The sequence below is a fragment of the Streptomyces netropsis genome (assembly GCF_014203545.1).
Classification (GTDB): Bacteria; Actinomycetota; Actinomycetes; order Streptomycetales; family Streptomycetaceae; genus Streptomyces; species Streptomyces netropsis.
The window spans coordinates 230,687-320,195 of record NZ_JACHJG010000006.1 but is presented as its reverse complement, the minus strand read 5'-3'; the positions used below and the strand labels follow the sequence as shown (position 1 = coordinate 320,195).

Genomic DNA, 89,509 nt, shown 5'->3' with positions numbered 1-89,509 from the left:
CCCGCCCCCCCCCCCGCCGCGCCCCCCCCCGCGCGTGGCGGGGTGTTTTGCCGGGGGGCGCGGGGGGGGGGGGGCGCCCCCGGGGGGCGCCCCCCCCCCCCCCCCCCGCCCCTCGGATCAGTGGCGGGCGGCGGGATCCCGGCTGTCGCGGGTCCCGCCGCCCGTTGTGCCTACGCCTTTCAGGCCGTCGCAGGTGCCGGCGCGGCCTCGGCGGCCTCGGCGGCCTCGGCGGCCTCGTCGGTCTCGGCGGATTCGGCGGGACGGGGGATGCGGTGCATGCCCTTGCGGTCGTAGAACCGGGTCACGCCGAAGCCGAAGAGGACGGAGACGACCAGGGCGATGCCCATGGAGACCCAGGCGCGGGCGAGGCCGGCGTCGGCCTGGGCGTCGTAGTAGAGGATGGAGCGCAGGCCCCCGGTGATCTGCCGCAGCGGCTCGAACGCCGCGAGCGCGCGGAAGAAGTCGGGCAGTGCCTGCAGCGGGACGGTCGCGCCGGAGGAGGGGACGGCCATGGCGACGAAGATGATGGCCGAGAGCAGCATGCCGGGGAGGCCGAAGACGGAGAGCAGCGCCAGCGCGCTCACGCCGACGACCGCGATGGTGCCCACGGAGTAGAGCCACAGCAGACCGAGGTGGGAGGCGTCCATACCGAGGATGCCGACGGTGGCGGCCTGGACGATCGAGCCCATGACGACCGAGAGGCCGAGCATGAGGACGGTGCCGATGGCCAGCGTGCGCACCCGGCTCGTGTGCCGGACGGGCATGCGCTGGCGGAAGGGCCCGAAGTCGGTGTGCACGTAGCCGAGGAAGGTGTCGACCTGCGAGTTGATCGCGTTGGCGCCGAGCATGCCGCAGACGACCAGGACCAGCGCGTAGTAGAAGGCGCTCAGGCCCATGGCGCTGTGCGAGCCGAGTGGGTGGCCGTCGGCCACCTCCACGGTCGCGGGGTCGGCGAGCATCAGCTTGGCGGCCGGAGCGAGCTTGGCCCCCTGGCTGTTCGCACGGCCGAGGAGTTCCTTGCCGATCTGGGCGGAGGCGGCGTGGGCGGCCTTCTGGGCGGCCTGGCTGGCCATGGAGGAGCCGATGCTGCCGGCCGACTGGTTGGTCAGCACCGTCAGGGTCGGCCGAGTGGCCTGCTTCTGCTGCGGGCTGGTCAGCCCCGTCACCGCGGCGGTGAAGTCCTTCGGCACGACGAGCGCGCCGAAGACCTTGCCCTGGCCCAGCCGCTTGTCGGCCTCCTTCCGGCTGAGGACCTGCCAGTCGAAGCTGTGGTTGTTCGCGGCGTTCTTCTTGATGCCCGAGACGACCTGGTCGCCGAGATTGGTGTGCTTGCCGCCCGCGTCGACGCCGCGGTCGCTGTTGACCAGGGCGACGGGCAGGTCGCGCAGGTTGCCCTTGGGGTCCACGTTGCCACCCACATAGAGCAGGGCGAACAAGCTGGAGACCACCGCGAGGATGAGGCCCGAGCCGATCCACAGCCGCGGGCTGCGGAGCGCGGAGGAGGGCTGAGGGGAAGGCATGACTTCTCCGTGACGATTACATAGAGTAGCTAGATACTTCAGGTATCCAGCTACTGGATAGTGGCAGTATCTTCCCTGGGTGTCCAGTCGTCACAGGCGGATCCCCGGCCGCACCACCAGCGAGGACGCCGCATGAAGATCTCGGAGCTCAGCCGCAGGACCGGCGTGCCGGTCGCCAGCATCAAGTACTTCCGACGGGAAGGCCTGCTGCCCGCCGGCAGGGCGACGGCCGCGACACTGGCCGAGTACGGGGAGGAGCACGTCCAGCGACTGCGGCTGATCAAGGCGCTCACCACCCTGGGCGGTCTGTCCATCGCCGCCACCCGCGACGTACTGGCAACGGTCGACCAGGCCGAGAACACCGACAAGACCCTCGAGGCGATCAGCTACGCCCTGCCCGTGCCGGTCACGGCGGCATCGGCCGGGGACGCCGACCGGGACGCGGCCGCCGAATCGGCTGCCGCAGCGGACGTGATGGATCTGATCGCGGCCATGGACTGGCAGGTCCCCGGCACCTCCCCCCACGTCCGGGGGCTGACGACCGCGCTCAGAGAGCTCAGACGGCTCGACGCGGACTACCGGCCGGAAAGGCTCGTCGCCTACGCGGAACTGGCCCATTCGATCGCCCGCCTGGATCTCGAGCGCGCAGCCGCCTTCGACGACTCACCGGCCCTGGCCGAACAGGCGGTCATCGTCCTCGCCCTCTCCGGCCCCATGCTCGAACTGCTGCGACGGCTGGCCCAGGAGGACCAGGTCCGCCGCCGGGGCGCCGACCACCCTGACGCCGAATGATCACCATGGATGACGGCTGCCCCGGCAATTGATCACCAGGCGCAGGCCGGTCTTGATCAGGACAGGTGTTTTCGCGTGGTGACGTAGCTGAAGGGCGCGGAGACTCCGGCGCTGTGGTGGCCGGCTGCCGCGAGGGCCAGAGCCAGACGCTTGCGTGGTGTGAGGTCCAGGCCCGCCGTGGCGTGCAGGGCGCCGAGTGCGAATTCGTCCCCGCACCCCACGGCCGCGTACCCATCGGCAGGCTCGGCTATCTGATAGTCCTCGTAGACGGCGAACAGACGGCTCTGCACACCGACGAGGAACGTCCCGGCCTGCTCCTGCTCGGAGTCCTTGCGTGCCCAGCCGCCGTCCTTGAGGCACTTGCGCAGCTTGTCGACGAAGACGGTGGTCATGAACCGGTCCAGGTCGCCCTTGGGCTTGGGTGCCTTGAACGCGTGGTGCAGCAGCTGTCCCATGCGGAAGCTGGTGGTGAAGCCCATGGCGTAGGGACCGTTGCGGAAGATCTTCGGATCCCGGCGGACGGTGAGACTCAGGCCGGCGACACCGGCCGAGTCCCCGCCCAGATACACCCGCCCGTTGTGCACGAGCCCGACGATCACGGTCATGCTCTCTCCCTCCGCTGTACCGACCTCTCGATACTGCGCGCGAGGAATCGGGCGGAAACGCGGCAAGGGAAGCGGGCGCCCCGCTGCCAGCTCACCCGGCCCTGAACAGGACTGCTGAGCAGGGATTCTGAAAAGGGATCAGGACGCCGGTTCGAGGCCCCAGGCGACGGCTCGTCCCGCTGCGGCGGCGCGGTTGGGGACGTCGAGTTTGGCGAGGATGTGCTCGATGTGGGTGGCGACCGTGCGCGGGCTGAGGAAGAGACGGTCGGCGATCTCGCGGTTGGTCCGCCCCCGGGTGAGTTCCGCCAGCACTTCCAGTTCGCGCGGGGAGAGGGCCGAGGGGCGGGCGACGGTGCGGCACACCGCGACCGTCCCGGCGTCCTGGCGGGTCAGGTGCAGTTCGAGGGTCCACTTCCGGTACGGCACCAGTACGGTGTCCGGCGCCCCCCGCCGGGCGGCCGTCCGCCGCACCAGGGCCGCCAGCGGGGAGCCGGCATCGGTGAGACCGGGCAAGGGCTCGCCGCTCAGCACCACCGGGGCGGCGTCCGCGTCCTGCGGCACGAGTACGGCGCAGGAACTGCCCACGGCGTCGCCTGGGCCGCCCGGCCCTCCGGAGGAGCGGGGGCCGAGCAGCGGGTCGGTGACGGCCGCGAGACACTCGCCCAGCAAGGTCATCACGGCCCGGACGGCCGGCTGGTCGCACCGTTTCCGTGTGGTGCTGACATTGAGGATGCCCACGTATCTGCCGTCCGCGGCGAACAAGCACTGGGCCACGCCGTCCTCGACGCCCAGGGGGTCGAGGACGGCGTGGAGTCCCGTCGAGGTCCGTCGCACCGCGCCGGGCACGTCGTGCCACCAGCGCGTGGTGTCCGCCGAGTACCGGATCAGCGAGAAGGCGGGGTCGTCGTGCAGGCGGTTCTCGATGTACCGGGTGGCGCCGGCCGGGTAGCTGCCGGCCAGTGTGAGGTGACGCCGGCGCAGCGGATCCCACCGGGACAGCGACGCGTGGTCGTGGTCGATCACTGCGGACAGTGCGGTGAGGACGGTGTCCGCGCCGGCGGTGCTGCCCACGGCGCGGCGCGCGGCCTCCCGTACGTGCAGGGCGGCGCTCAGCACATCCGTCGTGCTCTGCTTCACTGTCATCCGTTCAGCATGATCATCCGGTGAGGTGAGGTCAAACGGGGGGTAAAGGGGCGGGTCAGACGGTGAGTTCGTCGTGCACGACGTCGCCGCCGACGGCGGTGAACACCACGGGCATGTCCGGGATGTCGTGCGGGTCGGCACGCAGCAGGTCTCCGGCGAGCACGCACAGGTCGGCGACCTTGCCCACCTCGAGCGAGCCCTTCCAGTCCTCGGCGAAGTCCTGCCAGGCCGCGTCGGCCGTGTAGGTACGGAGGGCCTCGGCGAGCCGGATGCGCTGGTCGGGGCCGCTGACGCGGCCGCTGGCCTTGGACTCGCGGAGCATCATGGTGGAGACGCCCTGCCGCCAGTCGGGCAGGGTGACGGGCGCGTCGGAGCCGCTGGTGACGGTCACACAGGCGTCGATCGCGTCCCGGTAGGGCCATTCGTACGCGGCCCGCTCCGGGCCGACGAACTCCTCCTCGATGTCGGCGACGGTCCACTTGATGGTGGGGTTCATATTGACGCCGAAGCCGTGTGCGGCGAGCTTGCGCATGCTGCGGGCGGTGAGGAAGTCGCCATGGATGACGTAGTGCCGGGCATCGGGCCGGGGGTGCGCGGCGTTCGCGGCGGCGAAGGCGTCGACGACCGTGTCGATGGCCCGGTCACCGGTGACGTGGACACCGGCCTGGTACCCGGCGGCGTGCGTGCAGCGGATCATCTCGGCGATCTGGGCGATGCGCTCCTCGTCGGTGTCCCCGCCGACGCACAGGGCGCCGCAGCCGCCGCCGACGTACGGCTCGTGCATCCAGGACGTCTTGTTGACGGGGACGCCGTCGGCGAACATCTTGACCCCGACGACGCTCAGGCGGCGCGGGTCGGTGGACGCGGGCTCGTCCATGGCGGCCAGCGCCCGTACGAATTCCTCGGCCGTGCTCGTCATTCCGGTGGGCAGGAGCAGGACGCTGACCCGCGCGGTCAGTTCGCCTTCGGCCAGCAGGCGTCGGTACACGTCGAGCGTGCTGTGGGCCATGGCGCCGCGCATCAGGGCGTCGCCGCCCGGGCCGAGGCCGGGCTCGGTGTAGCTGGTGATGCCGAGCCGGGCCAGGGTGCGCAGGGTGGTCCTGATCGCGTCGGCCCTCAGCTCGGGGGAGAGGGGCGGCAGTGCCCGGTGGACGAGGTCCTGGGCACCTTCCTGGAGCAGGCCGGTGGGTTCTCCCGCCGCGTCGGTGACGATGACCGACCCGGGCGGGGCGGGGGTGTTCCGGTCCACTCCGGCCCGCGCGAGGGCCGCGGAGTTGACCCAGGTGGCGTGGCCGGAGTTGGAGTACAGCAGGACGGGATGGCCGGGGCTGACGGCGTCGAGGTCGTGGCGGGTGGGCAGCCGGGAGGGGGCGGCGACGCATTCGGCGAGGTACCCCGCGTCCCACCCGTACCCGGTGATCCACTCTCCGGCCGGGGTCTGCTCGGCCGCCTTCCGCACGACCTCCCGCACGTCGGCCATCGACCGTACGGCGGGGTGGGCGACGTCGACGGACAGCGGGGGCTTGGTCATGCCCAGGGCGCAGCCGTGCAGGTGCGCGTCGTTGATGCCGGGCAGGAGCGTCTTGCCGGCGAGGTCGACGACCCGGGTGGCGCGGCCGGCGTGTGCCATGACCTCCCGGTCGTCCCCGACCGCGCTGACGAGGCCGTCGGTGACGGCCAGGGCGGAGGCGACGGTGAAGCGGGAGTCGACGGTCAGGACCGAGCCGTTGACGAAGACGAGGTCTGCCGGGGTGGAGTGCAAGGCGGTGTCCTTCTCTCGAGCTGTCATTGCGGCCGGCCGCGGCGGGGCCCGCGGAAGCTGACAACACTGTGCGATCTGCCGGTGGCCGCGCACATCGGTCATTCAACCGAGCACGGTGGACGTACGGCAGCGGCGGTACCGGCTTCGAGGACGTGCGGACAGCCGGTCGTCACTGCTCCTGGCCGTGGCAGCCCGGCGCAGGGGGCCCGGACCGGAGTTTCACGGCGGATCGCAGACCAGGACCACGGCCCTGCTCGCGGGCCGGCGAAGGACCAAGGGCCCTGGTGTGGATCATCCGTTGCCAGGACGCTGCCCGGCTCCTCGGCGTGATGGTCTGGAGACCGGCCGGGATCCCCCGGTCAGCCATCTTGAACAGGCAACCGGACGCGTTCGGTCCGTCGACGCAACCAGCCTGCCGAGCAAGGAGAGTTCACTCATGACCGACCGTTCTCAGCAGCCCAGCCGTAGGCGCACCACGTCCTTGCCCAGACCGCGGCGGGCGGTCACGGCGGTGGTGGCGATGTCGGCCGCCCTGGCGGTGGCCGGCACGCTGCCCTCGTCCGCGGCGCAGTCCCAGGGCCCGCGCGATGTCGTACGCCAGGGCATGGAGCGCCTGGTGACCGACGACAAGTTCCCCGCCGCTCTGGTTGCCACCGTCGACCGCGACGGGCGCACCCGTAACTACACCGCCGGTGTCGCGGACTTGAGGACCAAGGCGAAGGTGCCCGTCGACGGGCAGGTGCGGGCGGGCAGCAACACCAAGACGTTCGTCTCCACCGTGGTCCTGCAACTGGTCGGCGAGGGCAAGGTCCAGCTCGACGCCCCCGTCGAGACCTATCTGCCCCTCCTGATCCGCGGCGAAGGCATCGACGGCCGCGACATCAAGGTCCGTCAGCTGCTCCAGCACACCAGCGGACTGCCCAACTACACCGACCACATATTGGAGAAGGTCTTCGGCAAGGAGCGTCACACCTACTACCAGCCCCGCGAAACACTCGACATAGCCCTGGCGCACAAGGCGGACTTCGCCCCCGGCACCGGTTGGGCGTACAGCAACACCAACTACATCGTGGCCGGGATGATCATCGAGAAGGTCACCGGCCGCCCGCTGGCCGAACAGATCACCAAGCGGGTCATCGACCGCATCGGCCTGCGCCACACCTACTTCCCCGGCGTGGGCGACGAGAGCATCCGGGAACCCCACCCCAAGGGATACCACTCGGCCGGGCCCGGTGCGCCCCTGGAGGACATCACGAAGATCGACCCCTCCTGGATGTGGTCCGCCGGACAGCTGGTCTCCACCCCCGGCGACCTGAACCGCTTCTTCTCCGCCCTGATCGGCGGCAAGCTCCTGGAGCCCGCGCAGCTCGCCCAGATGCGCACCACCGTCAAGATCCCCGACGGCCCCGAGGCCGGCCTCGGCTACGGACTGGGGCTGATCAGGACGCCTCTGAGCTGCGGTGGCGTGGCGTGGGGGCACGGCGGTGACACCCCCGGCTACCACACCTACCCCGGTGTCAGGGAGGACGGCCGCGCCGCCACGGTCGTCGTCACCGCCAACATGGCGCCCACCGCGAAGGGCTTCACCAACGCCGAGGCTCTCGTCGACACCGCCCTGTGCAGGAAGTAACGGCCGACACACCACAGTGGCAGCGCCGTCAGTCGGCATCACGTCGGAAAGTCGCGCGGTAGTCCCTTGGACGTCGTCCGGTGTGCTTGGCGAAGAGAGCGGCGAAGGTTCCGGGGTCTCGGTACCCGACCGCGGCGGAGATGCCGGCGACGGTTCGGTCCGTGGTCTCCAGGAGATGGCGGGCGCGGCGGACGCGCGCCGACTGCAGGTACTCGAGCGGACTCCGGCCGGTCTCGTCCGCGAAGCGCCGCAGCAGGGTCCGCGTGCTGACGTTGAACGCCTCCGACAATGCGGCGAGGTCGTACCGGGCGGCGAGGTTCTGGTCGAGCCGTCGCATGACCCTGTGGGAGAAGTCGTTTCCGGACCGCGGAAGAAGTCGCGCGTCGACGTACGGAGTCTGGGACGATCGCGCATCGTCGACGAGCGCCACCCGCGCGGTTGTCCGTGCCACATCGGCACCGCTGTGCCGACGGATCAGTTCCAGCGCGAAGTCGTACATGGCACTGAAGGCCGCCGTCGTCGTCACCCCCTTGTCGGTGACGACCAGACGTTCGGGCCGGATCTCCGCGTCCGGGCAGCGTCGGGCCAGTTCGTCCGCGAAGAGCCATGCCGTCGTGGCCCGGCGCCGGTTGAGAAGTCCTGCCTCGGCGAGGAGGAACGCACCGACACAGATGGAGACGACGGCCGTGCCCGCGGCGGCGTGTGAGCGGATCGCCGCGACTTCAGGGGCGAGGGGTGCGAGCTTCGCGTCCATGTCGAGGCCCGGCAGGAGCTCGAACCCTGGCACGACGAGGACGTCGACCTCGCGCAGCGGGGAGACGGCCAGCGCCGCACCACCCGATGCGGCGACGCGACGACGGGGCGAGACGACCGACACCTCGTATCCGGCGCGGTCCGGGCCGGCGGCGTGCATGGCCATCGTCAAGAGATCGGGTACGCCGTACACCTCGGACGCGAAGCAGCCCGGATAAGCCAGGACACCGACCCGCAGCGCGCTCACGCTCGCCTCCTCACCATCACGCCCATGGCGAGATTACCCCCGTACATGGCGACCTGGCCTCTCACCTTGCGGGGCGCATCAGTCCACGCTGTCCACCATGAACGCTGCCGACGGACCTCTTGACGACGCAATCACGGACTTCTCCCGCCGACTCGTGGACGTGGACGGGGTGGTGAAGACGGTGTACGCCGCGGGTTCCGGGCCGGCCGTCGTGGTGATGCCGGAGATGCCCGGCATCAGCCCTGACGTCCTTCGACTGGCGCGGTGGGTGCGGGATGCGGGCTTCACCGTCCACGTCCCCTCACTCTTCGGGATCGACGGCGCCTATCCCACGGCCGAGGGTGGTGAGGAGGTCGTCCGCCGCGCGTGTGTCAGTGCCGAGTTCCGTGCGTTCGCCGGGGGCGGCACCAGCCCCGCCACCGTGTGGCTGCGCGGGCTCGCGCGCCAGGCCCACGCCGAGTGCGGCGGCCCGGGCGTCGGCGCGATCGGACTGTGCTTCACCGGCAACTTCGCACTCACCATGGCGATCGAGCCGGCTGTCATCGCGCCAGTGGTCAACCACCCGTCGCTGCCGCTGGACGACCCCGCCGGGCTCGAGCTCGGCGACGAGGACGCGCGGGCGGTACGGGACCGCATCGCGCGCGATGGACTGAAGGTTCTCGCCTACCGCTTCGACGACGACCGCTGGTGCACCGGCCGACGCTTCGCCGCCTACCGAGCACTCCTCGGCGACGCCTTCGACGGCCGCGTCCTTCCGGGCCGTTCCGCCAACACCGACCCGCCCCCGTTCTTCCGCGACGTGGTCGGGTCGCCCCACAGTGTGGTCACCGCCCACCTCGTCGACGAGGACGGACATCCCACGCTGAAGGCCAGGGACGAGATCCTCGCCTTCCTGGCCGACCGCTTGAGCCCGTCCGGACACTCCGAGAAGACCTCCGGCTGAGCGGCATGCTCCGACCGGCTCCGGCGTGGCCCGCCCGCGCCGGTCAGCTCCGAGCCGCACGGGGCATCAGGTGACAAGTCAGGATGATCCCGGCGCATCTGCGAGGAAAAATGATCGATGATCGATCATTACTCGCCGGTAGATGTTGACTGCATCAACTTGACGCTCCTAGCGTTGTCGGACGGAAACACGGTTCCGCCACGCGGAATCAGAGGTTTCAAGGGGCGTACCCACTCGGCCCCGGCGGCCGGTCCACCCGCATGCCTGGTCGCGCGTCACCACCGCCGGGGGCACCGCGGCAGCACGCGGCGCCCCGGCCCCTACCCGGGATTGCGAAAAGAGGGTCCACCCGTGTCCCAGCTCGACCAACTGCCCGACAAGGACCCGTCAGAGGTCGCCGAGTGGTGCGAGTCCCTGGACTCCGCCGTCCGGTTCGGGGGAGCCGACCGGGCGGCGCATCTGCTGCGCCGGCTCGCCGAACACGCCGAACGGTCCGGGCTGGACCTTCCTCCGCTCCTGGAGACCCCTTACCTCAACACCATTGCGACCTCCGCCGAACCCGACTATCCGGGTGACGAGGAGCTGGAGGCCCGGATCACCGCCTGGAACCGCTGGAACGCGGCCGCCATGGTCACCCGCGGCAACCAGCGCGCGGGCCTGGGCGGCCACATGGCGACCTTCGCCTCGGCGGCCTGGCTCTACGAGACGGGCTTCCAGCACTTCTTCCGCGGCAAGGAAGCCGACGGCTCCGGTGACCAGCTCTACATCCAGGGCCATGCTTCCCCCGGCATCTACGCGCGCGCCTTCCTGGAAGGCCGTCTGACGGAGGGGCAGTTGGACCGCTTCCGGCAGGAGGCCGCGGGCGACGGGCTGCCCTCCTACCCGCACCCCCGCCGACTGCCCTGGCTGTGGGAGTTCCCGACCGTCTCCATGGGGCTGGGCCCGCTCTCCGCGATCTACCAGGCGCGCTTCAACCGCTATCTGGAGCACCGTGGCATCAAGGACACCTCGCAGTCGCACGTCTGGGCCTTCCTCGGCGACGGCGAGATGGACGAGCCGGAGTCGACCGCCGCCCTCGCCCTCGCGGGCCGGGAGCGACTGGACAACCTGACCTTCGTCATCAACTGCAACCTCCAGCGCCTGGACGGCCCGGTCCGCCCCAACTTCAAGATCGTGCAGGAGCTGGAGGCCCAGTTCCGCGCGGCCGGGTGGAACGTCGTCAAGTCGCTGTGGGGCACGGCCTGGGACCAGCTCTTCGCGCAGGACACCGAGGGGGCGCTGGTGCGCCGGCTGCGCGAGGTGCCGGACGCGCAGTTCCAGACGTACGCCACCGTGGACCCGGCCTATCTCCGCGAGCACTTCTTCGGTGCCGAGGGCCCCGGCTCCCCGCTGCACACCATCGGCGCGGGCCTCGGCGACGCCCGGCTCCTGGAGCTCTTCCGGACCTCCCGCGCCGGACACGAGCCGCGCAAGGTCCACGCCGCCTACCGCGCTGCCGTCGAGCACAAGGGCGCGCCGACCGTCGTCCTCGTACAGACCGTCAAGGGCTACACCCTCGGGCCCGGCTTCGAGTCGCGCAACGCCAACCACCAGATGAAGAAGCTCACGGGGAAGGAGTTCCGGGCGATGCGGGACCTCCTCGCCCTCCCGATCCCCGACAGTGCGCTGGACGGCGAGCTGGTGCCGTACGCCCACCCGGGTGAGAACTCCCCGGAGGTGCGGTATCTGCGCGAGCGCCGCGCGGCGCTCGGCGGCCCGGCCCCGGCCCGCAAGGTCGTCGCCAAGCCGCTGCCGGAGCCGTCCGCCAAGCCCTTCGAGGCCCTGCACCAGGGCTCGGGTCGCCAGGAGATCGCGACGACCATGGCGTTCGTCCGGCTGGTCAAGGAGCTGATGCGGGACAAGGAGACCGGCCGGCGTTGGGTGCCGATCGTCCCCGACGAGGCCCGCACCTTCGGCATGGAGTCGCTCTTCCCCTCGGCCGGCCTGTACTCCCCGGTCGGCCAGACCTACGACCCCGTCGACCGCGACCAGCTCCTTTACTACAAGGAGGCCAAGGACGGTCAGATCCTCAACGAAGGCATCACCGAGGCGGGTTCGCTGGCCGACTTCACGGCTGCCGCCACGTCGTACGCCACGCACGGCGAGCCGATGATCCCGTTCTACATCTTCTACTCCATGTTCGGCTGGCAGCGGACGGCCGATCAGTTCTGGGCACTGGCCGACCAGTTGGGCCGGGGCTTCGTCATCGGCGCCACCGCCGGCCGCACCACCATGACGGGGGAGGGCCTCCAGCACGCCGACGGCCACTCCCACCTGATCGCCTCCACCAACCCGGCGGCCGTCTCCTACGACCCGGCGTTCGCGTACGAGATCGCCGTCATCGTCCGGGACGGCCTGCGGCGGATGTACGGCCCCGACGCCGAGAACGTCTTCTACTACCTCACGGTCTACAACGAGACCAAGGTCCAGCCGCCCATGCCCGAGGGCGTGGAGGAGGGCATCCTCAAGGGTCTCTACCGCTTCAAGGAGGCCGCCGACGCCCCGGCGAAGGCCCCGCGCCTCCAATTGCTGTCCTCCGGCACGGCCGTCCACTGGGCCCTGGACGCCCAGCGGCTGCTGGCTGACGACTGGGGCGTGGCCGCCGACGTGTGGTCCGCGCCCTCCTGGACCGAGCTGCGCCGCGACGCCCTGTCCTGTGACGCGGCACAGCTGAGGGGCGAGGACCGGATCCCGTATGTGACCCAGGTACTGCACGGTGCGCCGGGTCCGGTCCTCGCCGTCAGCGACTGGATGCGGGCGGTCCCCGACCAGATCGCCCCCTGGGTCGAGCAGGACTGGACCTCCATCGGCACGGACGGCTTCGGCCTCTCCGACACGAGGGAGGCGGCGCGGCGCCACTTCGGCGTCGACGCCGAGTCGGTGACGGTGGCGGCACTTGCCGCGCTGGCGCGGCGTGGTGAGGTCAAGTCGGAGACCGTACGTGAGGCCGCGCGGCGGTACGGCCTGGAGGGCTGACCTGCACTCGCGCGGCCGGCCGCTGCCACTGTTCGCCCGTCACGTCCCCGCGCCTCGTCCCGAGGCCGTTCCGCGGTCGCCTCACCAGGCGAGCCCAGACCCGCACATCAGACTTCGTGTCTCTCGTAGCCTTTGAGAATCTAACGAATAGTCATGGCTATTGACGATTATCGTTCACAAAATTTATGGTCTCGGGACTCTCGCAGGAGATCAAGACGACGGAGACCAATGACGCCCTCTCCCGACGCGCGGTCGCGCCCCGCCCGCCTGTCCGCACTACTGCTCGCAGGGGTGCTCGTCGCCTCGGTACCGCCCGCGGCCGCCGCGCAAGCGCCACAACCCCCCACCTCCGACGGTCCCCCCACCTCCGCCTCCCCGACCGGCAGTTGCCGGACGGGCGACGGCTGGACACTCGAGACCACCCGCATCAACAGCGACGACACCCACCACGCCTACGTGGGCAACGGCTACCTGGGGCAGCGCGTACCGCCCAACGGTGCCGGCTACACCGGCAGCGACGCCAAGACCGGCTGGCCGCTCTTCACCCCGAGTTATGACGGCTCGTTCGTTTCCGGGCTCTATGCGCACAACAAGCAGACCGCCGCGGACCGGCAGGCCGTAGCGGCCCTGCCGACCTGGTCCACGCTCACCGTCGGCACCGGCGGCAAACACGGGGATACGTTCAACTCTTTGACGAAAGCGGGTCGAATATCCGGGTATCGCCAGACCCTCTTCCTGCACTGCGGCGTGGTGCGGACCTCCCTGACCTGGACCGCCGCCGATGGCCGGAAGACCGACCTGCTCTATGAGGTGCTGGCCGACCGCAACGACCCGCACGTGGGCGCCGTTCGGCTGAGTATGACGCCGCGCTGGAGCGGCGAAGCCACCGTCACCGACCAGCTCGACGGACGCGGCGCCCGGCGCCTGCGGCAGACCGGCGGTGGTGATCGCACCGGTGGCACCGGCCGCGACGGCCGGACCATGGATGTGGCCTTCCGTACCGACGGCACGGACACGGACGGTGCTGTTGCCTCCACCCTGCGGGCCGGTCACGGCGTGCGCAAGGCCGACCCCCGACACGCGGACGACGCCGGGGACTTGAGCGCGCGGCAGTCCCTCTCCTTCCCCGTCCGCAAGGGCCACGCGTACGAAATCACCAAGTTCGTAGGGGTCGACACCGCGCTGACCTCGCAGTCGCCCCGCCGGGACGCCACCGCCGCTTCACAGCGCGCGGCACGTCGCGGATGGGACAGGCTGCTGCGCGCCCACAGCGCCGCCTGGGCCCGGCTGTGGCGCGCCGACATCGAGGTGCCAGGGCGGCGCGAACTGCAGGCATGGGTGCGTTCCGCGCGGTACGGGCTGCTGGCCGGTACCTGGGAGGGCGCCGCCAACAGCATCAGCCCGGCCGGGCTGACCAGCGACAATTACGCGGGCCTCGTGTTCTGGGACGCCGAGACCTGGATGTACCCGGCCCTGCTGGCCACCGCACCCGAACTCGCGAAGACCGTCGTGGAGTACCGGTACCGGACCCGCGCCGGGGCCCGGGAGAACGCCCGCAAGCTGGGCTACCAGGGGCTCTTCTACCCTTGGAACAGCGGCAGCAAGGGCGACTTGGCCCAGGAGTGCCACAGTGTGGACCCGCCTCACTGCCGCACCCAGATCCACCTCCAGTCGGACATATCCCTGGCCGCCTGGCAGTACTACCTCGCCACCGGAGACACCGACTGGCTACGCGAGCGCGGCTGGCCGGTGATGAAGGGCATAGCCGAGTTCTGGGCCGGGCGAGTCAACCGCAACGCGGACGGCAGCTACTCCATCAAGGACACCGCCGGCCCCGACGAGTACAGCAACGGCGTCGACGACGCGGTCTTCACCAACGCCGGCGCCGTCACCGCGCTGCGCCATGCCACCCGCGCCGCGGGACTGCTCGGTGAGCGCGCTCCGGGGGAGTGGACGGCGATCGCCGACCGGATCAGGATCCCGTACGACGCGCAACGCAAGGTCTTCCAGCAGTACGACGGCTACCGGGGCAGCAAGATAAAGCAGGCCGACACGGTGCTGCTGATGTACCCCCTGGAGTGGCGGATGCCCGAGGGCGCCGCGGCTCGCACCCTCGACTACTACGCCCAGCGGACCGACCCCGACGGCCCCGCCATGACGGACTCGGTGCACGCCATCGCCGCCGCCGGGACGGGCGAACCCGGCTGCTCGACGTACACCTATCTGCAACGCTCCATCAGGCCGTTCGTACGCGGTCCCTTCGCCCAGTTCTCGGAGGCCCGTGGGACCAAAGCGGGTGCCGAGGACCCGCTGGCCGGCTCGCCCGCGCACGATTTCCTCACCGGCAAGGGCGGCTTCCTGCAGATCTTCACCAACGGTCTGACCGGCATGCGGATGCGCGAGGACCGGCTCCGTCTCGACCCGATGCTGCCCCCACAGCTCAGCGACGGCGTCACCCTGCGCGGTCTGCGCTGGCAGGGCCGCACCTACGACATGGAGCTGGGCTCCCACCACACCACGGTGCGACTCACCGACGGCCCGCCCATGACCCTCGACACCCCGCAGGGCGCACAGGTTCTCACCGAGGCCGCGCCGGCCGTTCTCAAAACTCGCCGCCCCGACCTCGCCCCCACCGGCAACCTGGCCCGCTGTACCACCGTCAACGCCTCTTCCGAGGAACCCGGCATGTACGCGGACGCCGCTGTCGACGGCAACCCGGCCACGGCCTGGGTTCCGGACGGGCCGAACGGCAGCCTCACCAATGACCTCGGCAAGCCCGTGCGCGTCACCAAGGTCAACCCCACCTGGAGCGGTCCGGCGCCGGCCTCGTACGACGTCCAGACGTCCCTCGACGGACGGCACTGGCGCGACGTCGTCGCCGACGCGGGCGGTGGCAGGCCGGTTTCCGCTCGGTACGTGCGGGTCGTGGTGCGCGGTGATGCCGCCGCCAAGTCCCGCACGGGCATCGCCGAGCTCACGGTCTCGTAGCGGCCGGGCCGGCCGGCGCTGTGCCGGAAGTCCCGAACGCTGAGGACTTGACGGTGCAGCCCGGCGGGCACATTCCCTGGCCCGACGAGCCCGTGTGGTTCACGCGGACACGGGCGGCCTCTCTCGGCTGATCGCGTCGAGCAGCAGTGTCGCGGCCACCGCCGCCCCGTCGGTGCGGATCGTGGTGGCAACGGCGGTCGCCCGTGCGTGGGTCTCGGGGGTCAGTGCCGTCCTGAGCGCGGCCGACAGGGACTCCGTGGTCGGGGTCGGGCCGTCGTGTGCCGCGCCGATGCCCAGGTCGGCCACCCGGGCGGCCCAGTACGGCTGGTCCGCCAAGTGGGGTATCACCACCTGGGGTGCGCCGGCCCGGGCGGCCGTCGTCGTCGTGCCCGCACCGCCGTGGTGCACGACGGCGGCCACCCGGCCGAACAGCGCCTGGTGGTTGACGTCGCCGACGGCGAAGCAGTCGTCACGGCCGTCGACCGGGGCCAGGCCCGCCCAGCCCCGGGAGACGAGTGCGCGGCGGCCCTGCGCCCGGATCGCCTCGATGGCCACCCGGGCGACGCCCTCCGGGTCGCGCAGGGGAATGCTGCCGAAGCCCACGTACACCGGTGGTGCGCCGGCGTCCAGGAACGCCTCCAACGCGGCCGGGAGCGGCCGCTCGTCCGGCAGGACCCACGCGCCGGTCTGCACCACGTCGAGCTCCGCCGGCTCCAGCCACGGGCCCAGTGCCGGATCCGCCGCCAGCCACGGCTGGTCGGTGAAGGCGTAGTCGCGGACGTTGTCCAACGGCGGCAGACCGACCGACGCCCGGTGGGTGTCGACCGCCTCGCCGAACAGCGCGTTCACGCTCTGGGCGTCCAGGTCCCACAGCACCCGGTTGTCGGTCACCTCCGGTGGGAACGGCCCGCCGGGCCGCGGCAGCGGCCGGTAGTGCGGCGACGGCAGGGTGAACGGTTGGTAACTCGCGTACACGTAGCGGATGCCCAGCTTCTCGGCCACCGACCGCGCGGCGGCCGCGACCGGCACCAAGCCGCTCGCCACCAGCGCATCACATCCCTCGGCCGCCGCGGCGACCGTGTCGAACTGCGCGGCGACCAGGGCGGCCCCGCGCCGGGGCACGTCCGCCGCCGACGGCCGCGTCGCCCCGGTCACCAGCGCGCGCACCGACTGGCCGACCGGCACCAGCTCCACGCCGACACCGGCCAGCCGCTCGGCGAACTCCCCGTCCGGCGGTGCGCACACCCGCACCTCCACGCCGAGTGCCCGCAACCGCACCGCGAGTCCCACCATCGGTTCGACGACCCCGCGCGACCCATACGTCGACAACAACACACGCACTTCGCGACTCCCAAGTTCCGTACATCCCGGCCTCGGCCGGTGATTCTGCGGCATGACCAGGGCCTTGCCGCAAGCCCCCGGGTGGGCTGTACGTTGAGAGTGGAGAGGAGTGGGTGCTCCCCTTTCCCGTCATCGTTCCCGTCATCGTCCGGTGTGGACGGACACGTCGGCCTGGGCTTCGGTCCGTTTCTCCAGGCGGCTGCCGCGCGGCCAGGTGACGGCCATGATGTCGCCGGGGGCGTCCAGTTCGATGCGGTGCCATCGCCCGCGCGGCACGACGGCCGCGGTTCCAGCCGTCAGCTTGATCTCCTGCTCCTCTTCTCCCGGCTGTTCCGGGCGGAGGTAGAGGCGTATCCCACCGGTGAGGCAGGAGACGACTTCATCCGCGGCGGGGTGGACTTCCCAATGGTCGGCGTGGACATCGGCATCGGTCTCCACAGGGAAGGCCATCAACTGCCAGCCGTCGGGCATCCCGACCGGATGGCGCACCGATCGGCGCCTATCCTCCTGACATGGAGGCACTGGCCGCACGGCTGTCGCAATTGGATTCGCAGGTCGAGGGCGCGATTCGCGTCGTCATGTTCTACGACACACTGATGCGCCGACGGGTGGATCTCCCGGCGCTCGCCCGGGCCTCGGCGAGCCTGGCCGAGTGCGTGGCCGGTATTCGGCTCCACGGCACCGGGCGGACGGTCCGCTTCGCACCCGACGGCAGGGAAGCGTCCGCCCCTCCGCCACCCGCGCCCACCACGACGCCGATCACACTCGACGACGAGGAGATCGGCACGGTCTGGCTGGAACGCCCCGACGCACCCGGCCCGCTCGACCAACTGCTGCTGGACCGGCTCGCCATCGCCACCGCGGCGGTCGTCGAGAAGTACGGCCCGGCCCGCACCACCATGGCCGACCCCGCCTTGGTCGAACTCGCGATCAGCTCCGACAGCGACGAGGGGGCCAGGGCCCGGGCGCTACGGCTCCTGGGTTTCGCCGCGGACCTACCGCTTCGCGTCGTCGCCGTACGGTCGCGGCTTCCGCTCGACCAGCTCGGCGGCCTGGTCTGCCCGGGGCGGCCGGTAAAGGCGGCACCGCTCGCCGACGTGGGCGTCATCCTGGCCACCTCCGTCGAGCCGGACCGGTTCCCGGCCGGCGTACGCGCGGGCATCGGGGCCGCCGAAAGCCCCGAGCGGTCCTGGCGGGAAGCCCGTACCGCCCTCCGTTTCACCACGCCGCGCCAGCCGGTCGTCCACCATGACGGCCTGGGGGCGTTGGCGCTGCTCGCGCAGGTCCCTCAGGACGTCACGCGGGACAACGCCGACGTGGCCGCGATCGCCCGACTGGCCGGCGACCCGGAAGATCTGGAGACTCTGGACGCCTACTGCGCCACCGGCTCCCTGCGCCGCGCCGCCGACCTCCTCCACCTGCACCACAGCAGCGTCGCCCGCCGACTCGAGCAGATCGGAAAGACGCTGGGCATCGAACTCACCGCGCCCACCGGACTGGTACGGGCCAGGCTCGCCCTCACCGCATGGCGGCTGCTCAACGACTGAGGAAGCCGGCGGCCGCCCTCACCTGTCGCCCTGTCAGCGGATACGGTCCCAGCATGATCGATTCATCGTGGAACGTCCTTCTCCTCGGCGGTGCTTCGGGCGTGGGCAAGAGCCGGGCCGCTGCCGAGCTGGCTCGGTCGAGCGGCGCGTTCGTGGTCGAATTCGACGATGTGGTCAGCGCGGTCCAGCGCCTCACCACGGCCGAACAGCACCCTGCCCTGCATTTCTTCGACCGGATCCCTGACACCTCCGTGCTCGACGTCGACCGGGTGGTGGAGCTCCAGATCGCCATCGCCGACGCTCTGCAGCCCGCCCTCCTCGGCGTCGTCGACAACCGACTGACCATCGACGTCCCGGCGGTCATCGAAGGGGACTACCTCACCCCGGCCGCCGCTGCCCGCGCCGTACAGGAAGGCACCGTGATCGGCCGTGACATACGGGCGGTCTTCCTGCACGAGGGGGATCCGGAGCAGATCACCGCCAACTACGCCGCCCGCGAGCCGAACAGCGGTCTCCAGACCCATCGGGCACGCGTCAGCGCCCGGTACTCACACTGGCTCGCCGATCAGGCCGCGCTTCACGGGCTGCCCGTCGTGCCGTGTCGCCCGTGGCACGATGTGGCCGCACGCATCGAGCGGGCCCTCGGCCGGGCGACCTCGCGCGCCTGACGGGCGGGAAGACAAGCGGCCGACCGCCCGGACGGCTGGGCCGCCCTTCCGGGGGCCCGGCCGCGACCCGGGTCCGGGGTCATCGCCGTTTCACCGGCGACGCGCTGCCTCCCGGTGGTTTGACACGACCCGGCGTAGTGCACGGTCCACGGCGGGCAGCGCACTTGCGACATCGCTATGGACGACGTACTCGACGGTGGCCACCGTGTGCAGCCCCTGAACGAGGAAGGTGTATTCCCGGCCCCTCTCCAGCAGCAGCACGATCGGCTTGTCGAAGGCGCTGGCCCAGCCCACTTCGATGTGTGTGCCGGGTGATGCCGGAAAGCCCGGCAGGGCCACGAAGACGTCGGCCTTGCGGATCTCCTCCTGGTCGATCCGGGTGCATACTTCCGGGCGCATCAGCTCCGCGCCCCAGGCCTCCCGGCGATGCGCGTTGTGGACGGAGATGCCCTGCGCCTCGAAATGCTTGATCAGGAGGTCGAAGGGGGCCCGGGCCCCCTCCGGCATCTCCCCCGTAGCGGGGTCCAGGAGCTGGAGGAAGGGGCCCGCGAGAAAGATGGAGCGGATGTCCGGACCATCACCCGCAGCGACGGTGCCGGCGTGGGTGCTGGATTCGGTAGTCATGTGGATGCCTCCAGGGCGGCGGACGGCGCGGGTCCGCGGGGAAGTTGGTGTCGGCCGGAGCTGACGCCGTCGGTGGACGACGTCCGCGTCCGTCAGTCCTTGCGGAAGCACTGGATGTAGGCGTCACCGCTCGTGCCGTAGGTGTATTCGGTCGTGTCGTACGCCGCGTACGGATGCCGCTCTACCCGGATGGTGTGGAAATGTGGCAGGTACTGCCAGCGCAGCTCCGGCTTGGTGCTGAAGAAGGGGATGAACACTCCGCCGGGACGCAGCACCCGGACGACCTCGGGCACGGTCTTGGCCCACAGGTCCTTGTCCGTCCAGACGGCCATGTCGAGGGCGGGGTCGAAGAACATTCCGTCGATGCTCTCCGAGGGCAGCTCGAAGACGCGCCGGAAGAAGTCGCCGCGCTCGATGGCGAGGTTGTCCGGCAGGTGCGGGTGGCGGGCGCGAAAGAGTTCCTCCACCTCGTCGAAGAGCTCCAGGACGGTGTGGCTGCGCGTGGCGGGGTTGCCGGCGATGCGCAGGGCGGACAGACCGAGGCCGAGCCCCACCTCGTAGAAGTCGTGGCCGTACTCGCACAGCATGTCGGCGCTCGCCCACATCAGGTCGCGCTCCCATGCCTGCATGGCCTGTTCGCCGCCGATGCTCAGGGTCACCTCGCCGTCGCGTTCGACGAGCTCGATAGCGGGCGTGGTCTGGTTCTCCATGACAACCGTCCTTCGTCCGTTGGGCGATGGGTATCCGGTGGGCGGTGCTCGGGTGGTGCCGGGTCGGCTCACGCGCGGCGGGGGACGACTCCGAAGTGGCGCCGTGCGGTGGAGACCGCGAGGTCCTGCACGGCGAAGACAGTGAAGTAGTAGGCCTGGGGTGCGGTCCCGGCCGCGAACCGCACCCGGAAGGACACGTCCCGGGGCCGCTCGGCGGAGCCCCGGACCTTCGCCGTGGCCGGTTCGACCGTGACGTCCTCACGCAGGTACGTCGGCACGAACAGACCGAGCCGTACGGGCCCGGGCCGGGACACCGTGAGCGAGGCGCGTACCTCCAGCACGCCGCCCTGCTCGACCTCGTCATCGGCGTAAGCGAGCAGCGCGGGAGCGTCGGGCACCCGGAAGGTGACGTCGCCGCAGCGCATGCAGACCGCGCACGTGGTGTCCAGGATGTGCGGGAGCAGGCCGCGCCGGGTGAACTCCTGGGCGGGGCGCCCGCAGTGGCAGGCCACCTCGCGCAGGTGCGGGTCGAGGGAGCTGCGGTCGCCGAAGTGCGCCGGGTAGTTCATGATCTCGTTCTCGGGGTTCTCGGCGACCTGCTCGGTGATCGTGTGGTCGAGCGACTGCAGGTCCGCCTCGAGCGAGGACAGGATCTCCTTGGGCGACTGGTCGGCCAGGTGGGTCGGGCGGGCGATCCACAGGTCCACCTTGCGGGCGAGCTTGGTCAGCCGGGGACGCAGGGTGTGGTTGTGCGGCAACAGCTCGGAGGCCAGCAGAGCCGTGAGCCGCCGCCCCACGGTGAGGACCAGGGGGTCCGGGTGGTGGTCGGCCGGTTCCGGCGCCGCGGGCGTCCCTTCCGGCTCTCCCGGCATGCCGAAGCGCATGAACGCCGGGTACGGGTGGGAGCCCGCAAGGCTGGCGTTGAGGGTGTCCACGGAGTCCGCGCCGGTGAGGGCGGCGTGCATCCACGCCACGTTCTCGGGCCGGTCGGAGTCGTGGACGGAGACGGCGGAGACGACGGTGCGGGCGGGACCGTCGAGGGCGTTGAGCAGCAGCTGGTACTTGGGGTCGTAGAGCGCGAGGTCGGCGAGCGGACCGCTGTTGCAGGCGCTGAGCACCAGCTCCACGGCCTCGACGTGGTGGAGGGGGACCAGCTTGTCCTCGGGCTTGTAGCACGGCAGGCCGTAGGCGCAGCGGGGGCCGAGCAGGCCCGGGGCGGCGGGTACGGCGGGATTCAGGCCGCAGATGGTGAATTCGCCGAGGTTGACGCTGTCGTCCTTGCCGTGGCCCTGGAAGACGACGCGCCGCCACCGGGTGCCGAGGATCTCGGCCTGGATGTCGGCGCGTTCGAAGTCACGGTCGTCGAAGACCCGGACGCCCGGCAGATGGGGCGGCCGGTCCGTGTCGGTGAACAGGCCCAGCGCATCGACACCCGCGGCCGGGCGCGCGTACTGCTTGGCCACGTTCCAGGCGACCGAGGCACCGTCGCGGCCGCTCAGCAGCGTCAGCGCGCGCTCCGGCCCCCGGTACGTGGCCAGCAGCAGCGCCCGCACGGGTGAGAGGTTGAGCCGGTCGTAGCGGCCGATGACCAGGAGCGTCCCGGGGTGCCGGTCGTGGAACCCGGCGGCATCGTCGAGTTCCTCCTCGTCCAGCCACCGGCGAGCGAGCGGACGAGTCAACTCCGGCACGCCTTCGGGCAGCTCCTTCGCCCCGAGCACGACGCCGAGATCCAGCGGTGCCGGGACTCGGAGGGCGCTGTACAGGCGGTTCGCCAGGTCCACGCCGCGTACGAGGTCGGCACGGCCTTCGACGGGCACCGGCACGGGTGTCCGGCCGGGGGCCGTCAGGAACTCCCCGACGGCGGCGGGGAACCGATCGAGGTCGACCGGGCGGAAGAGGCCGCTTTCCGATGTGGCGGACGGCTGGGCGTGCCGCTGTCCGGTGACGGCAGAGTTCATGGGGAGGTACCTCGTGTTCTGGCGCTGACCTGGAGGAAGAGGGAAAGACCGGAAGTGGGGAGGAAGGGGGCGGCGGGGGCCGGGCCGGCGCCCCGGTCCGGGTCACGCCGCGCACTTCGCCGGAACCAACGCGCCACGTCCCAGCAGCCCGCGGCAGGCGAACGCCAGAGCGGCCCCGGCCAGGGCGACGCCGGACGCCACCGCGAACACCCCGTGCGGCCCGGCCCGGTCCATCAGCAACCCGCCCGCCTGCTGCCCCACGGCGTCGCCCACGACGGTCGCCAGGGACGCCCACGTGAACGCCTCCGTCAGCAGCCGACCGTCCGCGACCTGGCTGACCAGCGTCATCTCGCCGGCCGACACCAGGGCGATGGGTGCGCTGCCCACCGCCAGCGCCACCCCCAACGTCACCTCGGACGTCGCCAGCAGCGGCAGGGCGGTGCCGGCGGCGTAGGCGAGCACCAGGCGCGGGAAGCGCCGGTGCACCGCGATCTCCGACTGCGAACGCCCCAGCCACAGCGCGCCGACCGCGCTGCCGACGCCCCAGCAGGCGTACACCACGCCCGTACTGCCCGGTGCTCCGTGCTCGTCCACGAAGGCGGGAATGGCCAGCGTCATCAGACCGATGGGCACCGCGCACACCGCCATGACGCCCGTGAGCGCCAGCATCGCCGGCTCCCTGAGCGGCCCCAGCACACTGTGCGTCCGGCCGTCCGGCGGCGAGCTCCGCCCCTCGGTCTCCACGGGCGAGGGGGTGAGAGCGAGTCCCAGCGCGCCGACGCCGCCGACCGTCGCCACCGTCGTCAGTGCGAGCCCGGCGGACCCCGTCAGCATCAGCGCCGCCAGCATCAGCGGCGCGCCGATCACCAACACCTCGGTGAGCAGCGCCTCCCACAGGTAGGCGATCTCCCGCTCGTCGTCCTTGAGCGGCAGGCGCGCCCACAGCGAGCGCATGCAGGCGTTGGCGGGCGGCAGGGCCACGCCGGCGACGACCGCCACGACCGGCTGTGCCCAGCCACTCGGGCCCGTGGCCCACACCAGTGTCGCGAGCGCCGACGGATAGACGAGGGCGGTGGCGAGGAGCACCGGGCGGCTCCCCCTGCGGTCGACGTACCGGGCGACGAGCGGGCTGCCCACCGCCATGCCGACGGTGTAGAGGGCGGCCACCAGGCCGGCTCGCGCGTAGCTGCCGCCCTGCTCCCGGACCACCAGCACCATCGCCAGCGACATCAGGTACACCGGCAGCCGGGAGACCACGCTCCACCAGGCCGGGCCCGCCACATGGCGACGCGTCAGCAGATCGAGGAACCGTCGAGGCAACCCGTTCGTCACTGTCTCGGTCTCCGTTCGGTGGCCGCGGGTGTGCGGCCGGGCGAGGGGCCGGTGCCGGGGGTCTCCGTACGACCGGAGTCCCCCGAGCCGGCCGGGGATCAGTGGTGCGCGGCACCGGCCTCCCGTGCCTTGGTGGCGGGAGCCACGTCGATGGTGAAGACGTCGAGGACCTCACGCATACGGTGCTCCACCTCGTCGATCGATATGCCTGTCACATGGACGTACCCCGACGCGTTGTGCGAGGCGCGGCGTGCCGCCACCGAATCGCCGACGCCCACCTTGAGAACGGCGTCGACGACCCCGGGGATGCGCAACAGCTCCTCCCTGGGGGTGATGGCGCGGACGACGCCCGAGCCGGGCAGGGGCAGCAGCAGGTCGCCCGCGCAGCGGCGCTCGCCGTAACGGAGGGCGGGGCGGTGGCCGAGGTAGACGTCCAGCGTGGCCCCGAAGACGTCGAAGCCGTAGGCGTGCCCGTGGTTGGCCGTGATCTCGCAGCCCGCCAGCCGCACGCCGACCTCGCCCGCGTAGACCTCGCCGTCGATCACGAAGAACTCCATGTGCACGTAGCCGTGATCGAGGCCCATGCCGGTGGCGATCCGCTGGAGCAGGGCCTTGAGGTCCACCGGCGGGGCCTCGCGGGTGGCGACGCTGATGTTGGCGTTCATCGCTCCGTCGACGATGTCCAGCGGGCGGCAGGGCATCGCGCTGGGCCAGGCGTCCAGCACGTCCCCGTCATGGATGAGGGCGCACACCTCCCACTCGGTGCCGCCGAGGTACTCCTCCACCATCCAGTCCCGCGCACCGAAGTCGATCCCGGCCAGGGAGGTCGGCCCGGTCAGCCGGAAGGTGTCCACGCAGGCGAAGGAGTCGACGGGCTTGAGCACCAGCGGCCACCCGCAGGACCCGGCGAACCGCTCGACGCCGGCCGCGTCCGCCACGCGCGCGTACCGCGCGGTGCGCAGGCCCAGCTCCCGGAACCTGTCCTTCATGGCGGCCTTGTCCCGCACCCACGTCACCTGCCGCCCCGTCAGGTGGGGCAGGCCGACCAGCGCCGCGAACCGCTGGGCGACGGCCTGCCGGGGCTCCGACGGATTGCAGAAGCGGTCGGGCCGTACGGGCAGTCCGCGGATCCAGACCGCGTAGCGCCGGGCCTCCTCCTCCAACGGCACTCCTTCGCGCACCCAGAACGCGGGCAGGTGCGCGGTCTCGCGCAGGTAGTCGTCCGATAGGTCCCGGCGGGCCTCGGCGAAGCGCAGCAGCACCAGCCGGCCGGTCAGGGCCCGGGCCGCGTACCGGGTGAAGGAGGAGGCGCGGTCGTCCGCCATCAGCAGCACCGGCCGGTCCCCGCTCATACGGCCTCCAGGGCCTGGCGCAGGGCCTTGACCGAGAGGATCTGGTCCTGTTCCGAGAGCTCCGGCGACAACGGCACGCACAGGGTGCGGTCCAACAGGTCGCGGGTCCGGGCGAAACCGTCCCGGCTGAGCATCAGTGGATGGTCCGGGGCCAGGCTCCAGGGGAAGCCGTCGCCGTAGAGGGACCGCCGACCGGTGATCACCGGATGCTCCGGAAGCACGTACTTGTTGAGCGTCCAGTTGGCGATGCCGCGCCCGGTGAGGGAGGCCACGGCCGCGTCGCGCAGCTCCCGGCTCTCCCAGCGGAACCGCAGGCTGATCTTCACATCACCCGCGGCCCGCGGCAGGACCCGCAGATCCGTGCGGTCCGGCAGGGCTTCCATGGCGATGGAGTGCTGGCGTTCGAGCCCGGCGAGGAGCTCGTCGAGGTGGCGGAACTGCTGGTACTGGATGGCGGCCACGCCCTCGCTGGTGACGAAGTTCTCCCCGTAGTGGGCGTCCGCGTTCCAGGTCGGGTAACGGCCGGGTACCCGGGCCGAGCCGTGGTCGTGGTAGCAGCGCATGGTCGACCACGCGTCGGTGTCGCCGGTGACGACCAGTCCGCCTTCGCCGGAGGTGAGCACCTTGTTGTGGTGGAAGCTGAACGTGCCGGCGTACCCGGCGGTCCCGGTGTGCCGACCGTCGGGGAAGGTCGCGCCGAGCGCCTGGGCGCAGTCCTCGACGACGTAGGGCACATCCTGCGGAAGCGGGGCCACCGTCCCCTCCATGTGGGCGACGATCACCCGCTCGGTGCCGGGCGGCAGCAGCGTGGTGTCCAGGGAGAGGGAGTCGTCGACGTCCACGAGTACCGGGATCAGCCCGCTGGAGAGCACCGCCCCCGCGACGGCCACGAAGGTGACGGCCGGGATATGGACGAGGTCGCCGGTGCGCGGGCGGGTGGAGATCAGGGCGAGCCTCAGGGCCTCCGTGCAGTTGTGCACGGCCAGGACGTGGGCGGCGCCCAGACGTTCGGCGACCCGGCGCTCCAGTCGCGAGGCGATGCTCTCGCTCTCCGTCTGGTAGCGGAACAGCACGCCGTGCTCGATCGCCTCGCGCAGCTCGTGCATGTCCGACCAGTCGAGGTAGTTGGCGCCGTAGGGCAGGAAACGCTGTCCGAGGCGCTTGTCGAGGCTCATGGCGCATCAGGCTCCGTGATCGGGTGCGCCGCGGCGTCGACGACCATCTCCTGGCCTCGGTAGTTGCGGAGCAGCAGGCCGTCGGGGGTGGGGGTGAAGTACGGCTGCGCGACGGGGATCTTGCCGATCCTGGTGGTCAGTACGTACTGCGGCACCCCGAACCCGGTGATGTGGCCCTGCAGGCCCTCCATGATCTCCCAGCCCTTCTCCACGGAGGTCATGAAGTGCGAGACGCCGGTGACGTTGTCGCAGTGGTAGAGGTAATAGGGGCGGACGCGGATGCGCAGCAGCTCCGTCATGAGGGTGCGCATCGTGGTGACGTCGTCGTTGATCCCGCGCAGCAGCACGGTCTGGTTGCCCACCGGGATGCCGTGCCGCAACAGCCGGTCCACGGCGGCGGCGGACTCCGCGGTGATCTCCTTGGGGTGGTTGAAGTGGGTGTTGAACCACACGGGGTGGTGGCGGGCGAGCATCTCGCACAGCCCGTCGGTGATGCGCTGGGGCAGCAGCACGGGGAACCTGCTGCCGATGCGGATGATCTCCACGCTGGGGATCGCCCGCAGCCCGGAGACGATCTCCTCGAGCTTGCCGTCCTGGTACGACAGCGGGTCGCCGCCCGTCAGCAGGACGTCGCGGATCTCGGGGTGGTCGGCGATGTAGCGGAGGTCCTCGTCGAACGACCCGCCCTCGTCGTCACGGAAGTAGGTACCGGTCACGTCGGTGGTGTGGAACTTGCGGGTGCAGTGCCTGCAATAGACCGGGCACGCCTCGGTGATCAGCATGATCACCCGGTCCGGGTACTTGTGTACGACCCGGTTGGTGCGGCGGTAGTGCATGTCACCGACCGGGTCGACCTCGGCGCCGGGGAACTCCGTCAGCTCGCCGAGCGCGGGCACGGCCTGCAGGCGGACGGGGCAGGCGGGGTCGTCGGGGTCCATCAGGGACGCGTAGTACGGGGTGATGCTCCAGCGGTACTTGCCGGCCGACCCGGCGATGGCTTTCTCCTCGTCGGGGGTGAGGTGGACCCACTGCCGGGCCTTCTCGGTGGTGTTGATGCGTTTGCGCATGTGCCAGCGCCAGTCGTTCCATTCCGCGGCGGGGATGCGGGGCCGGAATCCGGCGAGGTCTGCGGTCGCGTCGGGTTCGCCGGGTGTGCCGGGCATGGCGGCTCCAGTGTCGACAGGCGATCGGTGACTCGAAGGGATGCGAAGGGACGAAGGGGTTCGCAGGGGTGTGCCAGGGGCGGTGTCGCCGCCGGGCGGCCGGTTCACGGCGGTGCGAGCGAGAGCTGACGGAGGCTTCGGGCGACGCGCTGGGCGCCCCGCAGGTCGTCCAGCGCGGGATCGAGCACGCTCCACGGCACCGCCTTCCGCGAGGACGGCACCCACGAGGAGGCGTGGCCGGGACCGGCGGCCCGGGGGACGGTCAGGGCACGGTCCACCTGCGCGGCCAGGTCCCGCTGGGCGGATCCCAGCGGCGGCAGGAAGGCAAGGGGCGCGCTCCGGGCCTGGGCGAGAGCCAGCGCCCCCAGGACGGGCGAGGCCAGGAACGTCTCGGCGGCGGCGTGCAGCGCGTCGACGTCCACCTCGGCGGCGCGGCTCAGCCGCACCTCCCCGGGGCCGCCGATGCCGTCGAGTGCAGAACGGACGAGGCCGAGACCGGTGTCACCGACCACCTCGCACCGCCCACCACCGTCCACGGCGGCCCGGACCAGCGTCCGCAGCGGCCCGTCCGCGAACGCCGCGGCCTCGCCGTCCGGAACACCCCACAAGGACAGCAACAGCAGGGTCCCCGAGCGCACGCGCTCCCTGACCATGCGGACGGGTGCGAGAACCCCGGTGGCCCGGACGCCGCTCCGGGGCTGCCAGGGGCCGGGCAGCCACCCGGGCCGGTGCACCCGTCGCAGTGCCCTGCCCGGCGCACCGGGCAACTCCGCGCCCGAGTGCCCTGAATGCAGGTGGACCACCGGCACGCCCAGCTCCAGCAGCCGGTCCGTGGCCGCCGCATCGTCGCAGACCAGCGCCGCGTCCGGCAGCACATCGCCGGACATCTCCGTCGTGGCGGTGAGCTCGCCGAGATGCGCGGCGACACGGCGGCGGGCCAGCAGCGAGTCCAGCTCCTCGTCCCGGGAGACCAGAAGCACCCGGTGGTGCGGGGCAGCGGCGCCGGGTGGTGGCACCGGTGTGCTCCGGCGGGGGGTGCCCGCGGGTCCGCCGCCCGGGGTCAGTACTGCCATGGCGGCACCGAGCCCAGCCGGGAGACGTCGTCGCTGTACCCGGCGGCTGTCGTGGAACAGCCTCCGCACAGCTCGGGACCGCGTTCGCGGAAGAAGTCGGCGTGCGCACGGAAGGTGGGGGTGTCCAGGAGGATCCTGCCGTTCTCCCGCAAGGGGGCGCCTGACGGGTCGTCATCGGCTTCCCGGTGCGGCAGGCAACTGCAGGCGTACATCCGCCCGAACCGTCCGTCGATGTAGATGACGTCGTCCACCACATGGCACAGCGGCTTGGAGGCGCGCGGGGTCAGGGACTGGGTGAAGTACCGCTCCTGTTCCTCCGCTGTGTCCCCGTAGAACCGCTTGCCCAGAGGCACGAGCAGGGAGCGCGGGTCGGCGTCGTAGAGCGGGTCGCACACCTCCCGCACATGACCGGGGTCGGGGTAGACGATGGAGCGTTCCAGCTTCAGGGCGGACAACTCCCACTGCCGTACCCCCGCTTCGGTGAGGACCTCCTGAAGCCGGGGCATCTCGGTGTAGTTGTGCGGCCCGACCACGGTGTTGACCCTGGGCAGCACACCGAGCGCGGTGGCGGCGCGCAGTCCGCGCAGCCCGTTGTCGAACATGCCGGGGGAGCGCCGGTAGAGGTCGTGGGTCGCGCCCGAGCCGCCGTCCAGGCTGACGATCACCTGCGCCAGGCCCGCCTCGGCGAGCCGGTCCGCCAACCTCGGGAGCAACATCCCGTTGGTGATGACGGACATCCTCATGCCCGCCGCCGTACCCGCGCGCACCAGTTCCACGACGTCCTGGTGCATGAGGGGCTCGCCGCCGGTGAAGCGCACATAACGCACCCCGGCCGCACGGGCCTTGGGCAGCAGCTCCTCGAAGTCGTCGAGGGAGAAGCGGTAGGCGTCGCGCGAGAGCGCGAACTCGCACATGAAACAGTCGGCGTTGCAGGCTTCCAGGATCCTGATGAAGAGGTAGCGGTGACGCTCATGCATCGAAGCCGGGCCTTTCGGGCCGTTCACGGGAAGGGGCACGAGCCGGGGTCAGGCAGGCGATGGTGCCTGCCGCACTATTCCCAGCACCGCGTCGGCCACCTGATCCGCGCCACCGGTCCCCACGGCCGCGGTGAGGGCGCCCCAGTCGGCGACGCCGGCGGTGCGGCGCAGCGCGGCCAGAACGCCGTCCCGCAAGGCCGCCGCCACGTGCCCGCCATCCGCTTGCGCGGCCGCCCTGCCGATCCCGCCGTAGATCAGCTCCAGGGCGTGGTCCTCGCCCTTCGACCGCAGTGCCAACGCCTCGTCCTCCTGGAAGACCTCGCCGGGCCAGGTGACCCGCACGTCGGCGTCGACCGCGCGGCTGTGGGCGCGGCCGTTGAAGATCTGGCTGAGGTTCTGCGGGGGCAGGCAGACCGTGGGCACTCGCAGGCTGCCGGCCTCCAGCAGCGTGGTGAGCCCCGGAGAAGTGAGGAGGGCGTCACAGCCGGCCAGTTCGGCGAGGAACGCGCTGTGGGAGAGCGCACCGGCCGTCACGCGCAAGGGAGCGGGAGGCCGGTCGACGAGGCGCGCGAGGAGCCCCGCCGGGAGATTGCCGGCCAGCCGCACCTCGCGCACGCCGAAGGCGGCGAGGGCTTCCAGGACGACGGGGACGACGACGCGCGGATAGTCCGTCCAGTCGGCGAGCCGGGGGGCGCGGAGACCGCCGAGGCTGACGACGACCTTGCGGCAGGGCCGGGCGGCGGGAGCGTCGGCGCGAGGCGGCGGGGGAGTGCCGATGACGGCCCCGACCCAGCGCAGCGCGCGGACGGACGCCAGGATCCCCTGGCACTCGGGTGGCAGCTCCACGCACTGCTGGGCGCAGTAGACGGTCGCGTTCAGGGGCAGCGCGGCGCGGTCGCCCTCGGTCCACATGAACGGCAGGCTGTCCACGAACGCGGTCGGCACGCCGGCGGTCTCCAGCGCGCGCGCGACGGTTCCGTCCAGCACGACCACCGCCGCCCGCACCGCCTGCGACCGTACGGCTTCCTCGACGGCGGCACGGACGCCGTGTGCGGAGTCCGGCAGGTCGTACCAGCGGTCGACGGCGTGCTCGGCCAGCAGCGGACGCCCGAGGCCGGAGCCGAGGCCCACGAACCGCAGTGGCGACCGCGACCGCTGCCGCAACGCTGACAGGACGGCGCTCAGCTTTCCCGAACTTCCCCAGCCGAACTCGGCCCCCGACACGGCGATGGTGACGGGTTCGCGGCTGGGCACCGGGGCCGGGGAGCCCACGGTGGTGGGATGGTGTGGTGGTCGGACATCGGGAACACGACGCATCAGTGTCTTTTCCGGCTTCCTCGGGCGGGCCGTGGCCCGTCGGACGAGCGTGGAGGAAGCGCGGCCGCCGAGGGACCGGACGGACGCGCCGCGAGCGAAAGGTGCCTGGGCCAACGTTCACGCATATCCGTGGCCGACACAACCGTGCTGTCGGTGGATTCCGGTCAAGGAGGAAGGAATCAGATGACGGTGCATAAGTGCGATAAATCCACTTCTGCCTTCCTTCATGCCGACGGCAGCGCAGAATCACGGCCTCTGTGGTCCGCGAGACGAAAGAGATGGGGGGCCGACGCGCCGATAGGGGGCGTGCGCCTGGGGGCGTGCATCCTGACGGAACTCAACGGGGTGGCCTTAATGGGCCGTAGACGGGGAGGCAAGTGACTAGGCTTTCCGCATGGGCTACCTCGAGGCCGGCGCCCTCACCCACACCCTTCCCGACGGGCGCGAGCTGTTCCGCGATGTGTCGTTCCGCCTCCCGGGCGGCGAGACCGTCGCCCTGATCGGTGACAACGGCGCGGGCAAGACCACCCTCCTGCGCATACTCGCGGGAGCACTGCCCGTCCGGCACGGGGCGGTGCGCCGCCAAGGAGCCCTCGCCGTGATGCCGCAGTTCATCGGCAGCGTCCGCGACGGCCGGACCGTCCGCGACCTGCTGCTGTCCGTGGCGCCCCCACCGCAACAGGCGGCCGCGGCCGCCGTCGACGCGGCCGAACTGGCGCTGATGGAGAACGATGACGAGGCCGCCCAGATGCGCTACGCCGAAGTCCTCACCTCCTGGGGCGAGGCCGGTGGTTACGAGTGCGAGGTGCTCTGGGACACCGTCACGGTCGCCGCGCTCGGCCTGCCCTTCTCCACCGCCCAGTACCGCGACGTCTCCACGCTCTCCGGAGGTGAGCAGAAGCGCCTCGTCCTGGAGGCGCTCCTGCGCGGCCCGGCGGACCTGCTCCTGCTGGACGAGCCGGACAACTACCTCGACGTCCCCGGTAAGCGCTGGCTGGAGGAACAGCTCCTCCGCACGCGTAAAGGCGTCCTGCTGATCACCCACGACCGTGAGGTGCTGAGCCGGACGGCCACCCAAGTGGTCACCCTCGAAGGCGGCTCGGCCTGGACGCACGGAGGAGGCTTCGCCACCTGGCACGGCGCCCGCGTGGCCCGCTGGGAGCGGATCGCGGAACTGCGGCGGCGCTGGAGCGAGAAGCACGAACAACTCAAGGAACTCGTACGCACCCTCCGCCAGCAGGCGTCCATCAGCGACGAGATGGCCTCCCGCTACCACGCCGCCCAGACCCGACTGGCGAAGTTCGAGGCTGCCGGCTCCCCTCCGGCCCCGCCCCGGGAGCAGCGCGTCGCTCCGATCCTCCGCGGCGGCCGCACCGCCGTCAGGGCGATCACCTGCCGGAAACTCGAACTGACCGGCCTCATGCGCCCCTTCGACCTGGAAGTCTTCTTCGGCGACCGCGTCTGTGTCCTCGGCTCCAACGGCTCGGGCAAGAGTCACTTCCTGCGCCTGCTGGACGAGACGGACGGCGAAGCCCCGTCCGCAGTGGAGCACTCCGGGGAATGCCGCCTGGGCGCCCGCGTACGGCCGGGGCTGTTCGCCCAGACCCACCGGCACCCCGAGTGGGTGGGCCGGACCCCGGCCGACATCCTGGGCCGGGGCGAGGGCGACAGGCAGGGAGTGGACCTCCAAGGGGCCATGTCCGCCCTCAGCCGCTACGGACTCGCCGGGGCCGGCCGGCAGAACTTCGAGACGCTCTCGGGCGGTCAGCAGGCCAGGTTCCAGATCCTCCTGCTGGAACTGGCCGGAGCCACCCTGCTCCTCCTCGACGAGCCCACGGACAACCTGGACCTGATCTCCGCCGAGGCCTTGGAGCAGGCGCTGAACGCCTTCACCGGCACGGTGGTCGCGGTCACCCACGACCGTTGGTTCGCCCGTGCCTTCAGCCGCTTCCTCGTCTTCCGGGAGGACGGCCGGGTGGTGGAGGCGGACGAACCGGTCTGGGACGAGGGGCGCGTCGTGCGTGCTCGCGGGTGAGTGAACGGCCGCGGGGTGCTCCGGCGCGCGAGGTGCGCCGGAGCACCCCGCAAGCCGGGATCACCACTCGAAGAAGCGATGGGTGCTGGTGCCGATCGACCGGCCGACCTGCGCCCCCCCGCTGCGGAGGACGCCGCCTCAGCTCTGTGCGACCTCCTTCAGCTCTCCGGTGCCGAACGGGAGCCAGGCCAGCCGGTGCGTGCTCGGCGTGGTGCCGGCGCGGGCGACCGCGACGGAGGAGCCCTGGGGGACGACGGCGATCAGCCTGCTGCCCGGATCGCCGGGAGCCCGTTCGGCCTGGCGGGACTGGACGCTGGTGGCACGGCCGGTGCCGCCGTCCGGGGCGACCGTGACGGTCAGGGTCGGCGCCGGATCCTCGGTGTCGGGCACGTCCTGGTCGGCGCGTACGTAGCCGACGAGGAGGCCGTCCGTCTCCGCGGTGTACGTCAACTCCGGCGCGTCACCGAGGTCGAGGTCGGTGGAGACGTGCGTGAGCGTGGTCGGCCCGTTGACGGTCAGGTCGTTCACGACCAGATGGGGACGGGCGACGGTGACCATGGTCGTCATCGCGTGCTCGGCGGTGGCATCGCCCTCCGGCACCCTGACCACGAGCGCGAACGCGGTGTTGCGGTGCAGGGGCGGGGACTTCCAGTAGCGGACGTTCGTGACGTCCACGGGCGGGCCGTCGTGGAGCATCGTGTACGTCGCCCCGGGCCGGGAGTCGCCCCGCCAGATCAGCTCCGCGGGGATGCCGCTCCTGACGAGGATCCGCTCGGGCCGGAAGTCGCCGGTGGTGAAGCCCGCCGGGACCTTCGCCAGTGGCCATTCCTCGCCATGGGGCTCCTCGGCGTTCTTGATGCGTTCCTCGATGGTCAGTTTGCTGGTGCCGACCGCCGTGTTGATCTCGATGTGGGCCAGCGCCATTTCCAGCTGCCCTCCGGGCGGGAGGGTGGCGGAGCGCCTGGGGGTCAGGACGGCCGTGCCCGGGGCCTCCTGGTCCAGTTCGAACCGCCAGAACTTGTTCTGGTCCTCGTCGTCCGTCACAGGATCGGCACTGCCCGGATTGCTGCTCAGCTCCTCCGGCCCGCTTCCCACGGGGAAGGAGAAGCGGGCCGCCTCCAGATGGACCGCGCGCTGCTGGTGGTTGGTGACGGTGATCCGCAGCGTCGCCTGCTTCACTGTCGGTCCCGAAGAGACCTGGATGGGCGCCGGATCGGGCTCCACGTCGTAGGTGAGGACACAGGTGCTGTCGTCGGGGCGTCGTCCTTCCATGCCGCCGGTCACCCCCAGGCGGGGGAGACGGTGAGGAACGCGTACTGGGTCAGCGTCAGGCCCAGCGGGAACTCGACGGGGTCGCCGCCGGTCACCGGCAGCTTCTGTACCGAGGTCCCCAGGTAGTCGGTGACGAAGAGGTGCTCCCCGTCCGGGGAGACCGCGACCGCCGACAGCCGGCGTCCCTCCTTCCCCGGGATGTCGCCCACGTGGCTCGCGCTCGCGATGTCGATCACCTTCACCTTGGAGTCCAGGTCGACGGAGTACAGCTGTTGCGAGTCCGGCGATGCCGCGATTCCCATCAGGTCCCGCCCGACCCCGACGGGGACGGGCGCGCCGCCGCCGGCCGTCCTGGCGATGGCGACGAAGGAGCTGCCCGAGTCGGGGTTGGTGATGCCGAGCGTGGCGCCGTCGGGGGTGAGCGCGAGCTCCGTCGGTTTCGACCCGCCGTCGATCCGGCGGGTCACCGTCACGGTCGCCGTGTCCACGACCGCCACGTCGTTGGTCGTCCGGCAACTGACATAGACACAGGTGCTGTCGGGCGAGGCGACGACACCGGAGGCCTGCTCCCCGATCTCGACGGAGCGGACCTCGCCGGTGGCGAGGTCGATCGCGTGGACGGCCGTGCCGAACACCGTGGCGACGTAGACGGCCGAGCCGTCGGGCACCGGGGCCACCCGGTACGGCCACGAGTCCTCCACCGTCACGGACTTCGGGGTGCCGGCTGTGATGTCGAAGAGGGTGAGGCTGCCGTTGCCGCCGCCGGAGGACTTGACGGGCGCCAGCGCGCTGAAGCCGTCGGGGGAGATCGCGACGCCCCCGGGATAGGAGCCGACCTGGCTCTGCCTGATCTTCTGCCCGGTGTCGGCGTCGAACACCCACAGGACGCCCGCGGTGTCGTCGACCACGCTGAGGAACGTGCGGTAGAGCCACCGGTCCCGCAGTGCCTTCGTGCCGGACGTCACGCGGTGGCTGTCGGGATCGGTGTCGCACTCCGTGTAGCGCTTTCCGTCCGGGGCGACCAGGTAGCCGTTGCGGGTGGCGGGGTGGTTGAACGCCGCCGCCACGCCGCCGTAGACCTCGGAGTCGGGGTAGTCGGCGTTCGACCAGTCCTTCTCGATCGTCCCTTGCTCCAGGACCGCGTCGGAATCGAGGTCGTAATTGACGAACTGACCGCCCCGGAACAGGTACACCGTGCCGTCGGACGCCGTCATGCCGGCGTCGATGCCCTGGGTGAAGTCGGGCGCGCCGTTCCGCAGGCCGGGGAGCTTGTCACCGATCTGCACCGGTGCCGAACCACCCACCGGCTCGTTCTTCGCGATGTCGTACAGCACGCACGTCGAGCCCTTGAAGAAGTAGACGCGCTGCGTGTCGGTCGAGCACGTGGCGTCGACACCGCTCAGATAGGTGGCGGGGAGCTTGGGCCACAGCTCGCGCAGCGTGTTTCCGCGCTGCGGCGGGGCCGTCGCCGCCGCGTCGTAGTGGACGGCCCAGCCACCGCGGATCATGTAGACGGCGGCCGGCGCGTCGCCCGAGTCGGGGACGCTGAACGCGGCGTTGATGCCGACGGCTGTGAGGTCGGTCGTGTTCTCGGTCATCGCTGAAGCTCTCCTGGTCGGGGGGCCGGTACGGTCGTCCACGGGGTGCCGCGGTTCACGGCTCGATCACCTGCAGCGATCCCGAGCCGAACGGGAACCACGTCAGGGCGGCGGTGAAGGCACCGCCGTCGGTCTTCTGGACCACGCTCACCGTCGAGCCCCGGGGCACCGGGACCAGCAGGCTCGCCTCCTGGTTCTCCGTGCCACCCCGGACGTCCCAGGACTGGGTGGCGAACTTCTGGCGCTTGTCCGGCTCCGGAGGCGTGACGAAGACATTGAGGGTGGCCGGCGCCCCGCTCTGGTTGGTCTTGATGTAGCCGGTGATCACACCGTCGGTGTCGGCGGTGTACGTCCACGTCCCGCTCTGGGTGCCACCGGCGATCTCCTGGGTCCGCCCGAACAGCCGGACCACGCCGTTGGCGTCGAGGCTGCCGACCTCCAGATCGGGCACCCTGACGGTCACGGCCGTGGTCAGGCCGTAGGTGACGGGCACGCCGTCCTTCTCGGTGGAGGCCAGCAGCATGAACGCGGTGGTGTCGTGGAGGGCCGGGGAAGGCCAGGTGCCGTGGCCGTCCACCATGCGGTCGTTGACCGTCTGGGGAGGTTGGTCGCCGTAGAAGAGCACGTAGTCGGGGCCGTCGATGCCTTTCCAGGTCAGGGTGACGGTCTCGCCGTTGGGCACGACGGGCCGGTCGGGCACGAAGTCCTCCAGCATGGCCTCTGCAGGGGACTTCGCCAGCTTCCAGCTGCCGGACGCGCGCTCGTGGGACAGCCCGTTGCCGTCTCCGGACACCTCGCTGATGCCGAGCGTGACGGTGCCGACGGCCTCATTGACCACGATGTCGTCAAGGGTGAGCACGAACTGCTCGCCCGGCTTGAGCCCGGTGCCGGGCAGGGCGGGGCGAACGCGGAACACGCCCCCGCCCCGGTGCTCGGCCTCCCAGCCGCCGTGGCCCTCCGTACGTGCCGTGATGGTCTCGGGGGCGGCCGTCAGGGCGTCGGTGCCGCGGCCGGTCGGCACGGCGACCGTGATCGTGTCGCAGGTGACGGGGTCGGGGCCCGGGTTGGTCACGGTGATCCGCAGCGCGGCGTGGCCGTCGGACGTGTCCGTGGCGACCCTCAGCGGTGCGGGGCTGGTGTGGATGGCGTAGGAGAGTGCGGTGGTCATGACGTGCTCCCGGGTGTTCGGTCCGGGCCCTGGGCGGGCGGTCGTCGTTCGGCGCCGTCGGCGTCGCCGAGCGCGCCGGACAGCTGGAGGAAGCCGGTCCGGGCGGCCGGCCCGGTGTCCGTGAGGGCCAGGACGGCGTCCGGGGTGGTGAGGGGGTACGTGGTCCAGTTCACGGAACCGGTCGGCTCCGCGCGACCGGCGGCCGCGGGCTCCGCCCACTGCCATGTGCCGCGCCAGCCGGACGGGCCGGGCATGACCAGATGCGGGGTGGGCGTACCGCCCTGCTCGTCGGCCGCCATGCGGGTCCCGGCGAGCAGCGGCCCCATCCGGAACGACAGCTTCATGCGGGCCAGCGGTTCGCGCACCCAGGTCGGCGGCAGCAGGAGCCGCCCCACGGGAAGGAGGTCGGTGACGGCGTGGACGGCGGCCCAGGGGTCCGCGAGGAGCGTCACCCAGGCCGCGGCCTCGTCCGCGATCCGGGCGGGTGGGGCGACGGGCCGCGCGGGAATCGCGATCTCCTGTCCGTCGATGGGAGCCGCGTACCCCGGACCGCCGGAGCGGGTTTCGGGTTCGGGGACGGTGTACAGGCGGGTGTAGTCGGAGCCGAGGAAGAAGCCGGCCAGCCCGTCGCTGAGGATGTCCCCGGCGCCCAGCCGGACGTTCCACAAATAGCTGGTGAACTCCGGCTCCGGTGCCGGCTGTTCGACGACGTCGCTCCAGGACGAGGACGTCATCGGCGGCCCGTTCAGCTCGAACTTCAGCCGGGCGCGCAGCAGCGCCATGGGGCGGCCCACGAGTGCGGCCAGGCTGGTGTCGTCCTCGCCGGGCGTGGTGGCCGACATACTGCGGTCGACGGCGGTCAGCAACTCGGCGAAGGCGTCCGCCCCGCCCTCGAGCAGCTTGGTGACGAAGCCGTACAGATGGGGCAGTTCCGCGGCGAAGGCCCGCCCGGACTCCGTGTCCGGGCCGAGGTCGGGGTAGGGCGACTCGGGCAGCGGATCCCAGTCGGCGAGCTGCTGGTGCGCGGTGTCCAGGACCGCCCGGATCTCGCCCAGCGCCGCACCGTCCGGGGCGTGCACGAGCAGCGACCGCGAGAGGTGGTTGGCCACGAGCCAGCCGCAGACGGGACTCTCTCCCGCCGCCTCACCCGGGCCCGCGTCGACGTCGACGCGGTGGTGGTCGTCCTTGGTGGAGACGAAGTCGAAGCGCAGCCGGGTGGGCTGGAGCAGACGCGGGGGCAACTGGATGAAACGGTACGGATTCTCGGGCAGCACCGGGATGTCGGGAGTGACGCTGTCGGCGGGCAGGATCGGGAACGATGCCACGTTGTCGGGACTGATGACGGCCAGGGACCGGCCGAACCGGTCGATGACGTGGAGCTGCTCGAAGGTGAGCTGGGCCGCCCTGACCGGCTGGAACGTACGGTCGGAGCCCGAGGCCGGGCCGGGTTCGGGGACTTCGCTCAGTGAGACGCGCGAGGTGCGGTTGTCGACGAGGTCCGCGAGCGCGTCGACCGGAGCGAGGTTCGTCGAGGTGGTGTGCTGGGCCAGCCAGTCGTTGACGCCGTCGATGCGCTGGGAGAGCAGGTCCCAGTCCTCCGCCCGGGCGCGGAGTTCGCGCAGCTTCTCCACGGGCCCGCGGGGATGTGTGTCGGCGTGCTGCGCGAGGCGGGCCCGGGTGGTGAAGCCGGGCAGGGGATTGAGCATGGCCCGCCCGGCGAGGACGGTGGGGCCCTCGTCGCCGGTGCCCTGCCAGCGGTAGCGGGTACCGCAGAACGTCCAGTGGTCCTGCCCGTCGCTGCGGTAGGGGGTGGGGTAGCAGTTCATCTTCCAGATGAGGTGCAGCGGCGACCAGGGTTGCCGCCACTGGCGCATCCAGCGGGCGACGGTGCCGGTGACGTTGACGCCGGGGCGGGCCAGCGCCTCCTCCAGAGCTGTCGCGTCGGGATTGCCGCCCGGCGTGACGGCGGCGAGGTCGAGGAGGAAGAACTCGCCGAGGAGCGCGTCCAGGGCGGTCGTTTCGGGCAGGCCGGTCAGGTCGGGGGCCGGCGGCGCTGCGGGGGGCGCGGTCATCTCGCCGCGGATGCGGACCTGCGTCACCGTCTCCTCGGAGGTGCGGCAGGCCAGGTCCGCCTCGTCGGTCAGGGGCCGGTCCAGCTTGGCCCCGCGGATGATGACCGAGGGGTCGGGCGTGCTGTGGAAGGCGGGCTCGGCGCACCGCTGGAGCTCCCGGCCCGGCAGGAGGCAGTGATCGGTGGCGTATTCGTGGACCCGGTCCGCGAGCTCCTCGGCGGTGTCGCCCCACGGGATGCGGGAGCGCAGGCCGTTCTCGCCGAAGAGGGCGGTGAGCTTGTCCCGGGCCTGCGCGGCGACGGTGCCCTCGCCGTCAGGGTCGAATTGCGCTTCGCACGCGGCTTTCCATTCGGGTCCCGGCAGGGTCGGCCGACCGTGCAGCCACCACAGGCCGTACAGGCGGCGCTGGAAGTGGGAGAGCTCGCGGGAGGCGGCGTCGTGTTCGGCCTGGGTGGCGTTGAGCGCGGCCAGCCACTGCCGCTCGTCGGCCGACTGCTGCGGCGTGAGCCGCGGCTGCGGGCTGCCGTCGGCCGGGGGACGGTCGACGATGCGCCAGGTGTAGCCGCCCTGCTCATTACCGAACCAGGTGCGGCGGGTGGCCTGGTCGAGGGCCGCGTCCCCGTCCTCGTCGAGCACGTCCAGCAGGTCGTAGCAGAACGCCTCCCACAGGCGTGCGGCCTCCGGATCGTCCAGGGCCGCCGGGTGGAGGGCCGTCTCGGCGTCGGTGGCGACGTGTCCGACGGCGACGTCGATGTCGGTGACCACGTCGGGCTTGTCGGAGTCGGGACGGTCGCCGTCGATCTTCCAGGAGAGGCCGAGCGCGGAGCCCGCGTAGAGGGACCGGGCCGGGCGGAACGCGCTCTCGGTGGTGGACCACCGCAGGGACTCCAGCAGGGCCCGGACGTCCCCGCCGGGCGGCGCGGCCAGGATGTCCCAGGCCGGGTCCGAGTACCAGCCCACGACGAGATAGCTGAGCAGCGACGGCTCTTCGAGGTCGGTCAGCGGGTCGTGGAGGGAGAAGACGTTCTTGTTGTAGGGCTGGAACGTCGCGAACGTCGGCAGTCCCGGGCCCACCGCGGTGAGGAACGGCCGGCGGCCGGCCGGCTCCGTCCAGGGGGCCTCGGCGAGATCGTGGAGCCGGCCGATCCACGCCGGCTTCAGCCCCTCGGCCCAGGGGTCCAGGAACGACGAGGTGCCGTCCGCGTCGTCGAGGAAATCGCTGTCGACGACCCAGCCGACGGCGGAAGGCGTACTGCCGGGTCGGTCCGTGGGCCTGCTGTAGCGGACGACGAGCCAGCGGTTGGGAACGATCGGGAATTCCACCTTCCCGGCCGGTCCGTCCTGCCGCCCGCGCCGCAGGGCGTCGGGCACCAGCCACTGCAGGTGGATCCCGTGGCCCGGCTTGCCGGTCGCAGAGGAACCGAAGGGATCGGGCTCGGGGGGCTGCCGCTCGTCCAGCCGCTCGAAGTCGGGGTCCCAGCGGCGCCAGGTCTCGTTGGCGCGGACGCGCTCGTTGACGAGAAGCGCGTCCACCTGGACGGGAACGATCAGGGGGGACGGGGAACTCATCATGCTGGTCCTCACTGCTGGCCGGGTCGGTTCGGGTCGAAGACGATCCGTTGCGGGGCATTGACGAGCTCCACGGCGAGCGCACCTGGGGACAACGCGTCGTCCGGGCCCAGCTCCCCCAGCGTCCGCAGGGCGGCGGCCACGGCGGGGACCAGCGGGTCGGCGCCGGCGTCGAGGTCGAGGACCTCGGCCGTCCCGGTGTCGGTGGCGGGGCGGAGGAAGCGGGTGATGTCGCCCTCGCCGGCGCGCGGGACGGACTCGCCGACCAGCGAATCCCCCACGGGGTCGGTGAGCCGGCGCAGGCCGATGCGGTCGCCTTCGTCGATGCCGAAGTGGATGCCTTCGGAAGGCTCCCGGAAGACCACCTGGTCGGGCACGCCGTCGACGAGGCACAGCAGCAGGTCCGGGCCGATGGCCGCACGGTGGACGATGTCCAGCAGATCGAAGTCGTCGCCGGTGACGGCGCGCCGGGGCTCGATCACGACGTCGGGCCAGTTCTTCACCAGCGCGGAGCGCATGAGGAGCCCCGACAGCTTCGGGGGTTCGTCGAGGGCTTCGCGCGCGAGGTCGTTGACCGCGACGTCGAGCGAGGTGCCGAGGCCGGTGCTGAGCACCCCGTCGCGCAGGGCGGCGCACCACTGCGCGTCGACGTGGAAGAAGCGCAGGCTCTCCGGCGGCAGCATGCGCGCGTCGGGCACCAGGTGGCCGAGCGGGGCCGCGGCCAGCAGGGTCACCTGGTCGAGCGCGCTCAGCAGCGGGGCGAGCGGCTCGCGCAGGGCATGGAGCAGCACCTCGCGCGTCGCGCCGGAGCGCAGCCGGTTGCGCAGGTCCGTGACGGCCGGCGGCCGCGGCACGCCGCCCGCAGCACGCCGGGGCGCGGGTACGGGCGCGGTGCGCGTGCCGGGCAGGGAGGTGGCGGCCGCGTGCAGGCGGGCGCCGAGCCCTTCGTCGATCAGCTCGTGGAACCGGTCGCGGGCCGGGTGCGGGCCGGTCCGGTCCCGCATCAGCGCTCGCTGGGCGAGGCGACGCGCCCGCGCGCGGAAGGCCGACACCGTCGCGGCCAGGGTGGAGTCGGACATCGCGAGCGCCCGGCCGAGCGTGAAGGCGGCCGCGTAGCTGACGTCGAAGACCCCGGCGTCGGTGAGGTAGACCAGGGCTTCGTCGGCGTGCGCGTAGTGGCCGGTGGCCGGGGTCGGTACGTCCTGCGCCACGACGGGGGTGAAGGGGCCGCGGTACCAGGCGAAGGTGTGCTCGGCCGAGGGCAGCCCGTGGTCCACCGGTACGTAGCCGAGGTCCAGGCGCTCGGTGGCGGGGCTCGCGGCGGTGCCCGCCGTGCGGGGCCGCAGGCGCAGTCCGAGGCCGGCGGGGTCGTCGGCCATGTGCCGGATCAGCGCGTCGAAGTGGGCGCTCGCGTCGGGCACCGCCTCGAAGGACCAGGCCCGCAGGGACACCATGCGGACGACGGACGGGGCGGGCCGGGTGCCGTCGAGGTGGCCGGCGAAGCCCTCCAGCGAGACCAGGTGCGCGGCGTAGCGCCCGGCGGTGCGGGGGAAGCGGTTGGCCACGACGACGGAGTAGTCGCCGACCTCCAGCTTCTCCCCGTTGCGGCGCACGCGCAGGGCGTGCCGGTCGGTGACCTTGCGGACGTGGCACAGATAGGGCAGGTCGGCGCGGCGGGGCACGAGCGCGGCGAAGACGTCCGAGGGCACGTCGATCGTGGCGCAGGAGGCGTCCCGCAGCTCCGGCGGTACCTCTTCCTCGAGGGTGATGTCGGGGACGAGGACGTCGCCGGTGGCGGTCAGGAGTTCGCGCACGGTCCGCGTCCGGACGTGTCCCTGGGCCTTGGGGTCGTCCGGCAGTTCCTGTTCCGCGAACAGGAGCAGGGCCAGCCAGGGCAGTTCGGGCTTCGCCGGGTCGAGGGCGCGTTCCCACGGGAGGATCAGCCGGCCCAGGGTGATGTGCGGCAGGACGTACTCGAAGGCGCCGCTCGCCGCGGGTGCGGGGTGGACGGCGTGGACGAAGGACCCGTCGAGGGTGAACTGGGGCGAGCGGATCTCGAAGTCCTGCCGGGCGGTGGGCAGGCTGTCGGTGCCCACCTTCTCGCCGGACACCGTGTGGTCGAGCGCGATCTCGTAGAGCCCGGCGGGTGCGGCCGGGATGTGGTTGTCGTGGAAGTGGACGCTGAACCGGGGGACGTCCCCGGCAGCGGTGGGCTGCGTCATGGTGGCTTCCCTCGCGCGGTTCAGATCGTCATGGGTTCGGCGGTGAAGGCGCCCGCCGCGGCGAGGCCGGCGAAGCCGTCCAGGCGGTCGTGGGAGGGCGGTGCGACGCCGAGCTCGGCGAGCTCGGCGTACAGCGCGTCCCTGGCGGGCACGGTGGTGGTGGCGATGCCTGTGGCGATGGCGGCGATGCTCGTCGGCTCGTGGCCCGGCTGCCAGGCCCGGGGCTCCGGTCCGGCCGGCAGGTCGCCCGGGGTGATGGGCAGGGCGTGGCTGGGGACGAGGGGATCGAAGCCGAGCGAGACGTCGGTCATCTCGCCGGGTGTCGGCCCGTCCTTCGGCGCGGGCACGGTGACGGTGAGGCCGATGAGCTGGTCCGGCACGAGCGGGGACGCCCCCGCGTCCGCGGCGGCGGGTTCGCCCGCGCCCCACAGCGCCTGCGGCACGTTGGTGTTGACGGCTTCCACCGTCCAGCCGCGCCGGATCGGGTCGAAGCCCTCGTCGTCTCCCAGGCGCACCGTCAGCTTGTGCTCGGAGGCCAGCCCGGTGACGGCCATGGGACGGATGTCGAGGGGCTTGCCGTCGACTTCCTTCGTCGTGACGGTCGCCTTGGACGCCGGCACGGGTGTCGTGGTGGAGAAGGAGAAGCCGTCGGCCGAGACGACCCAGCGGTCGTCGCCGGCCGCCCGGCGGAGGGCGCGGGTCGCCTCGTCCTCGGGCAGGATGCCGGTGAGCGGGGTGATCCGCAGCATCCGGTCGCGGGCGGGGAGCTGCTCCTGGAACTCGGCCCAGCTCACCTCCTTGGCCTTGTCGGGCTTCGCCCCGAATTCCACGTCGAAGTCGATGCACCACAGGTGCACCGTGGCGATGCCGCCGACGGGCGGGCCCCACAGGTCGAGGTCGACGCCGACTTCGCCCCGGACGGTGAACAGCCACAGGTCGACCGCGAACCCGATGCGGACCCCGACGCCGAGCCGGAAGTAGAACGGCTTCCACTGGATCAGCGCGTCGAGGCGGGCGGTCAGCCAGGCGTCGACGATGCCGGCATGGAACGACACCTCCAGCTTGCCGCCGACCATGAACGCCGACGGGGTCAGCGCGGTGTACGCCTCGCCCCGGACGGTGACACAGCTGGAGATGCCCCACGTGTAGCCGAGCCTCGGTACGACGGGGTAGTGGTCGGGCCGGTCGAACCCGGGCGCGTAGCCGCCCAGACAGAAAACGAAGTCGCCTTCGCGGGCCCCGCTGAACCACGTCCGGTAGGCGAGTCCGCCCGTCAGCCGGCACTCGGGGTCGAGCACGTACGACTCGGGTGTGAGCTCCGCCGCCAGCGCGAGCATGCCGTCGGAGGAGGTGTACAACGCCTGCATGGCCAGCTGGACGCGGGCGATGGCGGCGCCGGAGTCGCGGCGTACGGGGAAGGAGGCGGTGGCCAGGCCGAGGACGGCGATGGTGAAGTCGTCCCCGAACTCGACCAGGGCCAGCACCTTGCCGTCGACGAGCTGGAAGACGGTGAAGTCGATGCCGAGCGCGAACCAGATCTGGCCCTGGGCGGGGCTCAGCCACGGGGGCCTGCCGCCCGAGCCGTCGAGAAGGTCGTCCAGTACTTCGAGCGGCGGCCGCTGCTCGCCGCTGCCCAGTTCGGCCACGAACGGGAAGGCGGGCGTCTCGGCGGGGGCCGGGATGCGGACCGAGCTGTTGTAGCCGAAGCCGGCGGCGATCCCGCGCACCTGGAAGGGGGGCGGGCCCAGTCCGTTGCGGCCGGCCAGGACGCCGTAGAGGAACAGCGAGGGGTACCCGCCCTCGGCGCGGGCGTAGGCGCCGAGCACCTTGACGCTCGCCACCTTGGCCTCGATGACGGCCATGCCGGCGAACAGCATCTCGTAGGGCGGCTCGGACTCCTTGACGAGGAACGCACCGCCGATGCGGACCGGCGGCCGGTCGAAGGCGAGACCGAGCCCTTCGAGGGTGGCCTTGAAGCTCCAGTCGCCGTCGGCCAGGCGGATGGCGAAACCCAGCTTGGACGCGCTCAGTTCGATGCCGCCGGCGTCGACCGTGGCATCGATGGTGACGCGGGCCGTGCCGTCGGAGTAGGACAGCCCGATCTCGGAGAGCCGCAGCGGGCCGAAGACCGCGTCCAGGGGGATGCTCGCCCGGGCGGGAACGTCCTCCTCGTCCTCCGTGGCCTGTGCGACGAGCTCCAGGCGCGGGGGAGGGGTGGGGCCGGGCTGGGGCTTGCGCCGCAGCGGGTACACGAGGCCGTAGTTCTTCTCCGACAGGGCGGTGGCGCCGGTGACGGCCAGCGACGCCCCGTCCGTCAGACTGCGGCTGGGCAAGCCGATGTTGACGCCGACGTTGCTCATGAGGTCGTTGAGGGCCTTGACCTTGCGGACCGTCATGGCCGCCGAGAGGTGGAAGGCCTGGAGAGCGGCGAAGACGAGGTCGTCCTCGACCGGGGCGTACTCGCCGACCGAGGGCAGGTCGGCGAGCCCGGCCTCGAGCTTGCCCTGGAGCAGGACCGCGCGCAGCCGCGGCCCCGCCGCGCCGGTGCCGGCCTTCTGCGGCAGGGAGGCGAAGGCGAGCTGCACGTACTCGGTGGCGGCCGAGAAGACGAATGCCCTCTTCCGCTTCTCGTACGCGAACGCGACCTGCTTGAGCACCGGGACCAGGGCGGGCGGCAGGTCGGCCGGGGCGGTGCCGAGCGCGTGGGCGACGTCGTCCCAGGACACCCCGTCCTCGGAGGACCAGTCGCCGATCAGCGCGCCTTCCTGGTACGTGGCGGTGAACGTCATCTCCTTGGGATCGCCGTCGGCGTCCTTGAAGGTGAGCACCAGGGCGGCACTGAATCCCTGCGCGCCTGCGGACAGTTGGAGATGCGGGGCGAACGGATCCTGTTCCCCGGAGTCCGCCTCGGTGGCCGGCAGGGTGAAGTCCAGCAGCACTCCGGTGACCAACTGCTGTGCGTCGACGGTGAAGGAGACGTTCACGGGGCAGGGCCCGTCGACCACCGTGAAGGACAGCGTGCCTTCCAGGGTCACTTCACCGCGGTTGGGAATCGCAGCGCCCACCGTGAGGTCCGCCGACGTCAGCCACGTCTCGAACAGCGGGCCGACACCGGGGATGTCCCCGATCCGGTCGCGAGGCAGCACGAAGTCCCCACCAGGGGCGGGGAACAGGTCGAGCAGGTCTTTGAGCGAGAGCGCCATGGGTTCTCCCCGGCCTTGGAAGCGGCTTCGACACCGGGCGGAATCATGGCATGCACGCAGCGTCACGTAGGGCGCACATCGGCCGAATCCCTTGTGCTAGTGGGCATTTCCGGCCAAGCGTCATATCGTGGCATTCCGATGCCATATGACCTGGGCAGGTACCTCGCGTCCTGTGGCGGACGGTTCACATGACGTGTCCGTCGGGGTGTGCCGGGCGTCGAGGTACGACTCAATACCGCTCACCGCGACGGCGCTCGGGTCGTGCCTGTCGCCCGGCAGGTCGGAGGTGGTCACCACGCGTAAGTGTGCGGCGGCGTGAGGGCGTTGGGGTTCCGGTGCGCCGGCGGGTGCTCAATCGGCGTGTTGGGCCAGGGCCGCGTCGACCGCTGCCTCGGCGTGCAGGCGCGCGGTGGGGAAGACCGGTACGGGGCTGTCCTCGGGGCCGATGAGGAGCTCGATCTCGGTGCACCCCAGGATGACGCCCTCGGCGCCCCCCGCGACGAGATCTTCGACGACCCGGCGGTAGGCCGCACGCGACTCGTCGCGGACGATGCCCAGGCAGAGCTCCTCGTAGATCACCCGGTGTACGAGCGCGCGCCCCTCGGAGTTCGGGACGCGGACGTCGAGCCCGCCCGCCGCGAGACGGCCCCGGTAGAAATCCTGCTCCATGGTGAACGCGGTGCCCAGCAGCCCCACCCGGTGAAGTCCCGCGGCGCGGACGGCGTCCGCGGTGGCGTCCGCGAGGTGCAGCAGCGGGACCGAGGTCGCCGCCTCGACGGAGTCCGCGACCTTGTGCATGGTGTTGGTGCAGATGAGCAGCAGATCGGCGCCGGCCGCCTCCAACGACCGGGCGGCGCCGGCCAGCACCTCGCCGGCCTCCGCCCAGCGGCCCTGGACCTGCAACTGCTCGATCTCCGCGAAGTCCACGGAGTGGAGCACGCAGCGGGCCGAGTGGAGACCGCCGAGCCGCTCGCGTGTCCGCTCGTTCAGGATCCGGTAGTACTCCGCCGTCGACTCCCAGCTCATCCCGCCGATCAACCCGATCGTCTTCATGCCCGTGTCCACGCTCGTGCTCCCGCTCCTCGTACGGTCACTGTCTGCACCCACCATAAGGCAGAAGATGCATATCTCATACAGCCATAAGCATTGCTTTGGGTGCTTGTAAGGCGGGTCGGCCCAGACGACCGCAACGGCTGCGAGGAGAACCGCGCCCGTCCCTTCAGGATGTGAGGCGGGTCAGGGTGTGAGGCGGGGTCCGGCCAATGCGGTGAGCATGATCTCCCTGACTCGGTCGACGTACTTCGGCACACCCGCCGCGGCCTCCGGGGTGTCCGGCATGCTGACCACCAAGTCGGCCCGATCGGGGAACCAGTTGAACCACAGCGACACGCCGCTGGCGTTGTCGGGGCCGGTCAGGACGGTCGCGTCCGCGCGCAGGTAGTCGCGGGAGCCCGGCGCGGTCCGTCCGTCCACGTAGGACGCCATGGGTGGGATGGCGGGGACGGCGCCGTCTTCGAGGAGCAGTTCGAGCGCTCGGTGCAGCGGCACGTCGTATCCTGCGCGGGCGCGCTGGAAGCCTTGCTGCGCGGCGGCGATCGTGCCGGCGAGAGTCGGCGAGGCGGGCAGCCGGAACAGCAACGGCACGAGGTTGACCTGCCAGCCGTGCACGTGGAGCAGCCGAGGATAGGCCCTGGTCGACACGGCGGTGAGCACTCGGTAGACGTCATTGCCGGTGAACTCCCACTGCGCGAGAGCCAGTGCGGCGAAGGCACCTGCGCCGAACCCGCCGCCGTGCCGGCCGCAATAGGCGCGGAACGCGCGGGCCTCGGCACCTGTGAGCACCGGGTACTGGAGTCGCGTACCGGTCAGCAGTTCGTCGGCGTCGTTACCCAGCTCGACAGGGAAGCCGGGGAAGCCGCCGTCCCCCGCGGCCAGGAACTCCGACCATGCGGCGAGCTCCGGCGCGGCTTTCGTCAGCGACGCGGAGCGTTCCCGTTCGCGGCGGTTGCAGTCCAGGTAGCCGGGTGCCGGTGCCAGATCGACCGAGGCGCCGCCGCAGGCCGCGTAGTACCGGGTACGGATCTCGTCGAAGAGCAGCGCCAGGGAGTGCCCGTCGGTATAGGCGTGGTCGATCGCGAAGTACACCGTGGACGCCGTGTCCCGTCGGACCACTCCGGCCAGCACACCCGGTCGGCTCGCCGCGGTCTCCTCGTCGATCCGCCGGTGCAGGTGGGCGCGCAGGTCGTCCGTGCTCGTGAGGTCGCCCACGCGAGCCGGACGGACCGTCAGGGAATCAGGTGGCAGGCGGAACCCGGTGAGGTCCTCGGTGTCCGGCTCGTACCAGGTGTGGAAGGCCTCGTGCCGACGCACAAGCCCTTGCCACGCCTCGGTGAGCGCATCGAGATCGGCCCGGCCCGCCAGGTCGAACGCCATGGCCACCCAGGGCGACTGCTGTCGTCCGGCGGCGCGGTTTGCGGCCGCCGACTGCAAGTGCGACCGCTGGAAGTACGACGCGGGCACGTGGTGCGGTACGGGTGCCCGGTCGGTGGTCAGCCGGAACTCGACCACTTCACCCGGCTCGGGTCGCCAGTCAAGGATCTGGGTCATACGCACGGTAGGGTCTCCTCCTCCATTGAGCGGTCGGCTAGACGGGCGTCGGCACCGCTTCGGCCCGATGGCCGTCCGCGACGCCGACGGCGGCGTGCGCGGCGGCCAGAACGAAGCGTTCGACGTTCGCGCGCGCCACGGCCGTGTCGGGGAAGCGCGTCGACACGTGCACGCCGCGGTCGCTCCTGGTCAGCCACACGTACACCTCGGCCGGGCTGTGGATTCGGCTGCGCAGCATCATGTCTTCCTGCTGCGGCGGGGTGCCCACCACCCGGCGTACATCGAGATAGGACACGACGAACCGGGGGTGGATCTCCCTGCGCAGCACCTGGCTGATGTGCGGCAGCGAATTGCCCGGCCCCGGTCTGCGGCGGCGCAGTTCGGCGGCGGCGAAGGCGAGGGTGTCGGTGAAGGCCGCCCCGGGAGCCGTCGGGATCCGCACCGGGTGCAGGCCGACGAACCAGCCCGGGGCCGCTCGCCACTGGTCGGGCCGGGTGTTGGCCAGACTCACCACGGACAGATGTCGCTCACCCGCGACCTTCGCCGCACCGAGCGCGAGGCAGGCGAGCAGCCCTGCGGCGGTGGTGCCTCCGCCTGCGCGCGACGCGGCGGCGAACCTGGTGGTCGCCGGTCCGTCGAGAAGCCAGCGGTAGGCGCTGCGCTGCGTGAGCGGCACCTCGGACGCGCCGAGCGGCAGGGGGAAAGCGGGTGTCTTGTCGTGGGTTTCGCAGAGCAGGGTCCGCCAGTGGTCCGTGTGTTCAGGCCCCATCGGCAGCCGGTCGACCAGGCTCCGCTCCTCGGCACCGAAGTCCAGGAAGGTCAGCCCGGGTATGTTCTCGGCGCGGCCTGCCAGGAGGCCGCGGATCTGCCCCGGGATCATGGCGAGCGTGTAGCCGTCCACGATGCCGTGATCCGCCCCCGCGAACACCGTCACCCCGCCTGCGCCCTCGACCGTTGCGAAGACCACCTGCGGCCAGCCCAACGGTCCCGCGCCGCGGTCGAAGAAGGCCTCGATCTGTCGTCGGACCGAGGCGCCGTCGGCGAAGTCGCCGATGTCCTCCCGTCGCAGCGTGACCGCGCTCGCGGGGAGCGTGCGGCGTACGCAGCGCTCACGGGCCGGCACCAGTCTGCTCCGCAGGTGTTCGTGTCCGCGCACCCAGGACGAGAACGCGGAACCGACCTGGTGCCGGCTGACCCGGCCCACGCCGAACGACACCCCGACCCATGCCGGATCGACATGCCGTGGTCCCCGCGCGGCCGCGGCACGCACATGGTGCTCGTGGACGAGCGCGGGCGCTCGTGGGTCGTCCGCCCAGGCCGAGGCGGCGGCGGTCGGTGTCCAGAACACCAGTCGGCCGGCGGGAACCCTGCTGTCACCCAATTCTGTGAACTTCAATGTCTCACCGCATCGACAAAGTACGACGCCGGTCTTGAATCACCATCACGATGCTCTCCTTATGACGCCTCGGTGCGGCGGGCCGAAGCTATCCGGTCGCGATGAAACAAAGATGAAATCGAGAGGTGTTCGCTGGTCACGCAGATCGGGGCGTCGGTACGGGGGAACAACCCTCTTGTTGCTCTTCGGGTGCGCTGGTAGCTTCTGCTCCCGTCATTCATTCCGTAACTGCGCCGATTCATTGGCCGACGCTGGAAGGTCAATTCATGAACGCACGAGCAGACACCGAATCCTCCCGGGTCGTGGGCGATATGGAACCGTCCATGGACTATGCCGCGCTGCGTCGCGACCCGGAATACGCCGAGTTGAACCGCGCGCTGCTCGACCTGGTCCCGGTCGGCTCCGGGCCGGCCGTCCTCGACCTGGGGTGCGGAGACGGAGCCGTCAGCGAGCAACTGCTGCTGCGCGACCCGGCCATGTCCCTGGTCGGCGTCGATCCCGAACCGGCCCTGCTCGACGCGGCACAGGCCCGCCTGGGCGACCGGGCCCGATTCGTCGGGGGAGACGCGTCCTCCGTCTCCCGGTTGTTCCCGCCGGACGCCTTCGACACGGTCGTGCTGGCCAACTGCATTCATCTCGTCCCGGACCTCGACGAGGCGCTCACCGCGATCGGACAGGTTCTCGCCGGAGGCGGACGCCTGGTGTTCAACTCGGCCTTCTACTCGGGCGCGGAAACCGCGGCCGACCTGCCCCTGTACGCCGAGTTGGTCGGCACGGCCCGCCGTGTCGCCCGGTCGCGCGGGCTCCCGCTGGTCCGGTCGGCCGTCGGCCGGCCCTCTGGGCTGCGCAGGAGTGCCGGGGACTATCAGGCTGCCCTCGACGCGGGCGGCTTCACCGGCGTGGTCACCACCGAGCGGGCGTTCACCCTCGGCCCGCGCTTTCTCGCCGCATTGTGCTCGACCCCGATGTTCGCCGCCGCCGCGCTACCCGGGATCGACCGGCATACCGCTGCGGAACTGCTCACCGAGACGATGGAACAGCAATACGAGCGCGCCCCGTTCACGATCACGCGGCGCTGTGTGTACTTCTCCGCGATCCGGCCGTGAAAAACATCGGAAAGGAATTCATCATGACCGAGGCTTTGCACGTGGTGACCCAGGCTATTGTCGAAATCCGGCCGGACCTGGGTGAATCCCCATCGGAAATCACCCGCCACTCGGCCCTGTTCTACGCCGCTGATCCCGGCCAGCCGGTGTTGGGTCTCGATTCCATGGAGGCGCTCGAGCTCATCGCCGTGCTGGAGCGGGAATTCGGGGTCGAGCTGGCGGACACCGGTATCAGGATCGCCGATCTGCGCACGGTCGGAGACGTGGCCGACGCGATGTCGGGGGCGCTGTGATGTCCGAGGCGCCGCGCCATCGTGTGCTGGTGACCGGCATCGGCGTCGAGTCGTGCGCGGGCGCCACACCGGACGAGTTGTGGGACGCCCTGTCCGCGGGACGCCCCGCGATCTCGGCGCTGGAACTCGAGCAACCGCTGCCGTGCCAGGTCGGTGGCGCGGTCAAGGGGTTCGACCCCCGGGAGCACATGTCCACCCAACAGGTCCGCCGTACCTCACGCTTTCAGCAGTTGTTGTTCTCCGCGGCGATGAAGGCACGGGAGGACGCGAGGCTGCGCACGGCGCCGGGGGCGCTGTACGTCGGCACCGGCGGCGGTGGGCTCGACGAGACCGCGCAACTCGTGACCGTCCTGCGCCAGGAGGGGTGGTCACGGATGAACCGGCTCGGCCTGCTCCGGCTGTTGCCCAACCAGGCTGCCGGGCTCGTCGCCCAGGAACTGGACATCACCGGCCCGGTGCTCACCATCTCGACCGCCTGCGCATCCTCGACGGACGCCATCGGAGCCGGCCTGCGCGCGGTGCGTGACGGCATCGCCGACGTGGTCCTCGTCGGCGGCGTGGAGAGCTGGCTGGACCTGCCGAGCCTGGCGTCGTTCTGCTTGCTGGACGCGCTCTCTAGGCGACCCGCGGCCGAGGCGGTGCGCGCGTCCCGGCCGTTCGACCGCGACCGCGACGGCATGGTGCCGGCCGAGGGCGCCGCCGTGCTCGTGCTGGAGTCCGAGCGATCCGCGCTGCGTCGCGGCGCGACCGTGCACGGCGAGGTGCTCGGCGCCGCGTCCACCTGCGACGCCCACCACGCCCTGGCTCCCCGGCCGGACGGCGCGATTGCGGCCAGGACGATCGAGCTGGCCTGCGCCGACGCCCGCCTCGACCCCACTGCCGTCGACCTGGTCAGTGCGCACGGAACGTCGACACCGCTCAACGACCGGGCGGAAACGGCGGCCATCAAGCGCGCGTTCGGCTCGCACGCGCGACATGTGGCGATCACGGCGCCCAAGTCGGTCATCGGCCACGCCTGCGGCGCGTGCGGGGTGTTGGAGAGCGTCGGCGTGCTGCTCGCCATGCGCGAGAAGTATGTGCCGCCCACCGCGAACCTGGACAACCCCGACCCCGACTGCGACTTGGACTACACCCCGCTCGTGGGCCGACCCGCCTCGATCAACGTCGCCATCAAGCAGAACTTCGGATTCGGCGGCCAGAACTCGGCGGTCGTGTTCGGCGCCGCGTGACCGCACCGAGCGGTCGCACTCCCACCAGTGCCCCGTCCACCCCGGGCCGAAAGCCGAGTGGCGGCGCCGTCAGCGAGGGGGAGCGACGCCGCCCGGCCCGGTCGACTGCCGGGGTGCCCGGTAGGTGCGGGCCAGGTGGTCCTGGAGGCGGGCGTGGCGGAACTGGTAGACCGCGCCTGCCTGGCGGAGAACACCCCGCTGATAGGCGTCCTCCAGGAAGGTGACGACGGACCAGGGCAGCTGGCCGGTCAGCGGCAGCCAGATCCGGGAGAACACCACCCACTGGCCCCAGGCCGTCAGGCCGAGGGCATAGCTGAGTGCGCCGCCGAGCCCGCTGATGAGGCCGAGCTTGAACGAGGACGTGGTGCTCCAGACGATCGGTCCCAGGAGGTCCGATGAGAGGCCGGTCACCAGCTCGGCCCCGAAGCCGACCAGGATTCCGAAAGTGGGGGCCCAGACGAGGAGCTGAGTGACGACCGTCCGGAAGTTGGTGCGCAGGAGACCGACCGGATTGATGGCGGACCGGATGTCGAGGGGCGTTTCGAGGAGGCTCAGCAGGCCGAAGCTGGGACCGGCCGCCAGCGCGAACGCAAGTCCGTAGATGATGCCGTCGCAGAGACCGGTGTGCAGGGCGGCCGGAAGCCCGACGTGACGGATGACGCCGTTGTGCACCCCGCGTACGAAGCCGTAGCCGAAGCCGAAGACGAGCCCGCCCAGCAATCCGATCACGAGCCGGGGGACGGTCCTCCGCGCGGCCTTCCCGGCCCTGCCGGACATCTTCACGCGCACGCCGGACGGCGCCACCGCCGCGTTCTTGGCCGCCACCATGAACCAGTACGTGATCCCGAACATGAGCCCGGCGACGATCCCCACGGCCAGCCCGTCCGCGAGCTGGAATCCGAGGGAGTCGAAGAGGGTGCCGACCACACAGTCGACGAGCCCGGTGACCAGACAGATCATCAGCGCGGTCACCAGCGTGCGCGTGGAGCGGCGCAGCCCCGAACCGAGCCGCCACCACTCCAGGTTGGGGGTGTCGAGCCGGGTCAGGTGGTGGGCGAGATAGCCGAGCCAGTACCGGGCGCGTTCCGCGTCGACGCCGCGACGCGGACCACTGCCCGGCCGGTGTTCCGGCCGGGGGCGGTAGACGGCGGCGACGAAATTGTCGAGAAGGTGCTCCTCCAACTCCCCGGGGCTGCCGAATCGCCGGGTGTCCAGGAGCGACACCGGGTCGTGGCCGGGGGTGTCGCTGTAGACGGCGCGGGCGAGAGCGACCATCAGCGGGGTGGTGAGCACCGCGGCGAGGTTGGCACCGGCCTGGCTGCGCGGTCGCTCACGCAGCTCGCTCAGCACGGGGTCCCAGGCGGTCCTCGCGGGGTCCCCGCCGCGGGCCTTGCGCGTGGTGCGCGGCAGGTAGTCGGCCAGGTCGCCCGGGGTGAGATCGGTCAGATTCACCGCCGCGGCGGAGGTGAGCACGTCGGTCTCCGCCACCGCGGCGGCGTACTCGGACGGCCGGCTCGTCAGCAGGAGGGGCAGGGCGGTGGCGTTGAGTGCCTCCAGCGCGGGGCGGCGCAGACCGCCGGCGATCTCGTCGAAGCCGTCCAGCACGGGGAGCACCCGGCTGCTCTCGACCAGTGCGGCGGCGAGGCTCGTCCCGGCGGGTCCCGGCGCGGCGAGACCGGGGTGATCGCGTGTCAGCTGCCTCGTCAGCCAGTCCCGGAACGTGATGGCGGTGGGATCCCACGAGCCGATACTGAAGATCACTGGTACGGCATCGGTGCGGGCCCTCGACTTCAGGTAGTCCAGGACGAACCGCACGGCGAGGATCGTCTTCCCGGAGCCGGGCCGGCCCAGCACCACCAGCCGCCCGGACGGGATCCGCCGGTACACGCCCACGATCTCGTCCAGGCGCCCGCTCAGGTCCAGCGGACCGTGGCTGACCCCGGCGGGCAGACAGTGGATGTTGGCCCAGTGGTCGGTCAGCTCCTCGGGAGCCGACCGCCAGCCCACCGGCAGCGGGTAGGGGTCGTGGACCTGCCGGTGCTCCTCCTCGCGCTGCCAGCGGGCAGCCACCGTCTGCGCGAGCTGCTCGCCGATGTCGGCCAGGGTTTCCTGGAACACCGAGACCGGCTGCCCCGCGGCCGGTCGGACGTGGTCGGTCGAGTCGTCCGCCCGGCCCTCGTGCCCGGTCCGGCGGATGGCGGCGGCCAACAGCTCCTCACGGTCCTCCGGTGCCAGCCCGAGTGCGTCGGCCAGCAGCCGCACCGTGGTCACCCGGGGGTCGGTGCGCTCGCCGGTCTCCAGTCCGCGGATGGTGCGCACGCCCACTCCCGCGCTTTCTGCCAGGGTCTCCTGAGTCATTCCCGCGTCGTGCCGCAGCCGCTTTAAGAGCGCGCTGAACTCACTGGCCACAGGTCACGGCCTCCCCCTTGGATATGTCGTTTCCCCAGGTGGGGGACTCTAGCGCGGCCACCGGCCGGATACGGCCGGTCTTCTGGCCTGTCCGTTTTCCGCCGCCGGGGCCAGCGTCGACGGCATTCGCCGCAGGAAGCAGCCCGGACCCGGGGAGCCACGATGCCGATCACCGCGACCACCGCCCAGCCGACCGTCACCACGCTCAGGCACCAGGAGCGCGAGGTGCTCTACGCGGTCGGCTGTGGCCTGAGGGACGACGAGATCGCCGCCGCCCTCGCCATCCCCGAGGACACCGTGGCCGGACACCTCGCACGGATCCTCGGCACACTCGGACTGCGTGATCGGGCCGCCGCCATCGTCCACGCCTTCGACTGCGGCCTGGTCGCCCCCGGCCGCGGCCCCCGCAGACAGGTGCCGCGCCCGGTGCCGTCGACGGCCACCCGCCACATGCCCGCACCACGGTTGCGCATATCGGTGCTCGGACCACTGCGGGCATGGCGCGACGGACAGCCCCTGGACCTGGGGCATCTGCGCCAGCAAGCCGTGCTGACGGCGCTGGCGCTGTGCCTGGGCCGGACGGTCAGCCGGCAGGAACTGCTCGACGGGGTGTGGGGGGAGGAGCCGCCGAGCACGAACGTGGTGCCGGTGTACATCTACCGGCTGCGCAAGATCCTTGGCGGGGGAGGCAGCCCGGACCCGGCGATCGAGCGCGACCGGTGCGGCTACCGGCTGCTCCCCGGCGCGGTCACCGTGGACGTGGCGCGTGTGGAGGAACTGGTCACCGAGGCCGGCACCGCCGAGCGGGCGGGTGAACTGACCGAGGCGGTCCGTGCCTGCTCACAGGCGCTCGACCTGTTCCGTGGTGAGCCCCTGGCCGGCCTGCCCGGGCCGTTGGCCGAGCTGGAGCGGCTGCGGCTCACCACGCGCAGGATCGTCCTCGTGCAGCGGAAGCTCGACTGGCAACTGCGGCTGGGCCAGCATTGCGAAGCGATCGCCGAGCTGTCGGCCTTGACCGTGGCGCAGCCCCTGAACGAACCGGTCGCCGCGATGCTCATGCGCGCGCTGTACCTGAGCGGTCGGCAGGCCGACGCCTTGACCGTGTTCGACCGCACCCGCCGCCGTCTGGCCGATGACCTGGGGGTCTCTCCGGGCCGAGTGCTGCGGCGGACGCACCACATGATTCTCCGCGGGGACGAAGCCTGCCGCGACCTCACCGGAACCACCAAGTGACCGGACCCACGCGGCATACGCGCAACGAGGAACTGCTGCTGGCGAGGATCTCGGCGGCGGCCGGCCGCTGGCACCTCGGCAAGCGGCGTGCCACCTACGCGGGGGCCGCGCACACGGCACACGCGAAGGCCCTGTGGAACCGGGGGATCCGGGGTCTGCTGACCTTCGTCGGATACGGCAGGACGTCCGCGCCGAAAGTGCGTGACGACGCGCGACTGGACCTGTACGTGCACGGCATGACGGTGGCCGTCCAGGGGCGGATCCACGTCGTCCGCTACGACACCACCTCCGTATTCCGGACGGGCACCGCACACGACTCGGCCCGCGTCGACACCGTCTACACCCTCACCGACGTCGACGGGGAGCGGGTCGAACTGCGCGGCCTGCCGGAGTACGGCGACGCGGCGGCATGGCGATCCGAGATCCAGCGGGGCGTCATCCGCGCCCAACTGCCCCAGGCGCTGGCGGCACTTGACCAGGGTGAGCGCCTGCACTTCGGCGGCATCTGGCTGACCGGGGAGAAGGTCGGGTACGGAGAGGTTGGCGTGCGATGGCCGCAGGTCCGGCACCTGCGGATCCGGCAGGGAGCCATCGAGCTCGACGTCGACGGGACGTGGCAGGGGCTGGGCTCCGAGGTGTCCGAGATCCCGAACGTCTTCGTCCTCCGCGCGCTCGTCGAGCGTCTCGGGCCGGACGGCGTGCGCTGACCTCCTGCGGCCCCGGGGCGGAGCCCGGGGGGCTGTTTCCTCGCACCCCGGTTGCTGTGGTCCGCCGGAGCCGGGGTGGGATCAGGTGGGGGCCGCTTCCAGGGCGTCGGCCCGTCGGCGCAGGTCTGCCGCGATGTCGTCCCAGACGGGGCCGTGGAGGTAGAGACTGTCGGCCGCCTCCCGCATCAACGTCGGATCGTCGGGACGCTGGAGGAGCAGCAGCCGGTAGGCGAGGTTGCGGACCCACTGGGGGAGCCGGCTCTCCACCATGTGGGGGCCCAGCTCCCGCAGCATGGAGAGGATCGAGTCGGCGTCGGCGAAGGTCAGTTCTTCGACGAAGTAGTGCTCCTCGTGCTCGCGGTCGCACGCGGGCACGGGCCGAAACTCGTCGCCGTAGAGACATCGGGCGTGTTCGGACAAGGTCGTGTGCATGATCTTGAGCCTACGATGTCGTGATCTTGAGGGTTGCCCGCCCCGGTCGGCGTCGGCGACGGCGCGAGCGGGCCGACGTCGTCGACGCGGGGGCGGGCCGGGAGGGCCGGTCCGGCGGCCCGTGTCGCCCGTTAGGGTGATGTGATCATTCCTTGAAGAAAGGCCTGCGGCTCACCGTGACCGAGGCACGCCCCCACACCCTGTTCTCCTTCGGCACGCTGATGGACGAGCGGGTCCAGACCGCTCTCTTCGGCCGAGCCGTGCCCAGCTCTTCGGCCTCGCTGGTCGGCTATACGACCAGGCCCCTGCCGATCACCGACCCGTCCGTGATCGCCGCCAGCGGCCTCGACGTACACCTGACCCTGGAGTGCAGGATCGGCTCCGTGGTCGAGGGCGCCGTCCTGCGCCTCACCGACCGGGAACTCGCCGCAGTCGACGCCTACGAAGTCGACGACTACGCCCGCCGGCGGGTGCTCCTCACCTCCGGGGAAAGCGCCTGGGCCTACCTGGACGCGAAACCGCTGCGCGCGGCAGCGCGCATCGTGATCGTGGGCGACAGCATCGCCTACGGCCGCTGTGATCCGCACGGCGGATGGGCAGCCCGCCTGGCGGCTACCCACATCGCCGGGAACGAGGCCGACCACCGGGTCTTCAACCTGGCCATCCCCGGCAGCACCCTGACCGATGTCAGTGAGCAGACACCCGCGCTGCTGGCTCCTCGCCGCCCCGACACCCTTCTTGTCGCCGCCGGTATCAACGACTCCGCCCTGCCGCTCGGTGCCCCACAGGCCCAGGGCGACTGGCTGGCCCGCATCGCGGACAGTCTCGGCTCGCTGGCTGCCACGGCACTCGGCCACCAAGCGCGGCTCGTCGTCGCGGGGCCGACATGGCTCGATGAAGAACGCACCCGCGACTACGAGGGCCTGAGATTCACCCGGGCGCGAGCGCTGGCCCTGCACGAATCCCTGCGCGTCTGGTGCGACGAGAACCACGTCGACTACCTCGACATGTGGGAGCCGCTGTGTGAGAAGACCGACCTGCTCGTCGACGGCCTGCACCCCGACCCGGAAGGGCACCAGGTGCTCCATCGGCACCTCAGCGCTCTCAGTCGCTGAGGTGCGGCAAGGGGGCAGTGCGGCGGTACACGGCCCGCCGCGGCCCGAGCGCGTACGCACTCTCCTCGATGTGCGTATGCCGCTCGTGGCGGACCGTGCCACGGCGCCGGCCGCATTGACGTGTGGGGCGTCGGACGGCCATTGCCGCGTGTCGTAATATGTCCGGCGTCGCTATTGCGTCCTCGGCCATCCCGTCGTCATCGAGCCCGGACAACCGTCGATCTTGTTCACGGATCCTCCCGGCTCTTCGTGCCGCGCCCGGTGTCCGTTCCCGGGGGCCGATCTCGGTGAAGGCCATGGGACCGCACCCGGTGCAGGCGATGGCTTCCGCCCAGCCCGGCAGACGGTGTCGCCGGTCGGCGCGCGCCGACGGAGCAGGTTCGGCTGCCGGATGACCGAGAGGCGCGTAGAGGCGCCCCCTCGGTCTCCAGACAGAACGGAAAGCACGTCGTGGATATGAGCGCGGCCAATCGAAAGGGCCTCAGCCTCTTCGCCCTGATAATGATCGGGCTGGGGTCGATCTTCGGATCGGGCTGGCTCTTCGGGGCCGGTCAGGCGGCTCAGGTCGCCGGGCCCGCCGCGCTGGTCGCCTGGGTGATCGGCGCCGTCTTCATCGGCATGATCGCCATGACGTACGCCGAGGTCGGTGCCGCCTACCCGCTGCCGGGCGCCATGGCCCGGTTCGGCTCCATCTCGCACGGCCCGGTGCTGGGCTTCATGACCGGCTGGGCGGTGTGGATCGCGACCGCCTCGCTGATTCCCATCGAGGCCATCGCCGGAACCCAGTACATGTCGTCGTGGAGCTTCGGCTGGGCCCGGGAACTGGTCGCCGACGGCCGGCTGACCGGCACGGGCATGGCGATGGCGCTGTTCCTGAGCGTCGCGCTGTGGCTGGCCTGCTACTGGTCGGTCGAGCTGCTGGCGCGGGCCAACAACCTCCTGACCCTGGTCAAGTTCGCCATCCCCGTCCTCGCGGTCGGTGCGCTCATCGCGTCCGGCTTCCACACCGGTAACTTCACCGCGCACGGCGGCTTCGCCCCCAACGGCTGGTCCGCCGTGCTCACCGCTGTCTCCGCCTCGGGCGTCGTCTTCGCCTTCAACGGCTTCCAGGCCGTCGTCAACCTCGGCGGCGCCGCCAAGAACCCGGGCCGGGCCATCCCGCTCGCCCTCGTCGGCGCGCTCTCCCTCGGCCTGGTCATCTACCTCGCCCTCCAGGTCGCCTTCCTCGGCGCCGTACCGCCGGAGCGGCTCGCCGAGGCCGGGGGCTGGAGCGGGGTGAACTTCGCGTCGCCGTTCGCCGACCTCGCCAAGCTGCTGATGCTGCACTGGGTGGTCACCATGCTCCAGTTCGGCGCCTTCATCTCGCCGAACGGTGCCAACATCGGCAACGTCGCCTCGGCCGCGTACCTGGCACAGAACCTCGCCGAGACCGGCTTCTTCCCCAAGAAGATCGCCGAGGTGCACCCCCGCTACGGCGTCGCCCGCCCCGCCATGTGGCTGAACCTCGGTTTCTCCGTACTGCTCCTGCTCACCGTCGGCCACAGCTGGGAGGCCCTGGCCAGCGTCGTCTCCGCCGCGATGGTCGTCTCCTACCTCATGGGACCGATCGCGGTCGGCGTCTTCCGGCAGACCAAGCCCGACCTCCCCCGCCCCTTCCGGCTCCCCGCGGCCCGGGTGCTCTGCCCCGTCACCTTCGCGTTCGCCGCCTGCGCCCTGTACTGGTCGAAGTGGCCCAACACCGGCAAGGTCGCCCTGCTCACCCTGATCTCCGTGCCCATCGCCGCCGTGGTGCTGCGCCGCCAGGGCGAGACCAGCCTGCGCCGGCAGTTCGCGCCGGCCTGGTGGATGGCCGCGTTCCTGCCGTGGATGGCGCTGCTGTCCGCTCTCGGCAGCTCCGAGTTCGGCGGCCACGGGGTGATCCCCGGCGGCCTGGACATCACCCTGGTCGCCCTTTCCGCCCTCGGCTTCTACTTCTGGGCCGTTCGCGCCGGCGTCCAGGCCCACCGCGCGGGCCTGCCGCACCCCGACCCGGTACCCGACGCCACCGCCGGGCCCGTGCCCGGGCAGCGTCACCCCGAGCCCGCCGGGGCCGTCGGCAGGTAGCGCGGCGCTCGCCAGGCGTTCAGCCGGTGCTCCACCGCGGCCCCCAGCGACAGCAGCCGGCCGTCCTGGTGGTCGCCTGCCATGAGGAGCAGGCCGACAGGCAGCTCGTTCACGAATCCGGCGGGCACGGACAACGACGGGTAGCCGGCCACGGCCGCCGGGGTGGAGGAGGGGATCACGTCGTTGTCGCCGCGCGCGCAGTCGGTCGTCCAGGCCGGCGGGTTCGTCGGCGAGGCGATGGCGTCCAGGCGGTGGGCGGCCATGGTCTCGTCGATCGAACGCCGGGACAGATCCGTCAGCTCGGCACGCACCGCCCGGTACTCCGGGCTGGTGGTAGGAGGCGCGGCGAGGGCTTGCTCGAACAGCTCCTGGCCGGCGAAGCAGGCCCGCTCCGCCGGGTGGGTACGGTTGAACTCGATCAATTCAGCGAGGTTGCGGGGCCCGGTGCGTGAGGCGAGGTATCGGTCGATGTCCCGGTGGAACTCGCTCAGCAACGCCGGGAACTCGAGTTCGGCGAGTCGCTCCTGATACGGGGGCGTGACCTCGACGACCTCGGCACCCGCCCCGCGCAGCCTCTCCGCCGTCCGGATCGTCAGGGCGTCCACCTGCGGCCCGAGCGACGGCAGGCGCCACAGGCCGATCCGCCGACCGCGCAGACCACCGGGGTGTCCCGGCCGGCCCGCAACGCCGAGCGAGCCGCCGGCGGCCGGGACCTCCCCACCGCTGAGCACGGACAGCGTGAGCGCGGCATCGATCACATGGCGTGCCATGGGCCCCGCGGTGTCCTGTTCGGCGGAGATCGGCACCACGCCGGCTCGGCTGACGAGCCCGAGGCTGGGCTTGTGGCCGACCACCCCGTTCATCCCGGCCGGGCACACGATGGAGCCGTCGGTCTCGGTGCCGATCGCCACCTGTGACAACGACGCGGCGAGCGCGGCGGCCGATCCGGAGGACGAACCGCACGGGTTCCGGTCCAGTACATACGGATTGTTGGTCTGCCCGCCCACCGCCGACCACCCCGAGGTCGGTTTCGCCGCACGGAAGTTCGCCCACTCGGACAGGTTGGTCTTGCCCAGGATCACCGCTCCCGCGTCCCGCAGCCGGGTCACCAGGGCGGCGTCGGTGTCCGGCGGGCTCCCGGCCAGCGCCAGCGACCCGGCCGTGGTCGGCATGCCGCGGGTGTTCACGTTGTCCTTCAGCAGAACGGGGATGCCGTCGAGCGGGCTGCGGGTCTCGCCGCGACGATGCCTGGCGTCACTGGCAGCCGCCTGGCGCAGGGCAGTCGTGTCGGTGCGCAGGACCGCATGGATCCGGGGATCGACGGTCTCGATCCGCCGTAGGTAGGCGGTGGTCAGCGCCGACGAGGTCAACGTTCCGGTCGCCATGCGGAGTTGCAGCTCCGGGATCGTCGCCGTATCGAGATCGACTTCTGGCGTCCGGGGCGAACCGAGCGGCGGCGGACCGCCGGTGCCAGGTTCCCCGGCTTGCGCACGGGGACCCGGCGCGCCCGTCAAGGCAGCCCCTACGACCAGCGCGACGATCGGTGCGGCAGTTCTCCTCTTCCCCATGGGAATCAGGGCACTACACGCCGGTGTCCGGCGCAAGGGTGCCCCGGCCGCACCACCCTTGGTACGCAGCGTCGGTGCGTCACACGCGGAGCACGGCTACGAGCGGCCCTCTCCTTCCTCCGGGCGATCGCTGGGACGGTCGTTCCGGGGTGCGGCCGAGCCGGCCGTGACGCCGCCGTCGACGACGATGGTCTGGCCCGTGACGTATCCGGACAGCGGACTGATCAGCCAGGCGGCCGCGTTGGCCACCTCCTCGCAGGTGCCGAGGCGGCCCAGCGGGGCCCGGTTGGCCCGCTGGGCCAGTTTGCCGGGGTCGGTGTAGAGGTCGCGGAGCATCAGTGTGTCGGTGGATCCGGGGCTGACCACGTTGACCCGGATGCCGTCGCCCGCGTACTGCAGCGCCGCTGATTTGCTCAGGCCGATGACGGCGTGCTTGGTCGCCGAGTACACCGGGCTCTGGGCGTGGCCGATGTGCCCGGCCACCGACGCGCAGTTCACGATGGAGCCGCCGCCCGTGGTCAGCATGGCCCGGGTCTGGCCGCGTACGCACGCCCAGACGCCGCGGAGGTTGGTGGCGACGACGCTGTCGAAGTTGGCGGGGGTGTCCTCGTGCAGCGGGCCGAACGCGCCGAAGGTGCCCGCGTTGTTGAAGGCCCCGTCCAGTCGGCCGAACCGGGCGATCGTGTCGGCGACGCGGGCTTCCACCTGCTCGGGGTCGGCCACGTCACAGGGCGCCACGAGGTGGGCCTCCGGCGGCAGGCCGGCGGCCGACTCCCGCAGGGTCTCCGCGGTGCGGCCCACCAGGACCACGCGCGCGCCGAGCCGCGCGAACAGCCGGGCCGCCGCCCGTCCGATCCCGCTGCCCGCTCCGGTGACCATGACCACGCGGTCGGTGAGTTCCAGGCTCATCGATGTCCAGCTCTCCGTTCTCGTTCCTCAGATGTGCAGTCCGCCGTTGACGTCGATGACCGTGCCGGTGGTGTAACCGGAGTCCTCGTCGCACAGGTGGCAGACGATGCCCGCGGCTTCCGCCACGGTGCCGAAGCGGCCGGCCGGGATGTGGCTGACTCTGTCGGCGGTCCATTGCGCGGGCTTGTCCTGCCAGGCCCCGCGGATGCGTTCGGTGCCGATGACCCCGTGGGCGACCGCGTTGACCGTGATGCCGTGCGGGGCCAGTTCGAAGGCGCACTGCTTGGTGAACCCGATGACGCCCGCCTTCGCCGCGACGTAGGCGGCGTTGCTGAAGCGGGTGTAGGTGCGGCCCGCCACCGACGCGAGATTGACGATGCGGCCCCAGCCCGCCGTGATCATCGCCGGCGCGCAGAGCCTGGTCGCGTTGAACACGCTGCCCAGGTTGTGCGCGACCGCCGTCTGGAGGTCGGCCTCGGTCAATTCGGTCAGTGGGCGTCCCCGGGTGTCGCCGCCCACGCCGTTCACGAGGACCTCCGGTCTGCAGTCGTCCGGCAACGAGGTGAGGGCCGACTCCAGCGCCCGGGCGTCGGTGACGTCGACGACCAGGGGATCGCACGCCAGCCGGTCACCGAGCTCGTCCGCGACGCGGTGCACCGCCTCGGGGTCCTTGTCCAGCAGGACGAGCCGCATGTTCCGGCCGGCCAGGCCGCGCGCGACCTCCGCGCAGATGCCGCTGCCCGCGCCCGTCACCAGGGCCACGCGCTGTGATCGTGCTGTCATCGGTTCCTCCGCCAGCCGCTGTCCGGTCGCCATGTCGCCAGACACCGCGTGTGCCGCAGCAGTGCCTCGGTGGGTTCGATGCCGATGCCCGGCCCGGCCAGGGGCATCACCCGGTGCCGGACCCTGTCGACCGAGAACGCGGGCCGGGTCAGCCGGTCGGGGAACCATTCGTCGCCCCGGCCCGCCTCGACCGTCTGCCACAGCCCCCACTCGGTGGCCAGTGCCCGGCCCGCCGCCCAGAGCGGTCCGACCTCGGCGACGTGCACGCCCAACTGGCAGCCGACGCCGAGTTCGTCGGCCCTCGCGGCCAGCCGGGCCGCGGCGAACAGACCGCCGCACTTCGACAGCCGTACGTTGATGTGGTCGGCCGCACCGGTGTCGACGGCGGTGTGCAGGTCCGCCGGCCCGGTGCACGACTCGTCGAGCATGACCGGCAGTCCCGTCCGCTGCCGCAGCCGCGCCAACTCGGGCCAGGAACGCGGCGCCAGGGGCTCCTCCACCCACGCCACCCCGGTGAGTTCGCCCCCGACCCGCTCGGCCTCCGCCGGGGACCAGCTTCCGTTGACGTCCAGCGAGACGCGGGTGCCGGCCGGTAACCGGTCGCGTGCCGCGGACAGCCGCCGGGCGGCATCGGCGGGGTCCGCCACCTTGATCTTCACGTGCCGCAGCTTCGCCAGGGCCCGCGGCCCGAGGTCGTCCAGCGTCGAGGCGACATCGCGGGAGAGGTGGATCACCAGGCTCACGCTCGCCGGCCCGGTCCGGTGCAGCCGCGCGGGCGCGCCGAGTACGCGCAGGGCGTCGGCCAGCGGCCGGTCGAAGCGCCTGCACACCGCGTCGAGCAGGGCGATCTCCACCGCGGCCGCGGCCGACGGCCCGTCGACGAGCTCCGGCAGGTCCAGCGCGGCGACGGACGCGACGGTGCTGTCGAACGTACGCCAGTCGATGCGGTCGGCGAGCGCGGCGAGGTCGCACGCCTGCACTGCTTCGGCCGTGCTCTCCAGCGTCTCGCCCGTGACGTAGCCGCGCGGGGCCCCCTCACCCCACCCCCGCACCCCGCCCACCCGCAGCTCGACCAGGACGGACTCCGACCGGCGGCGCGAGCGGGTGGCGTGGTCGAACGCCGTGGCCATGGGCACCGTCGCGGTGTGCAGTCGCACGTGGCTGATCACGCGGCCTCCCCGACGCGAGCTGCCAGCCAGTCCCAGTACGCGGTCCTGGCCGTGGTGAACTCCAGATAGTGCCGGTCGGTCCCGAAGACTTCCGCACGGGCCTCGGGCGCCAGTCGGCCCAGCGCCGAGCGCGCGGCGGTCAGGTCGATGATCGGGTCGTGGGCCGGCAGGGCCAGGTCGACGGGGAGCGCCGTCAGCGGCCTCGCGTCGGTGTAGCGGTCCTCTAGGCGCACCAGCGTCGCCTGTGTGGCCGACGTGATCTCACGCAGCATCAGGGGATCCCGCTCCAGGAACGCCCGGTATCCGGGCAGGTCGGTGTAGTCGCCGTCGGCGAGCCCGACCGGCTGGGCAGCGGGCCCGGTCCGGGCGCGGCGGTCATCGAGGGCGGCCGGCGCGTGGCGTGCGCGCTGCTGCCCCAGCGCCGGCGCACACAGGATCAGCCTGCGCACCGGCAGTTCGTGGCCGCACCACAGGGCCGCCAGCACGCTGCCGCCCATGCTCTGCCCCAGGGCGGCGAGACCCCGGCCGCCCACCTCGGCGGCCACGACGCGCAGCGCCTGCGCGTAGTCGTCCAGGACCTGCCCGGCCGACGGCAGGTGCCCGCGAAGCCCCCCGCTGCGTCCGGAGCCCCGGCGGTCCAGCGCGTAGACGTCGATGCCGCGCGCGTTGAGCTCGGGCCCGGTCTCGTACAGCCAGCCGGCGTGGCTCTGGATGCCGTGGATGTAGAACAGCGCCGCGGTGGCCCCGGGCACCGTCCACCGGTGCAGGGCGAGCGCGGTGCCGTCGGCCGCGGTCAGCATGGTGATGCCAGGCATGTCCCTCCCCCTTCAGTACCGGACGAGGTTGACGTCCGGGTCGAGCCGGACGTCGACCAGGAGCGGGCCGTCGAGTGTCGGCACGAGCTCCCCGACGGCGTCGATCTCCTCGGCCTTGCGGACGGTCAGCGCCCGCGCGCCCATGACCGTGGCCAGGTCGGCGAGGTCCGGCCAGGCGAAGGCCGAGTGGGCCGGGTCGTAGCCGTGGTTCTTCAGCTTGTAGTGCTCGGCGCCGTAGGCCCCGTCGTTGAGGACGAGCACGACGATCGGCAGTTTCTGGCGCACCGCGGTGGTGAGCTCCGCCAGGTGCATCATGAAACCGCCGTCTCCGACGGTGGCGACCACGGGCCGGTCCTCGCCCGCCATCGCCGCGCCGATGGCCCCGGCCAGACCGAGCCCGATCGAACCGAACGCGCCCATGACGGTGAAGTGCAGCGGGTCCGCCACCCGCAGATAGGGCCAGACACCCACGTCGAACCGGCCGATGTCACTGACCACCGTGCGCCGTTCGGGCAGCACCCGGTCCAGACGGATCATGGCCGAGCGGATGTCCACGGTGTCCGGGCCGCTGAGGTCGGCGAAGTCCTCCTGCGGCGAGTAGGCCGCCATCGCCTTCTCGATCCGCTCGGCCCAGTGACGCTTCCCGGCGGCCGGAAGCACCTCGTCCAGCAGCGAGTTCATCGCCTCCGCGGTCAGCCGGGCGTCCCCGGCCACGCATTCGTCGACCGGCGTGTACGAGCCGAACCGCGCCGGGTCGATGTCCACGTGCACGACCTTCTTGCCCCTGAACAGGTCGCCGTTGAGCGCGGTCCACATGTTGAGGCCGGCGCCGAAGGCGATCACGCAGTCGGACTCGGCGATGGCCGCGCCCGCGACGCTGTGCGCGAGGCTGCCGAAGATGCCGATGTCGCGCGGGTGACCGGCGAACAGCTCCTTGGCCAGCACGGTCGTCGCCAGCGCCGCGCCGAGGCGGTCGGCGAGGCCCATCAGACTGTCCCGTGCCCCCGAGGTGGCCGCGCCGTGCCCGGCCAGGATCAGGGGACGCTGCGCCGAGGTGACCAGACCGAGCGCGCGGTCCAGCGCCTCCGGGAGCGGCCCCGCCGCGGCCGGCGGCGCCAAGGGGAGCGCCACCGGCGCCTGCTCGCCCGCCTCCGCCTGCATGAAGGCGATGGGAATGTTCAGCACGACCGGCCGCCGCTCGGCGACGATCCGCCGCAGCGCCCGGTTGAGGTCGCGGACGAGCGACGCGGGCTCGTAGACCTTCTCGTAGCCGGCGCCCGCCGCGGCGGTGGCGGTCTCGATGTCGAAGTGGTGGAAATGGCTGGGCACCGGCGGCGGGTCGCCCGTGATCAGCAGGACGTGGCTGCGGTTGCGGACGGCTTCGACCAGTGAGGTCAGCGTGTTGGTGAACGCGGGCCCGTGCGTCACCGAGGCCATGCCGACCTTGCCGGACATGCGGGCGTAGCCGTCGGCCATGGCGACCGCGCCCGCCTCGTGGGTCACCGCGACGAAACGCCCTCCGGTGTCCGCGAACGCGGGCAGGTAGAGCAGGTTGGCGTTGCCCATCAGCCCGAAGACGGTGTCGACGCCATGCCGGGCCAGCGCATCCGCCAGCGCTTGGAAGACCTTCATCCTTGTCCTTCGATCGTGGTGGGCGCGAGCCAGCCGGGCTCGTCGCGGTCCACCGGGGCGAGAGCCGGTGCCGGTGCGCCCCGCAGCAGGGAACGCAGGTGGTTGCCCGTGATCAGCACGGTGGTGCCCGCACAGGTCTGTTCGACGACCATCCGCCGGGCGCGGACCTGTGGATGCCGCACCACCTGGGTCAGATCGTGCAGGGGGGCGGCCGGGAGCCCGGCGGTCGCCGCCGCCTCGACGACCACGGAGACCGGGCCGCCGGCCTCGGGCAGCGGCCGGTCCGTGTCGGCGATGACCGTCCCGTCCTCCGCTTCCACCAACTGCGGTGCCCCTGCCGGAACGTCGTCGAACCACCGGTCCTGGGTCGCCCACACCGCCGCGTCGAACAACGCCACGTCGGCGGCGGCCCCCGCGCCCGTGCGCAGGCGGACGTAGGACGCCACGGTGGCGGCCGCGGCGGCCAGATAGGCCCCCAGTACGTCCGCGCTGGAGACCGGGGTGCGTTGTGGCGTGCCGGTCGCGCCGCCCACCAGGTGCATCACCCCGGATTCGGCCTGGATCACCGTGTCGACGCTGCGGTCGGCCGCGGCCAGGCCGTGGCCGGTCACCGCGCAGTGCACGACGGCGTGCCGGGGGAGTATCTGCTCCGGCGCGATGCCGCCCGCGGCGAGGGTGTCGGCCGCGAGGTTGGTGAGCAGGATGTCGGAGTCCGCGATCAGCCCGTCGAACGTGCTCCGGTCGCCGGGATCGCCCAGGTCGAGTCGGCAGGAACGTTTGCCCGCGTTGTTGACCACGTACAGATAGCCGACCGAACCGACGCGCTGGGCCAGGTGCCGGGAGCCCTCGCCCTGCGGCGGCTCGACCTTCAGTACGTCGGCGCCCAGTTGCGCGAGCAGCCGGCCCGCGTGCGGTCCGGCCGTGTAGGAGCCGACCTCCAGCAGCCGGACCCCTCTCAACGGCGGGCTCCCGCGCGGGATCGGCTCCCACAGGCGGCCCTGCCGGGGGCGTGATCCGGTGGTGTGCACGGTCGGCACCAGCGAGCGCAGCGGACTGCCGGGCTCGCCGAGCGGGTCGGTCGTCAGACCGCGTCGCCGGGCCGCGGTGCTGCGCCGCACGTCGTCGGCGGTCGCGATCCGCGCGGACGGAATGCCCTTCGCACGCAGCAGGGCCACCAGGGTGTCGGCCTGGTGGCCGGCGGTCCACTCGCCGAGGACGGCGTCGAGCTCGTCGGCGTGCCGCACGCGGGCGGCGGTGTCGGTGAAACGGGGGTCGTCGACGAGCTCCGGCCGTCCCGCGAGCGTTGCCAGCCGCCGCCACATCGTCTCGCCCATGGTGCAGACGACCACGGGGGCGTCACGGCAGGGGTAGATGTTCCAGGGAGCGGCCATGCCGTGCCGGTTGCCCGTGCGTCGTGGCGGACGGCCGGCGAGGGCGACGCTCGGCAGGATGGTGCCGACATGGGTGAGGAGACTGTCGAACTCTGCGATGTCCCAGTAGTCGCCACCGGCGCCGCGCGTACGACCGATGAGCTGGGCGGTGACGGCGATCAGGCCGGACAGCGCGGCGGTGCGGGAGGCGAGGCCGACGGTGGAAGTGACTGTGGGTCCCCCTTCGGCACCGGTCGCCGCAGTCAGCCCGGCCAGTGACTGAAGGGTCCGTTCGGTGGCCGGCGCGTCACGTAAGGGGCCGGTGAGACCGAACGCGCTCAGCCGCACCGTGACCAGCTCGGGGTACGCATCGAGCAGTCCCCGGGGATCGAGTCCGCGTGCGGCGAGGTGATCGCCGCCCCGAGCGTCGCACACCAGCACATCGGCACCGTCCAGCAGCCGGTCCGCCTCGTCCCATCCGGCCGACGGTGCCAGGCCGGTCCGCAGCCAGCGCTCGAACCCTCCTGTGGGCGGCGGGCGTTCGCCCACGGGGATCGCCCGGGCCCCGAGATCCACGAGCAGTTTGACCAGCAGCGCGGCCGTGGTGTCATGGCCCGCCGCGATGACGGTGATGCCGTTCAACGGCTGTGCCGTTGTCATTCAAGCCCCCCTCGCACCGCCTGCATCCGCCCTTGCACGGTCCGGCATCGCCTCGCACGGCGCGCAGCCGTTACCGTCGCCGTCGGCTGTGACGCAGTCCTTGCCTGCCTTGCCGGATATCGCATCGGCGGGTCCGTCCGGCCGCCGGCGGTCTCTCGTCGGATCAATGATTTCGGTACCGGTCGGCATTCGCCCGACCGGTCGCCGGGCGGCTTTCCGTTCATCCGGTCCCACATGATCACGTCGGGGGCGACCGTATCACCGGTGTCACTGTCGAAACCACTGTCGGATTCGAGGGATCGGCATCGGGCGGCCGTACCTCAAGGTGGCACGGCAATCAACAAGGTCCAGCGAAAGATTGCGTATGACCGCATCTTTTTGTGGATTGCAGGAAGCTGCCAGGTGACCGATTTAGTCCGACAGATATGCATTTTTAGAGCTCCGTCGTGTGATCCGCGTCACGTTGAACATGAGTTGACGCAAGATCTTTTCCGCTGGCACTCTGATCGAGAAGTTGCTTCTGGAAGATGCATGAATAGCGGCCGTTAATTCTGCCGCAATCTGGAAGGGGCGTACGGGGGATGTTGTTTTCGAGTTCTTTCTGTGGATCGATCTGATGGCGGAACGCCACGTTTCCGAGCTGTCCGGTGGTGATCCGTCGGCGAATGCGCCAAAAACTGTTGAGGTAAGCGATAACGCCTTATCCGGGGCGGTGCGCCATGAAGGCCCCATCGTCGTCATAGGCGTCGCGGGCCTGTCGGGCCACGACGCCGGGGCGGCCCGGGACGCCGCGGACGAACAGGCCGCGGGCGACCGGATGGTGGAGGCGGCACGGGCGGCAGTCGAACAAGCGGGCCTCGGTCTGGACGTGCTGCGGGAAGGCCGTACAGCGGTGGTCACCGGCGCGGGAGGCCGGGCCACCGGCTTCTCCGGCCGGATCGCCGCCGCCCTCGGCCTGACCGGTGCGTCGATCTCCCTGGACATCACCGACGCACCCGCACTGACCGCCCTTCACCTCGCGGCCCAGTCGTTGCGCTCGGGCGAGTGCTCCTACGCGCTGGCCGGTGCCGAACTGGACGACGGCGTCGGTGCGTTGCTGCTGACCCATGAGTCCGGCCTGGCCTCCACCGGGGCCTCGGCGCTCGCCGTGGTCAGCGGCTCGGCCGTGGGTCACGCCCCGGCACAGGACGACCGGGCGCGGGTGATCGGTCAAGCGCTCAAGGCTGCCTGTCTGGGGCCGGACGAGACCGCGACCCAGTCGGTCGGCGGGCTGGCCGGAGTGATCGAAACCGTGCTCGCCGGGCTTACCGGCGATTCCGAACGCTCCGGAGGTCCCGGACCGCGGCGACCCACGGGTGTATCGGAGTTCGGCGCCGACGGCACCGCCGCGCATGTGGTCCTGGACGACCCCCGCACCATGACGGACCGGACCCAACTTCCCTGGGTGGTCTCTGCCTTGAGCCCACAGGCCCTCCAGGCAAGGGCCGCGAGCCTGGCCGTCCACCTCGACGCCGCACCGGCCGCACCCGCCGATGCCGCCCACACGCTGCTGACGGTCCCGCCCGCCCGCCACCGGGCGGTCGTCGTGGGGGCCGGCCGGGCCGCGATGCGCCAGGGACTGCGGACGCTCGCCACCGGCGGCGACGCACCCCACCTCGTACGCGGCACCGCGAGCGGGTCACGACGCCCTGTGTTCGTCTTCCCCGGACAGGGTTCGCAGTGGATCGGCATGGCCGTCGAACTGCTCGACTCCTCCGAGGTCTTCCGCGACAGCGTGCACGCCTGCGCCGAGGCACTGTCCGAGTTCGTCGACTGGTCGCTGATCGACGTGCTGCGCGAGGCACCGGGCGCGCCACCACTGCGCCGCGTCGACGTCCTGCAGCCCACGCTGTGGGCGACGATGGTCTCGCTGGCCGAGGTCTGGCGCTCGTACGGAGTGGAACCCGCGGCCGTGGTGGGGCACTGCTACGGGGAGATCGCCGCCGCCCAAGTGGCGGGCGGTCTGGACCTGCGCGACGCCGCGCGGCTGCTGGCGCGGCGCAGCCGCGCATGGCTGCGGCTGGTCGGCAAGGGCACCGTGATCTCGGTCGGCACATCCGCCCAGGACATCACCAGCCGCATGACGGCCTGGCCCGACGCGGTGGAGCTGGCCGCGGTCAACGGCCCGCGATCGGTGGCACTGTCGGGACCGCCCGACGCGCTGGACGGCATCGTCGCCGAACTCACCGCACAGGGCGTCTACGCCAAGCGGATCCCCGGCGTCGAGACCGTCGGGCACTGCTCCCAGGTCGACACGCTGCGCGAACACCTGCTGGAGGTACTCCGGCCGGTCTCGCCGAGGAGTTCCGTCGTTCCGTTCCATTCCACCGTGGACGGCGAACAGCGGGACACGGCAACGCTGGACACGGACTACTGGTACCTCAACACCCGCAGCCAGGTGCGGTTCCACGACGCCGTACGGTCGCTGCTCGTCGCCGGGCACCGGACGTTCATCGAGGTCAGCCCGCATCCGTTGCTCGGCATGTCCATCGAGGACACGGCCGCCGAGCTCGGCATAGGGGACGTGGCCGTGCTGGGCACGCTACGACGCGGCCAGGGGGACACCCACCGGGTGCTCGTCTCCGTGGCCGAGGCGTACGTCCGTGGCGTCGACGTCGACTGGTCCCCCGCCTTCACCGGAACGACCCCCCGGCGGATCGACCTGCCGGCTCTCGTGGACTTCACCACCGATGCCGAAGCGTCCTGGACGGACCGCGTCAGGGCGCTGCCCGAGGCCGACCGGGCGGACGCCGTGGCAGACCTCGTCCGCCGCGCGCTCACCGAGGTGCTCGCATCGGGCTCCACCGATGTCTTCGAGGCCGATACCGCGTTCAAGGAGATGGGCCTCAGCTCGCTGAGCGCCGTTCAACTGCGCAACAGGCTCAGGGAATTCACCGGACTGCATCTGCCCGCTACGATCGCCTTCGACCATCCCACCCCCGCCGCGCTGGCCCGCCATCTGCGGACCACGCTCTTCGAGAACACCGAGGGCCGACAGCATCCGGAGCGTCCCGAGGTCGCGCTCCTGGCGGCCCTGGAACAGGCCGACTCGGCACTGGAGCGGCTGTCGGCCGACAGCGACTTCGCCGGGCAGATCGAGGAACGTCTGAAGTCCCTGACGGACAGGGCCAAGAGGATGGGGCACGCGGCCCCGGAGGACTCCGCCGCCGACCGGTTCGCTTCGGCCGACGACGACGAGATGTTCGCCCTCATCGAAGAGCGGTTCGGCATCTCCTGAGCCACCCCGCACACCACACACCACACACTGCACACCACACACCACCGCAGATTCCTGGCGTCGTTTTCCCGACCCCTCAGAGCACTCGCCGAACCGAACGAACGGTGCCGGTGGCTGTAGGAGTCCGCAGTCAGTTCCGTGTCGTCACCGCGCGGTTCCCGCGTCGGTCATACGTAGATCCCCGCAGATCCCACCAGTCCTGAAGGCAGTCTCCCATGGCACATGAAGACAAGCTTCGCTACTTCCTCAAGCGGGTCAGCGCCGAGCTCGACGAGGCGCGGCAGCGGGTGCGTGAGCTGGAGGACGGCGAGCGCGAGCCGATCGCGATCGTGGGGATGAGCTGCCGTCTGCCCGGTGGCGTGGGATCGCCGGAGGAGTTCTGGGAGCTCCTCGACGCGGGTGTGGACGCGGTGTCGGAGTTCCCGGAGGACCGCGGCTGGGACGTGCCGAACCTCTTCGACCCCGACCCGGACGCTTCCGGCAAGTCCTACGTGCGGGAGGGCGGCTTCCTGCACGGCGCGGGCGAGTTCGACGCCGGGTTCTTCGGGATCTCGCCGCGCGAGGCACGGGCGATGGATCCGCAGCAGCGGTTGCTGCTGGAGTGTTCGTGGGAGGCGATCGAGCGGGCCCGGATGGACCCCCGCTCGCTGCACGGCAGCCGCACGGGCGTCTTCGCCGGTTCCAACTGGCAGGACTACAACACCCTCTTGCTCGGAGCGGACGAGCGGTCGCAGAGCTACCTGGCGACCGGTGCCTCCGGCAGTGTCCTCTCCGGACGGATCTCCTACTCGCTGGGCCTGGAGGGTCCGGCGATCACCGTCAACACGGCGTGCTCGTCCTCCCTGGTGGCCGTTCACCTGGCGGCGCGCGCCTTGAGGTCGGGGGAGTGCGACCTGGCCCTGGCCGGCGCCGTCACGGTGATGTCGACGCCGCAGCTGCCGGTGGCCTTCTCCCGCCAGCGGGGGCTCGCCCTGGACGGACGCTCCAAGGCGTTCTCGGACTCTGCCGACGGAATGGGCTTCGGTGAGGGTGTGGGCGTGCTGGTGCTGGAGCGGCTGTCGGCCGCCCGGCGGAACGGCCACCACGTACTGGCGGTGGTGCGGGGTTCGGCGGTGAATCAGGATGGTGCGTCGAATGGTCTGACGGCGCCGAACGGTCCGTCGCAGCAGCGGGTGATCCGGGCGGCGTTGGCGAGTGCGGGGTTGGGGCCGTCCGATGTGGATGTGGTCGAGGCACATGGCACGGGGACGCGGTTGGGTGACCCGATCGAGGCCCAGGCGCTGCTGGCTACGTACGGGCAGGACCGGGATGTCGAACAGCCCTTGTGGCTGGGGTCGGTGAAGTCGAATATCGGTCATGCGCAGGCTGCCGCTGGTGTGGCCGGTGTGATCAAGATGGTCATGGCGATGCGGGCCGGTGTGTTGCCGAGGACGTTGCACGTGGAGGAAGCGTCGTCCGAGGTGGACTGGTCGTCGGGTGCGGTGCGGTTGTTGACCGAGGCGCGGGACTGGCCGGTGGTGGAGGGCCGTCCGCGGCGGGCGGGGGTGTCGTCGTTCGGTATCAGCGGGACGAACGCGCACGTGATCATCGAGGAGGCCCCGGTGGTCGAACCGCTGGTGGGAGAGCCTGCCTCGGGCGTGGTGCCGTGGGTCGTCTCGGGGCGTACGGAAGACGCGCTGCGCGAGCAGGCGGGGCGGTTGGCTTCGTTCGTGTCGAGTCGGGCTGGTATGAGCCTGGCTGATGTGGGTTGGTCGTTGGCGTCGACGCGGAGTGCGTTCGAGCGTCGTGCGGTGGTACTCGGATCGGAGCCTGGGGAGTTCGTCGCGGCCCTTTCCGCTGTGGCGGAGGGGCGTTCGGTGGCGAACGCGGTGACGGGTTCCGTGGGTTCCGGACGGCTGGGGTTTGTTTTCGCTGGTCAGGGGAGTCAGCGGTTGGGTATGGGCCGGGGGTTGTATGAGCGGTTCCCGGTGTTTGCGGAGGCGTTTGACGAGGTCTGCGCGGGTCTGGATCCGGGGCTGGGGGATGTGGTCTTCGGTTCGGATGCGGAGGCGTTGGATCGGACGGTGTGGGCTCAGGCGGGGTTGTTCGCGCTTGAGGTGGCGTTGTTCCGGTTGTTCGAGTCCTGGGGTGTGAAGCCTGGCTATCTGATCGGTCATTCGATTGGTGAGTTGGCGGCTGCTCATGTGGCGGGTGTGTGGTCGCTTGAGGATGCGTGCCGGGTGGTGGCTGCGCGGGGCCGGTTGATGCAGGCGTTGCCTGCCGGTGGTGCGATGGCGGCGGTGCAGGCCGACCCCGCGGAGATCGCTGACCTGCTGGGCGATGACCTGGTGGTGGCGTCGGTGAATGCCCCGGGGCAGATCGTGGTCTCCGGGGCTGAGGTTTCCGTCGACCGTGTGGTGGCTGCGGTGAAGGGGCGGGGTGGTCGTGCGCGTCGTCTGGCGGTGTCGCATGCGTTTCATTCGCCGTTGATGGAGCCGATGCTGGAGGAGTTCCGGCAGGTTCTCAAGACGGTGGAGTTCCGTACCCCGACGCTGCCGGCAGTCTCCAACGTGACAGGTACGTGGGTTGACCCGCAGGAATGGTGCTCGCCCGAGTACTGGGTGCGGCAGGTCCGCGAGCCCGTCCTTTTCGCTGACGGTGTGCGTACTCTCCTTGACGCGGGTGTCACGACCTGGGTGGAGCTCGGGCCCGCAGGGGCTCTGACTTCGATGGTCGCTCACTGCGCCGACACCGAACACATCGCCACTGCGGCCGCACTACGCCCCGGTCATGACGATGTATCCACGGTCCTGGCAGCCCTGGCCACAGTCCACGTCAACGGCCACGCTGTCGACTGGTCGCCCTTCTTCCCCCACGCCCGCACCGTCGATCTCCCCACCTACGCCTTCCAGCACCAGCACCACTGGCTTGACGTACGCCCCCTGTTCACCACCTCGACGTCGGGACAGGGCGACGCATGGCGTTACCGCATCGACTGGCGTCGGCGCGTGGCAGGCGGTTCCGGCAGCCTCTCGGGCCGCTGGCTGCTGCTGGTGCCCGAACTGAACCGGCCGGAGCCGTGGACGGTCGGCGCCGAGCAGATGCTGTCCGACTACGGCTGTGAAGTGGTCCGCGTGCAGGTCGGGGCTGCGGAGAACCGGACGGCCCTGGTCGCCGCCGTGCGTGAGGCGGTCGCAGGGCGTCGGATCGACGGGGTCCTGAGCCTGCTGGCGCTCGACGACCGGCCTCACCCGGAGGAGGACGTGGTGTCCGCCGGACTGGTCGCCGTGGCGCACACCGTGCAGGTCTGTGAAGAACTCGGCATCGGGCCGCTGTGGGTCGCCACCCGACACGCTGTCTCCGCCGACGGCGCCGACGGTCCGGCGCAGGCTTCGCAGGCTCAGATCTGGGGCCTCGGCCGGGTCGCCGCCCTGGAGAAGCCGCAGCTGTGGGCCGGGCTCATCGACCTTCCCGCACACGCCGACGACCGTATGCGAGGCCTCGTCGCGGACGTGCTCTCCGCGCCGGAAGCAGAAGACCAACTGGCCGTTCGCGAGAGCGGCGTCCTCGTCCGCCGCATGGTGCGCACCACCGCGCCGGCCACGGCCGAGGGCTGGCAGCCGAGCGGCACCGTGCTGGTGACCGGCGGTACCGGTGGCGTGGGCGCCAACATCGCGCGCCGACTGGTCACACAGGACATCGAGCACTTGGTGCTGGTCAGCAGGCGTGGACCGGAGGCCCCCGGGGCCGCGGCGCTGCTGGAGGAGCTGGCGGCATCCGGAATCCCCGTGACCATCGAGGCATGCGACGTCACCGACGCCGCCGCCGTGCGGAGGCTGATCGAGGCCGTCTCCGCCGACCGGCCGTTGAGCGCGGTGATCCACGCCGCGGGCACGCTGGACGACTGCCTCATCGACGCGCTGACGCCGCAGCGCTTCGCAGGCGCGCTGGACGTCAAGATCAAGGGCGCGCTCAACCTGCACGAGTGCGTCAAGGACGCACATCTGGTCCTCTTCTCCTCGCTCGCCGGGACCACCGGCACCAAGGGCCAGGGCAACTACGCCGCGGCCAACGCCTTCCTCGACGCGCTTGCCGAACAGCGTCGTGCGGAAGGCCTGCCGGCGACCTCGGTCGCATGGGGTGCCTGGCAGGGCGAGGGCATGGTCGCAGACGAGGCCGTCGCCAGCCGGACCCGCCGCTACGGCCTGCCGTTGATGAGCCCGGCGCAGGCCGTCGAGGCCCTGTGGCAGGTCATGGCCGAACCGGGGGCCGCGCACATCGTGGCGGACATCGACTGGCCCCGGTTCGCCGTCGACTTCACCGCGTCGCGTCCGAGCCGGCTCATCGCCGATCTGCCCGAGGTGCGGTCGCTCGGCGACCTCGGCGTGGCCGAGCAGAGCACCGGGATGCTGGACGCGCTGGCCGGGATGACCGAGGCCGAACGCGGACAGGCGCTGCTCGACCTGGTGCAGGAGCTGGTCACCACCGTGCTCGGGCACGACTCACGGGCCCCGATAGGTCCCGACAGTTCTTTCCACAACATCGGCTTCGACTCGCTGACCGCCGTGGAGCTGCGCAACCTCCTCGCCGTCCACATCGGAGTGAAGCTGCCCGCGACCCTCGTCTACGACTACCCGACGCTCGCGTCCCTGGCCGACCACCTACGGGAACACTTGGCCTTCGACGACCCGGACACGGTGGGCGGCCTGTTCGCCGAACTGGACGCGCTGGGTTCGAAACTCGCGGCCGCGGAACTGAGCGAGGACGACCGTTCCCGCGTCACCCGCAGGCTCAAGGAGATGCAGTCCGCCTGTGCTCCGCAGCCGGACGCCTCACGTGATCTCCAGTCGGCCTCCCGTGCCGAGGTGCTCGACTTCCTCACCAACGAGCTCGGAATCTCTCGATGACAGTTGACCGCCTTCGACGGCCGCCGGATGCCCCGCGCAGGTAGCCATGCCGACCACCGAACCCGATCGACGCACCGGAAGCGGGACCATCAATGCCCAACGATGAAGAGCTGCTCGACTACTTGAAGCAAACCGCCGCGAATCTCCACGAGGCGCGGCAGCGGGTGCGTGAGCTGGAGGACGGCGAGCGCGAGCCGATCGCGATCGTGGGGATGAGCTGCCGTCTGCCCGGTGGTGTACGTACGCCGGAGGAGTTCTGGGAGCTCCTCGACGCGGGTGTGGACGCGGTGTCGGAGTTTCCGGAGGACCGCGGCTGGGACCTGGAGAACCTGTTCGACCCGGACCCGGACGCGCCGGGCAAGTCGTACGCACGTGAAGGCGCGTTCCTTCAGGGGGCCGGCGAGTTCGACCCGGGGTTCTTCGGGATCTCGCCGCGTGAGGCGCTGGTCATGGATCCGCAGCAGCGGTTGCTGCTGGAGTGCTCTTGGGAGGCGGTCGAGCGGGCCCGGATTGATCCCGGGGCGCTGAAGGGCAGCCGGACCGGTGTCTTCATAGGTTCCAACGGCCAGGACTACGGCACCCTGCTGCTGCGCGCGGACGAAAGGTCGCACGGCTACCTGGCCACCGCGGCGTCGGCGAGCGTGATGTCAGGGCGGATCTCCTACGCGCTGGGGCTGGAGGGCCCGGCGATCACGATCAGCACGGCCTGCTCGTCCTCGCTGGTGGGCATGCACCTGGCAGCGCGTGCGTTGCGGGCCGGGGAGTGCGAACTGGCCCTGGCCGGCGGTGTGACGGTGATGCCGACGACTCGGCTGTTCGAGGTCTTCTCCCGGCAGCGGGGCCTGTCCGCCGATGGCCGATGCAAGGCCTTCGCCGAGTCCGCCGACGGAACGGGATGGGGCGAAGGCCTGGGGATTCTGCTCCTGGAGCGGTTGTCGGACGCGCAACGCAACGGCCATCGAGTGCTGGCGGTGGTGCGGGGTTCGGCGGTGAATCAGGATGGTGCGTCGAATGGTCTGACGGCGCCGAACGGTCCGTCGCAGCAGCGGGTGATCCGGGCGGCGTTGGCGAGTGCGGGGCTTGGTCCGTCCGATGTGGACGTGGTCGAGGCGCATGGCACGGGCACCCGTCTGGGTGACCCGATCGAGGCCCAGGCCCTACTGGCTACGTACGGGCAGGGACGACCCGCGGACCGTCCGTTGTGGCTGGGGTCGGTGAAGTCGAACGTCGGTCATGCGCAGGCGGCCGCCGGTGTAGCCGGTGTGATCAAGATGGTCATGGCGATGCGGGCCGGTGTGCTGCCGAGGACGTTGCACGTGGAGGAAGCGTCGTCCGAGGTGGACTGGTCGTCGGGTGCGGTGCGACTGCTGACCGAGGCGCAGGACTGGCCCGTCGAGGACGGTCGTCCGCGCCGTGCCGGGGTGTCGTCGTTCGGCATCAGTGGGACGAACGCGCACGTGATCATCGAAGAGGCCCCGCAGGAGGACGAGCCCTCGACTGATGCTGTGGCGCCCGCGGGAGCTGTGGTGCCGTGGGTGGTGTCGGGGCGTACCGAGGATGCGCTGCGCGAGCAGGCGGGGCGGTTGGCTTCGTTCGTGTCGGACCAACCCGGCGTGAGTCTGCCTGATGTGGGTTGGTCGTTGGCGTCGACGCGGAGTGCGTTCGAGCGTCGTGCGGTGGTGGTGGGCTCGGGTCGTGGTGAGCTGCTGGCCGGTCTTTCCGCTGTGGCGGAGGGGCGTTCGGTGGCGAACGCGGTGACGGGTTCGGTTGCCGCGGGTGGTCTGGGGTTTGTTTTCGCTGGTCAGGGGAGTCAGCGGTTGGGTATGGGCCGGGGGTTGTATGAGCGGTTCCCGGTGTTCGCGGAGGCGTTTGACGAGGTCTGCGCGTCTCTGGATCCGGGGCTGCGTGAGGTGGTCTTCGGTTCGGACGCAGAGACATTGGATCGGACGGTGTGGGCTCAGGCAGGGTTGTTCGCGCTTGAGGTGGCGTTGTTCCGGCTGTTCGAGTCCTGGGGTGTCAAGCCTGGCTATCTCATTGGTCATTCGATTGGTGAGTTGGCGGCTGCTCATGTGGCGGGTGTGTGGTCGCTTGAGGATGCGTGCCGGGTGGTGGCTGCGCGAGGCCGCTTGATGCAGGCGTTGCCCGCTGGCGGTGCGATGGCGGCGGTGCAGACCGACCCCGCGGAGATCACTGACCTGCTCGGCGATGACCTGGTCGTGGCGTCGGTGAACGCACCGGGGCAGATCGTGGTCTCCGGCGCTGAGGCGGCGGTGGACCGTGTGGTGGCTGCGGTGAAGGGGCGGGGTGGTCGTGCGCGTCGTCTGGCGGTGTCGCATGCGTTTCATTCGCCGTTGATGGAGCCGATGCTGGAGGAGTTCCGGCAGGTTCTCAAGACGGTGGAGTTCCGTAAGCCGACGCTGCCGGCAGTCTCCAACGTGACAGGTACGTGGGTTGACCCGCAGGAATGGTGCTCGCCCGAGTACTGGGTGCGGCAGGTCCGCGAGCCCGTCCTCTTCGCCGACGGCGTGCGCACTCTTCTCGACGCGGGTGTCACGACTTGGGTGGAGCTCGGGCCGGCAGGGGCTCTGACCTCGATGGTCGCCCACTGCGCCGACACCGAAAACGTTGCCACTGCGGCTGCACTTCGCCCCGGTCACGACGATGTATCCACGGTCCTGGCAGCCCTGGCCACAGTCCACGTCAACGGTCACACCGTCGACTGGTCCCCCCTCTTCCCTCACACCCGCACCATCGACCTGCCCACCTACGCCTTCCAGCACCAGCACTACTGGGTACGTACCGGCGCGAGTGGTGCCCAGCCGGCGGAGGTCGGTCTCGCCGATGTGCGTCATCCGCTGCTGGGTGCCGCCGTCAGCATCGCGGGTGACGACAAGGTCGTGCTCACCGGACGACTCTCCCTGCGCACCCACCCGTGGCTGGCCGACCACACCGTGCTGGGTTCGGTGCTGTTGCCCGGTACCGCGTTCGTCGAGCTCGGCATCCGGGCCGGTGACGAGGCGGGCTGCCCCGTCCTACAGGACCTCACCCTGCATCAGCCGTTGGTGATTCCACAGCGGGGTTCGGTGCAGGTTCAGGTGGCCGTCGGCGCGCTCGAGAGCGACGGCAGGCGCGCGCTCACCGTGCACTCGCGGCCGTACGACGAGGCCGCCGAGCACGAGTGGACGCAGCATGCGAGCGGCCTGTTGGCTCCCGGCCGCGCTCCGGAGCCTCTTCTCCCGGCCGCCGCCCCGTGGCCACCGGCACAGGCACAGGCCGTCGACCTCGGCGACTTCTACGCGGGGCTGGCCGAGCACGGTTACCACTACGGCCCGCTGTTCCAGGGCCTGCGGGCCGTGTGGCGGCAGGCCGACGAGATCTACGCCGAGGTCACGCTGCCCGAGACGGCCGGTGCCGAGGCGGCCAGGTTCGGCATGCATCCGGCCCTGCTCGACGCGGCCCTCCACGCGGCCCGGCTGGGCGGGTTCCACGAGCAGCCCGATGCGAAGTACCTCCCCTTCGCCTGGTCCGGTGTGGCCTTGCGGACCCGGGGTGCCACCGCCGTGCGGGTGCGGATCTCCCGGGCGGGCACCGATGCCGTCCGGCTGGACGTCACCGACACCGCGGACCGGCCGGTGCTGGCCGTCGACTCGCTGACCCTGCGACCGGTGTCCGCCGCGCAGCTCGGCACCGGAACACACGATGCGCTGTTCCGGCTCGACTGGACGCCGGTGCCCGCCGCCGACGGCTCCGGGCTGCACGTCGTCACCGCCGGCAGCCTGCGGGAGGCGGAGGCCCTCGCCCGTGGCGCCGACGTCGTGGTGGTGCCGTGCTTCGACGCCGGCACCGTTCATCAGGCCACCCACGAGGCGCTGGCCCTGCTGCAGGGCTGGCTGGCCGCCGACACCGGCGCGAAACTGGCGCTGCTCACTCATGGTGCCGTCGCCGTCGCCGGCGAGGTGCGCGATCTGGCCCACGCGCCGCTGTGGGGGCTGGTCCGTACCGCCCAGACCGAGCACCCCGACCGTTTCGTCCTCATCGATGTGGACGACCCCCGGCCCGCGGCGGACGCCCTTGCCGCCGCCGTCGCCACCGGAGAGCCCCAACTGGCGGTCCGTGACGGCGCGGTCCTGGTGCCCCGGCTCGCCGCCGTCACCACCACGCAGCAGGCATCGCCCGAGTGGAACCCCGACGGCACCGTGCTGATCACCGGCGGATCCGGGGCTCTCGCCGGGCTGGTGGCCGCGCACGTGGTGCGGAGTCTGGGCGTACGCAGGCTGATCCTCGCGAGCCGCAGCGGCAGGCCGGCCGCCGGCACCGAGCTGCTCGACGCGGAGATCACCTCGGTGCGTTGCGACGTGTCCGACCGTGACGCCCTCGCCGGGCTGCTCGCGTCGGTGCCCGCCGCGCATCCGCTGACTGCGGTCGTGCACACCGCCGGTGTGCTGGACGACGGCGTCCTCCACGCCCTGACACCCGAGCGCATCGACACCTCCTTTGCCGCGAAGGTCGACGGGGCCCGGCACCTGCACGAGCTGACGGCCGGCCTGGACCTGGCGGCGTTCGTGCTGTTCTCCTCGGCATCGGGCGTCCTCGGCTCCGCCGGCCAGGGCAACTACGCGGCCGCGAACGCCTACCTGGACGCGCTGGCGACCCATCGCCGGGCGCTGGGCCTGCCCGCGGTCTCGCTCGCCTGGGGGCTGTGGGCCGAGCACGGAAGCATGGCCCGGGACCTCGGTGACACCGAGCTGACCCGGATCTCCCGGATCGGCGTCGCCGCGCTGACCTCCGAGGAGGGCATGCGGCTGTTCGACGCCGGACGGTCCTCCGAGCACGCGGTGCTGGTGCCGATGCGGGTGGACAAGGCGATGCTGCGCGAGCGACGGGACCAGCTCCCGGTGCCGATGCGCGGCCTGGTCCGGGGAGCGGACCGTGTCCGGCGGAGCTCCCCGGCGGCCGGTGGGCTCGCCGGGGTGTCCGGCGCCGACCGTTCGCGGATGGTGCTCAACATCGTGCGTACCGCCGTCGCCGACACGCTCGGCTACAACGCCGCCGACGGCGTGCGGCCCGACCAGAACCTGCACCAGGCGGGCTTCGACTCCCTCACCGCGGTGGAGTTCCGCAACCGGCTCGCCGCGGCCACCGGCCTGCGGCTGCCCGCCACCCTGACGTACGACTACCCCAGCCCCCGGGCCATCGCCGAGCACGTGCTGGAGCTCCTGACCGTCGCGGAGCCCGAAGCTCCGGTGGTCGCCAGGGCCCCCGCACCGGCCGACGACGACCCGGTCGTCATCGTGGGCATGGCCGGTCGCTACCCCGGAGGCGTCCGCACCCCCGAGGACCTGTGGGACCTGGTCCTCTCCGGTGGTGACGGGATCTCCGAATGGCCGGCCGACCGCGGTTGGGACGTGCACGGCCTGTTCGATCCCGACCCCGACGCCGCGGGCAAGTCGTACGTGCGCGAGGGCGGATTCCTGCACGACGCGGCCCGGTTCGACGCCGGGTTCTTCGGGATCTCGCCCCGCGAGGCCCTGGCGATGGACCCCCAGCAGCGGTTGTTGCTGGAATGTTCGTGGGAGGCGCTGGAGCAGGCGGGTATCGATCCCACCGCTCTCAAGGGCAGCCGGACCGGGGTGTACGCGGGTGTGATGTACCACGAGTACGCCTCCCGGCTGGGTGCGTCTCCCGAGGGGTACGAGGGCACGCTCGGCACCGGAAGCGCGGGCAGCATCGCCTCGGGCCGCATCTCCTACACGTTCGACTTCGTCGGACCGGCGGTCACCGTGGACACCGCGTGTTCGACCTCCCTGGTGGGGCTGCACCTGGCCGCCCAGTCGCTGCGGGCCGGGGAATGCGAACTGGCCCTGGCGGGCGGCGTGACGGTGATGCACACTCCGCGTCCGTTCGTCGAGTTCTCCCGCCAGCGAGGGCTGGCCGCCGACGGCCGCAGCAAGGCGTTCGCCAAGGCCGCCGACGGTGTGGCCTGGGGCGAGGGCGTCGGGATCCTCGTGCTGGAGCGGTTGTCGGACGCTCGGCGCAACGGCCATGAGGTGCTGGCGGTGGTGCGGGGTTCGGCGGTGAACCAGGATGGTGCGTCGAATGGTCTGACGGCGCCGAACGGTCCGTCGCAGCAGCGGGTGATCCGGGCGGCGTTGGCGAGTGCGGGGCTGGGTCCGTCCGATGTGGATGTGGTCGAGGCCCATGGGACGGGCACCCGGCTGGGTGACCCGATCGAGGCCCAGGCGCTGCTGGCCACGTACGGGCACGGACGGCCCGCGGACCGTCCGCTGTGGCTCGGATCGGTGAAGTCGAACATCGGACACACCCAGGCTGCTGCTGGTGTGGCCGGTGTGATCAAGATGATCAAGGCGATGCGGACCGGTGTGCTGCCGAGGACGCTGCACGTGGACGAGCCGACGCCGGACGTCGACTGGTCCTCCGGCACCGTGCGGCTGCTCACCTCGCAGCAGGACTGGCCCGTGGGCGACGGTCGCCCGCGCCGCGCGGGGGTGTCCTCATTCGGCATCAGCGGGACCAACGCGCACGTGATCCTCGAGCAGGCGCCAGAGGAACGGCCGGCCGACGCCGAAGCACCCGTCGTCGGCGTGGTGCCGTGGATGGTGTCGGGCCGTACCGAGGAGGCACTTCGGGCGCAGGCCGCCCGGCTGGCCGGGCATGTGTCGGCCCGTCCGGAGCTGAGCGCCCTCGACGTGGGGTGGTCGTTGGTGTCCACCCGCAGCGCGTTCGAGCACCGCGCGGTGGTGGTGGGCCGGGACCGGGAGGAATTGCTGGCGCGCCTGTCGGCGGTCGCCGCCGATGGCGCCCACCCGGCTGTGACCGCCGGTGACGACGGCGTGGTCATGGTGTTCGCCGGCCAAGGATGTCAATGGGCAGGCATGGGCACGGCGTTGCTGGAGTCGTCGCCGGTCTTCGAGGAGTCGATGCGGCGGTGCGCCGACGCCCTGGCACCGTTCGTCGATTTTGAGTTGACGGACGTCCTGGGTGACGAGGCGGCCCTGTCCCGGGTCGATGTCGTGCAACCCGCGCTGTGGGCGGTGATGGTCTCGCTCGCCGAGCTCTGGCGCTCCTGTGGCGTCACGGTCGCCGCGGTGATCGGGCATTCGCAGGGTGAGATCGCGGCCGCCGCCGTTTCCGGTGCGTTGTCTTTGGAGGATGCCGCGCGGGTGGTGGCGCTGCGGAGCCGGCTGATCGCGGAGAAGTTGTCGGGTCTGGGTGGGATGGTGTCGGTCGCCCTGCCTCGCGATGAAGTCGATGCGATGGTGGGGGCGTTTCCGGGGGTGTCGGTCGCGGCGGTCAACGGTGCCTCGTCCACCGTGGTCTCCGGCGATGTCGCCGGGCTGGACGGCATGCTGGCCACCTGCGTGGAACAGGGCGTACGCGCCCGGCGGATCGACGTGGACTACGCCTCGCATTCCGCGCAGGTGGAGTTGATCCGGGAGGAGTTGCTTTCCCTGCTCGCCGGTATCTCCCCGCAGGCGTCGGAGGTCCCGTTCGTGTCGACGGTGACCGGTGAGCGGATCGATACCGCTGAGCTGGGGCCGGAGTACTGGTACCGCAACCTGCGGCAGACCGTCGAGTTCCGGGCCGGTGTCGAGCACCTGCTGGGCCTGGGCCACGATGTCTTCCTGGAGTCCAGCCCGCACCCGGTGCTGACGGTGGGCATCGAGGAGACCGCCGACCGGGTCGTCGTACTGGAGAGCCTGCGCCGTGGCGAGGGCGATCTCACCCGGATGGTCACGGCGGCCGCCGAAGCCTGGACCCGCGGTGTGACGATCGACTGGACGCCGTTCGTCGCCGGTGGCCACCGGGTGGAGCTGCCCACCTACGCCTTCCAGCACCGGCACCACTGGCTCGATGCCGCGCCCGGACAGACAGGCGACGTGGCCGCGGTCGGGCTGGGGGAGGCCGGACACGCGCTGGCACCCGTGACGGTGGAGCTGCCGGGCGGACAGTCGGTGTGGACCGGACAGCTGTCGACGCGGACCGTGCCCTGGCTGGCCGATCACACGGTCCTGGGATCGGTGCTGCTGCCCGGTACGGCCTGGGTGGAGCTGGCGCTGCACGCCGGTCACCAGGTCGGCCTCGGGTGCGTGGAGGAACTGACCCTGCAGGCCCCGCTGGTGCTGGACGGGACGGCCCCCGCACAGATACGGGTGGTGGTCACCGAAACCGGCGACGCCGACCGCCGGGCGGTGTCGATGCACTCGCGGGGCGCGGACGGGACCTGGACGACGCATGCGGAGGGATTCCTCGGCGTCGAGGGGCCCCGGCCGGACGACCTCCTCGTGTGGCCGCCGGCCGGGGCGACCCCGATCGACGTCGACGGCTTCTACGAGACCCTCGAGGTGGCCGGCTACCACTACGGGCCGGTCTTCCGCGGCCTGCGGCGCGCCTGGCGGGCGGGCGACGAGGTGTTCGCCGAGATCGAGCTGCCCGAGGGCACCGGTCCCGACGGCTACGGCATCCACCCCGGGCTGTTCGACGCGGCCCTGCACGCCCTCGCCTGCGAGGGGAGGACGGCCGCGCACGGCCCGGGCGAGACCCGGTTGCCGTTCTCCTTCACCGACGTCCGGCTGTTCGCGACCGGCGCGACCTCGCTGCGGGTGCGGCTCGACCCGAAGGAAGCCTCCTGGCAGGCATGGGACGCCGGCGGACTCCCGGTGTTCGGCCTCGGGCGGCTCGTCACCCGCCCGGTCGGTGCCGCGCAGCTGGCGGTGAAACGCGCCGGAACCCTGTTCAAGGTCGCCTGGGAGGACACGGCCCCGGTCGCCGGGCCCCCCGGGACCTCCTGCGCGGTCCTGGGCGCGGACACCCTCGGTCTCGGCTCCGCTCTGCGTGAAGCGGGCTGGCGGGTGGACACCGCCGCCGGCCCGGCCGCGGTGGAGGCTGTGCCCGACGTCGTACTGCTTCCCTGCGACCGGCCCGAGCACGACGACGTTGAGGTGCCCGCCGCCGTCCGCGCGGAGACCGGACGCGTGCTCGACGTGCTGCAGGAGTGGCTCGCCGACGCCCGCTTCGCCGACTCACGCATGGTCGTCGTCACGCGCGACACACCGTCCGGCGACCTCGCCCACGGCGCCGTCAGAGGCCTGCTGCGCTCGGCCCAGGCCGAGCACCCGGACCGGATCACCCTCGTCGGTCTCGACGACCACCCCGCCTCGCTCGCCGCCCTGCCCGGCTTCGTGATCACCGACGAACCCGAGATCGCGATCCGTGCCGGAACGGGGAGCGTGCCCAGGCTCGCACGGCTCCACGAGCCCGGCGGGGGCGGTTCGCTGGGCACCGGCACCGTCCTGATCACCGGAGGCACCGGCACCCTGGGCGGACTGCTGGCCCGGCACATCGTCCAAGTGCACGGCATCACCAGGTTGTTGCTGGTAAGCCGCCGGGGTCCGGCCGCCGACGGCGCCGAGGGGCTGCGTGCCGAGCTCGGCGCCCTGGGCGCCCACGTCGACATCGTGGCCGCCGACCTGGGCGATCGTTCCGCTGTCGCCGACGTACTCGCCGGAGTGGACCCACGGCACCCGCTGTCGGCCGTCGTGCACGCCGCCGGCGTGCTGGACGACGGTGTGCTCGGCACGCGGTCCTCGGGATGGCTGGATACGGTGCTGCGTCCCAAGGCCGACGCGGCATGGCACTTGCACGATCTGACTGCACGTCAGTCATTGAGCGCGTTCGTGCTATTCTCCTCCGCATCTTCGGTGCTTGGCGCCGCAGGTCAGGCCAACTATGCTGCGGCCAACGGGTTTTTGGACGCCCTCGCCGTCCACCGCGTCAATCAGGGTCTGCCCGGACTGTCGCTGGCGTGGGGGCTGTGGGCCCACCGCAGCGAGCTGACCGAAAAGGTCGGGTCCCCGTCACGCAACATCACCGTCGCCGGCGCGCTGTCCACCGAAGAGGCACTGGCGGCCTTCGACGCCGCGCTCGGCACAGGTGATGCGTCGGCGGTGCCCATCCGGATCGAATCGGTCTCCACGCAGGACGTTCCGGCGATGCTGCGTGGTGTGGTGCGGGTGCCGCGCCGGGCGGTCGCGGCCGCGGAGCCCTCGGGCTCGCGGGACGGTCGGTTCGCCCATCGGCTGACCGGCCTGAGCCCCGAGGAGCGGCTGCGGCTGGTGCAGAACGTCGTCCTGGGCGCGGTGGCCGCGGTGCTCGGTCACGAGAGCCGGGACGCGATCACACCGTCGCGGGGGTTCCTCGAGCTGGGGTTCGACTCCCTGACCGGGGTGCGGTTGCGCAACAGTCTGGCCAAGGAGCTGGGTCTGCGACTGCCCGCCACCACGGTGTTCGACCATCCCAGTCCCGGACAACTGGCCGCCCACCTGGTGGAACTGCTGGTGGGCACGGTCGACACCACCGCGCTGGCGCTGGAGCGGCTGGACGAGCTCCGGCGCAGCGTCACCGGCCCTGCGCCGGGTGACCTGGACCGGGAGCTGGTCGCGCAACGGCTGACGGCCCTGCTGGCGGAACTGCGGCCGCCGACGGGGCCGGAGGCTGACGCCGGTGACCTGGACGCCGCCTCGGCGGACGAGATCTACGCCTACATCGACAACGAGCTGGGGATCGGAGGTGCGCAATGAACGGCGACACCAAGGCACTTGACTACCTGAAGCGGGTCACCGCGGATCTGCGGTCCGCTCGGACGCGGCTGCGGGAACTGGAGTCCGTGGCCACCGAGCCGATCGCCATCGTGGCCATGGCCTGCCGCTATCCCGGCGGCGTCCGGACGCCGGAGGACCTGTGGGACCTCGTCGCGCAGGGCAGGGACGCGATCGCGCCCTTCCCGGCAGACCGGGGCTGGGACGCGGACCTGTACGACCCCGACCCCGACGCGCCCGGCAAGTCCACCGTGAGCGAAGGCGGATTCGTCTACGACGTCGCCGACTTCGACCCCGCCTTCTTCGGGATCTCCCCGCGTGAGGCGCTGGCGATGGACCCGCAGCACCGCCTGCTGCTGGAGTGCTCGTGGGAGGCGCTGGAGCGGGCGGGCCTCGCCCCGGAGTCCCTCCAGGGCACCCGGACCGGTGTCTACACCGGGCTGATGACGCACGAATACGCCACCCGGCTCCCCGAGATCGACGAGGACCTCGAGGGGTTCGTCGGGGTCGGCAACGCGGGGAGCGCGGCCTCCGGGCGCGTCGCCTACACCCTCGGGCTGAACGGCCCCGCCGTCACCGTGGACACGGCCTGCTCGTCCTCGCTGGTGGCCCTGCACCTGGCCGCGCGTGCGCTGCGGACCGGGGAATGCGAACTGGCGCTGGCCGGGGGAGCGTCGGTCATCTCGGCGCCCACGGTGTTCACCACTTTCAGCAGGCAGCGCGGACTCGCGGCGGACGGCCGCTGCAAGCCCTTCTCGGCCGCGGCGGACGGTACGGGCTTCGGCGAGGGCGTCGGCGTCCTGGTGCTGGAGCGGCTCTCCGACGCGCGGCGCCACGGGCACGACGTGCTGGCCGTGCTGCGGGGTTCGGCGGTCAACCAGGACGGTGCCAGCAGCGGCTTCACCGCACCGAGGGGCCCGTCCCAGCAGGAGGTCATCCGGCAGGCCCTGGCGGACGCGCGACTGTCGCCGGACCAGGTCGACGCCGTGGAGGCCCACGGCACCGGCACCACCCTGGGCGACCCCATCGAGGCCCAGGCGCTCCTCGCGGCCTACGGACAGCGGCGGCCGGCAGGACGTCCGCTGTGGCTGGGGTCGGTGAAGTCGAACCTCGGCCACACCCAAGGCGCCGCCGGTGTCGCCGGCGTGATCAAGATGGTCATGGCCATGCGGGAGGAGACCCTGCCCCGGACGCTGCACGCGGACGAGCCGACCCCGGAGGTGGACTGGTCCTCGGGGGCGGTGCGGCTGCTGACGGCACAGCGGGAGTGGCCCGCCGCGGACGGGCACGTGCGCCGGGCCGGGGTCTCCGCGTTCGGGATCTCCGGCACCAACGCCCACGTGATCATCGAGCAGGCTCCGGACGAGACCACCGACGACACGGTGGCGCCCGAAGTGCGCGCAGCGCACGAAGCCGACGT

At 71.5% G+C, this 89,509-nt stretch carries 53 protein-coding genes and 1 pseudogene (1 of these 54 only partly in view); 19 read left to right on the top strand and 35 right to left on the bottom strand.

Annotation, left to right across the window (positions count from 1 at the left end; genetic code table 11):
- Positions 1-179: 179 nt before the first annotated feature.
- A complete protein-coding gene (locus FHS38_RS17000; protein WP_184734410.1) occupies positions 180-1,520 on the bottom strand; it encodes a YhgE/Pip domain-containing protein in 1,341 nt (446 codons plus the stop codon).
- Between the two features lie 132 nt (positions 1,521-1,652).
- Here FHS38_RS17000 and FHS38_RS16995 point away from each other — a divergent pair, with 132 nt between their 5' ends.
- Positions 1,653-2,312 (top strand): MerR family transcriptional regulator, encoded by a 660-nt coding sequence (locus FHS38_RS16995; RefSeq protein ID WP_184734409.1) that lies wholly within the window; start codon positions 1,653-1,655, stop codon positions 2,310-2,312.
- A gap of 56 nt (positions 2,313-2,368) precedes the next feature.
- Here the strand turns inward: FHS38_RS16995 and FHS38_RS16990 are convergent, their stop codons facing one another.
- The 3 genes from FHS38_RS16990 to FHS38_RS16980 form a co-directional block, all read right to left on the bottom strand.
- Positions 2,369-2,917: a hypothetical protein gene (locus tag FHS38_RS16990; protein ID WP_184734408.1), complete on the bottom strand. Its 549-nt coding sequence runs from the start codon at positions 2,915-2,917 to the stop codon at positions 2,369-2,371.
- Positions 2,918-3,055: 138 nt separating this feature from the next.
- Positions 3,056-4,060: a response regulator transcription factor gene (locus FHS38_RS35395; RefSeq protein WP_229821990.1), complete on the bottom strand. Its 1,005-nt coding sequence runs from the start codon at positions 4,058-4,060 to the stop codon at positions 3,056-3,058.
- Positions 4,061-4,115: 55 nt separating this feature from the next.
- Entirely contained in the window at positions 4,116-5,822 is a 1,707-nt protein-coding gene (locus FHS38_RS16980; protein ID WP_229821989.1) for an amidohydrolase, read from the bottom strand.
- 436 nt (positions 5,823-6,258) lie between these two features.
- On the opposite strand from FHS38_RS16980, the gene FHS38_RS16975 reads away from it, so the two are divergent.
- Positions 6,259-7,452, top strand: a complete 1,194-nt coding sequence (locus FHS38_RS16975) for a serine hydrolase domain-containing protein (protein WP_184734406.1) — start codon at positions 6,259-6,261, stop codon at positions 7,450-7,452.
- A 28-nt stretch (positions 7,453-7,480) separates the two neighbouring features.
- Here the strand turns inward: FHS38_RS16975 and FHS38_RS16970 are convergent, their stop codons facing one another.
- Positions 7,481-8,452, bottom strand: coding sequence for a GlxA family transcriptional regulator (locus FHS38_RS16970; protein ID WP_184734405.1), 972 nt, complete (start codon positions 8,450-8,452; stop codon positions 7,481-7,483).
- A 97-nt stretch (positions 8,453-8,549) separates the two neighbouring features.
- Between FHS38_RS16970 and FHS38_RS16965 the strand changes: the two genes are divergently transcribed.
- The 3 genes from FHS38_RS16965 (at position 8,550) to FHS38_RS16955 (ending at position 15,398) form a co-directional block, all read left to right on the top strand.
- Positions 8,550-9,395 carry a dienelactone hydrolase family protein gene (locus FHS38_RS16965; RefSeq protein WP_184734404.1) on the top strand — a complete coding sequence of 282 codons (846 nt, stop codon included), beginning with the start codon at positions 8,550-8,552 and terminating at the stop codon, positions 9,393-9,395.
- A gap of 351 nt (positions 9,396-9,746) precedes the next feature.
- Positions 9,747-12,410 (top strand): pyruvate dehydrogenase (acetyl-transferring), homodimeric type, encoded by a 2,664-nt coding sequence (aceE, locus tag FHS38_RS16960; RefSeq protein WP_184734403.1) that lies wholly within the window; start codon positions 9,747-9,749, stop codon positions 12,408-12,410.
- Between the two features lie 228 nt (positions 12,411-12,638).
- Positions 12,639-15,398: a discoidin domain-containing protein gene (locus FHS38_RS16955; RefSeq protein WP_184734402.1), complete on the top strand. Its 2,760-nt coding sequence runs from the start codon at positions 12,639-12,641 to the stop codon at positions 15,396-15,398.
- A gap of 99 nt (positions 15,399-15,497) precedes the next feature.
- On the opposite strand, the gene FHS38_RS16950 is transcribed toward FHS38_RS16955, so the two are convergent.
- A complete protein-coding gene (locus tag FHS38_RS16950; RefSeq protein ID WP_184734401.1) occupies positions 15,498-16,739 on the bottom strand; it encodes a glycosyltransferase in 1,242 nt (413 codons plus the stop codon).
- 141 nt (positions 16,740-16,880) lie between these two features.
- Positions 16,881-17,228 carry a cupin domain-containing protein gene (locus FHS38_RS16945; RefSeq protein WP_221495071.1) on the bottom strand — a complete coding sequence of 116 codons (348 nt, stop codon included), beginning with the start codon at positions 17,226-17,228 and terminating at the stop codon, positions 16,881-16,883.
- Positions 17,229-17,251: 23 nt separating this feature from the next.
- Between FHS38_RS16945 and FHS38_RS16940 the strand changes: the two genes are divergently transcribed.
- Positions 17,252-18,286: a PucR family transcriptional regulator gene (locus FHS38_RS16940; protein WP_184734400.1), complete on the top strand. Its 1,035-nt coding sequence runs from the start codon at positions 17,252-17,254 to the stop codon at positions 18,284-18,286.
- A 53-nt stretch (positions 18,287-18,339) separates the two neighbouring features.
- Positions 18,340-18,954: an AAA family ATPase gene (locus tag FHS38_RS16935; protein WP_184734399.1), complete on the top strand. Its 615-nt coding sequence runs from the start codon at positions 18,340-18,342 to the stop codon at positions 18,952-18,954.
- Between the two features lie 90 nt (positions 18,955-19,044).
- Here FHS38_RS16935 and FHS38_RS16930 read toward each other — a convergent pair whose 3' ends face one another.
- The 10 genes from FHS38_RS16930 to FHS38_RS16885 all read right to left on the bottom strand — a co-directional run bounded on the left by FHS38_RS16930 (position 19,045) and on the right by FHS38_RS16885 (position 30,590).
- A complete protein-coding gene (locus FHS38_RS16930; protein ID WP_221495070.1) occupies positions 19,045-19,578 on the bottom strand; it encodes a nucleoside 2-deoxyribosyltransferase in 534 nt (177 codons plus the stop codon).
- Positions 19,579-19,670: 92 nt separating this feature from the next.
- Positions 19,671-20,288, bottom strand: coding sequence for a class I SAM-dependent methyltransferase (locus FHS38_RS16925; protein WP_184734398.1), 618 nt, complete (start codon positions 20,286-20,288; stop codon positions 19,671-19,673).
- 68 nt (positions 20,289-20,356) lie between these two features.
- Positions 20,357-22,246: a hypothetical protein gene (locus FHS38_RS16920; RefSeq protein ID WP_184734397.1), complete on the bottom strand. Its 1,890-nt coding sequence runs from the start codon at positions 22,244-22,246 to the stop codon at positions 20,357-20,359.
- Between the two features lie 102 nt (positions 22,247-22,348).
- A complete protein-coding gene (locus FHS38_RS16915; protein WP_184734396.1) occupies positions 22,349-23,578 on the bottom strand; it encodes an MFS transporter in 1,230 nt (409 codons plus the stop codon).
- A 98-nt stretch (positions 23,579-23,676) separates the two neighbouring features.
- On the bottom strand, positions 23,677-24,930 hold the full coding sequence (locus tag FHS38_RS16910) for an ATP-grasp domain-containing protein (protein WP_184734395.1): 1,254 nt from the start codon (positions 24,928-24,930) through the stop codon (positions 23,677-23,679).
- Complete coding sequence (locus FHS38_RS16905) at positions 24,927-26,105, bottom strand: DegT/DnrJ/EryC1/StrS family aminotransferase (protein ID WP_184734394.1); 1,179 nt, start codon at positions 26,103-26,105, stop codon at positions 24,927-24,929. The genes FHS38_RS16910 and FHS38_RS16905 overlap by 4 nt, the downstream gene beginning before the upstream one ends.
- Positions 26,102-27,268: an arginine 2,3-aminomutase gene (gene blsG / locus FHS38_RS16900; RefSeq protein ID WP_184734393.1), complete on the bottom strand. Its 1,167-nt coding sequence runs from the start codon at positions 27,266-27,268 to the stop codon at positions 26,102-26,104. The genes FHS38_RS16905 and blsG overlap by 4 nt, the downstream gene beginning before the upstream one ends.
- Positions 27,269-27,372: 104 nt before the next feature.
- Entirely contained in the window at positions 27,373-28,341 is a 969-nt protein-coding gene (blsF, locus tag FHS38_RS16895) for a CGA synthase-related protein (protein WP_184734392.1), read from the bottom strand.
- A complete protein-coding gene (gene blsE, locus FHS38_RS16890) occupies positions 28,329-29,318 on the bottom strand; it encodes a cytosylglucuronate decarboxylase (protein ID WP_184734391.1) in 990 nt (329 codons plus the stop codon). Before blsE ends, blsF begins: the two co-directional genes overlap by 13 nt.
- Positions 29,319-29,366: 48 nt before the next feature.
- The gene (locus tag FHS38_RS16885; RefSeq protein WP_229821987.1) at positions 29,367-30,590 is read right to left on the bottom strand and encodes a hydroxymethylcytosylglucuronate/cytosylglucuronate synthase; all 1,224 of its coding nucleotides are present in this window, start codon (positions 30,588-30,590) and stop codon (positions 29,367-29,369) included.
- 439 nt (positions 30,591-31,029) lie between these two features.
- Between FHS38_RS16885 and FHS38_RS36530 the strand changes: the two genes are divergently transcribed.
- Positions 31,030-32,670 carry an ABC-F family ATP-binding cassette domain-containing protein gene (locus FHS38_RS36530; protein WP_184734389.1) on the top strand — a complete coding sequence of 547 codons (1,641 nt, stop codon included), beginning with the start codon at positions 31,030-31,032 and terminating at the stop codon, positions 32,668-32,670.
- Positions 32,671-32,808: 138 nt separating this feature from the next.
- On the opposite strand, the gene FHS38_RS16875 is transcribed toward FHS38_RS36530, so the two are convergent.
- The 9 genes from FHS38_RS16875 to FHS38_RS16835 all read right to left on the bottom strand — a co-directional run bounded on the left by FHS38_RS16875 (position 32,809) and on the right by FHS38_RS16835 (position 49,762).
- On the bottom strand, positions 32,809-33,942 hold the full coding sequence (locus tag FHS38_RS16875) for a hypothetical protein (RefSeq protein ID WP_184734388.1): 1,134 nt from the start codon (positions 33,940-33,942) through the stop codon (positions 32,809-32,811).
- Positions 33,943-33,950: 8 nt separating this feature from the next.
- Positions 33,951-35,540: a beta-propeller fold lactonase family protein gene (locus tag FHS38_RS16870; RefSeq protein WP_184734387.1), complete on the bottom strand. Its 1,590-nt coding sequence runs from the start codon at positions 35,538-35,540 to the stop codon at positions 33,951-33,953.
- 55 nt (positions 35,541-35,595) lie between these two features.
- A complete protein-coding gene (locus FHS38_RS16865) occupies positions 35,596-36,708 on the bottom strand; it encodes a hypothetical protein (protein ID WP_184734386.1) in 1,113 nt (370 codons plus the stop codon).
- Positions 36,705-40,349, bottom strand: coding sequence for a hypothetical protein (locus FHS38_RS16860; RefSeq protein WP_229821986.1), 3,645 nt, complete (start codon positions 40,347-40,349; stop codon positions 36,705-36,707). The genes FHS38_RS16865 and FHS38_RS16860 overlap by 4 nt, the downstream gene beginning before the upstream one ends.
- An 11-nt stretch (positions 40,350-40,360) precedes the next feature.
- Positions 40,361-42,571 (bottom strand): hypothetical protein, encoded by a 2,211-nt coding sequence (locus tag FHS38_RS16855; protein ID WP_184734384.1) that lies wholly within the window; start codon positions 42,569-42,571, stop codon positions 40,361-40,363.
- Between the two features lie 20 nt (positions 42,572-42,591).
- Positions 42,592-45,774, bottom strand: coding sequence for a DUF6603 domain-containing protein (locus FHS38_RS16850; protein ID WP_229821985.1), 3,183 nt, complete (start codon positions 45,772-45,774; stop codon positions 42,592-42,594).
- Between the two features lie 351 nt (positions 45,775-46,125).
- On the bottom strand, positions 46,126-46,827 hold the full coding sequence (locus FHS38_RS16845; protein ID WP_184734505.1) for an aspartate/glutamate racemase family protein: 702 nt from the start codon (positions 46,825-46,827) through the stop codon (positions 46,126-46,128).
- Positions 46,828-47,010: 183 nt separating this feature from the next.
- On the bottom strand, positions 47,011-48,381 hold the full coding sequence (locus tag FHS38_RS16840) for a condensation domain-containing protein (protein ID WP_184734383.1): 1,371 nt from the start codon (positions 48,379-48,381) through the stop codon (positions 47,011-47,013).
- Between the two features lie 37 nt (positions 48,382-48,418).
- On the bottom strand, positions 48,419-49,762 hold the full coding sequence (locus tag FHS38_RS16835) for a condensation domain-containing protein (RefSeq protein WP_184734382.1): 1,344 nt from the start codon (positions 49,760-49,762) through the stop codon (positions 48,419-48,421).
- A 281-nt stretch (positions 49,763-50,043) separates the two neighbouring features.
- Here FHS38_RS16835 and FHS38_RS16830 point away from each other — a divergent pair, with 281 nt between their 5' ends.
- Genes FHS38_RS16830 through FHS38_RS16820 form a run of 3 tightly spaced genes read left to right on the top strand, consistent with a single transcriptional unit; the run spans position 50,044 to position 52,405 of the window.
- A complete protein-coding gene (locus tag FHS38_RS16830) occupies positions 50,044-50,883 on the top strand; it encodes a class I SAM-dependent methyltransferase (RefSeq protein ID WP_184734381.1) in 840 nt (279 codons plus the stop codon).
- Between the two features lie 23 nt (positions 50,884-50,906).
- Complete coding sequence (locus tag FHS38_RS16825; RefSeq protein WP_184734380.1) at positions 50,907-51,176, top strand: acyl carrier protein; 270 nt, start codon at positions 50,907-50,909, stop codon at positions 51,174-51,176.
- Positions 51,177-51,205: 29 nt separating this feature from the next.
- Positions 51,206-52,405: a beta-ketoacyl-[acyl-carrier-protein] synthase family protein gene (locus tag FHS38_RS16820; protein ID WP_184734379.1), complete on the top strand. Its 1,200-nt coding sequence runs from the start codon at positions 51,206-51,208 to the stop codon at positions 52,403-52,405.
- 69 nt (positions 52,406-52,474) lie between these two features.
- Here FHS38_RS16820 and FHS38_RS16815 read toward each other — a convergent pair whose 3' ends face one another.
- Entirely contained in the window at positions 52,475-54,763 is a 2,289-nt protein-coding gene (locus FHS38_RS16815) for an NACHT domain-containing protein (protein WP_221495069.1), read from the bottom strand.
- Between the two features lie 213 nt (positions 54,764-54,976).
- Between FHS38_RS16815 and FHS38_RS16810 the strand changes: the two genes are divergently transcribed.
- Positions 54,977-56,047, top strand: coding sequence for an AfsR/SARP family transcriptional regulator (locus FHS38_RS16810; RefSeq protein ID WP_184734377.1), 1,071 nt, complete (start codon positions 54,977-54,979; stop codon positions 56,045-56,047).
- Positions 56,044-56,754, top strand: coding sequence for a DUF6585 family protein (locus FHS38_RS16805; RefSeq protein WP_229821984.1), 711 nt, complete (start codon positions 56,044-56,046; stop codon positions 56,752-56,754). The genes FHS38_RS16810 and FHS38_RS16805 overlap by 4 nt, the downstream gene beginning before the upstream one ends.
- Before the next feature lie 81 nt (positions 56,755-56,835).
- Here FHS38_RS16805 and FHS38_RS16800 read toward each other — a convergent pair whose 3' ends face one another.
- Positions 56,836-57,186 carry a hypothetical protein gene (locus FHS38_RS16800; protein ID WP_184734376.1) on the bottom strand — a complete coding sequence of 117 codons (351 nt, stop codon included), beginning with the start codon at positions 57,184-57,186 and terminating at the stop codon, positions 56,836-56,838.
- Between the two features lie 152 nt (positions 57,187-57,338).
- On the opposite strand from FHS38_RS16800, the gene FHS38_RS16795 reads away from it, so the two are divergent.
- Entirely contained in the window at positions 57,339-58,301 is a 963-nt protein-coding gene (locus FHS38_RS16795; protein ID WP_229821983.1) for a GDSL-type esterase/lipase family protein, read from the top strand.
- A 450-nt stretch (positions 58,302-58,751) separates the two neighbouring features.
- A complete protein-coding gene (locus tag FHS38_RS16790) occupies positions 58,752-60,404 on the top strand; it encodes an APC family permease (protein WP_184734375.1) in 1,653 nt (550 codons plus the stop codon).
- Here FHS38_RS16790 and FHS38_RS16785 read toward each other — a convergent pair.
- The 7 genes from FHS38_RS16785 to FHS38_RS16755 form a co-directional block, all read right to left on the bottom strand.
- Positions 60,371-61,972, bottom strand: a complete 1,602-nt coding sequence (locus tag FHS38_RS16785) for an amidase family protein (protein ID WP_184734374.1) — start codon at positions 61,970-61,972, stop codon at positions 60,371-60,373. The genes FHS38_RS16790 and FHS38_RS16785 overlap by 34 nt on opposite strands.
- Positions 61,973-62,068: 96 nt before the next feature.
- Positions 62,069-62,881, bottom strand: a complete 813-nt coding sequence (locus FHS38_RS16780; RefSeq protein WP_184734373.1) for an SDR family NAD(P)-dependent oxidoreductase — start codon at positions 62,879-62,881, stop codon at positions 62,069-62,071.
- Positions 62,882-62,908: 27 nt separating this feature from the next.
- Positions 62,909-63,664: an SDR family NAD(P)-dependent oxidoreductase gene (locus FHS38_RS16775; protein ID WP_184734372.1), complete on the bottom strand. Its 756-nt coding sequence runs from the start codon at positions 63,662-63,664 to the stop codon at positions 62,909-62,911.
- On the bottom strand, positions 63,661-64,833 hold the full coding sequence (locus FHS38_RS16770) for an enolase C-terminal domain-like protein (RefSeq protein ID WP_184734371.1): 1,173 nt from the start codon (positions 64,831-64,833) through the stop codon (positions 63,661-63,663). Before FHS38_RS16770 ends, FHS38_RS16775 begins: the two co-directional genes overlap by 4 nt.
- A complete protein-coding gene (locus FHS38_RS16765; protein ID WP_184734370.1) occupies positions 64,830-65,648 on the bottom strand; it encodes an alpha/beta fold hydrolase in 819 nt (272 codons plus the stop codon). The genes FHS38_RS16770 and FHS38_RS16765 overlap by 4 nt, the downstream gene beginning before the upstream one ends.
- A gap of 12 nt (positions 65,649-65,660) precedes the next feature.
- Positions 65,661-67,280 carry a thiamine pyrophosphate-binding protein gene (locus FHS38_RS16760; RefSeq protein WP_184734369.1) on the bottom strand — a complete coding sequence of 540 codons (1,620 nt, stop codon included), beginning with the start codon at positions 67,278-67,280 and terminating at the stop codon, positions 65,661-65,663.
- Entirely contained in the window at positions 67,277-69,310 is a 2,034-nt protein-coding gene (locus tag FHS38_RS16755; RefSeq protein WP_184734368.1) for a CoA transferase, read from the bottom strand. The genes FHS38_RS16760 and FHS38_RS16755 overlap by 4 nt, the downstream gene beginning before the upstream one ends.
- A gap of 712 nt (positions 69,311-70,022) precedes the next feature.
- Here FHS38_RS16755 and FHS38_RS16750 point away from each other — a divergent pair.
- From FHS38_RS16750 to FHS38_RS16735, 4 genes and pseudogenes are all read left to right on the top strand, one after another.
- The gene (locus tag FHS38_RS16750; protein ID WP_184734367.1) at positions 70,023-72,587 is read left to right on the top strand and encodes an acyltransferase domain-containing protein; all 2,565 of its coding nucleotides are present in this window, start codon (positions 70,023-70,025) and stop codon (positions 72,585-72,587) included.
- Positions 72,588-72,802: 215 nt separating this feature from the next.
- Positions 72,803-77,218: pseudogene (locus FHS38_RS16745) on the top strand (type I polyketide synthase); the annotation flags it as partial.
- 347 nt (positions 77,219-77,565) lie between these two features.
- A complete protein-coding gene (locus FHS38_RS16740) occupies positions 77,566-88,071 on the top strand; it encodes a type I polyketide synthase (RefSeq protein ID WP_184734365.1) in 10,506 nt (3,501 codons plus the stop codon).
- Positions 88,068-89,509, top strand: the 5' portion of a protein-coding gene (locus FHS38_RS16735) for a type I polyketide synthase (protein WP_184734364.1). The gene runs 3,436 nt beyond the window's last position; only the first 1,442 of its 4,878 coding nucleotides appear in the window; the start codon lies at positions 88,068-88,070; its stop codon lies beyond the right edge, outside the window. The genes FHS38_RS16740 and FHS38_RS16735 overlap by 4 nt, the downstream gene beginning before the upstream one ends.

Bases quoted from the DNA above. Each gene is read 5' to 3' on its own strand.
- FHS38_RS17000 (WP_184734410.1), bottom strand. From the start codon at position 1,520: ATGCCTTCCCCTCAGCCCTCCTCCGCGCTCCGCAGCCCGCGGCTGTGG.
- FHS38_RS16995 (WP_184734409.1), top strand. From the start codon at position 1,653: ATGAAGATCTCGGAGCTCAGCCGCAGGACCGGCGTGCCGGTCGCCAGC.
- FHS38_RS16990 (WP_184734408.1), bottom strand. From the start codon at position 2,917: ATGACCGTGATCGTCGGGCTCGTGCACAACGGGCGGGTGTATCTGGGC.
- FHS38_RS35395 (WP_229821990.1), bottom strand. From the start codon at position 4,060: ATGACAGTGAAGCAGAGCACGACGGATGTGCTGAGCGCCGCCCTGCAC.
- FHS38_RS16975 (WP_184734406.1), top strand. From the start codon at position 6,259: ATGACCGACCGTTCTCAGCAGCCCAGCCGTAGGCGCACCACGTCCTTG.
- FHS38_RS16965 (WP_184734404.1), top strand. From the start codon at position 8,550: ATGAACGCTGCCGACGGACCTCTTGACGACGCAATCACGGACTTCTCC.
- FHS38_RS16955 (WP_184734402.1), top strand. From the start codon at position 12,639: ATGACGCCCTCTCCCGACGCGCGGTCGCGCCCCGCCCGCCTGTCCGCA.
- FHS38_RS16940 (WP_184734400.1), top strand. From the start codon at position 17,252: ATGGAGGCACTGGCCGCACGGCTGTCGCAATTGGATTCGCAGGTCGAG.
- FHS38_RS16935 (WP_184734399.1), top strand. From the start codon at position 18,340: ATGATCGATTCATCGTGGAACGTCCTTCTCCTCGGCGGTGCTTCGGGC.
- FHS38_RS16930 (WP_221495070.1), bottom strand. From the start codon at position 19,578: ATGACTACCGAATCCAGCACCCACGCCGGCACCGTCGCTGCGGGTGAT.
- FHS38_RS16925 (WP_184734398.1), bottom strand. From the start codon at position 20,288: ATGGAGAACCAGACCACGCCCGCTATCGAGCTCGTCGAACGCGACGGC.
- FHS38_RS16920 (WP_184734397.1), bottom strand. From the start codon at position 22,246: ATGAACTCTGCCGTCACCGGACAGCGGCACGCCCAGCCGTCCGCCACA.
- FHS38_RS16910 (WP_184734395.1), bottom strand. From the start codon at position 24,930: ATGAGCGGGGACCGGCCGGTGCTGCTGATGGCGGACGACCGCGCCTCC.
- FHS38_RS16905 (WP_184734394.1), bottom strand. From the start codon at position 26,105: ATGAGCCTCGACAAGCGCCTCGGACAGCGTTTCCTGCCCTACGGCGCC.
- blsG (WP_184734393.1), bottom strand. From the start codon at position 27,268: ATGCCCGGCACACCCGGCGAACCCGACGCGACCGCAGACCTCGCCGGA.
- blsF (WP_184734392.1), bottom strand. From the start codon at position 28,341: ATGGCAGTACTGACCCCGGGCGGCGGACCCGCGGGCACCCCCCGCCGG.
- blsE (WP_184734391.1), bottom strand. From the start codon at position 29,318: ATGCATGAGCGTCACCGCTACCTCTTCATCAGGATCCTGGAAGCCTGC.
- FHS38_RS36530 (WP_184734389.1), top strand. From the start codon at position 31,030: ATGGGCTACCTCGAGGCCGGCGCCCTCACCCACACCCTTCCCGACGGG.
- FHS38_RS16875 (WP_184734388.1), bottom strand. From the start codon at position 33,942: ATGGAAGGACGACGCCCCGACGACAGCACCTGTGTCCTCACCTACGAC.
- FHS38_RS16870 (WP_184734387.1), bottom strand. From the start codon at position 35,540: ATGACCGAGAACACGACCGACCTCACAGCCGTCGGCATCAACGCCGCG.
- FHS38_RS16865 (WP_184734386.1), bottom strand. From the start codon at position 36,708: ATGACCACCGCACTCTCCTACGCCATCCACACCAGCCCCGCACCGCTG.
- FHS38_RS16860 (WP_229821986.1), bottom strand. From the start codon at position 40,349: ATGAGTTCCCCGTCCCCCCTGATCGTTCCCGTCCAGGTGGACGCGCTT.
- FHS38_RS16855 (WP_184734384.1), bottom strand. From the start codon at position 42,571: ATGACGCAGCCCACCGCTGCCGGGGACGTCCCCCGGTTCAGCGTCCAC.
- FHS38_RS16850 (WP_229821985.1), bottom strand. From the start codon at position 45,774: ATGGCGCTCTCGCTCAAAGACCTGCTCGACCTGTTCCCCGCCCCTGGT.
- FHS38_RS16845 (WP_184734505.1), bottom strand. From the start codon at position 46,827: ATGAAGACGATCGGGTTGATCGGCGGGATGAGCTGGGAGTCGACGGCG.
- FHS38_RS16840 (WP_184734383.1), bottom strand. From the start codon at position 48,381: ATGACCCAGATCCTTGACTGGCGACCCGAGCCGGGTGAAGTGGTCGAG.
- FHS38_RS16830 (WP_184734381.1), top strand. From the start codon at position 50,044: ATGAACGCACGAGCAGACACCGAATCCTCCCGGGTCGTGGGCGATATG.
- FHS38_RS16825 (WP_184734380.1), top strand. From the start codon at position 50,907: ATGACCGAGGCTTTGCACGTGGTGACCCAGGCTATTGTCGAAATCCGG.
- FHS38_RS16815 (WP_221495069.1), bottom strand. From the start codon at position 54,763: ATGACTCAGGAGACCCTGGCAGAAAGCGCGGGAGTGGGCGTGCGCACC.
- FHS38_RS16810 (WP_184734377.1), top strand. From the start codon at position 54,977: ATGCCGATCACCGCGACCACCGCCCAGCCGACCGTCACCACGCTCAGG.
- FHS38_RS16800 (WP_184734376.1), bottom strand. From the start codon at position 57,186: ATGCACACGACCTTGTCCGAACACGCCCGATGTCTCTACGGCGACGAG.
- FHS38_RS16785 (WP_184734374.1), bottom strand. From the start codon at position 61,972: ATGGGGAAGAGGAGAACTGCCGCACCGATCGTCGCGCTGGTCGTAGGG.
- FHS38_RS16780 (WP_184734373.1), bottom strand. From the start codon at position 62,881: ATGAGCCTGGAACTCACCGACCGCGTGGTCATGGTCACCGGAGCGGGC.
- FHS38_RS16775 (WP_184734372.1), bottom strand. From the start codon at position 63,664: ATGACAGCACGATCACAGCGCGTGGCCCTGGTGACGGGCGCGGGCAGC.
- FHS38_RS16765 (WP_184734370.1), bottom strand. From the start codon at position 65,648: ATGCCTGGCATCACCATGCTGACCGCGGCCGACGGCACCGCGCTCGCC.
- FHS38_RS16760 (WP_184734369.1), bottom strand. From the start codon at position 67,280: ATGAAGGTCTTCCAAGCGCTGGCGGATGCGCTGGCCCGGCATGGCGTC.
- FHS38_RS16755 (WP_184734368.1), bottom strand. From the start codon at position 69,310: ATGACAACGGCACAGCCGTTGAACGGCATCACCGTCATCGCGGCGGGC.
- FHS38_RS16740 (WP_184734365.1), top strand. From the start codon at position 77,566: ATGCCCAACGATGAAGAGCTGCTCGACTACTTGAAGCAAACCGCCGCG.